Source organism: Helicobacter sp. 16-1353 (assembly GCF_003288815.1).
In the GTDB taxonomy this organism is placed as follows: domain Bacteria; phylum Campylobacterota; class Campylobacteria; order Campylobacterales; family Helicobacteraceae; genus NHYM01.
In genome coordinates this window covers 1-115,343 of the sequence record NZ_NHYM01000001.1, presented here as the reverse complement: position 1 = coordinate 115,343, position 115,343 = coordinate 1, and the positions used below count along the sequence as shown (strand labels likewise).

At 33.5% G+C, this 115,343-nt stretch carries 107 protein-coding genes and 3 pseudogenes; 46 read left to right on the top strand and 64 right to left on the bottom strand.

Annotated features, from left to right (window positions below):
* The first annotated feature begins 24 nt into the window (after window positions 1-24).
* A complete protein-coding gene (locus tag CCY99_RS00515; protein WP_112059460.1) occupies window positions 25-726 on the top strand; it encodes a LysE family translocator in 702 nt (233 codons plus the stop codon).
* A gap of 23 nt (window positions 727-749) precedes the next feature.
* Window positions 750-1,931 carry a UDP-N-acetylglucosamine--N-acetylmuramyl-(pentapeptide) pyrophosphoryl-undecaprenol N-acetylglucosamine transferase gene (locus CCY99_RS00510; protein ID WP_112059459.1) on the top strand — a complete coding sequence of 394 codons (1,182 nt, stop codon included), beginning with the start codon at window positions 750-752 and terminating at the stop codon, window positions 1,929-1,931.
* Here the strand turns inward: CCY99_RS00510 and gltS are convergent.
* From gltS to tpx, 6 genes are all read right to left on the bottom strand, one after another.
* A complete protein-coding gene (gltS, locus tag CCY99_RS00505; protein ID WP_112059458.1) occupies window positions 1,908-3,140 on the bottom strand; it encodes a sodium/glutamate symporter in 1,233 nt (410 codons plus the stop codon). The two genes, CCY99_RS00510 and gltS, sit on opposite strands and share 24 nt — an antisense overlap.
* 284 nt (window positions 3,141-3,424) lie before the next feature.
* Complete coding sequence (locus tag CCY99_RS00500) at window positions 3,425-4,405, bottom strand: c-type cytochrome (protein WP_112059457.1); 981 nt, start codon at window positions 4,403-4,405, stop codon at window positions 3,425-3,427.
* A 166-nt stretch (window positions 4,406-4,571) separates the two neighbouring features.
* Window positions 4,572-5,645, bottom strand: coding sequence for a chorismate synthase (gene aroC, locus CCY99_RS00495; RefSeq protein WP_112059456.1), 1,074 nt, complete (start codon window positions 5,643-5,645; stop codon window positions 4,572-4,574).
* Window positions 5,642-6,811 carry a ribonuclease III gene (rnc, locus tag CCY99_RS10020; protein WP_112059455.1) on the bottom strand — a complete coding sequence of 390 codons (1,170 nt, stop codon included), beginning with the start codon at window positions 6,809-6,811 and terminating at the stop codon, window positions 5,642-5,644. The genes aroC and rnc overlap by 4 nt, the downstream gene beginning before the upstream one ends.
* The gene (locus tag CCY99_RS00485) at window positions 6,786-7,823 is read right to left on the bottom strand and encodes a hypothetical protein (RefSeq protein ID WP_112059454.1); all 1,038 of its coding nucleotides are present in this window, start codon (window positions 7,821-7,823) and stop codon (window positions 6,786-6,788) included. The genes rnc and CCY99_RS00485 overlap by 26 nt, the downstream gene beginning before the upstream one ends.
* A 129-nt stretch (window positions 7,824-7,952) precedes the next feature.
* Entirely contained in the window at window positions 7,953-8,450 is a 498-nt protein-coding gene (gene tpx / locus CCY99_RS00480; RefSeq protein WP_112059453.1) for a thiol peroxidase, read from the bottom strand.
* Window positions 8,451-8,535: 85 nt separating this feature from the next.
* On the opposite strand from tpx, the gene CCY99_RS00475 reads away from it, so the two are divergent.
* A complete protein-coding gene (locus CCY99_RS00475) occupies window positions 8,536-9,930 on the top strand; it encodes a PhoH family protein (RefSeq protein ID WP_112059452.1) in 1,395 nt (464 codons plus the stop codon).
* Window positions 9,931-9,932: 2 nt separating this feature from the next.
* Here the strand turns inward: CCY99_RS00475 and CCY99_RS00470 are convergent, their stop codons facing one another.
* From CCY99_RS00470 to CCY99_RS00430, 9 genes and pseudogenes are all read right to left on the bottom strand, one after another.
* Window positions 9,933-10,358, bottom strand: a complete 426-nt coding sequence (locus tag CCY99_RS00470; protein ID WP_258442867.1) for a thiamine-phosphate pyrophosphorylase — start codon at window positions 10,356-10,358, stop codon at window positions 9,933-9,935.
* Between the two features lie 2 nt (window positions 10,359-10,360).
* Window positions 10,361-11,050 carry a Bax inhibitor-1/YccA family protein gene (locus CCY99_RS00465; protein WP_112059450.1) on the bottom strand — a complete coding sequence of 230 codons (690 nt, stop codon included), beginning with the start codon at window positions 11,048-11,050 and terminating at the stop codon, window positions 10,361-10,363.
* 92 nt (window positions 11,051-11,142) lie between these two features.
* Window positions 11,143-13,302, bottom strand: coding sequence for a cation-translocating P-type ATPase (locus tag CCY99_RS00460; protein ID WP_112059449.1), 2,160 nt, complete (start codon window positions 13,300-13,302; stop codon window positions 11,143-11,145).
* Between the two features lie 38 nt (window positions 13,303-13,340).
* Window positions 13,341-14,081: a hypothetical protein gene (locus CCY99_RS00455; RefSeq protein ID WP_112059448.1), complete on the bottom strand. Its 741-nt coding sequence runs from the start codon at window positions 14,079-14,081 to the stop codon at window positions 13,341-13,343.
* Between the two features lie 23 nt (window positions 14,082-14,104).
* Window positions 14,105-14,827 (bottom strand): hypothetical protein, encoded by a 723-nt coding sequence (locus CCY99_RS00450; protein ID WP_112059447.1) that lies wholly within the window; start codon window positions 14,825-14,827, stop codon window positions 14,105-14,107.
* 293 nt (window positions 14,828-15,120) lie between these two features.
* Window positions 15,121-16,347, bottom strand: a pseudogene (locus tag CCY99_RS00445) (saccharopine dehydrogenase family protein); the annotation flags it as partial.
* Window positions 16,348-16,404: 57 nt separating this feature from the next.
* Complete coding sequence (locus CCY99_RS00440; protein WP_258442921.1) at window positions 16,405-17,181, bottom strand: DNA ligase; 777 nt, start codon at window positions 17,179-17,181, stop codon at window positions 16,405-16,407.
* 64 nt (window positions 17,182-17,245) lie between these two features.
* Window positions 17,246-17,800 (bottom strand): GNAT family N-acetyltransferase, encoded by a 555-nt coding sequence (locus CCY99_RS00435; protein WP_181646777.1) that lies wholly within the window; start codon window positions 17,798-17,800, stop codon window positions 17,246-17,248.
* Window position 17,801: 1 nt separating this feature from the next.
* Window positions 17,802-18,839: an AI-2E family transporter gene (locus CCY99_RS00430; RefSeq protein ID WP_112059443.1), complete on the bottom strand. Its 1,038-nt coding sequence runs from the start codon at window positions 18,837-18,839 to the stop codon at window positions 17,802-17,804.
* A gap of 665 nt (window positions 18,840-19,504) precedes the next feature.
* On the opposite strand from CCY99_RS00430, the gene CCY99_RS00425 reads away from it, so the two are divergent.
* Window positions 19,505-20,140, top strand: coding sequence for a nitrous oxide reductase accessory protein NosL (locus tag CCY99_RS00425; protein ID WP_112059442.1), 636 nt, complete (start codon window positions 19,505-19,507; stop codon window positions 20,138-20,140).
* A 130-nt stretch (window positions 20,141-20,270) separates the two neighbouring features.
* Window positions 20,271-20,444 (top strand): hypothetical protein, encoded by a 174-nt coding sequence (locus CCY99_RS09375; protein ID WP_181646776.1) that lies wholly within the window; start codon window positions 20,271-20,273, stop codon window positions 20,442-20,444.
* Window positions 20,445-20,530: 86 nt separating this feature from the next.
* Here CCY99_RS09375 and ruvB read toward each other — a convergent pair whose 3' ends face one another.
* The 11 genes from ruvB to CCY99_RS00370 all read right to left on the bottom strand — a co-directional run bounded on the left by ruvB (window position 20,531) and on the right by CCY99_RS00370 (window position 32,643).
* Window positions 20,531-21,529, bottom strand: coding sequence for a Holliday junction branch migration DNA helicase RuvB (gene ruvB / locus CCY99_RS00420; RefSeq protein ID WP_112059441.1), 999 nt, complete (start codon window positions 21,527-21,529; stop codon window positions 20,531-20,533).
* A 12-nt stretch (window positions 21,530-21,541) separates the two neighbouring features.
* Window positions 21,542-22,327 carry a 3-methyl-2-oxobutanoate hydroxymethyltransferase gene (gene panB / locus CCY99_RS00415; RefSeq protein ID WP_112059440.1) on the bottom strand — a complete coding sequence of 262 codons (786 nt, stop codon included), beginning with the start codon at window positions 22,325-22,327 and terminating at the stop codon, window positions 21,542-21,544.
* An 87-nt stretch (window positions 22,328-22,414) separates the two neighbouring features.
* On the bottom strand, window positions 22,415-23,206 hold the full coding sequence (locus CCY99_RS00410; protein ID WP_112059439.1) for an LEA type 2 family protein: 792 nt from the start codon (window positions 23,204-23,206) through the stop codon (window positions 22,415-22,417).
* A gap of 64 nt (window positions 23,207-23,270) precedes the next feature.
* Complete coding sequence (gene gdhA / locus CCY99_RS00405; protein ID WP_112059438.1) at window positions 23,271-24,623, bottom strand: NADP-specific glutamate dehydrogenase; 1,353 nt, start codon at window positions 24,621-24,623, stop codon at window positions 23,271-23,273.
* 68 nt (window positions 24,624-24,691) lie between these two features.
* Window positions 24,692-26,542, bottom strand: a complete 1,851-nt coding sequence (rpoD, locus tag CCY99_RS00400) for an RNA polymerase sigma factor RpoD (RefSeq protein WP_112059437.1) — start codon at window positions 26,540-26,542, stop codon at window positions 24,692-24,694.
* Window positions 26,543-26,655: 113 nt separating this feature from the next.
* A complete protein-coding gene (locus CCY99_RS00395; RefSeq protein WP_112059436.1) occupies window positions 26,656-27,423 on the bottom strand; it encodes a carbon-nitrogen hydrolase family protein in 768 nt (255 codons plus the stop codon).
* A gap of 2 nt (window positions 27,424-27,425) precedes the next feature.
* A complete protein-coding gene (gene xseB, locus CCY99_RS00390; RefSeq protein WP_112059435.1) occupies window positions 27,426-27,653 on the bottom strand; it encodes an exodeoxyribonuclease VII small subunit in 228 nt (75 codons plus the stop codon).
* Window positions 27,654-27,668: 15 nt separating this feature from the next.
* Window positions 27,669-28,757 (bottom strand): homoserine O-acetyltransferase, encoded by a 1,089-nt coding sequence (locus CCY99_RS00385; protein WP_112059434.1) that lies wholly within the window; start codon window positions 28,755-28,757, stop codon window positions 27,669-27,671.
* Window positions 28,754-30,199 carry an IMP dehydrogenase gene (guaB, locus tag CCY99_RS00380; RefSeq protein WP_112059433.1) on the bottom strand — a complete coding sequence of 482 codons (1,446 nt, stop codon included), beginning with the start codon at window positions 30,197-30,199 and terminating at the stop codon, window positions 28,754-28,756. Before guaB ends, CCY99_RS00385 begins: the two co-directional genes overlap by 4 nt.
* 18 nt (window positions 30,200-30,217) lie before the next feature.
* Window positions 30,218-31,564, bottom strand: a complete 1,347-nt coding sequence (gene gatA / locus CCY99_RS00375; RefSeq protein ID WP_112059432.1) for an Asp-tRNA(Asn)/Glu-tRNA(Gln) amidotransferase subunit GatA — start codon at window positions 31,562-31,564, stop codon at window positions 30,218-30,220.
* Window positions 31,565-31,644: 80 nt separating this feature from the next.
* On the bottom strand, window positions 31,645-32,643 hold the full coding sequence (locus tag CCY99_RS00370) for a hypothetical protein (RefSeq protein WP_112059431.1): 999 nt from the start codon (window positions 32,641-32,643) through the stop codon (window positions 31,645-31,647).
* A gap of 82 nt (window positions 32,644-32,725) precedes the next feature.
* On the opposite strand from CCY99_RS00370, the gene CCY99_RS00365 reads away from it, so the two are divergent.
* On the top strand, window positions 32,726-33,853 hold the full coding sequence (locus CCY99_RS00365) for a glycosyltransferase (RefSeq protein WP_112059430.1): 1,128 nt from the start codon (window positions 32,726-32,728) through the stop codon (window positions 33,851-33,853).
* A gap of 62 nt (window positions 33,854-33,915) precedes the next feature.
* On the opposite strand, the gene CCY99_RS00360 is transcribed toward CCY99_RS00365, so the two are convergent.
* The 5 genes and pseudogenes from CCY99_RS00360 to CCY99_RS10010 all read right to left on the bottom strand — a co-directional run.
* Window positions 33,916-35,883: a glucosyltransferase domain-containing protein gene (locus CCY99_RS00360; protein ID WP_112059429.1), complete on the bottom strand. Its 1,968-nt coding sequence runs from the start codon at window positions 35,881-35,883 to the stop codon at window positions 33,916-33,918.
* 2 nt (window positions 35,884-35,885) lie between these two features.
* On the bottom strand, window positions 35,886-37,007 hold the full coding sequence (locus CCY99_RS00355) for a glycosyltransferase family 2 protein (RefSeq protein ID WP_181646775.1): 1,122 nt from the start codon (window positions 37,005-37,007) through the stop codon (window positions 35,886-35,888).
* Between the two features lie 51 nt (window positions 37,008-37,058).
* Window positions 37,059-37,790, bottom strand: a complete 732-nt coding sequence (locus tag CCY99_RS00350; protein ID WP_181646774.1) for a rhodanese-like domain-containing protein — start codon at window positions 37,788-37,790, stop codon at window positions 37,059-37,061.
* A gap of 21 nt (window positions 37,791-37,811) precedes the next feature.
* A pseudogene (locus CCY99_RS10015) lies at window positions 37,812-39,056 on the bottom strand (class I tRNA ligase family protein); the annotation flags it as partial.
* A 174-nt stretch (window positions 39,057-39,230) separates the two neighbouring features.
* Window positions 39,231-40,913 (bottom strand): annotated as a pseudogene (locus CCY99_RS10010) (valine--tRNA ligase); the annotation flags it as partial.
* Window positions 40,914-41,056: 143 nt separating this feature from the next.
* Between CCY99_RS10010 and fliW the strand changes: the two are divergent.
* Both fliW and CCY99_RS00335 read left to right on the top strand, forming a co-directional pair.
* The gene (fliW, locus tag CCY99_RS00340) at window positions 41,057-41,434 is read left to right on the top strand and encodes a flagellar assembly protein FliW (RefSeq protein ID WP_112059425.1); all 378 of its coding nucleotides are present in this window, start codon (window positions 41,057-41,059) and stop codon (window positions 41,432-41,434) included.
* Between the two features lie 5 nt (window positions 41,435-41,439).
* A complete protein-coding gene (locus CCY99_RS00335) occupies window positions 41,440-43,434 on the top strand; it encodes an ATP-dependent helicase (protein WP_258442866.1) in 1,995 nt (664 codons plus the stop codon).
* Window positions 43,435-43,520: 86 nt separating this feature from the next.
* Here the strand turns inward: CCY99_RS00335 and CCY99_RS00330 are convergent, their stop codons facing one another.
* The 6 genes from CCY99_RS00330 to rplI form a co-directional block, all read right to left on the bottom strand.
* Window positions 43,521-44,504, bottom strand: a complete 984-nt coding sequence (locus tag CCY99_RS00330; RefSeq protein ID WP_258442865.1) for a L,D-transpeptidase family protein — start codon at window positions 44,502-44,504, stop codon at window positions 43,521-43,523.
* Between the two features lie 60 nt (window positions 44,505-44,564).
* Window positions 44,565-45,986, bottom strand: a complete 1,422-nt coding sequence (locus CCY99_RS00325) for an amidohydrolase family protein (protein ID WP_112059423.1) — start codon at window positions 45,984-45,986, stop codon at window positions 44,565-44,567.
* Window positions 45,987-46,088: 102 nt separating this feature from the next.
* A complete protein-coding gene (gene era / locus CCY99_RS00320; RefSeq protein ID WP_112059422.1) occupies window positions 46,089-46,979 on the bottom strand; it encodes a GTPase Era in 891 nt (296 codons plus the stop codon).
* An 8-nt stretch (window positions 46,980-46,987) separates the two neighbouring features.
* Window positions 46,988-48,292: an HslU--HslV peptidase ATPase subunit gene (gene hslU / locus CCY99_RS00315; RefSeq protein ID WP_112059421.1), complete on the bottom strand. Its 1,305-nt coding sequence runs from the start codon at window positions 48,290-48,292 to the stop codon at window positions 46,988-46,990.
* Window positions 48,292-48,837: an ATP-dependent protease subunit HslV gene (gene hslV / locus CCY99_RS00310; protein WP_112059420.1), complete on the bottom strand. Its 546-nt coding sequence runs from the start codon at window positions 48,835-48,837 to the stop codon at window positions 48,292-48,294. The genes hslU and hslV overlap by 1 nt, the downstream gene beginning before the upstream one ends.
* A 30-nt stretch (window positions 48,838-48,867) precedes the next feature.
* Window positions 48,868-49,314, bottom strand: coding sequence for a 50S ribosomal protein L9 (gene rplI / locus CCY99_RS00305; RefSeq protein ID WP_112059419.1), 447 nt, complete (start codon window positions 49,312-49,314; stop codon window positions 48,868-48,870).
* A gap of 112 nt (window positions 49,315-49,426) precedes the next feature.
* On the opposite strand from rplI, the gene CCY99_RS00300 reads away from it, so the two are divergent.
* Together CCY99_RS00300 and lpoB are read left to right on the top strand one after the other, a co-directional pair.
* Window positions 49,427-50,821: a hypothetical protein gene (locus CCY99_RS00300; RefSeq protein WP_112059418.1), complete on the top strand. Its 1,395-nt coding sequence runs from the start codon at window positions 49,427-49,429 to the stop codon at window positions 50,819-50,821.
* Window positions 50,818-51,432, top strand: coding sequence for a penicillin-binding protein activator LpoB (gene lpoB / locus CCY99_RS00295; RefSeq protein ID WP_112059417.1), 615 nt, complete (start codon window positions 50,818-50,820; stop codon window positions 51,430-51,432). Before CCY99_RS00300 ends, lpoB begins: the two co-directional genes overlap by 4 nt.
* 193 nt (window positions 51,433-51,625) lie before the next feature.
* Here lpoB and CCY99_RS00290 read toward each other — a convergent pair whose 3' ends face one another.
* The 5 genes from CCY99_RS00290 to lysA form a co-directional block, all read right to left on the bottom strand.
* Complete coding sequence (locus CCY99_RS00290) at window positions 51,626-52,309, bottom strand: hypothetical protein (RefSeq protein ID WP_112059416.1); 684 nt, start codon at window positions 52,307-52,309, stop codon at window positions 51,626-51,628.
* Between the two features lie 2 nt (window positions 52,310-52,311).
* Entirely contained in the window at window positions 52,312-53,247 is a 936-nt protein-coding gene (pdxA, locus tag CCY99_RS00285; RefSeq protein WP_112059415.1) for a 4-hydroxythreonine-4-phosphate dehydrogenase, read from the bottom strand.
* Complete coding sequence (locus tag CCY99_RS00280; protein WP_112059414.1) at window positions 53,244-54,002, bottom strand: pyridoxine 5'-phosphate synthase; 759 nt, start codon at window positions 54,000-54,002, stop codon at window positions 53,244-53,246. The genes pdxA and CCY99_RS00280 overlap by 4 nt, the downstream gene beginning before the upstream one ends.
* A gap of 663 nt (window positions 54,003-54,665) precedes the next feature.
* Entirely contained in the window at window positions 54,666-55,736 is a 1,071-nt protein-coding gene (gene pheA, locus CCY99_RS00270) for a prephenate dehydratase (RefSeq protein ID WP_112059412.1), read from the bottom strand.
* A 9-nt stretch (window positions 55,737-55,745) separates the two neighbouring features.
* A complete protein-coding gene (gene lysA, locus CCY99_RS00265) occupies window positions 55,746-57,005 on the bottom strand; it encodes a diaminopimelate decarboxylase (RefSeq protein WP_258442864.1) in 1,260 nt (419 codons plus the stop codon).
* A gap of 101 nt (window positions 57,006-57,106) precedes the next feature.
* On the opposite strand from lysA, the gene CCY99_RS00260 reads away from it, so the two are divergent.
* The 6 genes from CCY99_RS00260 to murA are packed head-to-tail and all read left to right on the top strand — an operon-like array spanning window position 57,107 to window position 62,952.
* A complete protein-coding gene (locus CCY99_RS00260; protein WP_112059411.1) occupies window positions 57,107-57,403 on the top strand; it encodes an ATP-dependent Clp protease adaptor ClpS in 297 nt (98 codons plus the stop codon).
* Between the two features lie 18 nt (window positions 57,404-57,421).
* A complete protein-coding gene (locus CCY99_RS00255; RefSeq protein ID WP_220092219.1) occupies window positions 57,422-59,635 on the top strand; it encodes an AAA family ATPase in 2,214 nt (737 codons plus the stop codon).
* An 8-nt stretch (window positions 59,636-59,643) separates the two neighbouring features.
* Entirely contained in the window at window positions 59,644-60,414 is a 771-nt protein-coding gene (locus CCY99_RS00250) for an ATP-binding protein (protein ID WP_112059410.1), read from the top strand.
* 14 nt (window positions 60,415-60,428) lie between these two features.
* Window positions 60,429-61,247 (top strand): UTP--glucose-1-phosphate uridylyltransferase GalU, encoded by an 819-nt coding sequence (gene galU / locus CCY99_RS00245; protein ID WP_112059409.1) that lies wholly within the window; start codon window positions 60,429-60,431, stop codon window positions 61,245-61,247.
* Window positions 61,248-61,256: 9 nt separating this feature from the next.
* On the top strand, window positions 61,257-61,676 hold the full coding sequence (locus tag CCY99_RS00240; protein WP_112059408.1) for a hypothetical protein: 420 nt from the start codon (window positions 61,257-61,259) through the stop codon (window positions 61,674-61,676).
* Window position 61,677: 1 nt separating this feature from the next.
* Window positions 61,678-62,952 (top strand): UDP-N-acetylglucosamine 1-carboxyvinyltransferase, encoded by a 1,275-nt coding sequence (gene murA, locus CCY99_RS00235; protein ID WP_112059407.1) that lies wholly within the window; start codon window positions 61,678-61,680, stop codon window positions 62,950-62,952.
* Window positions 62,953-62,963: 11 nt separating this feature from the next.
* Here the strand turns inward: murA and CCY99_RS00230 are convergent, their stop codons facing one another.
* From CCY99_RS00230 to CCY99_RS09365, 12 genes are all read right to left on the bottom strand, one after another.
* Entirely contained in the window at window positions 62,964-63,383 is a 420-nt protein-coding gene (locus tag CCY99_RS00230; protein ID WP_112059406.1) for a hypothetical protein, read from the bottom strand.
* A 76-nt stretch (window positions 63,384-63,459) separates the two neighbouring features.
* A complete protein-coding gene (locus CCY99_RS00225) occupies window positions 63,460-63,900 on the bottom strand; it encodes a DUF302 domain-containing protein (protein ID WP_112059405.1) in 441 nt (146 codons plus the stop codon).
* 938 nt (window positions 63,901-64,838) lie between these two features.
* Window positions 64,839-66,047 (bottom strand): class I SAM-dependent methyltransferase, encoded by a 1,209-nt coding sequence (locus CCY99_RS09750; RefSeq protein ID WP_258442919.1) that lies wholly within the window; start codon window positions 66,045-66,047, stop codon window positions 64,839-64,841.
* 771 nt (window positions 66,048-66,818) lie between these two features.
* On the bottom strand, window positions 66,819-67,409 hold the full coding sequence (locus CCY99_RS00215) for a hypothetical protein (RefSeq protein WP_112059403.1): 591 nt from the start codon (window positions 67,407-67,409) through the stop codon (window positions 66,819-66,821).
* Window positions 67,396-68,196 carry a site-specific DNA-methyltransferase gene (locus tag CCY99_RS00210; RefSeq protein ID WP_112059402.1) on the bottom strand — a complete coding sequence of 267 codons (801 nt, stop codon included), beginning with the start codon at window positions 68,194-68,196 and terminating at the stop codon, window positions 67,396-67,398. The genes CCY99_RS00215 and CCY99_RS00210 overlap by 14 nt, the downstream gene beginning before the upstream one ends.
* A 16-nt stretch (window positions 68,197-68,212) precedes the next feature.
* Entirely contained in the window at window positions 68,213-68,392 is a 180-nt protein-coding gene (locus tag CCY99_RS00205; RefSeq protein ID WP_112059401.1) for an N-6 DNA methylase, read from the bottom strand.
* Between the two features lie 41 nt (window positions 68,393-68,433).
* On the bottom strand, window positions 68,434-70,122 hold the full coding sequence (gene ilvD / locus CCY99_RS00200; RefSeq protein WP_112059400.1) for a dihydroxy-acid dehydratase: 1,689 nt from the start codon (window positions 70,120-70,122) through the stop codon (window positions 68,434-68,436).
* Between the two features lie 551 nt (window positions 70,123-70,673).
* Window positions 70,674-73,049 carry a hypothetical protein gene (locus CCY99_RS00195; RefSeq protein ID WP_112059399.1) on the bottom strand — a complete coding sequence of 792 codons (2,376 nt, stop codon included), beginning with the start codon at window positions 73,047-73,049 and terminating at the stop codon, window positions 70,674-70,676.
* A gap of 186 nt (window positions 73,050-73,235) precedes the next feature.
* On the bottom strand, window positions 73,236-73,367 hold the full coding sequence (locus CCY99_RS09745) for a hypothetical protein (RefSeq protein ID WP_258442862.1): 132 nt from the start codon (window positions 73,365-73,367) through the stop codon (window positions 73,236-73,238).
* A 116-nt stretch (window positions 73,368-73,483) separates the two neighbouring features.
* Complete coding sequence (locus CCY99_RS00190) at window positions 73,484-75,460, bottom strand: hypothetical protein (RefSeq protein WP_112059398.1); 1,977 nt, start codon at window positions 75,458-75,460, stop codon at window positions 73,484-73,486.
* The gene (locus CCY99_RS09370) at window positions 75,457-75,603 is read right to left on the bottom strand and encodes a hypothetical protein (RefSeq protein ID WP_181646773.1); all 147 of its coding nucleotides are present in this window, start codon (window positions 75,601-75,603) and stop codon (window positions 75,457-75,459) included. The genes CCY99_RS00190 and CCY99_RS09370 overlap by 4 nt, the downstream gene beginning before the upstream one ends.
* A 627-nt stretch (window positions 75,604-76,230) precedes the next feature.
* Window positions 76,231-76,389 carry a hypothetical protein gene (locus CCY99_RS09365; RefSeq protein ID WP_181646772.1) on the bottom strand — a complete coding sequence of 53 codons (159 nt, stop codon included), beginning with the start codon at window positions 76,387-76,389 and terminating at the stop codon, window positions 76,231-76,233.
* A gap of 354 nt (window positions 76,390-76,743) precedes the next feature.
* Here CCY99_RS09365 and CCY99_RS09740 point away from each other — a divergent pair, with 354 nt between their 5' ends.
* Entirely contained in the window at window positions 76,744-76,878 is a 135-nt protein-coding gene (locus tag CCY99_RS09740; RefSeq protein WP_258442861.1) for a hypothetical protein, read from the top strand.
* On the opposite strand, the gene CCY99_RS00185 is transcribed toward CCY99_RS09740, so the two are convergent.
* From CCY99_RS00185 to luxS, 3 genes are all read right to left on the bottom strand, one after another.
* Entirely contained in the window at window positions 76,853-82,219 is a 5,367-nt protein-coding gene (locus CCY99_RS00185; protein ID WP_112059397.1) for an MG2 domain-containing protein, read from the bottom strand. The genes CCY99_RS09740 and CCY99_RS00185 overlap by 26 nt on opposite strands.
* Window positions 82,220-82,310: 91 nt before the next feature.
* Window positions 82,311-82,514, bottom strand: coding sequence for a copper ion binding protein (locus CCY99_RS00180; RefSeq protein ID WP_112059396.1), 204 nt, complete (start codon window positions 82,512-82,514; stop codon window positions 82,311-82,313).
* The gene (gene luxS / locus CCY99_RS00175) at window positions 82,515-83,009 is read right to left on the bottom strand and encodes an S-ribosylhomocysteine lyase (protein ID WP_112059395.1); all 495 of its coding nucleotides are present in this window, start codon (window positions 83,007-83,009) and stop codon (window positions 82,515-82,517) included.
* A 202-nt stretch (window positions 83,010-83,211) separates the two neighbouring features.
* Between luxS and ccoN the strand changes: the two genes are divergently transcribed.
* The 8 genes from ccoN to CCY99_RS00135 all read left to right on the top strand — a co-directional run bounded on the left by ccoN (window position 83,212) and on the right by CCY99_RS00135 (window position 88,327).
* Window positions 83,212-84,678, top strand: coding sequence for a cytochrome-c oxidase, cbb3-type subunit I (ccoN, locus tag CCY99_RS00170; RefSeq protein WP_112059394.1), 1,467 nt, complete (start codon window positions 83,212-83,214; stop codon window positions 84,676-84,678).
* Between the two features lie 15 nt (window positions 84,679-84,693).
* Window positions 84,694-85,383 carry a cytochrome-c oxidase, cbb3-type subunit II gene (ccoO, locus tag CCY99_RS00165; RefSeq protein WP_112059393.1) on the top strand — a complete coding sequence of 230 codons (690 nt, stop codon included), beginning with the start codon at window positions 84,694-84,696 and terminating at the stop codon, window positions 85,381-85,383.
* A 7-nt stretch (window positions 85,384-85,390) separates the two neighbouring features.
* On the top strand, window positions 85,391-85,606 hold the full coding sequence (locus CCY99_RS00160) for a cytochrome c oxidase, cbb3-type, CcoQ subunit (RefSeq protein ID WP_112059392.1): 216 nt from the start codon (window positions 85,391-85,393) through the stop codon (window positions 85,604-85,606).
* Entirely contained in the window at window positions 85,607-86,467 is an 861-nt protein-coding gene (locus CCY99_RS00155) for a c-type cytochrome (protein WP_112059391.1), read from the top strand.
* Window positions 86,468-86,476: 9 nt separating this feature from the next.
* A complete protein-coding gene (locus tag CCY99_RS00150) occupies window positions 86,477-86,683 on the top strand; it encodes a DUF4006 family protein (protein WP_112059390.1) in 207 nt (68 codons plus the stop codon).
* Window positions 86,684-86,795: 112 nt separating this feature from the next.
* A complete protein-coding gene (locus CCY99_RS00145; RefSeq protein ID WP_112059389.1) occupies window positions 86,796-87,392 on the top strand; it encodes a TPM domain-containing protein in 597 nt (198 codons plus the stop codon).
* 10 nt (window positions 87,393-87,402) lie between these two features.
* On the top strand, window positions 87,403-87,975 hold the full coding sequence (locus CCY99_RS00140) for a hypothetical protein (RefSeq protein WP_112059388.1): 573 nt from the start codon (window positions 87,403-87,405) through the stop codon (window positions 87,973-87,975).
* A 169-nt stretch (window positions 87,976-88,144) separates the two neighbouring features.
* Window positions 88,145-88,327, top strand: a complete 183-nt coding sequence (locus tag CCY99_RS00135) for a hypothetical protein (protein WP_112059387.1) — start codon at window positions 88,145-88,147, stop codon at window positions 88,325-88,327.
* A 114-nt stretch (window positions 88,328-88,441) separates the two neighbouring features.
* On the opposite strand, the gene CCY99_RS00130 is transcribed toward CCY99_RS00135, so the two are convergent.
* Window positions 88,442-90,631 (bottom strand): autotransporter outer membrane beta-barrel domain-containing protein, encoded by a 2,190-nt coding sequence (locus CCY99_RS00130; RefSeq protein WP_112059386.1) that lies wholly within the window; start codon window positions 90,629-90,631, stop codon window positions 88,442-88,444.
* Window positions 90,632-91,240: 609 nt separating this feature from the next.
* Between CCY99_RS00130 and CCY99_RS00125 the strand changes: the two genes are divergently transcribed.
* Both CCY99_RS00125 and CCY99_RS00120 read left to right on the top strand, forming a co-directional pair.
* On the top strand, window positions 91,241-91,864 hold the full coding sequence (locus CCY99_RS00125) for an NAD(P)H-dependent oxidoreductase (RefSeq protein WP_112059385.1): 624 nt from the start codon (window positions 91,241-91,243) through the stop codon (window positions 91,862-91,864).
* A gap of 21 nt (window positions 91,865-91,885) precedes the next feature.
* Window positions 91,886-94,276, top strand: coding sequence for a ribonucleoside-diphosphate reductase subunit alpha (locus tag CCY99_RS00120; protein WP_112059384.1), 2,391 nt, complete (start codon window positions 91,886-91,888; stop codon window positions 94,274-94,276).
* A gap of 17 nt (window positions 94,277-94,293) precedes the next feature.
* Here the strand turns inward: CCY99_RS00120 and CCY99_RS00115 are convergent, their stop codons facing one another.
* Both CCY99_RS00115 and pbpC read right to left on the bottom strand, forming a co-directional pair.
* Complete coding sequence (locus tag CCY99_RS00115; protein WP_112059383.1) at window positions 94,294-94,806, bottom strand: prepilin-type N-terminal cleavage/methylation domain-containing protein; 513 nt, start codon at window positions 94,804-94,806, stop codon at window positions 94,294-94,296.
* Window positions 94,807-94,920: 114 nt separating this feature from the next.
* Window positions 94,921-97,158, bottom strand: coding sequence for a penicillin-binding protein 1C (gene pbpC / locus CCY99_RS00110; RefSeq protein ID WP_258442860.1), 2,238 nt, complete (start codon window positions 97,156-97,158; stop codon window positions 94,921-94,923).
* Between the two features lie 343 nt (window positions 97,159-97,501).
* On the opposite strand from pbpC, the gene CCY99_RS00105 reads away from it, so the two are divergent.
* From CCY99_RS00105 to CCY99_RS00020, 17 genes are all read left to right on the top strand, one after another.
* Window positions 97,502-98,140, top strand: a complete 639-nt coding sequence (locus CCY99_RS00105) for an NTP transferase domain-containing protein (RefSeq protein ID WP_346436630.1) — start codon at window positions 97,502-97,504, stop codon at window positions 98,138-98,140.
* A 3-nt stretch (window positions 98,141-98,143) separates the two neighbouring features.
* On the top strand, window positions 98,144-99,202 hold the full coding sequence (gene flhB, locus CCY99_RS00100) for a flagellar biosynthesis protein FlhB (protein WP_112059381.1): 1,059 nt from the start codon (window positions 98,144-98,146) through the stop codon (window positions 99,200-99,202).
* An 86-nt stretch (window positions 99,203-99,288) separates the two neighbouring features.
* Window positions 99,289-100,644: a M23 family metallopeptidase gene (locus CCY99_RS00095; RefSeq protein ID WP_112059380.1), complete on the top strand. Its 1,356-nt coding sequence runs from the start codon at window positions 99,289-99,291 to the stop codon at window positions 100,642-100,644.
* A complete protein-coding gene (locus CCY99_RS00090; protein WP_181646771.1) occupies window positions 100,644-101,225 on the top strand; it encodes a septum site-determining protein MinC in 582 nt (193 codons plus the stop codon). Before CCY99_RS00095 ends, CCY99_RS00090 begins: the two co-directional genes overlap by 1 nt.
* A gap of 36 nt (window positions 101,226-101,261) precedes the next feature.
* A complete protein-coding gene (gene lpxC / locus CCY99_RS00085; protein ID WP_112059378.1) occupies window positions 101,262-102,152 on the top strand; it encodes a UDP-3-O-acyl-N-acetylglucosamine deacetylase in 891 nt (296 codons plus the stop codon).
* 61 nt (window positions 102,153-102,213) lie between these two features.
* Window positions 102,214-102,594, top strand: a complete 381-nt coding sequence (locus CCY99_RS00080; RefSeq protein WP_181646770.1) for a hypothetical protein — start codon at window positions 102,214-102,216, stop codon at window positions 102,592-102,594.
* Window positions 102,595-102,602: 8 nt separating this feature from the next.
* Entirely contained in the window at window positions 102,603-103,481 is an 879-nt protein-coding gene (gene thrB, locus CCY99_RS00075; protein WP_112059376.1) for a homoserine kinase, read from the top strand.
* Between the two features lie 243 nt (window positions 103,482-103,724).
* Window positions 103,725-106,355, top strand: a complete 2,631-nt coding sequence (infB, locus tag CCY99_RS00065; RefSeq protein WP_112059374.1) for a translation initiation factor IF-2 — start codon at window positions 103,725-103,727, stop codon at window positions 106,353-106,355.
* Window positions 106,352-106,711: a 30S ribosome-binding factor RbfA gene (gene rbfA / locus CCY99_RS00060; RefSeq protein ID WP_112059373.1), complete on the top strand. Its 360-nt coding sequence runs from the start codon at window positions 106,352-106,354 to the stop codon at window positions 106,709-106,711. The genes infB and rbfA overlap by 4 nt, the downstream gene beginning before the upstream one ends.
* Window positions 106,704-107,123 carry a ribosome maturation factor RimP gene (gene rimP, locus CCY99_RS00055; protein WP_112059372.1) on the top strand — a complete coding sequence of 140 codons (420 nt, stop codon included), beginning with the start codon at window positions 106,704-106,706 and terminating at the stop codon, window positions 107,121-107,123. The genes rbfA and rimP overlap by 8 nt, the downstream gene beginning before the upstream one ends.
* 15 nt (window positions 107,124-107,138) lie before the next feature.
* On the top strand, window positions 107,139-108,143 hold the full coding sequence (gene ribD / locus CCY99_RS00050; RefSeq protein WP_112059371.1) for a bifunctional diaminohydroxyphosphoribosylaminopyrimidine deaminase/5-amino-6-(5-phosphoribosylamino)uracil reductase RibD: 1,005 nt from the start codon (window positions 107,139-107,141) through the stop codon (window positions 108,141-108,143).
* The gene (locus CCY99_RS00045) at window positions 108,125-108,835 is read left to right on the top strand and encodes a methyltransferase (RefSeq protein ID WP_181646769.1); all 711 of its coding nucleotides are present in this window, start codon (window positions 108,125-108,127) and stop codon (window positions 108,833-108,835) included. Before ribD ends, CCY99_RS00045 begins: the two co-directional genes overlap by 19 nt.
* A 2-nt stretch (window positions 108,836-108,837) precedes the next feature.
* Complete coding sequence (locus CCY99_RS00040; RefSeq protein WP_112059369.1) at window positions 108,838-109,197, top strand: YkgJ family cysteine cluster protein; 360 nt, start codon at window positions 108,838-108,840, stop codon at window positions 109,195-109,197.
* A complete protein-coding gene (locus CCY99_RS00035; RefSeq protein ID WP_112059368.1) occupies window positions 109,173-110,399 on the top strand; it encodes a CDC27 family protein in 1,227 nt (408 codons plus the stop codon). The genes CCY99_RS00040 and CCY99_RS00035 overlap by 25 nt, the downstream gene beginning before the upstream one ends.
* Complete coding sequence (locus tag CCY99_RS00030; protein ID WP_112059367.1) at window positions 110,384-110,986, top strand: hypothetical protein; 603 nt, start codon at window positions 110,384-110,386, stop codon at window positions 110,984-110,986. Before CCY99_RS00035 ends, CCY99_RS00030 begins: the two co-directional genes overlap by 16 nt.
* Window positions 110,987-111,063: 77 nt before the next feature.
* The gene (locus CCY99_RS00025) at window positions 111,064-111,315 is read left to right on the top strand and encodes a YfhL family 4Fe-4S dicluster ferredoxin (RefSeq protein ID WP_112059366.1); all 252 of its coding nucleotides are present in this window, start codon (window positions 111,064-111,066) and stop codon (window positions 111,313-111,315) included.
* 63 nt (window positions 111,316-111,378) lie between these two features.
* Window positions 111,379-111,750 (top strand): DUF4156 domain-containing protein, encoded by a 372-nt coding sequence (locus CCY99_RS00020; protein ID WP_112059365.1) that lies wholly within the window; start codon window positions 111,379-111,381, stop codon window positions 111,748-111,750.
* A gap of 178 nt (window positions 111,751-111,928) precedes the next feature.
* Here CCY99_RS00020 and CCY99_RS00015 read toward each other — a convergent pair whose 3' ends face one another.
* A complete protein-coding gene (locus CCY99_RS00015; protein WP_112059364.1) occupies window positions 111,929-112,180 on the bottom strand; it encodes a helix-turn-helix transcriptional regulator in 252 nt (83 codons plus the stop codon).
* Window positions 112,181-112,279: 99 nt separating this feature from the next.
* On the opposite strand from CCY99_RS00015, the gene CCY99_RS09360 reads away from it, so the two are divergent.
* A complete protein-coding gene (locus CCY99_RS09360; protein ID WP_181646768.1) occupies window positions 112,280-112,438 on the top strand; it encodes a hypothetical protein in 159 nt (52 codons plus the stop codon).
* A complete protein-coding gene (locus CCY99_RS00010; protein ID WP_112059363.1) occupies window positions 112,431-112,772 on the top strand; it encodes a DUF4156 domain-containing protein in 342 nt (113 codons plus the stop codon). Before CCY99_RS09360 ends, CCY99_RS00010 begins: the two co-directional genes overlap by 8 nt.
* Before the next feature lie 162 nt (window positions 112,773-112,934).
* Here the strand turns inward: CCY99_RS00010 and CCY99_RS09355 are convergent, their stop codons facing one another.
* The 3 genes from CCY99_RS09355 to CCY99_RS09735 all read right to left on the bottom strand — a co-directional run bounded on the left by CCY99_RS09355 (window position 112,935) and on the right by CCY99_RS09735 (window position 114,986).
* Window positions 112,935-113,102, bottom strand: coding sequence for a hypothetical protein (locus CCY99_RS09355; RefSeq protein WP_181646767.1), 168 nt, complete (start codon window positions 113,100-113,102; stop codon window positions 112,935-112,937).
* A 140-nt stretch (window positions 113,103-113,242) separates the two neighbouring features.
* Complete coding sequence (glnA, locus tag CCY99_RS00005; protein WP_112059362.1) at window positions 113,243-114,679, bottom strand: type I glutamate--ammonia ligase; 1,437 nt, start codon at window positions 114,677-114,679, stop codon at window positions 113,243-113,245.
* Window positions 114,680-114,854: 175 nt separating this feature from the next.
* Window positions 114,855-114,986 carry a hypothetical protein gene (locus CCY99_RS09735; RefSeq protein ID WP_258442859.1) on the bottom strand — a complete coding sequence of 44 codons (132 nt, stop codon included), beginning with the start codon at window positions 114,984-114,986 and terminating at the stop codon, window positions 114,855-114,857.
* Window positions 114,987-115,343 lie beyond the last annotated feature (357 nt).

Below are 115,343 nucleotides of genomic sequence, written 5' to 3'. Positions count from 1 at the left end.
GAAATAAAGGAGATTTTTTTAGAGATGATTTTTATAATCGCATTTTTGGGGGCGATTACGCCCGGACCGGATATTTTATTGGTGTTGCAGACGACTTTAAGGTGTGGCTTTAAACGAGCGATAATCACGCTTCTAGGCATTGCCACTGGGTGGATTTTCTACCTTACAATTGTATATTTTGGATTTACAAAATTTTTTAGGACGGATTTAGCACAGATTCTTCTAAGTGCCTTTGGGGCGGTGTATCTGGGGTATTTGGCATTTCTCTTGCTTAAAAAATCGGGCAATAAACTAGATTTGGACGATAAATCAAGCGAATTAGGCAAATCTATGGAATCTAGCGTAGAATCTAGCGAATCCGCTAAGCCCCTAGAATCCACAGAATCTAGCAAATCCACCAAGTCAAAAGAAGCTGATAATTTAAGCGATACAAACCCAAGCGGTGGCTATCTAAAAGGACTTTTTGTCAATCTCTCCAACCCAAAGGCGATTTTATTTTTCGGCGTCCTTTATGCGCCATTTATGGGGAAAAATCTCCTTTCAAGCCTAGTCTTACTATTTTTGGGGCTAGTGAGTGCCTTTATGTTAGTAATCATCATCGGCTCATTTGCTAGGAAGTTCATCACAAATCACCTATTTGACATCATTGACAAGGTCTGCGGAGTGGTATTTTTGATTTTTTCGCTTTTATTATTTTGGCGGATTTTCGAGCTAATTAATAGCTAAAATGCCGTGAAATGGGGGCTAAAATGAATGTAGCAATAACTGGAGGCGGCACAGGCGGACATCTAAGTATCGCAAAAGCCTTAGCGTTGGAATGTCGTAAAATGGGGATAGAGTGCATTTACATCGGCTCGAATGCTGGGCAAGATAGAGCTTGGTTTGAAAATAGCGAGATTTTTGGGGAGAAATATTTTTTAGATACGACTGGCGTGGTGAATAAAAGAGGGCTAAGGATTTTTAAGGCGATTTTCTTGCAAATTAGGGCGATTTTGAAAGCTGGAAAGATTTTAAAAAATCATAAAATCGATTTTGTGCTTAGCGTAGGGGGATTTAGCGCTGGTGGTGCGGCGTGTGCTTCGGTGTTGAGAGGGATTCCGCTATTTATACACGAGCAGAATGCCTACATTGGGACTTTAAATAAGATTCTCTCTCCATTTGCAAAGGCGGTTTTTAGCTCGTTTGACTTAGGACTAAAAAATCAAATTTTGACTTCCTACCCCATAAATGCGGAGTTTTTTAAAGCCGCAAGGATAAGGAGAGAAATCAAAACGATTTTATTCCTAGGTGGCTCACAAGGGGCGGTTGCACTAAATTCATTCGCCCTAGAACTCGCCCCAATTTTACAAAAAAAAGGGATAAATATCATTCATCAATGCGGGAAAATCGACCTAGAGCGAATGCAAACTGAATATCAAAAATTAGGCTTTAGGGTCGCAAATCATACAGATTTTGCAGAATCCACAGAATCTATAGAATCTAAAGTAGAATCTAAATCCACAGAATCTATGAAATCCGCAGATTTACACACTGATTCCGCTTTAGATTCCACACCAAATTCCCCACAAGTTGATTTATTTGCATTTGATAATAATCTAATTGAGAAAATCAAAAAAGCGGATTTTTGCGTCTCTCGTGCTGGTGCAAGTAGTTTATGGGAGCTGTGTGCTAATAATCTCCCAGCCTATTTTATCCCCTATCCATATGCCGCGAAAAATCATCAATATTTCAACGCTCTAGCTTTAAAAAAGCGGAATTTATGCGGTTTAATAAATCAAAGCGATTTGAATGTAGCGGATTTTTTAAGCTATATTGATAAGCTTGATTTAGCCACACAGAGCGGAGATTTAAAAAAGCAAATCTCCCCAAATGGCACAAAAGAAATCATTGATAAAATCCTTGAAATCTTAAGGGAAAAATGGCAAAAGTAAAAAACCTTGTATAACTACCGCATTTATTAAATCAATAAAAAATGCTCCACAAAGTGGCACGATTATAAATGCTATATGACTTGGTCCATAGTGATTTGTAATCGTTTGTATATTTACCATAGCAGTTGATGTTGCCCCAAGTCCAAATCCACATAACCCAGCACTTAAAACTGCTGCATCGTAATTTTTACCTGTGAATCTAAATGATACAAAAATAGCAAAGAAAATCATAAATGCCACTTGAGCCATAAGTATGATTAGAATCGGGATTGCTAATCCTACTAATTCTAGTAGATTTATAGTCATTAATGCAAAAGCAAGGAATAGAGATAAGCTCACATCACCGATAACTTGCACCTCTCTATCAAAAACCTTGTATAGCTTTAATCCTTGTATTACATTCCTTATAACGACACCCATAAACAAGCACCATACAAAGGTAGGTAAAGTGAAACTTGAGTTTTTAAGCATTTCTGCTATTTGTGTGCCGATAAGCATTGGGATTGCGATTAATGCTAAAGATACTATGAAAGTATGGGCTGTTATTAATTTCTCTTTTTTTGGTGTTTCAAAAAGCAAACTTTCATCTTTGTAATCCTCATCTTTTGCCTCATAATCTGCGTATTCTTTAACATTTGGCTTTAGATTATTTTTATTTATTAGATACCTAGCTACAGGTCCGCCTATGATACCACCTGATATAAGCCCAAATGTGGCTGCTGCTAGGGCTACTTCTACCGCAGGTGAAAAATCATAAGGCGATTTTAAAAATACAGCTCCCCAAGCCGCTCCCGTGCCGTGTCCACCCGTTAGTGTGATGGAGCCACCAAGAAGCCCAAGAAGTGGATTTGTGCCGAGTATTTGTGTGAGTAAAACACCAATAATATTTTGGCAAACAAGTAGCACAGCAGCACATATCAAAAAAACGACAAGCAGTTTTCCGCCTTTTTTTAGTGATGAAAAGTCCGCACCTAACCCAATTGAAGTAAAAAATGCAAGCATTAGCGGGTCTTTTAGTGAATTATCAAATTTAATTTCTATGCCAAATCCAGCATTTAGTATAAGGAGTAAAATGGCAACCAAGATTCCGCCTACAACAGGCTCAGGTATGCTATATTTATACAAAAACCCAACTTTTTTAATAACGAAACGACCAATTAGGAGAATTAAAACCATACATACTAAAGTAGCATAAAAATTTAGAGTCACGGGAAATCCTTAATATTTATTAATTTTTAGGAATCATTCAAAAAATAAATTAAATTATATTAGCAAAAAAAAGTAAATTTAAGAAAATTATTTAGTAAATAATAGACTGCTAGATTCCACATAGAAACTATTCTAAACATTATTTACAGGGCATTAGGAGATTATAAAATGATGTTAATTCTTATAATTTATTTTATAAATTTTATAATCTTAATAAAAAATGCTAAAAAGCTTAGAAAGTTTTAGATTTAACCACTAAAAAATGGGGATATACCCCATTAATTTTATTTTAACATTTCCTTATATGGACCAAATAGATGTTGTTTTTCTGGAAAATTATCCGGATATGGTCCATTAACCGCATCTACAGGCTTTACTCTAATATCAGGGAAATCTTTATCCCCACTTTTTTTAATCGGGCGAGGCTGTGAGTTAATATAACTAGCGACATCATAAGCTTCATCAATGGTTAAATCCGGAGTTCCTTGTGGCATTTTAGCCTTAATATACGCTGTGGCTTTAAGTTGGCGATGCATTCCTGCTCCTGTATTATAGCTATCATCTCCCCAAAGTGGCGGATATATGTAGTAATCTCCATTTGCAATATCAGGATTTTTCATTCCCTCACCATTTTCTTGGTGGCAAACGAGGCATTTATTATCATAAACAATTTTTCCTTTTACTGGGTCTGCTGCCCTGTCTAAATATGGAATCTCTATTAATCCTTGACCTTTTATATTTGCCCCAACAGGAACTCCTTGAGAAAGCCACTGCATATAGGTTAGGATAGCTTTCATTTCCTTAGAATCTATTGGAAGAGGTTTGCCATTCATACTTCTTTGCATACAGCCATTAATCCTATCTTCTAGTGTGTTAATGCTATCACTTCTAGCTCTATACTGCGGGAATCTGCCCCAAATCCCTACAAAAGATGATTGATATTGCTCTGTGCCACCTAAAGCGTGGCAACTCGAGCAGGATAGATTATTACCTGCATATCTATTTTTTTTGTCTTTGGCTTGTGGTCCTATGTATTTTGTCGTTTCATTTAAGATTTTATTTCCTAAAATTACCATTTCACTATATTTAGAATCTTTTGGCATTTTGCTTTCATCGATATATCCATTACTTTGCATTTCACTAGGTAGTTTCCATTCATAAATAGGTAGTTTAATGCCTGTAGTCGCTTTTTGCTTCGATAGATTCCCATCAAAGGCAAAACCACTTGAGAAAATTAGTGTTAAAACCAATAAACTTCTAATCATATAAACTCCTTTTGTGATATATGTTACAAATATATTATATTTAAAAATATTAATATGTATAAAAATTGCTATTAGTATCTATTAAAAATATATTTTTATTTTACTTTTTGGTAATTATTATCTTAGATGTAAGATTTCCTAAAAAAGATTAGCGATTAGATTCTGCTTATTTGTATATTTTCTTTAAATGCTCTATTTTGGATACCATATTTAATAAAAGCATATCTGCTAATATTATCGCAAGTAGAGATTCTGCTACTACACTTCCCCTTATTGCAATGCAAGGGTCGTGTCTGCCCTTTAGCATTAAATCTACCTCATTTTTATTTTCATCAATTGTTTTTTGTGGTTTAAAAATACTTGGAGTGGGTTTAAAATACACCTTTATATTAATTTGTTCTCCGTTGCTTATACCGCCTAAGATTCCGCCACTATGATTGCTTGTAAATCCGCTTTTTCTAATTTGGTCATTATTGCTACTTCCTAATGATTTAGCACTATTTATGCCATCGCCTATTTCTACTGCCTTTACGCCATTTAATCCAAGCATTAGCTCACCTATCGCAGAATCTAGCTTATAATATAGCGGTTCTCCAAGCCCAATGGGAATATTAAATGCACTTATAAGTGCCACTCCTCCTATACTATCGTGGGATTTTTTTGTATTTATTATTATTTCTTTTTGTAGATTCTCCACATCTTTATCAAGGCTAAAAATCTCACTTTTTCTGGCATTTGCGAAATCTATTTTTTGTGCTTGAATCTCGCCTATTTGTAAGATTCCACTTTTTGTTTCTATATTAAATTCTCTTAATATTAGTTTTGCAAATGCTCCACTTGCAACCCTAGCTACACTTTCCCTAGCACTACTTCTCCCGCCACCTCTATAATCCCTAATGCCATATTTATGAAAATATGTAAAATCACCATGTCCCGGGCGAAATAAATCTTTTATGCCATCGTAATCCTTGCTTTTTGTGTTGTTATTTTCAATAAAGATTCCAATGGGCATTCCAGTGGAATATCCCTCAAATACGCCACTTAGAATCTGGATTCTATCCTCTTCTTTTCTTTGTGTTGCATATGTGTTTTGTCCGCCTTTGCGTCTATTTAGCTCTTCTTGTATAAATTCTAAGTCAATAAAAATCCCAGCTGGCATTCCATCAATTACACAGCCAATACCGCTTCCGTGAGATTCTCCAAATGTGGTGATTCTAAATAGCTTTCCAAATGTATTCATAACTTCTCTCTCTTAAAACTTTCATAGGCTCTTTTCGCACAATTTTGCTCCGCTTCTTTCTTGCTTTTTCCGCTTTCTTTGGCATATTCTATACCATTTATAATAATCTTCATTATAAAGCTTTTATTATGGTCTGGACCGCTTGAATCCACTAAAATATATTCCGGAATAACACCACAAATGCTTTGTGTAAGCTCTTGCAATAAGGTTTTGTAATCTTTAAATAAACTATCTAAATCAATGGTTGTATAAACATATTCAAGTAGATTGTAGCTTAAGATTCTAGCCTTTTCTAAACCACCATCAAGGTAAATAGAGCCGATTAATGCTTCAAAAGCATTTGATAAAATAGAGGGTTTATTTCTGCCATTATTTCTAATTTCTGCATTTGATATGAATAAATAATCCCCTAGATTAATCGCTAATGCAAGTTTGGTGAAGCTAGATTCATTTACCATTGAAGCACGAAGTTTCGTTAAATCACCCTCATCACTTTTGGGAAGTTTTTTAAACACATATTCCCCAACGAGCAGGTCAAGGACAGCATCTCCTAGAAATTCTAATCTTTCATTATTATTTTTTTTATCATAACTTTTATGCGTAAGAGCGAGAGTTAGTAGATTCTTATCTTTGAAAAAATATTTAATATTTTTTTGGAATGATTCTAATACATCTATATTGTTTGTATATATTGCTGTATTTGAATCTTGTTTTGTAAGGCTTTTATACTCATCTTTTAAACTAGCATTTTTTATTTTACTTGCTTCTTCTCTTGCTATGCTGTCGCATTCCTCGTTTTCTTTATGTCCGTTATGTCCTCTTACCCAAGTTGCTTTTATGCTGTGATTTTGGGATAGGGCGTCAAATTCCCGCCATAAATCTGGATTTTTTACTTTTTTAAAATCCTTAAGTTTCCAATTCTCCAGCCATTTATTAATGCCATTACAAACATATCCAGAATCGCTTATAATCTCTATTTTACAAGGTTCTTTGATATTTTTTAATCCCTCAATAACAGCCTTTAGTTCCATTCTATTATTTGTTGTGTCTATCTCCCCACCTTTTAATATCTTGCGATTTTTATTGTATTGTAATATCGCACACCATCCACCAAAGCCGGGATTTCCCAACGATGAGCCATCACAATAAAGAGTAATTTTTTTCAAATTTTGCCTCCATAATCTCTAATACTAGATTTATACTTCCTAATTCGCCACAAGTAGGACATCTAGTCGTTTCAAATGGATAGATTCCCTGACAAGAACTACATCGATATTTAAAACCAAGATTGCCCTTTTTACTAGAATATTTATGTAAAACCCTAAGTGTTTCTAGCTCAAAAATATCGCATTTTATATCATCACAAATAATGCCCTTTGCACGATAAACATCGCTTATTTGCTTGTTATTTTTTATTTTATCTAGATTTGGATTTTTTAGATTCCACAATATATCAATGTAATTATAGATATTATCACTTTTGCTTATCAAATCCCAGAATCCTTGAATATTATATGTTTTGAGATAATTTAATACAATTTTATTTGTGATTTTACTATCTTTATTTATCCTTAGAATCTCCCTTTCTCGCTCTTTTAGAGGCATTATGCTGTCATTTATTAAAATTAAAATCTGCATATATTTTTTTACTTCATCGATATTTTCGTCCAATTCTTCAAGACAGGATATTACAGAAAAAGCATTTTTATATTCGCCTAGAATCTCATAGGTTTGCATAAGGAGTGAGAGAACTTTTACATTTCTTGGATTATTTTTTAGAATCTCAATAAATATATTTTTAGCCCTTTGCATAAAACCAGCTTTATAATAAGCCAATCCCAAAAGCTCTAAAACCTCCATTTTATCTTTAAGATTCTGCGTTTTATCAAGTATGGTGAGATATATTTTAATGGCTTCGCTAAAATTGCCATTTGTAACATAAATATCTGCAATAAAAGTTAGTGTTGAGGTGGGATATTTTGATATTTCCATCAATCCGCTTATATTATCATCAATGCCATAATATTCAAAATTTTTAGCAAAATCACCCAATGATTGTCTTTTTACTTTTTGCTTATATTTATTTCTTGTGTAGTCGGCTATTGCTACTAATACGATTATTGCTATGATTATTATAATGCTAAATAATGGGTCTTTATACAAGACAAGGTAGTCCAAAATATTCTCCTAAAAATAATTCTAAATTATATCTAAAGTTTATTTTTACTAGAGATTCTTATGCTATTTGGATTTATAAATATTTGTGGGTTATATAACTAGAGAAAATCTCTAGCTATTTATATAAAATTATTTTAAAGCATTTAATGCAGCATCATAATTTGGCTCACTTGTAATCTCATCACAAACTTCCTTATAGATTACTTTACCTTCTTTATTTACTATTATTATTGCTCTTGCAAGAAGTCCTGCAAGTGGGGAATCATTTATTAAAAGACCATATTGTTTTCCAAATTCTTTATCTTTAAAATCACTCAATGTGTTTATATTTTTTATGCCTTGAGTAGAGCAGAATTTATCTTGTGCAAATGGTAAATCCATAGATACTACACTGATTTCTACATCAGGTAGATTCGCCGCTTTTTGATTAAAAGTTTTTGCTTGTAAAGCACATACAGGGGTATCAAGACTTGGAACGACATTTATTATTTGAATCTTATCTTTTTTGCCACCTACTTGATATGTTCCTAAATCCTTAGTTTTTAGACATACAGAAGGAGCGTTATCACCTACATTTACACTATTTCCACTTAAAGTTACAGGGGTTCCTTTAAATTTTACATTCATATTTTTATCCTTATAATTTATTTTATACTAAAATTATAGTGAAATTGTTCTATAAAGTTATTAAAATTTATACAAGGAAATATATTTGGCTAAGAAAAAATATCTTTTGGATACATCTATAGTATTAGATGATATTGAAAACCTAACATATTTATATCAAAATGGAGAAAATGAGATTTTTATATCAGAAGTTGTTTTGCAAGAATTGGATAAGAAAAAAGATTTGCAAAATGAGTTAGGATATTTTAGTAGAGAATTTTTTCGTGCTATAAATTCGCATTGTGTTGTAAAAAAGAAGAATATCGGCAAAATTGATGATATGGTCTATCAAATGAATTTCAACACAAGGGCTTTGGAATTTCCTATTTTTATTATCTATCGCCCAAAATATAAAACCCAGAATCTAGATTATGGGCTAAATGATAGCAGAATCTTAGAGATTGCAAAGGATTATGGATTTCATCTTTTAACAAATGATGTTTCTTTGCGGATAAAGGCTATTTCTCAAGGGATAAAAGCAGAATCTATTTTTAGAAATAGAGTGGAAAATCCAAGTGATATTAATTTCTTATTTACATTAAATTTGCATAAAGATTCTAGTGTTGTAAATCTAGAGAATAATGCAGTATTTCAGGGATTAAAAGATTGGAGTATTATTGAGTTACAAGAAGAAGATAATACCGATAGCTCACTTTATCTAACAGGCAAAAAGCGATTTGGTTTTAAGATTGATGGTAGATTCGAAGAGCAGAATCTAGATGTTATCATAGAAGAAAATAGCCCATATATTCGCCCGATAAATCTAGAGCAAAAGCTACTTTATACGCTTTTAATTCACCCTAAGAATAAAGTTAGCATTGTAACAGGAAGCACAGGTAGCGGAAAAACATTAATATCCTTACAAGCTGGAATTACCCTTGTAAAAAAAGGCATAGTCGATGGTATCGTATATATGAGAAATACTATTACTTCAAATGATAAGGAAGCGGAGCTTGGCTATCGCAAAGGTGATGAGAGTCAAAAATTAGGATATTTTATGTATCCTTTGTATAGTGCGGTTAATTTTACCATTGATAAACTTCAAGAAAGTTCTATCGCAAAGCAGATTGAATATAGCGGTGATGTAAATACCATACAGAAATGCGATGCAACTGAGTATTTTATTAAAAAACATAATATTGAGGTTATGGATATAGCTCACGCAAGAGGTGTGAGCATAGGGAAAAAATTTGTTATTTTCGATGAAGCACAAAATGCACAAGATTCTACTATCAAGCTTATAGGAACGAGGATTGCCCAAGATTGTAGGATTGTATTTTTAGGTGATTGGAAGCAAATAGACCACCCATATTTAAGTAAATTTAGAAATGGTGCAGTTACACTTTTACAAAAGGCACAAAAAAGTGATTTTGTGAGTGGAATCCAGCTTAAAAATACTATTAGAAGTGATATAGCACAATGGTTTGAAGAAAATATGTAGTATTATTTTATAGAATCCATAAGGCGAAAATATTCTATTTCTATATCATATAATTCATATCTAATATGTTTAAATACCGCAGAATCCACAGAATCTATAAATTGGATATTAGAATGCAAATCGCTAGAATCTATCTTTAATAATTCCTCTAGCACCCTAGCACTTTCTTCTGCTCGTTTAAAGTTTGCAATAGCTACATCTTTTAGATTATTGCGTTTTATTTCACTTTCTATGGATTGTTTTGAGACATCATTTTTAATATCTCTTGATTCTAGTAGATGTTTATTATTGATTCTTGTAATGTGGCGAATGTGTTTTAATCTCTTTGAAAGATTTTTGTCATTTAGGGCATATCGTGCAATATCTTCTATTACACGAACACCCTCTCTTAATCGATTTAGATTAGCATCTATGATTCTGCATAACAAATCTATTCTCTACTAAAGATTCCAAGTATTTGTAGTAATGAAATAAATAGATTATATACATCTAAATACAAGCTTATAGCAGCCATTATTGGGCTATCATAGCGACCTCTTATAATATTTTGCGTATCATATGCTATATATATACTAAATAAAATCGCCCCAACTCCCGCAATAATAACTTGAAGCAATGGACTCCCTAAGAATAGATTAACAACACTTGCTATAACAACAACTATTAATGCGATAAATAACATTTTCCCCATACTTGCCAAATCTTTCTTAGTTTTTAACGCAAAGAAAGACATAACGCCAAAAATTATTGTAGTCATTAACAATGCTTGGCTAACAATACCAGCACCATTAGGAAGCTGTAAGATACCCGCTAATAATGGCACTAATGCTACACCTGTTACAAAAGTAAATGAAAACAACATTATTACATTTACAATTGGTTTATCTTTTAAAAAAATAAGACCAAATAATAAAGCTATTTCTAAGACAAAGATTCCTATAAATACGCCTTTTGTGATATATTGGGCGAATCCCATACCAATATATGCTCCTATTGTTGCAAAAAGCAATGAAGCACCAAAAAACTTATAAGTTTGTTTTACAAAATTTACTAATGTATTTTCGCTATATTCTGTCTCAATAGCAGTATCTCTCGTATAATTTCTATCATATAAAGACATTTATTTATCTCCTTTTAAACCAAAATAATTTTTTGGAAGTATTATTATACTATGACTTTATTATTTTTGTGTTAAGATAATACAGAATCTATCTAAATCGCCCTATTTAATCGCAAGGAATTTAAAACAACACTAATAGAGCTAAGTCCCATAGCGATTCCTGCAATCATAGGATTTAACGCTAAATTAATATTAAATAAATATGGGATTCCAAGTGCTATGGGAATAGCACAAATATTATAAATAAATGCAAATGCAAGATTCTCTTTGATATTTTTTAATGTTTTCTTTGATAATACAATCGCCCTATAAAGGCTGTTTAAGTCAGTGCTTAAGAGTATAATATCAGCTTGTTTGATGGCAATATCATTAGCAAGAGATAGGGAGATTCCAATATCTGCTTTGCTTATAGCCAATGCATCATTTATGCCATCGCCAATAAATGCAACCTTATTATTTTCCTTTTGTAGATTTGTAATATAGTTTAATTTATCATTAGGGAGTTGTGAGTAATAAAATTCATCTATTCCACATAAAGACGCTACACTAGATACAGAATCCTTGCTATCGCCACTTAAAATGATACTTTTAATGCCTAAGCTTTTAAGATTAGATATTAATATTTTTGCATTTTCTCTTAAGCTATCAGCTATGATAAATGCACCACAATATATACCATCAATAGATATATATGCTAATGTGTGTTTGGAGACTATAAGAGAATCTTTATCTAAACCTATAAATTCGGCATTTCCAATTTTTATTAGATGATTTTCTACCATACCGCTAATCCCAAGTCCAACACTAGTTTTTACATCATTCGATTTTAATTCATTGTTTATATTAGGAATCTTAGATATATATTTTATAATTGCTTTTGCAATTAAATGCTCGCTTGCTTTTTCTAATGCATTACTTAGCGATAGGATTTGTTCTTTTGAGAAAGAGTTGTTTTCTTTTAATACAAAATCAATAACCTCTAACTCACCTTTTGTAAGTGTCCCTGTTTTATCAAACACAACTATATTAATCTTTGAGGTTTTTTCTAAGCTTTCACCACTTTTGAAATAAATGGCATTTTGTGAGGCTTTATTTGTGGCAACTAAAATACTAAGTGGTGTAGCCAATCCAAGTGCACAAGGACAAGAAATCAAAAGTGTAGAGGTTAAAACAATAAAAGAAAAATGAAAATCGCCCCTATAAATAAACCAAGCCAAAGCCCCAATAATTGATATAAAAATCACTATCGGCACAAAATACGCAGAAACAATATCCGCAATCCTAGCAATTGGGGCTTTTTTGATGCCTTGCATTAGATTTATAATTTTACCAATCATAGAATCTTCTTCTAAAGCAACCACTTTTAGCATAAATTGTTCATTTTGATTGATACTTCCGCTAAGGATAATATCGCCTTTTTGTTTTCTTTTATGCTTACTTTCTCCTGTTATTAGGCTTTCATCAACCTTGCATTCATTATTTATTAAAATTCCATCAAGGCTAACCATCGCACCTTTTGGAATGACGATAATATCATTTATGCAAATATCTTTAATATTTTTTTCTACAATATTATTATTTTGTAATACTAATGTCGTTTTAGGTAGTAGATTTATTAAATCTTTCAAGCCCGTTTTTGCGTTATCTGTGGCTTTATGCTCTAATCTCTTGCCAAGCATAATAACAGCTATTATAACCCCAGCACTCTCGAAATATATACTATGTAAAAGCTCTTGATTTATATTTAAAATATATAAAATAATCATATATAAACTATATAAAATAGCCGAACCACTTCCTAGCATAACAAGCGAATCCATATTTGGCACAAGATTCAATAACGATAAAAAACCTTTTTTGTAGATATTTCGTCCAGCATATAATATTGGTAAAAGTAGTATTATCTCAATCAAACATATTAGAATCTCATTATGCAAGTGTAAAAACATACTTCCCATTGATATTAAAAATAATGGGATAGCAAAGATTATGGCGATTAAATAGTCATTATTATAACTAGAATCTTTTTTTTGGGAATTTTTTAGAATCTCAGCACCATAGCCTAGCTTTTGGATATGCTTAATAATGTCATCAATATTTGCAGTTTTTTCATCATAGATAATAAACGCACTACCATTAATCAAATCAACTTCAATTTTATCAATATAGCTTTTGCGTCTAAATGAACGCTCGATAGAGCCGGAGCAAGCAGCACAGGTCATTCCTGTGATTTTTAATCTTAATTGTTTCAAGAGAATCCTATAAATTATAATGTTTTGTTTAAAAATTATTAAATTTTGTAATTGTATCCTAATACAAATATAATATTATTTTTTAGTATTACATTGTCAATATACATCGTATAGAATGGTATCACAAGTCCAAATTCTATAAAATGATTTCCTAGTGATTTGCTAATTCCTAGATTGACATTAAATCCGTGTGAAAAATATTTTTGTGAAAAATAATATTCCCCACCATATCCACCGCCAATATAAAAATGAAAAACCTTAAGATTGAGTAAAAAATCCGTATTAAAGTTTAATGCTAGTGCATTTGGGTTGTTATTATTTAGTGGGAATCTTCCTCCAACCTGAAAGTAGAATCTAAAAGCATTTAGATTGAGATAGTGTAAATAGCCTATTTTCCCCATAAATTCTAAGGATAATTGTCTTTTAGCATCATATGCATATAAATCTAAACCACCATTTATTCCTAAAAGCAAATACCCTTTTTTAGATGATATTCTCCTATTTTCTAATCGATTTGATGTTTGTGTGCTATTTTGTATTTCTATCCTTGAGTAATCGGGGGTTTTCTCTACTCTAGGAGGTCTTTCTTGCTTGTAGATGGAAGATGGGTGTAGCTCTTTATCTTTACTTGGAGGCAGTGGAGAATCTTCTAGCTTATCATAAGAGCTATCATAATCATCTAATCTATAATAATTATCACGAGCAAAAGCCAAATCAGCAATACACATAAGAGCTATAAGTAAAAATACGAAATTTTTAATTTTGCTTATATTTATCATTATAATCTAGAATCTTATTAAAATTAATCCTTATCACACAAACCATTGCTTGAGCCATAAATCAATCCACCGGGTGATATACAAATCGTAGCAGTTTGATTTCTTCGCTTTAGTTTTATTATTACATCAGTGGTTAATCTTTTTGGAAGTGTTGCAGTTGTTCCGGATATATTAACTGGACCGCAATAAGGAAGCCCTTCATTATCAAAGTAGACTCTAGCTGTATTAGTTTCTTTACAATCTTCTTGTATAGTAATACTATCATAATAGACATTGTATGTTTCATATAATCTAACTTCTTTTGCTATATTATTTTCACATTCGGTTGGTAGGTTGCTCATTGAATATGCACTTAAACAAGCTTTATTTTGTGGACTTTTAGCTATTAAGTCTCCAGCCATAGGGCGACCATCAAAGTTAGTAGTGCTTGCACTTCTACCGGTATCGGCATATATGCTATATCCTATATTATCTCCAGACATATGAAATTGCACTTGCCACATTCCAGCTTGCCAATATCGTGTTTGGGTGCTTTGATTGACAGAAGATGTTAGGCTATTATCTCCCATAGCATAATATCTATCATCTGTTTGTGCTAATAATTTTGCATATTTTATATTTTGTATCATATAGTCTGTTGCTTGTTGTAAGCCTGTTTGTGGGATATACATAATAGCAACTGCCGCCATTACACCTAGCATAACGATAATAAATACAAGCTCCATCATACTAAAAGCTTTTCTCATTGATAACTCCTTTAGAAGTTCTACTTTGGATTATATTGTAATATATATTTTATTAACTTTCTATTTATTTTTTATTCACATTAGTTATTTTCACAAATTTCACCTTTGTCATTTATCTCAAGGACATTCCAGCTTAAGCCTTGCTTATTTAGCTCCTCCATAAAATAATCTGGGTCATTCTGCTCCATATTCCACACACCAGCCCCATTCGCGGAATCTACCCCTTGATTTTCCCCGCCTTGTGGCATATCGCTATTATCAGCATTATTTGGAATCTTCGCATTCCCAACGCCCCATTTCCCCTCGCAGATTAGCTTCGCACCAATCATCGCAGGCACGCCAGTCGTGTAGCTCACGGCTTGCGCTCCCACTTCCTTATAGCAATCCTCGTGGTTACAGACATTGTAAATATAGATTATCCGCTCAGCTCCACCTTTGCGACCTTTTATAAAGCAGCCGATATTTGTTTTCCCCTTAGTGCGAGAAGCAAGGCTCGCTGGGTCTGGTAGAAGCGTCTTTAGCACTTGGATTGGGATAATTTTAGCTCCATTATGCTCGACTTCATCGACCCTCAAAAGCCCCACATTCTCAAGGCATTTCATATGCGTCAAGTAAGATTCTCCAAAGGTCATAAAAAAGCGGATTCGTTTCAATCCTTTAATATTTCTAACCAGCGATTCTAGCTCCTCGTGATAAAGCAAATAGCTACTTTTACTCCCAACCTCAGGGTATTCCCAATCTTTCATCAACGCCAGTGGGGCTACATCTCGCCACTCACCGCCAAAATAAGGCTCATTTTTAAGTTCTTGTGTGTTGGCATTTAGTGCGAAATGCTTATCCTTTCTATCAAATTTATTATAGAATTTATCCCTTGATAAATCGAAGTTAAACACCCAGTGGCTCGAAGAATCCTTCACCCAAAATCTAGCCTTAGAGCTAACCTCGCGCAAATTTATCTCTGGGTTGAAATTCGTCGCAAATGCGTAGCCGTGGTCGCCTGCATTACAATCTAAAATATCAATAGATTCTATGCTATCAAAATAATGCTTTAAGGCGTAGGCACAGAATACATTCGTAACGCCCGGGTCAAAGCCACTTCCCAAAAGAGCGAAGATTCCAGCCTTTTTGAAACGGTCATCATACGCCCACTGCTCCTTATACTCAAAGTGTGCGGAATCTGGATGCTCGTAGTTTGCGGTATCCAAATAATGCGTTTTTGTCCTTAAACACGCCTCCATAATAGCTAAATCTTGGTAGGGCAGGGCGACATTTACCACGACTTTTGGCTTGTATTTTTCTATTAGAGCCACGATTTCATCGACATTATCGGCATTGACTTTGTCGCATTCGATTTCGCCAAAGCCTTTTTGGGCGATAGATTCGGCGATTTCTTGGCATTTTTTTAATGTGCGAGAAGCTAGGATAATGCGAGAGAACACATCTCTATTCATCGCCATTTTATGTGCCACCACGCCACCTACGCCACCAGCTCCAATCTGCAAAACTATATTTTCTTTCATTTTAAACTCCGCTTTATTTTAGATTCTATCAAAATTATTTAACTATCATTTTACAAGCTATTCTTTAATTCGTAGGAATATCGGAAATCTAGGAATATTATTTGTGGTTTTGCCACTATATTTATATTCAACAATGCTTCCAATGGGAGGAGGATTCTCCCTAAAATCATCACTTAAACCGCTACCAATCTTAAATTCCATTATCTTATCTTTGCAAATAATACTCCCAACCTTATTTATAAATTTCCCCTTGCCTTGCGTATATCCTACAACCTTGCAATCAGCACTTAGGAATTTTTTGAGTTTCAAATCATATTTACTTCGTCCTTTGATATATGGCTTGTTCTTATGTCTTAATACTAATCCCTCGCCTTTAGCATTTGTGATTAAATCAAGCCTAGAATCTAGCTCATCAAAGCTATTAATATCCATTTGTGGAATAATCTTTATATATTTATTTGGGTGATTTTGCAAATAAGATTCTAGAATCTTCAAGCGATTTAATAACCCATATAATTCACTTGGCACATCAAAGATGTAGAATCTTAAATCATTCCATAGAATCTTATTTTCATCGGTATTGATAATCTTAACAGCATATGAGAAACTATCCCTTTTATGCCACAATTCACCATCAATACTAAATGGCGGAAAATCTTTTATAAACCATTGTGGTGGATTTAGCTTGTTGCCATTCCTTGAATATAGATTTTTCCCATCCCAAAATGCTCTAATGCCATCTAGCTTTTCACTAATAAGGAAATTTTCCAAACCCTCTTGCTTAATAAAATTTTTATCATATTCACTAAGTAACATTAAATCTAAAGCATTTATAAAACAGAAATTAACAAAAAATAATAAAAGTATTTTTTTGATGCCACCCTCGCTAAAATAAATTTTATGATACTTGATATTGTTGTAGTTCCCTTGCCATTACAACTTCATTGATTATATAACCCTTGCCAATGTCGATTTGCATATTATCTTTGCGGTAGAATCCAAGCCTTTCATACGCATCTATGGCACTTTTATTATGTTTATTTACCATTAGCCATATTTGGGCGGAATCTTTAGAGTGCTTTATGATATATTCCAATACTGCCTTTCCTATGCCAAGTCCACGAAATTGCTTTAAAATATATAATTTATGCAAAAATATATCATTTTCGCCCATTTCTTTAATATCGCAGATTCTATTATTTGTGCATTTTGTTTCACTTCGTTTTACAAAGCTTAGATAGCCAATATTTTGGTCATTTTTTTGTAATAGAAAGTATTTATAGCCATCATTTATCTCTTTATTTATGCTTTCAATATTATGGATAGATTCCAGCATATATCGCACTTGAAAATCCCCAAGCATCGGTTTATAATACTCATTCCAAATCTTATTTGCAAGTTCACTTACAATCTTTAGCAATCTAGGGTTTTTAACCTCTATGAAATTTAGCATTTTATTCTCCATTTTTAAATTTATCTTTATACATTCTAAGTAATGCTATAAAAAACGCACTCATCGTAGGTCCAATGATAATCCCCCAGAATCCAAAGCTTGCAAGTCCTGCTAAAATCGCTATAAATATTATCATCTCATTAATATCAACAGGATTTTTTAGTAGGATTCTATTTACAACGCTTATTATTATTGGTTTTATTACATTATCAATTACCATACCAATAAAAACTAGGGAATAAATCGATATGAAAATAGCACCCTTTAAATCCCCCGTCCAATATATGTATAATCCCACAGGCACCCAAACCAAAGCTCCGCCAACAACTGGAATAATAGATGCTAATCCATATAACACACCAAATAAGATTCCGCTGAATCCAAAAATATATGCAACAATTCCAAAGCTTAAACCTTGAAGTATCATTGATATTATTGTGGTGAAAAATACAACCCTAAGCACTCCGCTAACTTCACTTAGGATTTCATTGCTATTTTGTTTGTCAAATGGGATAATATCAACAATGTAATTTTTCAAAAATATACCATAATAATAAAATAGATATAAAAAGATTAAGATAAACACTAAATCAGTGATAAATCTAACTCCAGCCTTACCTACGATACCGCTAAAATTCATAGCGTGGCTTATTAGGGTGTTTATATTTATAGATTTTAGTGCATTTACTAGTCTTTCTTGGATTGTGGAGGGAAACTGTTCTAATATTACTATGGATTTAGCTTTTAATTCATTGATAAAATTTGATAGTTTTAAAATATCAATATTTGCAATCTCTTTTACCATTTCATTACCGACTAATATAAGCGGGACGATAAACACACCTAAAAATATAACTAATGTTAAGAAAGATGAAATGAGATTGTATTTTATATATCTATCGATTATTTTTTTAAGCCCAAATGTAGCAACACAAAGCAATAAGGCTATTACAAAATTCATCAAAAATGGTTTATATAATTGCAAAATCCAATAAAAAGTTATTAGAAATATAATCCAAAAGAAATATTTTGGTTTCAAATACCACTTCCTTGCTTTTTATTAAAATAGATTTTCATTTGAGATTCCAAGTAAATCATATAGTTTTTGTTTGATTTTATTTTTATAAATATCCTTTGAAATATTGTGCTAAATTTTAAGAACTTTATATTACACAAAACAACTTTAAAAAATACTATATAGCGAATATTGCAATTTTGTATTTATCGCTTTTTGGTTTATTTGTGCTGAATTTCTAGTCGCTTAAGTTAGATTTTAGTGGTTTAGGACTCTTAAATGTAAAATTGGCAAAATATGCAGTGGGTGGAAATAGAAAAGAAAAGATAAAATTTTTGGTAAAGATTTCTTAAGCGAATCTATTTTTTTAATTTAGGCTAAGAATCTTTTCTTTAAGATTCACAAAGTGTTAGCTTCCCATAAAACGAGCTTTAGTAAAGTTTCCCATAAAACAAGCGGGGCGTAACTTTCTGTAAAAAGGCTTTAGCTCCTCTCATTTCCTATGCCAAAAATTATAAATAATAGAGCCACACAGCACAAAGGGGTAGATATAAAAATTATAATTTAAAATTTTTAATTATTAAAAGAATCTTTATTTTAAGCGAATCTATTTTTTTAAATCAAATCCCAAGATTTCTTTTTAAAATGCTAGAATCTAATCTAGCAAAAAACAAAAATTAAGGAGAATTATGAAAAAGTTGGTATTTATGGTATTTGCGGCGATTTTTGGCTTTAGCTTTGCCTTTGGGGCGGAGTTTTGCGAGATATGCGGTATGAACCTAGAACATCACAAAAAAAGCTCTCATGAGCTAATAGATGGCGAAGCAAATCACGGCGATGAATCTCACACCTGCTCACTTCATTGTGCGTTTGAAAAAAGTGGGAAATCAATGGATATAAGCAAATATAAGGGCTTTGATAATGTAAGTGGCGAGTTTAGAAGTATTACAGATTTATTCTATGTAATTGGTAGCTCCAAAAAAAGTGCAATGACTAGTGAGAGCGAATTTGCCTTTAGCACGAGGGCAGAGGCAGAGAAATTTGCCAAAGAAAATGGTGGTAGAATAATCGAGGGAAAAGAAATATTAGAATATGAAAGTAAAAAATTTGACGCAGATTCTAAAATGATAAAGCAAAATAGGGCAAAAATGGCACTAACTGGCAAGAAAATCGCCGAAGAATATTGCGAAGTAGAAGCATTAGAAAAACTAGCAAAAGATTCCAGCAATGTAGCGATTTTTAAAACCAAAGCAAAAGGGCATTGCAAAAATATCGATGGCAAGGGACTTCACGCTGTAAGTATATATTTTTGGGATAAGCGATAGAATCTTAAGAATTCCTTAGAGTTTGGGTTTTTATTTAGATTCTTAGAATCTACTAAATCTTAGGCGTTTATGAATCTTTATATGGATTTTTGGTAGTTTGCGAATCTAGATTCCACGAAGTCGCGGAATCTTGGGAATATTTGGCGATTTAGATTCCCATTTAGATTCTTTGAATCTACTAAATCTTTGGCGATTTATAAAACTAGATTCTCGTTATAGCTTGGATTCTGCGGGTATTATAGATTCGCTGAATCTTGGGAATCTTTATATTTTAGATTCTTTAATGTATAAATTTGGATTTTAGGCTTTTTAGATTCTACAAAATTTACGATTCTTAAAGTAGTAATTTAAGCGAATTTTAAGCATAAATCTAAAATCTTTAGCAAAATATCAAAATAGGCTATTAAGTGGAATCCCAAGTAATTCGTGGGATTTTCTAGTGGCAATTCGCCCTTTTGCGGTTCGCTCGATGTAGCCATTTGACAATAAATACGGCTCGATTATGTCCTCTATCGTGCGTTCATCTTCGCTTAATGCCGCAGCAATGGTATTTAGCCCAATCGCCTTTGGGGAATACTCCACTAAAAGCTTTAAAAACGCCAAGTCCAGCTCATCAAAGCCCCGCTCATCGACCCCAAGCTCATTTAGCGCCTCAATAGTCCGCTCTAGCGATATTTCACTTTCATTATGAAACTCCGCAAAATCCCTAATTCGCTTTAGCAATCTTAAAGCCACGCGTGGCGTCCCACGCGACCTTTTGGCGATTTCTTGTGTGGATTCTAGCGAACAGATTTTATTTAGCTTTTTTGAAGCAAGTGCGATGATGTGGGACAGCTCATCAATGCTATAAAACTGCATTCGAAAGATTATGCCAAATCTATCCCGCAAAGGATTTGATAGCATTCCAGCGCGTGTAGTCGCCCCAATTAGCGTGAATTCCTCGATATTTATCTTTATAGTTTGTGCCGCGGGTCCAGAGCCAATAATTATATCAAGCCTAAAATCCTCCATCGCCGAGTATAAAATCTCCTCGATATGGCTTGAAAGGCGGTGAATCTCATCGATAAATAGAATATCGCCCTTGCTAAGATTAGTCAAAATCGCCGCTAAATCGCCACTTTTCTCAATCATCGGGGCGGAAGTAACCTTGATATTGCTCTCCATTTCATTTGCGATAATATACGCCAGAGTGGTTTTCCCAAGCCCCGGCGGACCAAAAAGCAAGATATGGTCTAGCGACTCAGCCCTTTTTTTGGCGGCATTTATGGAGATATGGAGATTTTTCTTAATGCTCTCCTGCCCGATGTAATCGCTAAATCTTGCGGGGCGAAGGGAGCTTTCCTCCTTTTCCTCGAACTCGATTTTTTCAATCTCTACTAATCGCTCCATTTTCCACTTTCTCTAATAGCTTTCATTGTCATTTGGGAATTTACCCTCTTTTATGTCCCTCGCATACGCACGAATGGCGTCTTTTAATAGCTCCTTGCCATTTAGATATTTACGGACAAACTTTGGCGTGAATTCATCGAAGAATCCAAATGCATCGCTCCACACTAAGACCTGCCCGTCGCACCCTACGCCACTTCCAATGCCAATCGTAAAGGCGGATAATTTATTGGTTAGATTCTCCGCCACTTCCTTTTTAGTCCCTTCAATTAGGAATCCAAATGCCCCGCTTTTCTCCAGCTCCAAAGCTAAGGAGAGCATTTCCTCTGCCTCATTTTGGCTTTTCCCCTTAATCTTATATCCGCCCTCGAAGCGGTAAAACTGCGGCTTAAGCCCAATGTGTGGCATAACTGCAATGCCGTTATCCACGAGCTTTTCTACCATCTCAATCTTGCTTTCTCCCACCTCGATTTTTATGGCGTCCGCACCGCCCTCTTTATATAACCTCGTGGCGTTTTTGAGTGCCTCATCAGTCGTGTTATACGAGCCAAAAGGCATATCAGCGATTAGAAAAGATTCCTTAACGCCCCGCCGAACGGCTTTTGTATGATATAGCATATCGTCAAAGCTCAGTGGAATCGTATCTTTATGCCCCCCAAAGCTCATAGATAGGCTATCGCCCACTAAAATCATATCCACCTCGCCATCAAAAATCGAAGCGAAAAGTGCGTCATATGCGGTGATAACGGCGATTTTCTCCTTGCCTTTTTTCTTTTGCAAAGTGGTTAGTGTAGTTTTCATTTCAACTCCTAAAATATTAAATATCCTTAAAAGATAAGCAAATTTTAGTATATTTTAAATATTATCTTAATAATTAGAAAGTTATTTTTAAAATTTCTTTTTAAAATCTAATGGTATTTTATATGGAATCCCATCTAATTGGATATTAGTTTTAATTTCTAATTCAATGTTTGTTATATCTTTTAGTGCATTTACTCCAATAGAGAATAAATTCAAGTCATCTAATATAATATCAAAACTACCATCATCATTTTTTACGCTTGCTGCTATTCCATTAAAACTTTTATCATTTAGATTTATATTGTAGTATATATCATCAATCGTAAAATTTTTCTCTGTATTGTTTTTTATATTAAATACACTTTTTATATTCAATGGTGGTTGAAACTCCATACTTTTTAAGGTAAATTGAGGATTTATTGTAGGGATATTTAATACTATAGAATCTTTTAGTTGATAATTACCTAGTATATTTTTTGGTAAAGGCAGTGTAAAAGCAACTTCAATCTTAAAAGGTAGATATTCTACGCTTGTGTAGTCTTTTATAATCTTTGCTAAATCTATCGTGCTTAATGCAGAATCTAACTTAATATCACTTGAAACAAATGATTTTAGTTTTATATCTCCTGTTATATTATTGGAGTTTATAATCCTATCTTGATAATAAACATTTACCATTATATCTTTTAAATTAATATCAATAGGATATGGATTTTTTATATTTATGCTTATATCTAAATCTATGGAATCCAATCCTATTCCGCTTATTTGAATACTATTTATCTTAAGTGTTGGCGATAGATTTGTCTCTTCTACACTTGGATTCTTTATACAAGCACTAAATACAATAGCTATTAAAAAAATAAAAACATACTTCAAACTTAAACCTTTATGAAGCAATATTAATCTTTGGAATTCCAAAGATTAATATCTTACAATTTTTTTATAATACCCCTTGGTCAATCATAGAATCTGCCACTTTTCTAAATCCGGCAATATTCGCACCAACTACAAGATTCCCTTTTGCTCCAAATTCTTTTGCAGTTTCATTTGCATTATTGAATATATCCTCCATAATTTGATGTAATCTTTTATCAGTATATTCAAAAGTCCAAGGAGTCATACTTGCATTTTGTGCCATTTCCAAGCCACTCACAGAAACACCGCCTGCATTTGCTGCTTTGCCCGGTCCATAGCAGATTTTAGCTTTGATAAATTCATGAACGGCATCAATAGTAGAAGGCATATTTGCCCCCTCGCTTACGCATTTACAACCATTTTGAAGCAATGCTTTTGCATCATTTAGATTCAGCTCATTTTGTGTAGCACTTGGGAATGCTGCAAAACAAGGGATGTGCCATACTGGATTTGTATCTTTTTTATATTTTGATATTGGAGTGTATTTAGCAGATTTTTTTGCTTTTGCATATTCCTCTAAACTCGCTCTTTTTATTTCTTTTACTTCTTTTAATAATGCTAAATCAATTCCACTTTTATCATAAATCATACCTTTAGAATCGCTTATTGTTACAGGAATAGCACCTAATTGTTGGAGTTTTTCTATAGTGTATATTGCCACATTTCCACTTCCAGAAACAGTGCAAATCTTGCCCTCTAGGTCTTCTTTCTTTTCTTTTAACATTTCTTGTGCGAAATACACACAACCATATCCTGTAGCTTCCGTTCTAACCAAGCTTCCGCCCCAATTTAGTGCTTTTCCTGTTAAAACACCCTCGACTCTATTTGTTAGTTTTCTATATTGTCCATAAAGGTATCCAATTTCCCTACCGCCTACGCCTATATCTCCAGCTGGGACATCTGTATTTGCACCAATGTGGCGATATAATTCATTCATAAATGCTTGGCAGAATCTCATTATTTCACCATCGCTTTTGCCTTTTGGGTCAAAGTCGCTTCCACCTTTTCCGCCACCCATAGCAAGTGTAGTTAATGCATTTTTAAAGATTTGTTCGAATCCCAAGAATTTAATAATACCCGGATTCACACTTGGGTGGAATCTAAGCCCACCTTTATATGGACCAATAGCGGAATTAAACTCAACTCTACAAGCCCTATTTACTTGAATCTTGCCTTTATCATCGACCCAAGTTACACGAAAATATATTTCTCTATCTGGAATTACCAATCGCTCTAAAATGGCATTTGCCTCATATTTTTTATATTTTTTTAGAATTGGCTCTAAGGATTCCACAACTTCTCTTACTGCTTGATGAAACTCGTGCTGAATTGGATACTTTTCCTTAACTAACTTCATAATATTGCTTATATATTCCATATTTTCCCCTTTTATTTTAAGATAATGGAATTATATCTTTGCTTTACTTAAATTTTTAAGGTATAAAGTCAATCTTCTATATATTTTTTAAGATTTTTTCCTACTCTAGGGTGTTTTAATTTTTTTATAGCACTAGATTCTATCTGTCTAACTCGCTCTCGTGTAACATTTAATTCCTTGCCTATTTCCTCTAGTGTTCTATCGCTTTCATCATCTAAGAGTCCGAATCTCATCTTAATCACAGCTCTTTCGCGTTCATTTAACTGCAATAAAACATCATCAATTTGTCCCCTCAAATCCTCTTTTAAAACCTGCTCCATTGGTCCAATGGTATTTTTATCCTCTACAAAATCCCCATATTTTCCATCTTCATCATTTCCTATAGGTGCATCAAGGCTTATAGGTTCTTTTGTCATTTTTATAACATTTTTAATCTTATCTGTTGGTAATGAAACCTCTTTTGCGATATATTCTATATCAGGCTCTTTCCCATGCTTTTGAATATAATCTCTTTGTGTTTTATTGATTTTATTTACTGTATCAATCATATGAATAGGGATTCTAATAGTTCTTGCTTGGTCTGCTATCGCTCTACTTATAGCTTGTTTTATCCACCAAGTAGCATAAGTTGAAAATTTATAATCTCTTTTATATTCAAATTTATCTACCGCTTTCATTAACCCAATATTGCCTTCTTGGATTAAATCCAAAAATGGGAGTCCCCTATTTGTGTATTTTTTAGCATTTGATACAACAAGCCTTAGGTTGCTTTTTGCCATTTTATTTTTTGCTTTATCTACAATTAACTTTCCTCGTTTTATCTGCTCCAAGATTTCTTTTAATTTTTCTGGGTCAAGATTAAAACTCTCTTTTGATGCTTCTTTTGTTTGGAGTAGTTTTTTAATCTCCACATAAGTGCTTACCATCGTTGTTTCTGGGACTGATGCTGCAATATCTGCTTTAGACATATTTAGTATATTCGATAGAATTTTTTTATGATTTTCAATCAATGCTTCATTAAATAGCGGAAGTTTATATTCCAATCGCTTCATTTCTTTATCAAAGCTTTCATCACCCTTTAGGACATTTTCCATAATTTTTACAATCTCTGTAATAAGTTTGCTAGTTGGTCCTAATGCGATTAATTTCTCTTTTAAAACCTCTTTTTTATGTGCTAAAAGTAAAATATATCCCAAATCATTTGGGTCTTCTGGCACGATTTCAAGCACTTTTAATCGTTCTTTTTTGGCTTTGTCTAATTCCTTAAATGCGGCTATTACAGCTTTTACCCTTTCGCTATCTTTTGAAGATTTTTTTTCTTGTTCCTCTCCATCCTCTCCGTCCTCATTTTCTTCATCAAAGGAATCTTTATCATCTTTATCTTCAAAATTTTTAAATAATTCTTTAACTCGTCTTTCCCTATTTATCAATGCATCTCTATAATTATAAATGAAATCCATTAGGTATGGAACGGAGCAAATGGCATCAATTATTATATTTTCTCCATCCTCTATGTTTTTTCCAAGCTCTTTTTCTTCCTCTTTAGTAAGGAGTTGAATCTGCCCCATCTCACGCAAATACATTCTAACAGGACTATCACTTCTACTCCATTCTAAAGTCTCCCTTTCTTTGGCAAAATCAAATTCATCTTCGAGATTCTCATTAATCTGTTTTTGTTTATTTTCTTTTGCTAGTATTTTTTCCTCATAATTTAATTTTTTGGCTAATTCAGAAGAGCTAACAAATGTTTTTTTATATTTTTTGGCAAATTCTTTAATCTTTTTAATTTGGGTTGCAGTTGCAGGTTTTTTAAGAATAGAAGCTATTTCTTCATAAGCTACAAAATCACTTTGTTCTTTAAATAAGCTTTCTAATTGCTCCATTGTAGATTTTACTTTTGTTTCATTAGATTTAGGCATCGTGGTTTCCTTGTGAAAGATTATTAGGTTATAAAAGTTTTAGTAAATCAAATTTTAATTAAATATTTTTTAAGTTGGGGATTCTATCATACTTCTTTTTAAAAAAAGTTAAATCACCTAAATCCCCAATCATTTCTAGCATCATCGAGCATATTTTTTTTAAGCTCACTTACTAAAATCCCTTCTTTATCTCCTAGCATATCGCCAATATTTCCATTAGGTAAAGCAATAAAAGAGTTCCCATAAAATTCCCAAATAACATTATTTTCTATATATTTTCCTATTTTATTTACCCTAACTACAAAACAATTATTTAAAAAACTTCTTGTTTGTAATAATCTAGCCCATCTTGCATTTGAATTAAAAGTGCTTGCGGTAGGCACGATAACAACATCAACATTTTTATTTTTTAGCTTAATCCAAAATTCATCAAAATGTGCCTCAAATCCAAATAATACACTAACATTAAATCCAGCTATTTTAAATACTATAGGCTCTTTGCTTTTTAAATCATTATCAAAAAAATCCCTTTCATTCCAATGCTCCATATTCATTAGTTTTTGCGATTGATAAAATGTAGTTTTTTTAGGATTCGCAATCATTATACTTTTAAAGAATTTATTATTTTTACATTCGATTATTGGCACGACTATCGTTGTATTGTTTGTCGTTGCAAGATGTTTGAAATATGCTTCCTGTGCTTTAAACTCATCTTTTAGGCTATCTTTTTTTGAGTTATATTGTTTAAAAAATAGATTGCTTACATACTCGCCAATAACTACCATATCTATTTTGTGTTTTTTAATAGAGTTTGTTATATATTTGCTAAAAATCTTGCTATTTGGTTTTATATTTTCAAATTGTGAAATGATGATTTTCATAATTAATTACCTTCTTGATGCGATTTATCTACTGATTTTATATTAGTTTCTTTTGTGGAATCTTTTATCTCATTATAGAGAATCTTGGCTTCTTCAAGCATTTTCTGTGCTTCGCTTATCTCTTTTATCCCCTCTTTGTATAATTCCATTCCATCTTTTAGGCTTAAATCTGCGTTATTTAGGGAATCTAGTATTTCCTTTATCCTTTTTATTCTATCTTCAAAATCCATTATAATTCCTTGATTTTACTTTAATATATGTTGTAAATAATCGGCATATTTATTACATTCTACAAGAAAGCTATCGTGCCCATAATCGCTCTCTACAATATAATGAGAGCATAAGCTTCCATTTCCTGCTTTATCCATAGTGTTTTTTATTTCTTGCATTTCTTCTGTGAAAAACATATTATCGCCACTAAAGCTAATCAAATAAAGTTTATTTTTTATATGTTTTAATGCATCGCAAAGGTCGATAAATCCATATGATAAATCATAAATGCTAATTGCTTTTAATAAATACAATAAGCACATCGGGTCAAATGTATTAGCAAAATTATCTCCATTATATTCCAAATATCGCTCAATCTCGAATCTTCCAAAAAGCTCAAAAAGTCCATCGTGATTAACATAGTTTCTACCGAATTTTTTCTGCATTGTATTTTTTGTTATATATTGTAAGAATCCCGTCATTCTAGCCACTTTTAAGCCATTTAAGATTGGTTTATAGGTCAAATCATAATTTCCATTATCAAAATTTGGGTCGTTCCTTATAGCTTCACTCATAATCTTATTAAATGCTATTACAAAAGGGCTTGTTGCGTGTGTTGTGCTTAATGCTATAAATCTATTTGCAATATTAGGATACATAATAGCAAAGCTAAGCGTTTGCATTCCACCCATAGAGCCACCAATAATTGCGTGAAGCTTAGTAATATTTAGTGAATTTAGCAGAATCCTTTGTGCTTTTATCATATCAAATATGGTAATTACAGGAAATTTTAAGCGATAATGTTTTGTTGTGGGATACATTTGGCTTATTGGAGAAGTTGAGCCAAATGCACTTCCAAGTGAATTAGTGCAAATTACATAGTATTTATTTGTATCAATTGCTTTATTTTCTCCTATTAGATTATCCCACCAACCCCTTTTATCATTCACTTCTCCAGCACAATATTGAGAGCCACTTAATGCGTGGCATACTAATATGCAATTACTTTTATCTTCATTTAATTCACCATAAGTAGCATAGGCAATATCATAAGGCTCTAGAATCCTCCCACTTTGTAGATATAGTGGATTTGTAAAATGAGCTATGTGGGATTCTATTTTCATCCGTGATAATTTGGAGCTTCTTTAGTAATATCCACATCGTGGACATGAGATTCTCTTAAACCAGCACTTGTAATTTCTACAAATTCTACTTTTTCCCAAAGATTTGGAATATCTTCTGCCCCTAAATATCCCATAGAGCTTCTAAGACCACCTTCAAGTTGAAATATAATATCACCTATTTTGCCACGATAAGGAACTCTCCCCTCAATGCCCTCAGGGACTAGTTTATCTTGTGCTATTCCATCTTGGAAATACCTATCACTACTTCCAGCAGTCATTGCTGCGATACTTCCCATTCCACGATAGCTTTTATATTGTCTGCCTTGAAATATCACTAAATCGCCCGGAGATTCTTCACAACCAGCAAGTAAGCTTCCTATCATAACCGAGCTTGCCCCAAGTGCGATTGCTTTCGCCACATCGCCAGAGTATTTTATTCCACCATCAGCGATAATAGGAATATTATGTTTTTTTGCTTCTGCCGCACATTCCATAATCGCCGATATTTGTGGCATTCCTACACCCGCAACAATCCTAGTAGTGCAAATGCTACCCGGACCAATTCCCACTTTTACTGCGTCTGCTCCTGCATTTATCAAATCCTTTGTGGCTTGTTTTGTAACGACATTGCCAACGATTATATCAATACTTAATTGCTGTTTTATTAGCTCGATAGTTTTTAGGATATTCTTTGAGTGTCCGTGTGCGGAATCTAGCACAATTACATCAACCCCAGCTTCTACTAATGCCCTTGCTCTATCTATCTCTAAAACTCCGATAGCAGCCCCCACTCTAAGTCTTCCAAAATCATCTTTATTTGAGTTTGGATATTCTATTCTTTTTTGTATGTCTTTTATGGTGATTAAACCTTTTAATATATTATCATCATTCACAATGGGAAGTTTTTCTATCTTGTGTAAGTGCATAATATTTTTTGCCTCTTCTAGGCTTGTATTTTCCTTTGCGGTTATTAATGGCACTTTTGTCATAACATCACCAACTAGCTTACTTAGGTCATTTTCAAATCTTGTATCCCTATTTGTTAGGATTCCAATGAGTTTCCCATAGTTATCGACCACAGGCACACCGCTAATTTTATAATTATCAGTGATTAATTTTGCATCTGCTAATGTTCTATCTGCTTGTATATAAATGGGGTCGTTTATAACGCCACTTTCGCTTTTTTTGACCTTTTTGACCTCTTTGATTTGCGAGGCTGTGTCCATATTTTTATGGATTATGCCAATTCCCCCCATTCTCGCCATAGATATTGCTGTTCTATGCTCTGTTACTGTATCCATCGCTGCACTTACAAATGGGGAATTAAGAGAAATATTTTTGGTAAGTTTGCTATTTACATTGACTTCTTTTGGTAAAACTTCGGAATATGCGGGGATTAGTAAAATATCTTCGAAAGTTAAAGCTTTTCTAATTTTTTGCATTTCATTTCTCCTTAAATATTAAATATTAGATTCTACATTTAGTGCGATATCTAGCACATCTTGCTCCCTAAAATGATTCCCAATAAATTGCATTCCAATTGGGAGATTTTCCCTGCTTTGTGCCACTGGAATGCAAATCCCCGGAAGCCCAGCGAGATTTACTCCAATGGTGTAAATATCGCTTAGATACATCTCTAATGGGCTTAGATTCTCCCCGATTTTGGGGGCGATATTTGGGGCTATTGGGCTTAAGATGATATCTACATTTTTAAACATCTCGCTATATTGGAATGCGATGAAGTCCCGCACACGCTGGGCTTTCAAGTAATACGCATCATAATATCCGCTGGATAACACAAAATTCCCAATTAAAATCCTCCGCTTCACCTCCTCTCTAAAGCCCTTTGTGCGAGTTTGGATATATAAATCTTTCAAGTTCTTTGGATTCTCCGCTCGATTCCCATAGCGAATGCCATCGAATCTGGCTAGATTCGAGCTTGCCTCCGCCATCGAAGTTATATAATACGCTGAAATGTGGTAATTCGTATCAAGCATACTAATTTCTTTTATGCTATGCCCTAGATTTTCTAGCTTTTGAGAGAGGGCAAAATACGCATCGGCAATCTCGCTATTTGCCTCTTTTAGGGAATCTTTTAGGATTCCCACCCTAAATTTTCGCTTTGGATTTAGGCTCTTAAATGTCTCGCCCAAATCGATATTTCTACTCGTAGAATCTAGCTTATCAAAGCCTTTAATAAAGTCAAACAATAGGGCGGAATCTCGCACATCTTGCGTGATTGGACCGATTTGGTCTAGGCTTGAGCTATAGGCGATTAGCCCATATCGACTTACGCTCCCATAAGTGGGCTTCAATCCCACGCAGCCGCAATATCCAGCCGGCTGCCTTATCGAGCCACCTGTGTCGCTTCCAAGTGCAGCGAGTGCGATTCCCCCTGCGACTGCCGCGGCACTTCCGCCACTGCTCCCACCGGGCACCCTTGAAGTGTCTCGCGGATTTAGCGTAGCCCCATAGAAACTGCTCTCAGTCGTGCTTCCCATCGCAAACTCGTCCATATTTGCCCTACCGAAGGGGGCTAGATTATTTTTAATTAGATTATTTATCGCGGTTGCGTTATATGGGGATTTGTAGCCTTGTAAAATAGCACTTCCGGCGGTTATTTCCCAGCCTTTGACATTGATATTATCTTTGATTAGGATTGGGATTCCGCTCTTATTTATATCAAGTGATACTTCGTCTATTATATAGGCATTTAGATTGGAATCTTTGATTTTTGTTATTAATTCAGTTTTTATTTGTTTTAATGTGTCTTCATCTAGATTTAATGCATCTCTTAGTTTTATCATCTAAACTCCATAAAAAATATTTTAAGATTATATCTTTTAGAATCTCTTAAGCTACTTAATTTTTTTAACAATAATTATTTTTATAATAATTTTTCTTTTTGTGTAATCATCACAGGAATACTGCCTTTTAGGTAAAAAGCAAAAGTTACTTTTTTGATTCTTTGAAACATCTTTAAATCTGCAATCTCTAGAGCATCTAAAAGCCCATTATTTTGGAAATTTCTTTGTATATGAAAAAGTTTTTTGTCATCTTGAACGATGCCAATTTTTAGTATATTTTTATTTATAATATTTATAGTTTTTAATATATTTTTAAGATATTTTATATTCGTATTATTAAAATCAAAAGAGATAATGTCAATATCTATTTCACATAATCTAATAATCTCATCAATACTGATATTTTTTTCACCCAAATATACATTTATAATCTTAGAATCTTTAGCCAATCTACTATAAAGTTTATAGTAGAAAGTATCATTTTTCGCACTTTTAAATGCAAGATATAATAAATTTATAAACTTTCCTGCTCCAATATCTAGGATATTATCGCAAAAGATTCCGCTAAATCCAAGACTTGTAGCTATATAAGCATCATTTAGTGAATGTATATCATTTTTTAAAATAGTTTTAATCTGTGGCGGAATTTGCATTTTTAATATAAAGCTATCGTGTATATTTTTACCATCAATCGCAATAATGGCATTTTGTAAATGCACTTGCGTTGTGATAAAGGCAATATCGCTATTATTCGAAATACTCAAGATTGGCACGATATTAAATTTTTTGCAAAGGTTTAGAATCTCTTTCAATTCATTTGTATTTTTTTCCACAAATACCATTTTAATACCATTGGAGCAATAAAATTCTAATTCATTTTTATTAGTGATATGCTTACTTGGCAATATAATAATATGTTGAAATATTTTCTTTATAGCTTTTATGGAATCTAGATTATCACACACAATGACATTAACACCAATATCAAGATAGATTCTTATCCTATCTATTATTTTTACATTATTTTTCGAATCATCAATAGTGCTAAAGATAAGGTTTTTAGTGAATATTTCGTTCATCATTTTATATTATTGTTGTTGATTGTCTATGATATAGAAATTAAATTATTGTAGAATTAGCAAAAAAATTCAAGGGTCTAATTTGACAATAGTTATAGTTGTGGATTGTTTTATCGATAAAAGTAATGGAACGGCGGTGAGTGCTAATAATCTAGCAAAGATGCTTAAAATAAAAGGACATAATGTTCGTGTGGTAGCACCTTATGTTAAAGGTGATGGATTCTATGAGGTAAAAGAGCGGTGGATTCCGCTTGTAACTTATATCTCACACAAGCAACATATGCATTTTGGGGAAGCAGATGAAAAAACATTAAGAGAGGCGTTTAAGGGGGCGGATTTGGTGCATTTTTTCCTACCTTTTAAACTAGAGATTGTAGGCGTTAAAATTGCTAGGGAAATGAAGATTCCATATATGTCGGGATTCCATTTACAACCTGAAAATATAACCTACAACGCACATTTGACAAAAATCCCATTTATACATCAATTTATATTTTGGTTATTTCACTATCGTATATATAAGTATGTAAAGCATATTCACTGCCCATCAAAACTAATAAAAGATGAATTGATAAAACATCGCTACAACGCAAAATTATATGTCATTTCAAATGGATTTACTCCGCAACTACAAAAGCTCAAAAAACAAAAGATTGATAATTTTTTCCATATTATAATGACTGGGCGATATACGCAAGAAAAAAGGCAGGATATTTTAATAGAAGCAGTTTTTCTAAGTAAATATGAGAAAAATATAAAACTTCATATAAAAGGATTAGGTCCAAGAGAAGAAGAATATAAACGACTATCCGCAAAGCTTACACATGGTGCTGATTTGGGATTTGTAAGTGATTTGGAGTTGGCAAAATTATATTCTTATGCAGATTTATATGTGCATACTTCTGATGTAGATGGAGAATCTATCGCTGCATTAGAGGCTATCTCAAATGGGATTGTGCCTATTATCTCTAATAGTAAAATGTCTGCCACAAAGCAATTTGCACTAAATGATGATTGTTTGTTTGAAGCTGGTGATGCGAGGGATTTGGCAAAAAAGATTGATTATTTTATAGAAAATCAATCTTATCTACAGGAATTAAGTGCAAAATATGAGAATATATCTCAAACATACGACCTTTCATCTTGTGTTGATAAAATGATAGAAATGTATAATGATGTATTAAGGGATTTTAAAAATACAATAGATTAAATCCAATGGAAACTAGTAGAATCTCTTGGATTAGAAAATAAAATATTAGGGATAAAAACTCATCATATAACCACCAAAGCTTTAATAATTCTAATCTTTCTAGTTATCGCGAGATAATTTTCCTTAAAAAGAATAGGGCGGAGGCTTAGGTCTTTATAGGTAGTTACATAGCAAGTTTTCTCATTTCGCATTTCCCCATTCTTAAATTCCCTATCTATCTTAAATCGCTCTATTTTATGAAAATATGTATTGGATAGCAATTCTATCTTATTTGCTGCTCTTGCACTATTTTCATATACAACACAATCCCTATCTTCTAGTGCATAAACGCCATATTGAAGCAAAGCAGTATAGCTCCAGCTCCAACTATTCTGCACCACAGGGACTAATCGCTCCATCAATGGATAATGTTCTTTTAGGAGAGCTACACTAGAGGAATCCCCAGCATTGCCACTTATGCGAATATTAAAATATTTGAAATCGTTCAATTGCGAATTATCTAAAAATTTCCCTAAATCATTAAATAGCAAGGTAAAGCGGAATCTTTGATAAGCATTATGGTCGTTTAGAACTTCTCCGTAGGCATTTGCAAAGGTGAGATTGTATTGTGTGAAACCTAGAATTATAATAATCGAGCAAATCTTTAAAATCTTTGTTTTAAAGCTAATAGAATAAATCGCTAAAATGCTTACAAATGCCCCAAATCCAATGAGTGAGCGAGGATAGTAATGTGGCAATACAAGTAATAAATATAGCCCAAATGAAGCGATAAATAAGGCAAATAAAATAATAATGCTTAAAAATAAAATAGGGATTTTTTGGGAGAATCTTTTGGCTATGGAACTCGCTGGATTTAGATTCGCTGGAATCTTAGAATCTAGATTCTTAAAATGTGGCGAAACTATCTTAGATTCCCACACGCTTTTTGCCACAAAAATCACTCCAAGTCCTACTACAAGCGATAAATAAGTCGCATTAAAATCACCATAGATTACATTTATATATTGATTTATATGCTTATAGAATCCAATAAAAAGATATTTAAGCGGAAGCATTTCGTTATTTGCGTATGTTTGAATGGGCGTATAAATGGCAAGTAGGAAAATAAGCCCAGCCACAAAATAGGACAAAAAGCCATAAATAAATATATTTTTTGCTTTTCCAATCTGCCCCCCCCCAATAAGGCTTCTAAAACTCAAGAATAGCACGAGCATAAGGTAGATTCCGCTACTTGATTGATAGCTTGTTAGCATAATTAAAATACAAAAAACAGAAATAATGAAAAATATCTTTTTATGGCGAATAAAAAGGAATGGAAATATGCTGGCTAGCACACCCAACGCCATAAATGGGGAATCGAATTTATAAGATAAACATTCCAAATAATATGGGCTAAGCCCCAATCCAGTCGAAGCTAAAATAGCGATTTTAGACTTTCTAAGTCGCCAATCAACTACATTTAATAAAACAATCGAAGCAAAACTCAAGAGAAAAATGCTAATAAATAGGCTATATGGGAAAATATTTAGCAAAAAATCCGCATTCAAACGCAAGATTCCGCTTAATAAACTCGCAGTATATCTATCCCACACATTAAAACCAAAAGTCCCAAAAATGCTTCTATCAATATCATCGATATAATTGAAATTTGCCAATATTAGGGAGAAAGTGCCAAGTAGATAGATTATAAATGCAAAAAGAACACCAAATTTATTTTCCTTATAAAATCGCCTTAAAATCGCTAGAAATAGCAAATCTGGAGCGGAGGTTTTTGCTAGATTCTTGTGGGTTGTGTGTGAATTTGTGGAATCTCGCTTGGAATCTGTGTGCGAATCTGTAGAATTATGTGAGGTTTTAGAATCTGTAGAATCCGGACAATTTATGGAATCTTGCTTGGAATCCAGCTGATTTGTGGAATCTTGCCGGTTTGTAGAATCTGCCGTATCTAGCCCTCTTAGAGAATCTACGGAATCTGTAAAATCTGCAGAATCCCCCAAATCCGCCGATTTTTTCCTCACATTTTCATTCATTGTCAATCCTCATACTCGATAAAATAATGCGGTCGCCCCTTGCTCTGCTCGTAGATTCTAGCGATATACTCGCCAATTACGCCTAGCAAAATTATCTGCAAACCCCCAAAAAAGGCAATGAGCGTAACGATACTTGGATACCCTTTCACAGGATTACCAAAAATAAGCGTATTTATTATCGTCCAAGCCCCATACAACGAGCTTAGAGCAAATATCACAATCCCAACATAAGTGATAATCTTAAGCGGCACCGTCGAAAAGCTCACAATGCCACCAATAGCATAAACAAAAAGCTTCCAAAAATTCCACTTGGATTCGCCCTCATTCCGCTCGATATAATCATACTCAACGACCTCTTTTGGAAAGCCCACAAACTCAAAAATAGCCTTTGAAAAGCGATGATATTCATTCATCGATAAAATCGATTGGAGAGCGTCCCTATGGAGCAGCCGAAAGTCCCTCACGCCTGATTGCAACTTAATTGGCGAAATTAGATTATTCACCTTGTAAAACATCTCTGTAAAAACCGCCCTAAGCTTAGAATCCCCACTTCTATCCTTCCTCTTTGCTGTGATTATTTTTAAGGCTCCATTGCTATTTATATACTTTTCAATCATCGTGCAAAGTAGCTCCGGCGGGTCTTGCAAGTCGCAATCCATAATAAAACTAAGCGTATTTTTTGCCGCTTTCAATCCAGCAAGCATTGCGGCTTCCTTGCCAAAATTACGGCTAAATTTAATTAGGCGGATATTTTTATCCTTTTTCTGCAAAGCCCTAATTTTATCTATCGTTTTGTCCGTGCTGCCGTCGTCTACAAAGATAATTTCGTAGTTTTTTAGGAGATTTAATTTGGGGCGTTTGGGCTTTTTGGCTTTTTGAGAATCTGTTGCGATTTTTGCTAAAAGGGCGGATTCTATGGAATCTTGGCTTATAGAATCTGCGGAATCCGCTCTTTTGGAATCTGTAGAATCTTGGCTTTTTAAACTGCTAGATTTAGCGGAATCTGCCGAATCTTTGGGAGATTCGCCTAGCACTTTTAGAAGTGTGGTGTAAAACAAATTGACATTTGCCTCCTCATTAAAGCACGGCACGATGATACTAAGGCTCAAATCTAGCTTTTTCATTCTCTCCCCCATTTTCCCTATTTTTAGATTCTTTAAATCGCTTGAAACGCCCTACATTTGGCAACATTCCGGCATATCAAAGCTAATTTCAAAATTATTTTCCCTCCAACTTTGGAAATTCCCAGCAAGTAAATATACATTTTTATAGCCCAGCTTCTTAGCCCACAAAGCCCCAGTCTTAGCACTATTCTCGCCATTGTCATAGAATATTATTTTGTTATTTTTATCGCCCAAAAATTCAAAAAACTTTGCTTGTTCGTTTTTCGTATCGCTCTCCCAAACTCCGCTAAAATCAGCGTTAAACTCGAAGTTTTTCGCCCCTTTAATAAATCCTAAAATATAGATTCCACGCGGAATGGTGGTAATAATCTGCAAATTGCTAGAATCTGTGGCACTTGTGGAATCCGCGGAATCTCCGCTAGATTTGGCGGAATCCTTAGAATCCCCGGGCGATTTAGATTCTGCCACCTTTTTAGATTCGCCGGAATTCGCGGAATCTATAGCATTTTTAGAATCTTGCGAGTCGCCTAGAGTTTTAGATTCGCCAAAGCCCCCGCCATAAAGCACTTTTTCCAACTCCACACTTGTAATTAATTTATAATTATTCTTAGTAGAATCTACGATTAGATTTTTAGCAATCTGCGATTCTAGCGGGTTTAAAACACCCTCAAGATTCTCATTAAAAAGATTTTTTTCAATTGTCGCATAAGATATTTTTTCTTTTTCTCCCCCACAGCCCAAAAAAATAAGCCCAAAAAAAACTACCAATAATATTTTTTTCACCAAATCCCCTTTTTAAATTACCTAGATTTCTAGCGCTTTTATCTCGCCCTCGATTTTCTCAAGCCTCTCATTTACGCCTGCAAGCGCATTTTGATTATCCAAAATCAAGCTTTTTGGGGCATTTGCTAGGAATTTCTCATTTTTTAGCATAGATTCTAGCTTCGCTTTTTCGCCCAAGATTTTCTCCTTTTTCTTTGCTAATTTTTGTAGCAAGGAATCCAAGTCAATCGCCTCCGTTGGGATATAAATCTCGGCACTATCACAAATATCAAAAATCGAATTTTTTGGCTTCTCTTCTACGAACTCGATTTTTTCGCATTTTGCAAGTTTGGGGATAAACGCCCTAAGCAAGGCTAAATCCGCAGTTTTATTAAGCTTGATGTAGCTAAGTGGAATAGTTTTATTTGCAAAGTCAATGGCGATTTTCGCCCTCCTTATGGAAGTAACGATGTCTTTTACTATCTCAAATTCCGCAACATACGGGGCTTGGCTAGATTCCGGAACTTTAGCGGATTCCGCAGATTCTGCGATTTTACCGGATTCTGCATTTTCCCTACATTGTGGAAATTTCTCAATCATAATCGAGCTAGAATCTTCCAAAATAGTCCCATTTATCGCCTGATAGGCAAACTCGCTAACAAAAGGCATAAATGGGTGGAGTAACTTCATAGATTCCCTAAAAATACTCCCAAGCTCGAATACAGCGTGTTTCTCCGCCTTGATTAGCTCAATCCCCCAGTCGCAAAAATCATTAAATAAAAATTTATAGATAACCCCCGCAGCATCGTTAAATCGATAGGAATCTAGGGCATTTCGCATATCTCTCACGCTTTTTTCAAAGCAAGTTTTCATATAAATCCCAAGTGGCGATTTAATGCCCTCCAGCGGGACAAACTCGCCTTTTTGCTGCTCCTTATACATTAATAAGAAATTTAGTGCATTTAGCACCTTTAGAAATAGCGCATTGCCGATATTTAGGCTCTTTTGGCTTATCCTAATGTCTCGCCCTTGAATGCAGTGATAAGCAAGGGTAAATCGCAAAACATCGCTGCTGTGGGACTCAATCAACTCAAGCGGATTTATCACATTGCCACGCGATTTGCTCATCTTATTACCATTTTCATCGCAAACTAGGGCGTGTAGATATATATCCCTAAATGGGAGCTTTCCAAGCATACTTTCCCCGCTAAAAAGCATTCTAGCCACCCAAAAAAACAAAATATCAAAGCTAGTAATAAGCAACGAATTCGGGTAAAAGTCATTCAAATCATTTGGATTATAGAGCGATTTTATGGCTTCAATCTCGGCACTCTGGGCTTTAATTTCGTGCGGATTCTGTGCTGGATTCTGTGCTGAATTTTCGCTTAAAGTTTCACGCGGATTCCCAAGAAGATTCCCAGCCGGATTTTCGCCCACATTTTGAGAAAGATTCTCCGGCACATTTCCCCAGCCAAGCGTGCTAAACGCCCACAGCCCCGAGCTAAACCAAGTATCCAAGACATCGCTATCCTGCCTCATTTTCGCCCCACATTTGCAAACGACCTCCGCGCTCTCACTTGCCACTTTCACGCCACATTTATCGCAGTAAAACACTGGGATTCTATGCCCCCACCAAAGCTGACGGCTAATGCACCAGTGGCGAAGCTCCCTCATCCACGCATTATAGTTATTTAGCCATTGCGTTGGGAAAAACTTCGCTTCGCCGTTATTTACCTTTTCTATCGCTTCTTGGGCGATTTTCTTATCCACGAACCACTGCGTGGAGATATATGGCTCCACCACATTTCCACAACGATAGCACTTGCCAATTTTGTTGTTATAATCTTCTATTTTTTCGATGTAGCCGGCGTTTTGGAGTGCCTCTACGATTTTGTCCCTCGCCTCCAATCGCTCCAATCCAGCGAACTCTCCGCAATAATCATTCAAAATCCCATTTTTATCAAATATGGTGATAAAGTCCAAATTATGGCGTTTGCCGACCTCATAGTCGTTAATATCATGTGCTGGAGTTACCTTCACGCAGCCCGTGCCAAACTCCATATCCACATAGGAATCCGCAATAATGCTAATCTCCTTATTCACCAATGGCAAACGCACTTTTCGCCCCACTAGGTGCTTAAAGCGAGAATCTTCTGGATTAACCATAACGGCAGTATCGCCAAAATAAGTCTCCGGGCGCGTTGTGGCGACGATGATGTAGTCTTTGGGGTTTGTGGAATCTCGTGGGGAATCTGTGGAATCTAGATTCGCGGAATCTTGTGTAAATTGGGCGGAATCCGCGGAATCTAGATTCTTGGAATCTCGTGGTGAATCTACTAAAGAGCCACCACTAACAGCGAAGCTTTTAGCTTCGCCTTCTCGGAGCGAAGTCTCCGAAGCTTCAGGGGTTTCGAAAGGGCAACGCCCTTCGTCGCAAGGACGGACTTCGTTCGTCCGCGAAGTGGAATCAATAGAATCTGCGAGAAAATATCTAATATAATACAATTTCCCAGCGTTTTCCTCATACTCGACCTCAATGTCGCTTAAAGCTCCATCGTGGGTGCACCAATTCACCATATAATTATCTTGGAAAATCAGTCCGCGGTTATACCACTCTACAAATGCCTTTTTGACGGCATTTTGCAACCCCTTATCCATAGTGAAGCGAAGTCGTTCCCAGTTTGGCGACGCCCCAAGTCGCCTTAGCTGCGAGAGTATCATTCCCCCGCTTTCCTCTTTCCACTTCCATACCGCATCTAAAAATGCCTCTCTGCCAATATCCTCTTTTTTTATACCCTTTGCTAGGAGCTGTTTTTCTACGATATTTTGCGTGGCAATCCCAGCGTGGTCGATTCCGGGCTGCCAAAGCACACGAAAGCCGTCCATTCGCTTATATCGCGTGATAATATCTTGCAAAGTGTAGGTGAGCGCGTGTCCCATATGAAGGGCTCCGGTGATATTTGGCGGAGGCATCATAATGCAGAAATTCTTGCCATTTTGTATCGCCTTATTAGAATCTAGCTTGAAATAGCCTCGCTCCTCCCATATCGCGTAATATCTCGGCTCAAATTCACTTGGATTATAATTATTGTGGCTTTGTGGAGTTTTCCCTTGTGGTGCATTTTGCAAATCTTTATCATTCATTTGTTTAAAACCTTTAGAATCTTAATTTTACCTTAATCCCATTTTTAATATTTGGCACGAAAATTGCTTGTTGCTTTATGTTTTTGTGTTAATTTGGATTTATAATTCTATCCAAAAACAAATTAAATTATTAGGAATGGCAAGTGATTTTTGAAATAGTGTCGCCTATTTTGGGCTTTGAAGATATAAAAGTGCTTGAGTTGAAAAAAATAGATGATTTTTTTGTAAATATTACTACAAATAATGGACTTTCTTGGACATTAGTGAATCCATTTGTTTTACGAAAATACTCATTTGATATTCCATTGTATGCACAAATTTTATTAGATATGCAAAAAGATTCTAGTATAGAAGTCTATTGTATGGTTGTTTTGCAGAATCCACTTGAAGATTCTAAGGTGAATTTCCTAGCACCTTTAATTTTTAATATGTATAATAAAAAGGCTATACAGGTGGTTTTTTCATCATTGGATTATCCTGAATTTGCGAAGTTTCAACCTTTAAAGGAATTTGTAAAATAACTGCTTTGTTAAATAAAGAGCAGCTTGATGCTGCTAGTGCACCACTAGGACATAATCTAATAATAGCATCAGCAGGGACGGGCAAAACCTCGACAATAGTTGGTCGCATAGTTCATCTCCTACAAAGTGGCATTAGTGCGGATAAAATTATGCTTCTAACTTTTACAAATAAAGCTTCTAGTGAGATGATTAAACGATTAGAATCTCATTTTTCAAAAGATATTTTAAAAGATATTCAAGCAGGCACTTTTCATGCTATCGCATATAGATATTTAAAAGAGCATTATAAGATTTTATTAAAACAACCAAGAGAATTAAAGATTTTACTAAGAAGTATTTATAATAATAGAATCTTTAATGAAATAGCTTCTACTCCGCCATATAAGGCTGATTATTTATATGATTTATTTTCACTTTATATAAATTCATTTGATGGAAAATTTGTAGATTTTATCGCTCAAAGAAATGAAGAGCATAGCATTTATGCAGATATTTATGATGATATTTTTAATGAATTTATGGATTTAAAAAGACAATACAATTATGTATCCTATGATGATTTACTGATTTTGTATCGTGATAAAATAATAGAAAATAATCTTAGCTTAAAAGAGATTCTAGTTGATGAATATCAAGATACAAATCATCTACAAAATAGCATTATCTTAAACATCAAAGCAGAATCTCTTTTTTGTGTGGGTGATTACGACCAAAGTATTTATGCTTTTAATGGCTCGGATATTGGAATCATCGCTTCTTTTAAAGATAGATTTAGCGATGCTAGAATCTTTAGCCTTACTAAAAATTATCGTTCAAGTGGCAAGATTCTAGAAGTCGCAAATAATGTTATAGCACATAATCCCAGAATCTATCCAAAATCACTTGAAGTTATTTGCAAGAGGGAAGATTCTAAGGTGGAGGTTTTTTCATTTAGTGATACAAAAGAGCAGTATCAATACATTGCAAGGCATATCTCTACTTCTGCTACATCGCTTTTACAAACGGCAATAATATTTAGAAATAATATAAGTTCCGATTATATGGAAGCTAGTCTTAGGGAGCTAGGAATTAGTGTTAGAAAAAAAGGTGGCAGAAGTTTTTTTGAGAGCAAGGAAATTAGCCTTTTAATAGATATTCTTAATCTATTTTTTAATAAACTAGATATGATGGCTTTTATAAATGTTTTATCCATTGGGAGTGGCATTGGCGAGAGTATTGCAAAAGATATTTATGATTGTTTGATATTTCTTGGGAATGGAAATATTAAAGATGGGCTATTAAATCCCAAAGATAGCAATAAACCATATAAAAATAAGCTTAGAAATGCACAACTTGGGCTTTTTGATGATATTTTTATACAAGAAGATAGAGCTAGATTTGATAGATATTTAAGCAGTGATTTTGCTTCACATTTGCTATTATCACACCCAAAATTAACCTCCAAAAGTGCAGTTTTTATCAATAAATTTTATAAGCTTTTTTTGATTAAACGAGATAATTTAGATAATCTTTTTAAAGAGATTATAAATAGTGATTTTTTTGCTGAGATAAAAAATAGCTTAAGCATAAGTCGTGTAAAAAATAAATATAAAAGTATCAATGATATAAAAATAAGGGAAGAAAAAGATAATATTGATAAGAAAGTCTCCATACTCTACAATCTATCAAAATCCTATAATGATTTGGGACGATTTTTGAATTCTATTACATTAAATAGTGCGGAATCTAGTAGTGGCGATGGTGTGAATTTGCTCACCATTCACGCTTCGAAAGGTTTAGAATTTGATGATGTATATATTATAGATTTGATGGATGGGCGATTTCCAAATACGAAATTGATGTCTAAAACAGGTAGTTTAGAGGAAGAAAGACGCTTGTTTTATGTCGCTACAACAAGGGCTAGACATAATGTTTATTTTACTTTTGCTTACAAAGATTGGGCTAAAAATACAAACTACACACCATCAATATTTTTAAAAGAGGCAAAATTAGTTAGATAATATCTAATATAGTTTTGATTGGAATCTAATAAAATCTATTATAATAATGGATTTTATAAAATAAAGCGATTATCTATTTTTATAGATTATCGCTCCACGATTATACTCATCTTATTATTTTTTAGTAGCACATATAGCTCTTTTATGCCCTTAAACTTATATCCACCATCTGCTTTATAATCCTCAAAAAAGGTAATTCTAAACATATTTTGATTTTCCATATTTGGATATGGAGCGATATTAATCTCGCTAAATTCGATAGTTTTTCGCTCTTCTTTGCCAAAGATTCGTCTTTTGTAGTCTTTAAATGCATCAATTTTCATTCTATCAAATCGTGTAAAACTATCATCATAAAAAGATAGATATAAATCCAAATCATTATTTATCCACGCATCACGCCAGATAAACAATGATTGCAATATATCCACAATCGCACTCTTTGGCACTTCGGCTAGATTATCAATACTTGTGATAAGGATAGAATCCTTGAAATTTATAGTTTTATCATACTGCTCTAAGATATTATTCTCAACGACGATGCAACCTCTCGTGCTTTTCTCGCTCCTATCGCCATTTAGCGGAAGCCCGTGAATCCAGATTCCATAGCCTGTTTTGTTATTTAATCTATCATAGAGATTGGGATATGAGGTGCTAAAAGCAAGTGGTCCATAATATTGGTCTAGCCCACTAAGACGCTTATTTAGGTCATAAACGCCAATTGGAGTAGCCAAATCACCTTGAATCTTTTTATCGCCTTGATTTTCCCCAAATATCGCATTTGCCTTGCTTAATTGGGATAATTTATTGGAATCCACCTCGAAAAGTTGCAAGGAAGCATTCTTTTTTGAGGCGATAAAGATATATTTCACACTCTCATAATAGCCAAATTTCGTATCTTTTTTGGCGACCACACTTTCCCAATATTCCCTATCAAGCAGAGATTTTTCCAAAGTGCTTTTTATAGATTCCAGCCCATTTTCTCTATATTCACTTACAATCTCATACAATTTATCATTACTTGCATTAAGACTCACCCCAATAACCAACAAAAAACCAATAAAATACTTCAAAATATTTCCTTCGTCGTTATTAAATATTTCGTATTATACTAATTTTTTAACATTTTCATTTTAAGCAAGTTTGTTTTTTATAATCGCACCATCTTTTATAATTACATCAAATCTATTATCATAATCATAAATAATCTTAAAATCATTGATTGGATTCCCATCTACTAGGATTAAATCCGCCCAAGCTCCCTCTTTTATAACGCCCAAATTTGAGCCATAGTAAGGATTCCGCTCTCCGCATAATTCAAGTAATTTTGCATTTGTGGAAGTTGCCAATCTTAATGCATCAAGATTCCCCAAGATTTGCGAAAATAAATAAAGCATATAGTTCTGCCCACTAGCTTGAAAAGGTGAAAATAGCATATCTGTTCCAAATGCGATATTGCATTTTACTTTTAGTGCGTTCTCAACCGTTTTTCTCCACGCTCCATCAAGTGCAAGTCCCTTTGGGCTATCTGGCTTTGGAAAATATTTATTTGTTTCAAATGCTTGAGTGCTTAGCCACACGCCTTTGTCTGCCATTTTTTTCAATGTATCCACTTTTGCAAATTGTCCGTGCTCAATAGACATTATCCCTGCATCAACGGCTCTATTTATGCCATTATCATAATATAAATGTGCACATACATAAGTGCCATAATCCGATGCCGCACTAACAGCTGCTTTCATTTCAGCAGTAGTATATTGAAGCGAATCTAATGGGTCAAACTTACTTATAACTCCACCGCCTCCGCCGATTTTTATTTGACTAGCACCTTTTTTTAACTGCCATCTAACAGCAGTTGTTACATCATCTATACCATCGGCAAGGACAAAATCACCATTTTGCTCAAAAACTGATGGAACACCACCAAATTTGGAAGGTGGATTATTAATCGCTCTCATATCGCCATGTCCGGAAGTTTGTGATACAAACGCTCCACTTGGGAAGATTCTAGGTCCGGGTATAACTTTATCATCAAATGCTTTTTTCATACCAAAAACGCCACCCGCCATATCTCTAACAGTTGTAAAACCTCTAAGAACTGTATTTTCTGCCTCTGCGACTGCTTTGGTTACTACTAATCCATTATCTGGTTGATTATAATCATCAAGTCCAGCAGCAGCTAACATCGTATGCCAGTGGGCGTCTATAAGTCCGGGCATTAGGAATTTGCCATTAGCATTGATTACTTTTACATTTTTTTCATTTGAAGAATCTAGATTCTGTCCTATTTTGGCTATTTTATTGTTTTTGATTAAAACATCATTATTGCCTTTCATTTGATTATATCCATCAAAAACAACGGCATTTTTAATTAAAATAGTGCTATCTTTGGTATCATTTGAGGTTAGCTCTACTGCTCCCATTCCCCAATGTGCGTTTAATGTAGCACTAGCTCCTAAGATTCCAAGTGCACTTAATCCAATCAGGGATTTTCTTCGTCCTTCATCTACTCTTGTGTCTAGTGTGTTTACATTGCTAATCTTGATTTTTTTCATTCTTGTCCTTGTATTTGTAGTTTTAAATAGACATTTTTACAATATCTACTAGTAGATTATACGATTAGTTTAATTGATTTAATCTAAAAAGAACTTCACTTTTTAATTTATATTATAGCCGATTTCTTTTAGTAGTTTTTTATTTTTACTCCAGCCTTTTTTGACGATTACCTCTAGCTTTAGAAACGCCCTTTTTCCGCTAAAATCCTCGATTTTTTTCCTTGCATTTATGCCGATATTTTTAATCGAATTGCCATTTTTGCCAATAATTATTATCTTTTGGCTCTCTTTTTCCACGATGATTTGGGCGTAGATTCTATCAATCTCCTCGCTCTCCTCGATTTTATTAATAATCACATCGCTTTGGTAGGGGATTTCCTTATTGATGTTTTCAAACACGCTCTCCCTGATTTTTTCCTTATAAATCTCGCGTAAATTTTGGTCGCTAATAATCTCCGTATCGTATAAATATGGCGAATTTGGGAGATATTTCACAACTTCATCAAGCAGATTCGCAAGATTAATATTTTTCGTGCTAGAAATGGGGATTAGGGCGTGGTAAAAGTCCTTAAAAACCTCGTATTTTGCGATAGATTCTAGAATCTCATCATTTTTTAGGGAATCTATTTTGGTTAGCAATAAAATATGTTTTTTTGGATTTTTGGATTTTTTATTTAGCTCCAAAAATTCCTCATAATACCTTAAATTATCCGTGATTGGGGAGAGAAATACGACCAAATCGCAATCATCAATTGCTTTGAGCGATTCTTGGAGCATAAATTGATTTAGCATTTTTTCTTTATTGTGGATTCCGGGCGTGTCGATGAAAATAATTTGAGAATTTTTATGCATAAGGATAATATTCATTCGCTTTCGTGTGGCGTTTATCTTGTGCGAGACAAGGGCGATTTGTTCATTTATTAGGGCGTTTAGAAGTGTGCTTTTCCCAGCATTTGGGCGACCTATGATTGCTACAAATCCGGCTTTACTCATATCTAGTCTTATAGGATATATCTAGTTACATCAGCGTTTTGAACGATAGAATCTAATTTTTCTTCTATTTCTTTTTGAGTGATAGATATATTTTTGCCTTTTAGATTCGGTGCTTCAAAGCTAATATCCTCTAGCACTTTTTCTACAATCGTGTGAAGTCGTCTAGCTCCAATATCTTCGGTTTTTTCATTGGCGATAAATGCAAATTTTGCAATTGCCCTAAGTGCTTCTTCGCTGAATTCCAATTTTATTTCCTCGGTTTCAAGTAATAATGTGTATTGTTTTATTATTGAATTTTTTGTTTGGGTTAGAATCTTATATAAATCATCTTCGCTTAAACTATCCAATTCCACTCTAATAGGGAATCTACCTTGTAACTCTGGGATTAAATCACTTGGTTTACTCGTGGCAAATGCCCCTGCTGCGATAAATAAAATATAATCTGTTTTTATAGAGCCATATTTGGTATCTACGATACTTCCCTCGACAATCGGCAGTAAATCCCTTTGCACTCCCTCTTTATTTGGATTTTGTTTGCTTGTGCTTTGGTCTGTGGCTGTTTTATCAATCTCATCTATAAAAATAATCCCGCTTTCTTCGGCTTTTTTTAGTGCTTCTGTTTTGATTTCATCAATATTGGTTATATTTTCTATCGCTTCATTTTTTAGTAGCTCTTTTGCCTCTTTGACGCTTGTTTTTATTTTTTTCATTTTTTGTTGTTTTGGTAATAATTCTATTATCCCGATATTTGGTATTGGAAGTGGATTTATTGGGGCTTCTGTGATTTCTATCTCAATTTCTAGATTATCCACTAAGCCATCTTTGACTTTTTGCTTCATCTTATCAGCGGAGATTTTATATTCCTCTTTTTTTGTTTCATTTGCGGTATTTGGGAGGGGTGGGATTAGGCTTTTTGTGATTTTATCAATGATGTAGGATTCTATTTTATCGGCGTTTTTTTCCCTATATTCGGTTTTTACAAGATTCATCGAAGCATTTACTAAATCTCTAACCATAGATTCCACATCTCGCCCCACGAATCCAACCTCTGTGTATTTCGACGCCTCAACTTTGATAAATGGTAGCCCTAGAATCTTTGCCATTCGCCGTGAAATCTCTGTTTTCCCCACACCGGTATTTCCAATCATTAGGATATTTTTCGGCACGATTTCCTCTTGGATTTCTTTTGGGAGTTGCATTCGCCTGTGGCGGTTACGAAGTGCGATTGCAATCGCCTTTTTTGCCTTTTCCTGCCCGATTATATATTCGTCCAAATACTCTACAATTTCCTTTGGTGTTTTATTATCACTCACTATTTAAGCTCCAATAATTTTATATTTGTGTTTGTGTAAATGCAGATTTCACCTGCGATTTTTAGGGATTCTTCAACCAAGCTAGATTCATCGATTTTGCCAAGTTTTTCGCTAAATCTATCTAATGCCCTAGCAGCAGATAGTGCGTAGTTCCCACCACTGCCAATTGCAGCGATTTTCCCATCTTCTGGCTCTACCACATCGCCTGAGCCACTTAGAATATAGATTTTATTTCTATCTAAAACTATCATCATCGCCTCTAGCTTCCGTAGATATTTATCTCTCCGCCATTCCTTGCTGAAATCAACTACGCTTCGCTCCAAGTCGCCCTTTTTATTCTCCAAGATTTTCTCAAACATATCAAAGAGACTAAAGGCGTCCGCCGTGCTTCCAGCAAATCCGCTTAAAATCTTGCCATTATAAAGTAGGCGAATCTTCGTGGCATTGCCCTTTAAAATGCAGTTTCCAAAGGTTACTTGCCCATCTCCGCCAATCACTGATTTATTCTCGCCCTTATAGGCAAGTATGGTCGTCGCTTCAAACATCTAATTCCTTTTGCATTCCTTAAAATTAATTTATTGTGCTTCTATATCCACTTTGCATTTTGCGTGGATTCCAAAGCCTAATTTTAAATCAATCTCATAAACACCTGTGCTTTTAATTGGATTTTTTAAATCTAGTGCTTTTTTGTCTATGTCAATATTATGTGAATCTTTAAAGGCTTGTGCGATTTCCTCTTTTGTTATTGCTCCGTATAATGAGCCGTTTGCACCGACTTTTTTGGTGATTTTTAGTGTAATATTTTGCAATTTCTCAGCCAAGCTATTTAATTCCTCTACTAGCTTTGCTTCTTCCTCTTTACGCTTTTTCTCTTGGCTTTTGTATCTATTTATTGTTTCATTTGTGGCAATTTGAGCAAAACCTTTTGCTATTAAAAAATTCCTACCATATCCATCTTTTACCTCACAAATTTCTCCAGCCTTACCTACAGATTTTACTTCTTTTAATAATAAAACTTTCATATTTTTCCTTGATTTTTGTCTAAATATTGATATTATAATTGTGTAGGATTTTATCAAAAATAATATAAATATTGCGAATTTATCTAAAGGTTACACTATAAAGGCAGAAACTTTGTATAAAACTAGCTTGTTACTTTTTATGCTTATTTTTTTTAATGCTTGTTCATCGATGGGAGATGTGGAGAGGTTAGATGATTTGTATTATAAAAATGAAAATCTAAAAGATTCTTATAATTATGTAAAAAAATACGCTAAAGATGATTTTCTTTGGGCTTTTCAAAGTGGAATCCTAGCTTATCAAATAGGCGATTTTAAAGCAAGTATGGAGTATTTTAATATTTCAGAAACTTTTTTTGAAGCACATAGAGAGGAAATTTTTCTTACAAGTGGATTTAAAACCATTGCTTCTATTTTAGTTAGTGAAGCAATGTTTGAATATTATGGAAATCTATATGAGGCTGTTTTTATAAATTATTACAAAGCGTTAAATGCAATGATGAGCGGAGATTATGCGACTTCTAGGGTCGAATTTAATCGTGCAAACGACAGACAAAGGCGTTCAAAAGATTTTTTTGCTGAGCGAATAAATCAAGTAAAAAATGCCATAGAGGATAGCACTACTACTTATAGCCAAGAAATGAGGGAAGCAAATAGAGAACAAGCATATAATTCAATGAATTCTATATACGCCCAAAAATATAGGAATCTTGATAAATTTAGAGCTTATGATGGTTTTGTGAATCCTATTGTAAGCTATCTTTCTGGAATCTTTTTTTTAACACAAAATGATTTTAATAAGGCAAATGATTTATTAAAGGAATCTTACGCCATTAGCACAAAAGATGAGATTCTGCTTGATTTGGATATTTTAGAGAAAAGAAAGTCAAAAAGAAATAAGGATTTTTATACTTGGATTATCATTGAAGATGGGCGAAGTCCTAAAAAATATGAGATAAGATTTGATGTTCCTTTGTATTTGCTTAATTCAAATGTCTTTTATTTTGGTATTGCTTTGCCGAATCTAGATTCTGGTAAATCCTATAATAATAGATATTCCATAAGCACGAGTATTAATAATGTAGAATCTGTATTTAATGGATTTGAGTTGGCAAATATGGAAGCGTTAGTTGCAAATGAATTTAATATTGAATTACCTTATATTATTGCAAAATCCATTATTTCAGCATCTTATAAGGCATATTTGCAATATTTTCTAAGTGAGCAATTTGGCTTTCTTGGTGGATTTGCTGGAGCTATATTTAGTGCTACAAGCACTAATGCTGATATTAGAAATGCTAGGATTCTGCCACTAAGATTTATAGCTATAAGGATTAAGAATGCAAATGATGTTTTTTATATATTTGGTGATAAAAAAATGTTATATCATTTTACCATTGATGAGAAATGCACAACATTATGTCTAAACAAAGACAATATAATTTATCTTAGGGTATTGCAAAATGGTATAATAAGCAGTTTAACTCATAGCATAGGAGAAAATAAATGAAAAATATATGGCTTGTTGTTTTAATATTTATAGGAATGATATTTGTAGCTTGCTCGTCAAAAACGGAATATGTCGCACTAGAAGATTCTAAGGAATATACAACAACTGGACTTGACTATCACGATATTGCAAATGCCGCGGAGCAAAGTGTTAAATCGCTGCTTTCAAGTAACTATACTAAAAAGATTAGTGATACGCGTCCAAAGGTTTTGGCTATTTCTGATGTGGTAAATGACACAATGCAGATGATTGATACAGAGCAACTTACTAGAAAAGTTACAAGGGATATGCGAAATAGCGGAAAATATATCTTAACCCTAGCTATTAGTGGTAGTGGTGGAAGTAAAGATGCTATGATAGATTCTGCACGAGATGCAAGAAATGATGATGAATTTAATCAATACACAACAATAGAGAAAGGTGAATTAATCGCTCCGGAATTATCGCTATCAGGCAAAATAATCCAAAAAAATACAAAATTATCATCATCACAACAGCGAATTGATTATTATTTTTTACTAACCTTAGTTGACCTTAAAAGTGGGCTTGTGCTGTGGGACGATGAGGTGAATATTATAAAAATAGGGAGTAATAAAAGTGTGGCTTGGTGATTAGCCTAGAATCTTAAGGATTTTCTAGCTAATTTTTAATCCAAGATTTAGGCGATGTAATAGCTTTATTAGAAATGCTAGGATTATCCATAAGCCAAATTTTTTAATAATTTCAATAAATGATAGTCTTTAAATCCATTGCTTTGGGATTTTTAAGATTCTAAATAAAAAAGTTTGGCTTTAAAAATTGAATTTATAAAATACTATCTTTTAGATTTAATTCCCTTGAGTATATTTTTTTAAACTTTATAAAATCTTCTTCAATATTTTTATTGCCATAAAATTTTATAGATATGGCGTTTTGCTCAAAAATATTAGGCATTGACATCTCAACTAATCCATAGATATTTATATCATTTGCGAGATTGGATAATCGTATATAATCCGCAAAAACTTCGCCAATCAAGATAATATCACTTTTTTTATTAGTCGAAAAATCATTGATTGTAAAGGTTTGGATATTGTTACATTTTAGAATTGAGAGATAATTTTTGATAGATTTAATAGTTGCATTTTGGATAAACCCAGAATCTATATTTATCCCAAATAGTAGGCTTTTATCGTCGTTAATATCATAAATATCATTGTCTTCATTATCATTGATATATGTAGAAAAAAGTGCCAAAAACTCATCTAATCTTTGGCTTAGCATATTCACATCATCTCTTAGTTTTTTTTGAGAATCTCGCTCATTTTTTAGCATAGTTTTTAGGGAATCTACATTAGATTCTAGCTCATTTATATAATCACTATTTTCAAGCACTTTTATATGCTCTTTTAGCTTTAAAATCTCTTGTTTTAGGGCTTCATTTTCATATTGTAGTTTTTTATTATTATCTTTTAAATCATTTGTTATTGTTACTAAATAATCTTCCATTTTTAGTTCTTTAGAATAAAATCTATTGCATTAAGATAGCTTTTTATACTCGCTTTATTTTGATAAGCTATATCAAAAGCCACTCCGTGGTCTACCGATGTTCTTAAAATCGGCAATCCAAGCGTTACATTTATACTTTCATCAAAATAAAGTGCTTTTAGCGGAGCTAAACCTTGGTCGTGATACATTGCAATAAAGGTGTGGAATCTTGCTCTATTTTGTGGGCTAAATGCAATATCTGGCGAAATAGTGCCGATGAAAATCTCTTTTTTAAGTGCTTTATTTGCGGCAATTATCGCTTCATTTATGATAAAATCCTCTTTCCCTAAAACGCCATTATCCCCTGCGTGTGGATTTAGCCCCAAAACTAGGGCTTTATCAAAGCTAAAATTATTTGCAAACTTTATAAAAAACTTCAACAAACTATCAAATTTTATTTTACTAGGCACTTCTTTTAGCGGAATGTGGTCGCTAAAAAGGGCGACAAACATTTCCTTGCAACCTAGCATCATAATGCCTTTATCACCAAAATAATGGCTTAAAAAATCTGTATGCCCGACAAAATTAATATTAGCAAGTTCCCACGCTTTTTTGTGGATTGGTAAAGTCAGTAAAGCATCGGCTTTTTTTTCTTTGACAAAAATAGTTGCATTTTTGAAAGATTGAAAGCTATATTCGCCACTTAGAGAATCTAATTTGCTGGGATTTATTAGATTATTTATGGAATCTTGGATTTTTTGAGAGCATAAATATTGTATATTTTGCGTATGAAAATCTTTTGGAGGTTTTAGTTTTAGTAATGTTAATGCGGATTCTACTACTTCTACATCTATGAAATAAATCGGCTCACAATATTTCTTAATTTCCTCGTGGGATTTTAGGGCGATTTCAAGCCCAATGCCATTTACATCGCCGATACTAATTGCAATTTTTTTCATCGTTTTATTAGATTTTTCATCTCTCTTATAGCATTTTCTAATCCGCAAAATACGGCTCTAGCGATGATGCTATGCCCGATATTTAATTCTGTTATTTCTTTAATCTTTACAATTTCTTTTACATTTTGATAGTTTAATCCATGTCCAGCATACACTTCAAGCCCTATATTATTAGCTAATATTGCGGAATCTTCTAAATTTTTCAATAACATTTGATATTTTACTTTAGGATTATTTATAATAAGTGCATTATGGGTGCGATTTAGATTTGTATTTAATACCAAAAATAGATTCGCAAAAGCCCCTGTGTGTAACTCAATAGCATCACTTTCAAAATCTTTTGCTTTTTTTATATCATCACTAAAAGCATCAATAAAAAGTGAAACTTTTATGCCATTGTCTTTGATTTTTTTAATCGTTTCTTTTATGGAATCTTGCAGTTTTAAACCGCCCTCAGTGGTTACTTCCATTCTATTTTCTGGAACAAGTGTTATTGAATGCGGTTTTAAGGCTATTAAATAATCAATAATTTCTTTATTTATGCTAGATTCTACATTGATTGGGAGCTGTGATGAATTTATAATTTTTGTAATATCTTCATCGTGCATATGTCGCCTATCTTCTCTTAGGTGGATAGTGATTTGCTCCGCTCCCGCATTTTTGGCTATAAATACAGCTTCTAGCGGGTCTGGGTCATTAATCTTTCTAGCCTCTCTTAATGTTGCGATGTGGTCGATATTTACACCTAATTTCATAATTTCTCCTTTAATTTACTTTAACATAGCCAAAGCTAATTTTTTAAAAGTTTTTTATATTCTACCACCTAACACACGATATTTTAATTTAACTTCTTAATTCTGTGCGTTAGCATAGCACCGAAAAAGCGTTATCGGTGGGATTGCATTAGCATTGGGATAAGGGAGCGACTTCGTTTTTACTATAAATTTGCTCCGCTCACTTTGCAATAAACTTTGTTTTACTAGAAGCTACGCTTTCAAGGAAGCTTCGTTTTCAAGGAAGCTACGCTTTACTAGAAGCTACGCTTTGATAAATTTCCATTTAAGCCCCATTGTTCCCCTTTGCTACACCACTTAAAACAAAAAATTAGGATTCTATGGAAAAGCGATTTTATAAAGGCATTTCCTTTTTCTAATCCAATCCTACCCATCGCTTTTTTTGCTACTACTGCACGAAACGAGAGCGAAACCTTTTTATTTTTTTCCTGCTACACCCCTTTTTTGCTAACTACCACACGGAATTTTATTTCATTAAAAATGCTTTAGCAATTTTTAAGAATCTTATAGGAGGCATTAACCTCACACGATAAAATGGGTGAGACAAAATAAAACTTAAGAAAAACAAATCCATTCCCCCACGAAAATGCTTTTTATGCCTTTTAACCTCCCATAAAATCTCATTTAATATTTTTCTTGCGTATAGCTTCCTAGCCATTTTAGTTTATCTTTTTTCTCCTTAAATATATTGCTTACATTTTCATTATCGATATGCCCCTCCAACTCGATATAAAACCAAAAACTAAAGCTTTTATTTTTATGTAATGGACGAGATTCTAGCTTTACTAAATTTATATTTTTGGTATTAAAATCATTTAGTAGCTTTGCTAGAGTTCCGGGTTTATCAGAATTGTTTATAAACGCACAAAGCGAGGTTTTATCACTATTTGTGGCATTTGTCTTAAAATCACTTATGATAAAAAATCGCGTAATATTATCATTATTATCTTGGATATTTTCAAACATAATTGGGAGATTATAGATATTTGCTGCGATATTCGAGCAAATCGCCGCACTATTGGGCGTCTCACTAGCGATTTTAGCTGCTTTTGCGGTGGAATCTAGTGGGATAAGCTCGGCATTTTCAAGCGAATAATTATTCAAAAACTCCCTACATTGCCCAAATGCAATATCTTTAGAATAGATTTTTTTGATATTGGAGATTAGCTTTTCATTTGAAGCGAAGCTATGGTGAATGGAGAGATTGGATTCTGCGATGATTTTAACATCATATTTTGCTAGAAAGTCCAAGCTCTCGCTCACGATGCCATTGCTATTATTTTCAATTGGGATAACGCCGTATTTTACGCTCTTATTTGCCACAGATTTAAAAATAGATTCTATATTTGTGCTTGAGATATACTCGCTAATCTTGCCAAATTTCGACACCGCCACTTGATGTGTAAAGCTCCCAATTGGTCCTAGATACGCCACTCGCTCGGGTAATTCCAAATACCTGCTAGTGGCAAAAATCTCCCTATAAATCGCCTCAATGCCGCTATTTGTGATATTGCTTTTATTCTGCTCCATTAAGCAATTTAAAATCTCATTTTCTCGCTTTGGGTGGTAGATTGCGGCATTTGATTGTAGCTTTAGTTTTCCTATTTCTTTTACAATCCCCATTCGCCTATCAAGTAAATTTAAAATCTCATTATCGATTTTATCAATACTCTTTCGCAAATTCTTTAAGTCCATTTCCCCTCCTTAATTCAAATATGGCAATTCATTTGCTATTAAATCTTCAAAATTCTCTCTTTTTCTAATTAACTTATCTTTGCCATTGATAATCGCTACTTCGGCACATTTTAACCTTGAATTATAATTACTCGACATACTAAATCCATATGCTCCCGCAGATTTGATAATAATCAAATCACCAGCTTTTGTGCGTGGAATCTTGATATGTTTAGCGATATAATCCCCACTCTCACAAATAGGTCCCACGATGTCTGCATATTCTTGGAATCTTGTATTATCTTTTAATAAATCTGGTATATGGCTTTTTTGGTTAGTATCTACGCTAATATATTCTATTTTATGCTTTGCATTATATAGAGCAGGGCGGATTAAGTCATTCATAGCGGCATCAACAATGCAGAATCTCTTATTTTCATTCTGTTTTTCATATAATATTTTAGATATTAAAACCCCGCAATCTCCAACTATATATCGACCCGGCTCACAGATTATACTTAAATCCAATCCTTGCATTTCTTTTAAGATTCCTTGAGCATAGGAGTAAATATCAATTGTTTTTTCATCATTATATTTTATCCCAATTCCCCCGCCAATATCGATAAATTTTAAATCAAGCTTTAGAGCCAAAAGTCCAAAAATCAATTCCACTATCTTATTAGCACTTTGTGTTATAGGGGATAATTCTACAAGCTGACTTCCTATGTGAAAGTGGATTCCAATCGGGTGAAGAAATTTCGAATTTCCTGCATAAATATACATTTTTTTCGCACTTTCTATATTTACCCCAAATTTATTTTCTCTTAATCCTGTTGAAATGTATGGGTGCGTTTTGGCATCTACATTTGGATTAACACGAATGCTAATCCTAGCACTTTTACCCAAATCTTTAGCGATAGTTTCCACTCGTAGCATTTCCTCTACACTTTCTAGATTTAGGAATAAAATATCAAGTTCCAATGCCTCTTTTATATCTAAGTCGCTTTTTCCAACACCGCTATAAATAATCTTATATTTTGGAATCCCAGCTTTTAATGCCCTTTTTACTTCATTTATTGAAACACAATCCGCCCCGCAATCTAAGGAAGCCAAATAAGATAAAAGTGATAGGTTTGAGTTTGCCTTTAGTGCATAGCAAATTAGCGATTTTCTTGCTTTAAATGCCCTTTTAAAGTCAAAAACCTTATTTTTTATTTCATCAAAATCATATACATATAAAGGAGTTCCATATTTATTCGCTAAATATAAAAGTAAATCTTTTGTAATCAATTTAAGAATCCTTGACTTAAAATTAAATTATAATTTTATGATAAAAAAGTAAAAATAATTCTATCAAATGAAACTTTATATTTAGGAGATTTATTAAAGCAATGTATGATTATAAAAATGAATATGACTTAGATACGAAATTAGTCTTGCCTAAAATGTCAAAAGTTATAATGCTAAATGATGATTATACAACACAGGATTTTGTTATTAGAATCCTAGAGGAGATTTTTAATAAAAACACGCAAGAAGCGACAAATATTATGCTTGAAATTCATAATAATGGGCGGGGAATCTGCGGAATCTACCCATATGATATTGCTCAAACCAAAGCAAATATAGCAAGGAAAAAATCAAAAGAGGCTGGATTCCCACTAAAAACGATAGTGGAAGCAGATTAAAATAAATAAGGAGGGCTAATGATAATCGACAATAATCTTAATTCAATAATCAACACTGCAATAGATTTAGCGCGTAATTTCGGGCATAATATGCTAACAACAGAGCATATTTTTTTATCATTTCTTAAAAATAAAGAAGGGAGTGAGTGTATCACGAATCTAGGTGGAGATGTAAAAGATTTACAAATACAAATCCTACAATATCTAGAATCATTTTTAGAATCTAATCCAAATATTAAGTTTGAAGATTTTAAGCCAATTTATACATTAGCCTTGGAGAGCATTTTTAGAACAATGATAAATATATCAGAAAACTCACAAAAAGAAATTGTTGATATTTATGATTTGCTAATCGCTATTACTTCGGATAAACAATGTTATAGCACACTTTTATTGGAATCCCAAAATATAACAAAAATAGATATTTTAGAATTTGTGGTGGATAGGCAAAGTGGTTTTTACACACAAAATGAAAGCCAAAATACTAATGAAAAGTCAAACCCTCTTTCTTTATACACAAGAGAGCTTGTGGCATTAGCAAAAAATGGCGTAATCGACCCTGTTATAGGGCGAGATGATGAGATAAAAAGGGTTTGCGAGATTCTATGCAGGAGAAAGAAAAATAATCCACTCTTAGTTGGTGAGCCCGGCGTTGGTAAGACAGCGATTGCTGAGGGCATTGCTCTAAAAATTGCAAATAATGAAGTCATAGATGAGATGAAAGATTGTAAGATTTATGCACTTGATTTAGGGCTTTTAATCGCAGGGACAAAATATCGTGGTGATTTTGAAAAGCGAATAAAAGATGTGCTTGATAGTTTTAAAAAAGTTCAAAATGCAATTATTTTCATTGATGAGATTCACACGATAGTTGGTGCAGGAAGCACGAGTGGCGGGAGCTTGGACGCTTCAAACTTACTTAAACCAGCTCTTGCAAATGGGAATCTTAGATGTATTGGGGCTACTACTTATAGCGAATTTAGAAATCATTTTGATAAGGATAAGGCACTTTCTCGTCGTTTTGCTAAAATAAATATTGATGAGCCAAGCATTGAGGATTCCATAAAAATACTAACTTCTCTTGCTCCAATCTATGAAAAATTTCATAATGTTATATATGCTAAAGATGCATTAGAATCTTGCGTTATCCTATCAAATAGATTTATAAATGATAGATTCCTGCCAGATAAAGCTATCGATTTACTTGATGAAGCGGGGGCGTATTTTAAAATCTATGGAAATCAAAAAATCAATAAAAAGATTAAGATAAATAAACATAATATCGAATATCTAGTATCTAAAAATACAAAAATGCCATTAACAAAAACTATTGATGAGAGAATCCTATTAAAAAATCTACCTAAGAAATTAAAATCTAGGATATTTGGACAAGATGAAGCGATTGATTCACTCTATAAAAGCTTATTAAAAAATAAAGCAGGACTTGGAAATCCAAATAGACCTATTGGCGTGTTTTTATTCACAGGGGCAACAGGTGTGGGAAAAAGTGAGTTAGCAAAAGAATTAGCACTAAATCTTAATATTAATTTCTTGCGATTTGATATGAGTGAATATAGCGAATCTCACACAATATCGCGATTAATCGGTGCTCCTGCTGGATATGTAGGATTTGAAGAGGGTGGATTATTAGTAGAATCTATACGCAAAAATTCCCATTGTGTGCTACTTTTAGATGAGATTGAAAAGGCACACGAAAGTATATATAATCTTTTATTGCAAATTTTTGATAATGCCACTTTAACGGATAATAGCGGAAATAAGGCAGATTTTAGAAATGTTATTATTATTATGACTTCTAATATTACAACTAAAGATTTGCCTATGCTTGGATTTGGTAATAATGCAGATTCTAGCAAGGATAGGGCGATAAAGGATTTATTCTCTCCAGAATTAAGAAATAGATTAGATTGCACTTGTCATTTTAATAATCTAAATAAAAGTCATCTAAGATTAATTATCCAAAAGCAAATAGATGAGATAAATTCACAATTAAAAGATGTGAAAATATCGCTAAATCAAAATGTTTATGATTATTTATTGAATCTAAAATTTGATACTTCTTTGGGTGCTAGGGAAATACATAGAATCTTAGAAAGAGAAATTAAGATTCCGCTAAGTGAGTTGATTTTATTTAGAAAGTTTAAAAAAGGAACGATTATAAAAGTTGTTGTGAGAGATAATAAGCTAGATTTCAAAGCAAATACAAACTAGGAAAATAAATGATTAGAAAAATTGATACGAATTGGAAAATATGCGATGCATTTATTTGGCGAGGCGAATACTTACACCCCATACGCGAATTTAACGCTTTTAATATGGAGGATTTAATTGGAATTGATGAGCAAAAAGAGATTTTGCTTAAAAACACAGAATCTTTTATTAATAATAAAGGCGGATTGAATGCTTTACTATATGGACCTCGTGGCTGCGGCAAAAGCACATTAGTTAGAGCAGTATTTACACATTTTTTATCTCATAATCTAAAAATAATCCAAATCGCAACAGAGGATATATCCATAATACCAATCTTTGTAGATGCGATGAGAATCCAACCTCATAAATTTATTATTTTTTTAGATGATTTGAGTTTTGAGGGCGGAGATACTTCGTATAAATCGCTAAAAGTTGTGCTAGATGGCTCTATTGAAAAGATTCCAAATAATGTTTTATTATATGCCACTTCAAATAGAAAGCATGTTATGGCGGAGTATGAGAGCGATAATCTTGGTGCTAAAACTATAAATAAAGAATTACACTTTCAAGACGCAGTTGAGGAGAGAATCTCACTTAGTGATAGATTTACTCTTAGTATTCCATTTTATAAAACAAATGTTGATGAATATTTACAAATTGTTAAGATGTATTTCCAACAAGATTTAAGCGAAGAGTTAAAAACCAAAGCATTATCCTATGCCACACAAAAAGGGCAGAGAAGCGGTAGAGTAGCATTGGATTTTTTTAGAAGTATGCGAATAGGATTGATTAAATAATACAAAGGAAAAATATGATTAGAAAGTGCTTATTCCCAGCAGCAGGCTACGGAACAAGATTTCTCCCAGCTACAAAGGCGATTCCAAAGGAAATGCTTCCAGTGAATACAAAGCCATTAATTCAATACGGCGTCGAAGAGGCATTAGATGCAGGTTGCGATACGATGGCAATAGTTACAGGGCGAGGAAAAAGGGCAATAGAAGACCATTTTGATATAAGTTATGAGTTGGAACATCAATTAAAAAGTGCTAAAAAAGAACATCTCTTAAAGGATATTAGAGAGATTATTAATAATTGCTCTTTTACTTATATTAGACAAAATGAAATGAAAGGCTTGGGACACGCTATCCTAACAGGTGAAAAATTAGTAGGGAATGAATCTTTTGGCGTGATTTTGGCAGATGATTTATGCATTAATGATAATGGAAAAAGCATTTTGGCACAAATGATTGATTTGTATAATAGATTTGAATGCTCGATTATTGCAATTCAAGAAGTAGATTCTAAAGATTTAAGTAAATATGGCGTGATTGATGGAAAAGAGATTGAAAGCGGAATCTATGAGGTTAAAAGTATGATTGAAAAGCCAGAGCCACAAGATGCCCCAAGCAATCTAGCAGTAATCGGTCGATATATCCTAACACCCGATATTTTTAGGATTCTACTAGATGTCGCCCCGGATAAAAAAGGTGAGATTCAAATCACAGATGCTCTAAAGATTCAAGCCCAAAGTTCGCGAGTTCTTGCATATAAATTTAAAGGGATTCGCTATGATTGTGGAAGTATTGAGGGATTTGTAAAAGCAAATATAGATTTATATAAAAGAAAATAGAGGTATTCTTTGTATCAAATATCTTATTTTTTTCTATTCTATATTATTGGTATTGTTTTATTTGTCATTATGCTGGGCATTCTTTTTTTATGCGGATTTTTTAATAAAAATATGGAAAAAGCAGAGCCAAAAACTACTCTTGATTTTCTCTTAGAACAAGTTAATAACTCGCATAATGACAAGGAGATTTTAGATTCTGTTATGCGTGAATTTTATGCAAATTTTTATAATATCTCAAATACAAATAAAAATTTTGATAAATGGCTTAATCTAATCCAAGCAATAACATTACTTGATTATATGAGTGTAGAGCAGGCAGCTAGATTCCGCGATGATTTAGTAAAGAAAAATCCAAAGATTAAAAGTGATATTGAGCATTCCATTGGTGTTAGTCTAAAATATAGAGAAAATAAAAAGATAAAGAGATAGTATGGATTATTTACAAATAGAGGGCAACCATAATCTAAGTGGGAGCGTAACAATAAGTGGTGCTAAAAATGCTGCTTTGCCATTAATTGCTATGACGATTTTAGCAAAAAATAGTGTTTTACTAGGTAATTTGCCTAATGTGGTTGATGTTCGTGTGCTTATAAAACTACTTGTTATGCTTGGAGCAAATAGCATTGATAAAGATAAAAATACGATAGAAATAAATACAAATGATATTAATAATACTAAAGTCGTATATGATATTGTTCGTAAAATGCGTGCTTCAATATTACTTTTAGGACCGCTATTAGCTAGATTTGGAAAATGTCAGGTAAGCTTACCGGGTGGTTGTGCTATAGGAGCTAGACCTGTTGATTTGCATATAAAAGCGATGCAAAATATGGGGGCAAAAATACAAATTAAAAATGGATATATCAATGCTACTGCTCCAAAAGGACTAAAGGGAAGTAATATTATCTTTGATAAGATAACTGTAACAGGAACAGAAAATGTCATTATGGCAGCCACTTTAGCAAAAGGCAAAACAACAATAATAAATCCCGCAAAAGAGCCAGAAGTAATACAATTATGCGATGTTTTAAAACAAAATGGAGTTGATATTAGCGGGCAGGGTAGCGATGAGATTACTATCATAGGAACAGATGGGGAACTCATAAATATAGCAGATATTAGCATTATTCCAGATAGGATTGAGGCAGGGACATACTTGTGTGCAGGGGCGATTACAAACTCTACTATTACCATTAAAAATATCATTCCTAAGCACTTAGAGGCAATTTTAAATAAATTGAAAGAAATAGGTTTTAATATTAACATTGATAAAGATAGTATTACGATTTTTAAATCAAAAGAATTAAACGCTTTTGAGCTTACCACGAGTGAATATCCCGGTTTTCCAACTGATATGCAAGCACAATTTATGGCACTAGCTACACAATGCAAAGGAGTAAGCACGATAAAAGAGAGATTATTTGAAAATCGCTTTATGCATGTAAATGAACTTCAAAGGCTTGGTGCAAATATCTCGCTTCTTGGGAATGTGGCAAATATCAATGGCAAAACAAATCTAATCGGTGCTGATGTAATGGCAACAGATTTGCGTGCAAGTAGTGCATTAGTTTTAGCAGGTCTTGTGGCAAGTGGTGAAACTAAAATACATAGAATCTACCATCTTGACCGCGGATATGAAAAAATAGAGGATAAATTATCAAAGATTGGCGTTCATATCAAACGATTTAAAAATGATAGGGTTTAATTTATAGGTTACTATTCCCTTGTGTAGATGAGCTTTTTACTCAAAAGTAGTTTATTATCCGTGTATTTCGCCCATACAATATCAAGGCTGAAAATCTCTCCAACTCCAAACGTAGCAAATGGAAAAGATTTATAATATAGATTTGCTTGGTTTTTTTGGGCTTTTTTAAAGATTGCTTTTATTTGAACGCCTTTTAATAATCCAAGATTCTTAGAATCTTTAGCGATAATAATGCCTATATTTGGGTTTATCATAGCTAATTTTATATGCTTTGTTTCTATATCACTTTTGATAATAAGGCTTAGATTTGCTACATCAAATGCATAATAACAACTCGCACAATAAATCTCATAATTGCCATTATTTTCTTCTATAACACTAAAGCTTAAAAGATTGTTTTTAGCAATAAAGTCTTTAATTCTATTATCCATAAATGGATTCTAGCTAAAATATTAATTACTACGCCATTTAAGCCAATAAGGCTTATTTGGCAAATAGATTTAAAAATTATTTTTCTTGCGTAGAGGAGCGGACCATTTCTTTTAAAAGATTATCCACATTATCAACAACTTTAGTATTTTTTATATTGTATTGTTTTGCTAAATCTTTAATATCTGTATATGTTACAAATACATTATTTTTCGCATCTTTCCATACAGAAATCCTAAGAGGTAAATGAATAGCTATACTTTGATTTTCTTGCATTAAAAATGTCCCAACTTTTGGATTCCCAAAAACTATAACACTTGTTGGATTTAGCTCTAACCCGACTTCTTCTGCATTCTTAGCATGGTCAAATTCCGCAAAAATGGGTATATTTTTTTGCACTATAGTATTTTTAATATTTTTATAAGTGGTATCAAAATCGTATTTACTTTTTATTATATCCATTGCATTTGCCATATTAACTATAATAAACATAGATAATATTAGTTTTATTATTTTCATCTAACATTTCCTTTTATAAAAATCTTAATAGTTTTAAACTATCAGCGGATTACTATAGAATAAATGCTATTAAAGTAATGTTAAATGAATTTAATATTATAGTAGAATTTTCATCAATAAAATGCTAAGCAATTCATCTAATATTATGAAAATAAATTATCCCAAATATCAGGAAAATGTCCTAACCAAACTCGCCAAAACTATCAAAATCCAAGACTTAGAATCTTTCTAAATCACAACTATCTTAAAAATAAGCACTTTTTTGATTTGTTTATCTTAAAGCTAAAGCTGGAATCTAATTCTAAGCCATTTTAAAAAGTATGGTGAAATAGAAATCACCACAAAATGCTATTAAATGCAATCAAATTTTTAGATTCTAATACTTTAAAAATTGCTCTAGTAGTAAAAGCAAACTTCTTAATCTCATATAAAGCACTTTGGTGTTTTTGGATTGGCAGAATCTCACTTGCCTACTAGAAGCTAAGCCTTTATGGGAAGATTAACCAACACTCTACTAGAAACTTTGCTTTGTTCGTTATATTTTTAAAAGTTAGGATTTAACATTTTTATTAAATCACCTATTAGTTTTTTGGTATTTTGCATAAAATTAAGGATTTAACTATCATATTTTTTTAAAAATTTCAATTTTTTAAGATTCTATATGGAGATTCCACTAGCAATGAAAGTAAATTTTTCGCACTAGTGGTGAAATTGCAAAAGCAGAAATCAAGCGAGTTTTGTGTAAAGGGCAACAATACTTTGTCGAAAAATTAGCAGGAAATTTCACTTTCAAGAAGATTTCAATGTATTAGAAAGTAGCAAATTAATCCAAAACCCTTTTATGAATCTAGTTGATAAAATAACATTCTTATAAAATTTAAGATTTGATTTGCTGAATCCACCCCATCGCCATTTTTTAAAAATCATAGATTCTAACCTTAATTTATAGAGATTATATTTAAAAATTCCGCGAAGCTAGAATCTAGATGGCAGTTTTCTAGGCTTCTTTGAGAGAATATAAACCTCCCATCACACACGAATCCAAGCTCCGCCCAATCTAGTGCATTTAACTTCGCACAAACCCTCTGTAAAGTCGCCAAATCCGCCCTAAACTTTGGGAAAATCGCCAAAATCGACCCATCATATGCCTTGCAATCGTGGATAAAAAATGGCTTTTTGTGCCTTGTCTTGGTATTTACATAGATTCGCGGCAAGTCGCTCTTAAAATAATCTCTGCCCCACTCAAACCAATTATTTTCGCTAAATTTTTTAATCCGCCTCTGCATTAAAACTTCCTTAAACTTCCGCAAATAAGGGGAGTTTTCGGCACTTTTCCCATAAATCATTTTCTTTGTTTTGCCACTTTTGATGGTCTTGGAACACACGAAATCCACATCGCCAAATTCCTCGCTCCCAAATATGGAATCCGCCCCACTCACCGCCCCAACCTTGACAAAAAATAGCTCGTAAAAGGGGATGGAATAATCGCTCTTGCTAAAGATAATCTGTCCGTTTAGAAAAGTAAATTTACAAATTGTATTTTTAATAAAAGTGCTGAAATCTTGGAAAATAAGCAAATTCGTGTCCCGCGTAAAATTGCCCTTTTCAAACCGCCAAATCGCACAATTGGGCGTAGCGTGGGCGAAAATCCGCCTATCACCCAAATCGATAAAATCCGTAATGCTTCCTTGAGCGAACAAAAATTCATTTAGTTTGCGGCTCGAAGTGCTTTTAAGAAAATCCCTAGGCGTGATAAAAACCAGCTCACCGCCACTTTTTAGGTGTAAAACGCATTTGAAAATAAAGAAAATATAGAGATTGGTTCGCTCGTCAAAAAGACTTTGGGAATTCTTTTGGGTCGTTAGATTTGTGGCGATTGTGTGTGTTTTGAGATTCGTGGGATTATTTAGACTTGCTTGGTTTTGTGGGTTTGTGATATTTGCGAAATTCGTGGGATTTGCCGGATTTGTAGAATCTACCAAATTTGCAAATTCTGCTAAATCGGCGTAATTTTCTGGCTCTAAATTCTCCAAAAAGCCATTAATTGCGGACTTTGTGCTTGGGCTAATGTCCCTATATCGCACATAGGGCGGATTGCCGATAATGCTGTCAAACTTTTCATCAATGCTAAAATCAAAAAAATCCATATTTAAAATTAGCGAATCTGCGGGCTTTGCAGAGTTTTTGGAATCTGTAGAATCTGTGAAATCTGTGGAATCTGCGAGTTTTGCGGAATCTGGCTTAAAATCTAAAAAATTAACAGAATCTGCAGAATCTCGCCTAAAATCCAAAAACTTAGTAGAATCTGTAGAATCTTTAATAATTCTTACGATTTTGGCGTCCCCAAAATCGCCACTTTTTAGCAACTCCCAATCAATCTCAATGCCAACTTTCATAGCAGTTTTTAAAATCTTTGCAACTCGCAGATTCTCCCCATTTTGATTCGCCACTTCCGCTGTTTGCAAATTTTCAACCTTTAGATTCGCCGTTTTCCTAGCCTCTAAAATCTCTGTAGTTTTTAAAATATTCGCAACTTGCGGATTATTCGAGCCTAGATTCACATTTTTTGCGACATTTGAAATCTCCCCATTTTTGCCCACTTGCGGAATCAAAGCTGTTTTACGAGAATCTGCCCTAGCAACTTGCGGAATCCAAGCCGTTTTCACGCCCTCGTTTGCAAGTGGCAAATTCTTATAAAACGCCCCATTGCCACAGCTAGGCTCTAAAATCCGCCCATTATTTTTGATTAGCCCAAGCATAGCTTTAGCCACGCTCTGCGGAGTAAAAACCTGCCCTAGAATCTCCACATTCGGCTTTATCTCACCCACAAAACCACCTTAAATTCCGCACGATTCCACGCAATGCCCTAAACATAGCAAACCACAATTTGCTTATTTTTGCTATAAACTCTACTCATCTTATAATAATTTTCCGCCATATAATTCTTTATTGTTACTATTATATTCTAGTTTTAATTTCACATTTTTTTCATACATATCCACAATATGGAAATTCCCATTAAGCAACAATATATTATTTTTCTTTGTGGTTAAAAAGCAAATTAGCAAATGCGGTGCGTCATAAATGATTTTTGAGCTTTGCGATGGAGAGTAGAAAAATGTCCTTAGTGTTTGATTTTGTTTGCTTTCCTCGCAAGTTTTAAGTTCTATATAATAATATTTATCCTTAAAAACTAGCAAGCCATCTGGATAGCCACTTTCCTTATCTTTGCCATAGGAATTTTTTGGCTTTTGATATTCTAATTGCATATTTCTACACTCAACAGCAAACAGATTAGCCACGATATTACCAAATTCGTTAGGACGAGCACTAAATTCTATATTATTTACCGGAGTGATTGTATTGCTACAAGCAGTTTTTAGAATATTTAATAATTCGTCATTGTCAAATTTCAGCACTTCACATTTTTCTATATTTTTTACTACTTCTTTAAATGGGAAAATTTTATTATTTAATTTGCTTATTTCGCCTAGCTTAGAATAATCCATTTTCCACCCTTGTATTTTTTATTCTCTCTTGTGCAAGTTCTATATAGCTAGATTCTATATCACAGCCTATAAAATTTCTATTTAGCTCCTTACAAGCAACTCCCGTAGTTCCACTACCGCAAAATGGGTCTAAAACCAAATCATTTTCATTACTCCAAGAGTATATATGGTCTCTTGCCAACCAAAGGGGGAAAGTGGCTGGGTGCTTTATGGATTTACACATATTTTCTTGCCCTGAAGTGTTGCCTTTCCAAATGTTGTAACGCATTCCAAATTCTTCAATAACTCGTTTTTTCTGCTTTGTGAAATTGCCATCTCGTTTGCGTGTGGTATTCTCTCCAAGTGTGGTATAACCAGCATAGACATTTTTCCTATCCATTAGGGGATTAAATGTTTTTGGTCTGCCTTTTGAGAGAATAAACATATATTCAAATATTTGATGATAGCGGGTTTTGCTAGGATTAGAAAAATTATTTTTTTGATAAATCATAGTATCGTGGATTTTAAATCCAAGTTCTTTAAAATAAAGTGCTTGTTTAAAGCTATTTAGGCTCTCACTCCCATCAATAGTAGAATCTCCCACAATCCACACCATAACACCACCCATTTTTAATACCCTAAAAAGCTCTTTAGCAATCTCTTCAAAGCTAAAATCAAATCCCTTATAATCTCTTAAATTATCATAAGGCGGGGAAGTTAGAATTAAATCAATACTAGAATCAAATATGCTCTTAAGTGTATCTTTTGAATCTCCTAGCAAAAACATTGGATATTTTAAGCCACTCAAATAAACTCCTTAAATCCTAACAATATCTAATATTTTTAATAAAAAAATCACCACACCCACAAGCATTATCAAAAAGCAGAAATTCCCCCAAATTAGTGTGTTTTTCAAGCATTTTATAGGCGATTTCTACGATAAATTTGGGCGTATAAAATGAGCCTAGATTTATCGTGGCTTTTTTGCTTAGATGAGATTGCATTCTAGCCCCCTATCACAAAACTAAGATTCTCGTAAGCCACCCTAAATCTCCGTTTTTAGCACCGCTCCATTTGCCGCATTGCTAACTAGTAGCGAGTATCGTTTAAGCCACTTGCTTTTTATGTCCTTTTTTATCGGCTGCCATTTTTTCGCCCTAGATTCCAAAGTGGCGGAATCTACTAGTAGCTCTAAAGTCCCCTTGGATACGGAGATTTCAATTTCATCGCCGTCCTCAATTAGTGCGATTAGTCCCCCCTCAGCGGCTTCTGGGCTGACATGCCCTATACACGCTCCACGCGTCGCTCCGCTAAATCGCCCATCGGTGATTAGTGCGACAGATTCTCCCAAGCCCATTCCCATAATTAGGCTCGTAGGAGAGAGCATTTCTTGCATTCCAGGTCCGCCTTTTGGTCCCTCATAGCGGATAACTACCACACTTCCAGCCTTGACTTGCCCTCCGGCAATGCCCTTTATCGCTTCATCTTGGGAGTTAAAGCAGATTGCTTTGCCCTTAAATTCTTTCATAGATTCCGCCACTGCGGCGACTTTTAGCACGGCTCCCTCAAGGGCTAAATTGCCATACAAGATTTTTAATCCGCCAACTTTAGAGTAGGCGTTTTCAGCGTGGCGGATAATGGTAGAATCTAGTATTTCCGCCCCCTTTATTCGCTCCCCTAAGCGTTCGCCAGTTATTGTGAGTGCTTCTGTTTTTAACACGCCTTTTTTGGCAATCTCACTCATCACGGCATTTACGCCACCAGCTCTATTGATGTCTTCCATATGCACGGTGCTAAGAGATGGGGCGATTTTGGCGATGTGAGCGACTTTTGCGGCAATCTCGTTAATATCTTTTAGGTTAAATTCCACCCCAGCCTCTTTGGCAATGCCTAGCATGTGTAAAATCGTATTTGTGCTACCGCCCATAGCCATATCCACGACGAATGCGTTATAAATCGCATCTTTATTTAGGATATTTTTTATGGCAAATTGTTCGCTTTTCTGCTTATCTTTGGCGATTTCAACTAGCCTTCTTGCTGCCTTTCGCAATAGCTCCTCGCGCTCTTTTGTAAGTGCTAAAATCGTGCCATTTCCGGGCAGTGCAATCCCCATTGCCTCGCAGAGCGTATTCATAGAGTTTGCTGTAAACATTCCGCTACAGCTCCCTCCGCCCGGACAGGCGTTACACTCGATTTCGTGCAATTCATTTTCATCTATTTTCCCACTCTCATAGCTCCCCACCGCCTCAAATGCGGAGTTTAAATCTAGGATTTTGCCATCTTTTAATTTCCCAGCTGCCATAGGACCGCCACTCACAAAGATAGTCGGCACATTCACACGAAGTGCACCCATAATCATTCCGGGCACGATTTTATCGCAGTTTGGGATACAAAATAGGGCATCTAGCGCGTGTGCATTCATCATACTCTCTATACTATCAGCGATAAGCTCGCGGCTAGGCAAACTATATAACATTCCGCTATGCCCCATAGCAATCCCATCATCAACGCCGATTGTATTAAAGATAAATGGCACACCGCCGGCTTTTCGCACCTCATCTTTGACTATCTCGCCGTATTTATCCAAGAAAAAATGCCCCGGAATAATGTCAATATGGCTATTTGCAATGCCGATAAATGGCTTGTCAAAATCCTCATCTTTTAGCCCTGTGGCTCGTAATAAACTCCTATGTGGCGCTTTCGTATGCCCTTTTTTAATGATGTCGCTTCGCATAAAATCTCCTTAAAATCTAAGCAATTAACATTTTAAAATTTTATCATTAAATTGAAAAATCAAATGGGGAAAATGATGAAAAAATTAAAAATGCTAATCTTAGTGGAAAGTTGCTAGATATAGGGAAATAGCAGAGTAAATCTAACGATTTAGATTCTTTTGCTAGATTTTAAAGAATCTTAACGGGAGTCTAGATTCACAAATCGCATAAGATTTATAGAAGTAATATTTTAAATATTTACTTTGGGATATTAAAGCTCGATAGGTTTGAAAGCTATTATCTGCGTTAAAAAAATCTTAGTGTGGAGTATGTATTATTAGATAACCAAAAATCCCAGCTTTTAAATGCTTTTAAATAACTAGCGGGATTTAGAGTTTCCTATCCCAAGCCTAAAATCTCTAGCTTTACTAGCTAGATTCTGCAGTGGATTTTATAATAGATTATCTAAAATCCCCGCATTTAAAGACTTTTAAATAACTATCGGGGATTTAGAATCCCCATATTTTCGTCGTTCCTTGTTCGTGCCTTGCAATGTAGCCTTAAGCACGATTTAGAAGCCTCCTATTCTTCCTCCGCTCCTTGTATTCTTACTATCTCCTGTATCAAGCCCAAAATCCCTTGTATCATCTTGCACTTCGCCATATATAGTTACAAGTGAGCTTGTCCCCCAATTGGTGATATTTGAGTCATAATATGGATTAAATAATAAGAATGATGGAAATGCATTAGCAGTTCCATTTTGATTTATTTTTACTTGATACTTTCCAGCATTCGCTTTACTATAGCTAATATCTTGCGTTCCATCTTTTACATTTGATACAGAACTAGCTTTTAAATTAATAGTTGTTGATATATTATCAGTTTTTATTTCTGTAGGATTAAAGTCGCTAAATGTATTATCTATCCACCAGCCCGGTAAAGTAGGACTTGCTTCATATTTAGTTGCTCCTGTTATAGTTTTGACATTATCTAACTTACAAGTTTTACAATAAAATTCATAATTCACTCTCGTAGTCGGCATTACTGCGTAATTTGCAGCATTATCCGTATCTATTGCATTAATTCTTCCTCTTAATATCACCATATCGCTAATCGAAGTAAATCTTGGATTATTATATTGTGGATAATTAACATCATCTTTTTTCCCTGTGAAATATATGAGTTTATCAAAGCTAGTTAGATATGATGGCTCTGCTACTTCACTAGGGCTAAAAGGTGTTCCATCTTTCTTTTTGACAGCTAGGACTCTACTTATGGCAGCCGTCGAATTAGTCGTAAAATCACTTGCATTTATGGTAGTTACATTTGTAGTTGTTGTGGTAGTTGTATCAGCTGGGTTTATAAAAGTCAAAGATACATCACTACTTGTAGCAGTTAGCTCTAAATCTATATTCTTAGCCGCACAACCAGCAATATAATTTTTCAATGGATTATTACTATTATCCTCTGCTATTACTTTTAAAAGACTTGGATTTTCAGTAGCTGGGTTATTCCCTTGTCCGTAATACAATACTTTTATAGGATTTCCAGTTTGGGATTCAATGCTAAGGCTAAAGTTATATGGAACTACCAAGTATGGAAATGTATATTCAAATATAGGCGGATAAGGGCATTGTCCATTACTCACACCACTTCCAGAGCATCGCCCATTTGCCTTTTCATTATTGATTATATCTGTTGTATTTTTATCGTAATACTGAACTGTTATACTCCCTTCATAAACATCGCTAAAGTCTACTTCCCCAGCGGAATTGCTAAATCTACCACTTTCAACCTTTACATCAGTTTGCGTTGGGGTAGGAGGAGCGGCTTGGCAGATATTAGTCCCACTAGAGGCAGATGCCCAGCCATTGACAGTATTTTCAAAATTTTTAGTTGTTATGCTTGAGCTAACTCCCGTATCTACCGCAGCGGTAGCGGTATTTGCCGTGCCGGCTAATTGAACTTTAAGATTGCTTACATTTAGTTGCACTACTGGTGAATTTCCACTTAGGGTTATTTGTTTGGTAGAGCCATTTGATATGACATTTCCACCATTCATTGTAAAGTTAGTTGAGCCTACTTGGAGGATAGCATTCATATTGTAGCTATATGGAACTGTAGCAAAGACTATATCTGGACTAGTGATGATATTAGCACTTTTATCAACACCAGTGCATTTTAGCGTATAAGTTCCAGACATAGCGACTGTTTTAGACCATGTGTATGACCCTCCACCACTTATGCTCCAAGTCGCATCTCCACTTGCCACCACTGAGCCATTATTACTCAATATACAGCTAGCAGCATCTAGCCCAGAGCCAAGACTACCTGTATTAGATGTATTGTAGATTCTCACATTTATACTACTATTAGAAGTTTTTGTATATATTATATTTTGTGGGTGAGTGCCTAAAAAGCTATATTCCTCAACTATTAGGTTGGTTGCAGGGGTTGATGGGGTAGGGTCTGGGGTCGCTCCGCCACCGCCACCGCCAGTAGGTCGCTTTACAAGACTAGCAGTTTGACATTCTGTGCAGGATACGACACTCCCAGCACGTTCGGTATGGATACAGGAGTTATACTTGCATTCATAGAAAGTTACTCCCATAGTTTCAGCATTTGGCTTTAGGACATATTTCGGTTGCCCTAAAATCGTCCCTTGTTGCACTGTAACCTTGCTCCTATCACTTTGCTGGACACAATTCACAAGGCAGCCTTTGTTAGTAGAAGATGGATTGGTGGTAGTGTCGTTTAGACAATACCCTGAGCTTTCATCTTTCTTGCCCTCTAGATATAGTTGATTTCCATAAGTTGCAGCATCTCCGTATCCAAAGCACGCCCATTTATAATCAGCTGGTGTTGTAGTGGTAGTAGCATAGGAAATGGAAGTAGTTAATATAGATAAATATAAGATTTTATATACTATATTGATTTTAGATTTCATAAAAATCTCCTTAACTTAAATCATCGCTTATTATACACAAAAAATAAATGAAATGTAAATAATTAGCCACTAAACTTTATAATCCCTATTTTACTACAAATACAATACTCACTATTTTAACACGAATAATAAGCCCTCACTTTACCATAAATATAATCCCTATTTCACCACAAATACAACACTCACTCACTTCACCACGAACACATATGTATTCAGCGGGAACTTAAATATATTTTCATGCCCTAGTAGCTTAGAATCTGCTTTTAAAAACTTCTTATTTGCGTATTTAATCACGGATTTTAGATTGATATAGGGCATCTAATGTAAATAATTAGCCCTTAAACTTTATAATCCCTTATTGTAACACGAATAATAATAAGCCCTTACTTTACTACAAATACAATTCCCTATTTCACTACGAATACAACACTCACTCACTTCACCACGAACACATATGTATTTAGCGGAAATTTGAATATATTTTCATGCCCTAGTAGCTTAGAATCTGCTTTTAAAAACTTCTTATTTGCGTATTTAATCACGGATTTTAAATTGATATAGGGCATAGTTGGGAAGCTCGTTTTATAAAGCAGGGTGTGGGTTTTTAGGAGATTTTCAATATATTTTTTATCTGCTAGTTTAGTGGTCGTGCTATTTAAAATCACCAAATCCCTACTTTTTGACGTGGTAACTTCTAGGCTATTTTTATAGGTGTATTTGGATTTTGAATCAGTCGCCGTGATATCCGCTCCATTTGGGCTATCAGTCTTTATATCAAAATCATAGATTCCATAAAGCCTATTTAGATACTCTATATAATAGCCCACATACCACTCCGCATATATCTCTCTGCCCCGCCCAGTGCCATCAAAATAAATATCCGTGTGCGGATTCTCGCTCAAATACGCACGGCTAAAATCTAGCAAATTATGAAACTGCACGCCTTGGGCTTTTAGATTGACTATGCTATAGATTCCACTTGGGAGCGAAGTAGCGATAAAGCCTAAGATTCCAGCGACAAAGCAAAGCTTGATAAAAAGATTTTTGATATAGCCCTTTTGGATTAGGAAGTAAAGTATGCTCGCGCCACTAAAAATATAGCAAGGCAAGAGATAATAAGTCTCAAATATCCCAAGTGCCAAGTATGCCAGAAAATATAAGATTCCAGCCACGAGCAGCCCATCAAAAACAAGCTCTATTTTTTCTTTTTTTAGCACAATGCGATAGATTCTATACGCCACAATTCCGCTTAGCAAAAAGACGATAAGTCCGTCATTTAGGATATAGTTTATAAGCCCGATGATTTTCACGCTCCAAATATCGGTGTTTTCCGTGTATCTATCGTAGGTTTTTTGGACTTTGCCTAGTATCAAAATAGCATAAAGAAGTGCGTAAATGACGCAGCTTATACCGATAAAAATGGAGTAGATTTTAAGGGCTTTGGAGCGGAGTTTGAGGCTTAAAATAAAAAGAAAAAAGCCAAAGGCAAATGCGGAGATGAAAATAGGCTCTTTTAGATAAATGCTAAGATTTAGGAAAACTATGCCAAAAATGCTGGGGATTATGGTGGATTTGGCGGGAATCTGTGCGGGGTTTGGCGTGAGATTCTGCGGATTCTGTGCTGAATCTTTTGGATTTTTCGGCGTATTTTGTGTGAGATTCTGCGTGAGATTCTGCGTTAGATTCTGTGGCGGATTCCCCAAGCTCCCGTAATTTGAGCGTTTTATTATGATAAACGAGCATAAAATAAAGCCACTTAGATAAATAACTAGCAATTTCTCCGGATAGCAAATCCCAAAAAATACGATGACAAAGCCTATGCTTAGCATAAATAGCGAGATTAGGATTTTATTTAGGGCGGATTTTGGATTGACTTGATTTAAAATCGCTAGGCTTAAAAATGCGAAAATTACCGCTAAACTAGCGTTGAATGCGAAAAATAAATATGGCGAGTGTGAGATTTGCATAAGCATATTTAGCTCCATACTATAAAGCGGATAAAATCGCCCTATGTGCGGTCTGTAGCCATCATAATTGGGCTTGTTTTCATAAATATCAAGCCACATCCAAATATCATCAAGGTTAAAACTATAGCGACTAAATGCGACCAAAACTACGTAATATAGCACCAAAAAGCCGATAAAAAATATAGATGATTTTTGTGATAAATCAATGCCAAATTTTGCTAGAAAATGGGCGAATTTGCTTTGTGCTTTTGTGGAATCTGTGGAACCTTTATAATCTCGTGCGGTTTGGGCGGTTTTGGAATCTGCTAGATTCTGTGGGTTTTGTAGATTCTGTGAATCTTGGGAATTTTGAGAGTTTAGATTCTGTGTGGTTTGTGAATCTTTATATTTTAGATTCCCACTTAGATTCTTTAAATCTCGGGTGATTTGGGAATCTAGATTCACTGAATCTGTGGTATTTGTGGAATCTTGGGCGGTTTGTGGAGTTTGCGAATCTTGTGTGTTTTGCGTATCAATGTGTGGGGAGCAAACTTCTCTTTGATTAGGAAACCCGCTACCGCTTGTTTCGCCTTTACACGAAACTTCATTTTCAAGGAAACTTTGTTTTGGTAAATCCCCTATTGTCCTTGCTTGATTTGAATCGCTGGAGAGTGTGGAATCTCGTGGGATTTGTGTATTTTGTGTGGTGCTAGAATCTGCTAGATTCTGCCTATTTTGTAGATTCTGTGTAGTTTGTAAATCTTTTGTGTTTTGAGAATTTTTAGAAGTTTGAGAATTTGGATTCTCACTTTGATTTAGATTCTGCGAATCTGTGGAATCTAAAGAATCTAAATCTCTAGATTTACTTTGCTGCCCCCCCCCCTATTTAGCGATTTTCCGCCATTTTTAAGATTATTACAAATCTCGTTATTTTGATTTTTCATTACTTTCCCTATTTGATTTTAATGCGATATTCTAGCAAAATCTAAGAAGTTTTAGCTCACTCTTGATTTGTTGGATTACTTTGTCCTACTAACTTTTTAGTGCCTGACTTCACAAATCATCTTTTCTAAAAATTGCTAAAGCAATTTTAAATGCTTAGATTTCGTGCGTAGCACAATATCTAAAGAAATGTAGTTGGGTTGGCAAAACCTTGCTCCGCTTATTTTCTAGTGTGGAATCTCTATAGATTCTAGATTCACTTGAATGCTTAGAATTATCAATTTGTTTAAAATCTAAATTACTACTTTGATTTGGATTCTGCGAATCTGTGGAATCTTAGGAATCTTGGCGATTTGGGAATCTAGATTCTCGCTATAGCTTGGATTCTGCGAAGTTTGGGAATCTTGTGGGTTTGTGTGTAGAAGCGAACTTCGTTTTACTTGTTTTCCCACACTCCACCTCATTTTAGGTGTGAGGCTCACATCTCACACAAGATGTATAAAAATTGCGGAGCAATTTTTCATAAACTAAAATCCCGTGCGGTAGCACCAACAAAGCGTCATAGGGTTGACAAGGAAATTGGCTAAACCTCGTTTTAAAAGAAGTTTTGCTTTGTGGGAGATTGCGATAGGTTTTGGAAACGACTTCACTTTTACAAGAAATTTCGCTTCGCTCGTTTTCAAGGAAGCTATGCTTTCAAGGAAGCTATGCTTTGAGGTGATTGCAAGATATAGGAGCAAACTTTGCTTTTATCGCCCTTAGCGATAAATTTTTATTTAAGCATTGTTTGAACTAAATCGATAGAGATGGTAGAATCTGTGGAATCTTTTGTAGATTCTGTGTGGTTTGCGAATCTTTATATTTTAGATTCCCACTTAGATTCGCCGAAGTTTGGGAATCTTGCGAATCTAGATTCTATTTTGCATTTACTTTTACTCTAAAGCTATCTGTGCTGGCTTGATAGTTGCCATTATACATTGCTTCTGCATAAGCTGGTGGAAGTGTGTATTCTCCCGGTGTTATGGCATTTATCTTAACATATAATGTTTTTGTTTTATGTATATCAAAAAACCACATAATCTTATCATCTCTAATATCTACATAATTTATATCTTCATTTGCCAACTCTACTATATTTGGAATGGGGTCATTATTTAATCTTGTGTTTTCTATCTCCCAACCGCTTGGTAGATTCTGCGTTAATGCGATATTTTCCATATCAATAGGAGAATCTATAGAGCTTAATGTTAGTTTAATATAAAAATCTTGTGTGCTTTTTAATTCCCTTGGATTAATGATATTTTCATTTCCATAGCTATCAATTTTGACAAATTCCCTACTTAATCTCATATTCTTTGCGATATTATCGCTTTTATTATCAGTAGAGATTCCCTCCCAAGTGTAATTTACAAATAGATTATTAGGGGATTCTATACTCGCATTGCCACTATTTAGATTAAATATAATCCTATCTTTATTTTCGTTAAATACTTGGGTTTTATTATTGATTGTGATTTTACCCTCTAATGTTGTATTCTTAGCATCTTCTTTTATACTCGCTAAAACGAGCAAAGCATAGCTAATTGTTTGGGTGGAAAGCCATTCATTTGTTTCTAACTCATCTTTGATACTATTATATAAATCTTGATTTATTTCATTATTGATAATTTTATAGGATTGTAAAATCATAGCCTTATTTCTTAGCGTAGAACCATAAGTGTGTTTGTAATAATTGCTATCTTCATTTGGGATTATGCTAAGATTGGCAGTTATTTTTTTTGCTATATCATCAAATCCGGCTAATTTATAGCTTGCACCAAGTAGCCATCTATTTGTAACACTTAATGTATATAGATGATTTTCATATATTTCATTCATTATTCCAAGCTGTGGATTATTAGCCAATGCAAGTAAATAAATAGGATATATATTAGTTGTATCATTTGCATTTCTAATCTCATAGTTTAGCCATCTCTTAAACATCTCTTCGCTTACAAAATATCCATATTTTTTTGCCATAATAAGAAAATGTCCAGCATAGCTACTTCCCCATTTATCACTATTTCCCTCCCCCTGCCAATATGAGAATCCGCCATCTGCATTTTGAAATAATGATATTTTTGCGATTGCTGCATTTATATTATTAATTATGGTTTCTTTGTCTATAAAATCCGCATTACTTAATTTATCAATAAAGAGTTGTGGAAACACGCTTGAGATTGTTTGTTCTACGCAACCATAAGGGTATCTAATAAGCCACAATAATCTATGGTCAATACTTAAAATCGGCGATGCACTTATGGTTATCTTACCTAAGTTTGAGTTTTTGACATAGGAATTTGGGGCTTTTATGATTAATGATTTATTATCTAAGATGTAATTTTTTGATATTAGCACATAAGGATTCGGGGCTTTTATGTCTATTTGTGTAGAATCTTGTATTTTAAAATCCCCGCTCTCTAGGCTAATATTTATATTTTCAATGCCTAATTCCTCTTTTACCTTTCCATTAAAAAATAATGTTTTTGATTTTTTATTATTAAATGCTATATTTTGAGATTTAGGGCTAAACTCTGCTATTCCATCACTAGATATGCTTATTTTTGCATTTTTGACATTATCTTTTATAGGCAGAATCTCAATAGGGAGTTTAAAATCATCATTTATTTTTAGGCTTCTTGGTATTGTAGGTAGCATTACAACAGGGGCAGAAACGCGAACATCTTTGCTTGTGCTTCCATAGCTATTATTATCAACAGCAACAAGCATAACCCTTAAACTTCCTACATATGATGGCACTTTAAAGTTTATTTTGGCATAGCCGTTTTCATCACTTTTTGTAGGTTTTACAAAAAATACTACGGGTTTAAATCTATCAGCATTAGCATCTTTTTGTTTATTTATAGAATCTGCGATGAATTCTTCACCGCCACCGATAGAATAAACTTTTTCTATTCGTCCTATCGTTTTATTGATTATATAATCATAGGTATCGTAATTTTGGATTCCAAGCTTTGTTTTAGCATAGAAATAATCCCACGGGGATGGGGTTTTAAAATTATTTATATTGATTAATCCCTCATCAACGATGGATAGCGTATATATAACTTGTTTTTTCTCTTTATTTGAAATCTCGATGCTTAAATCACTATTTGGCAATATCTCATCTTTTGCCTGTATGTTAAGATTTATTTTTGTTTTTTCATTAGTGATTTTTAGTGGCACAACACCATATAATCTAAGTGAGCGGTCATTGTCATTGTGTTGATAATCTTGTAGTAAAAATACATTTGCATATATATTTGGGGCATATTTTTCATCAATCTTTACATCTATTGTTGTTTGGAAATCATTTGTATCTATCCAATATCTATCCAATATATTTTCATTGTTGCTTATAGTTATTAAAGCTTTGCCATTTTTTACGCTCTCAAAAGTAACTTTTGCTATATCATTATGTGCATATTCTTTTTTATCAGCTTTAATTTTTAGTTGTGTGATTTTATCCATATTAAGCGGCTCACCCCACGATGAAGCATATAAGAAAATAGAAGCACTTTGATTATTTGTAGTATCTTTTACTTCTACTAGAATCTCGCCTTTATCTTTTGCTTGGAATCTTATATAAGATATTTCATCTTTTGTTGTTATTTCTCCCTCATCAATGATTTTTGTAAATTTATCACTTTTTATGGATTGAATGAAATTATTATAATTATCATAATCCCACCACCACGAATAATTATTATTATAAATAGTATATTTTAGTTTTCTATTTGGGATAAGTTTTTCATCTTTATCTATCAAAATAACAGGAATATTTACTATTTCATCTGTTTTGATGTATTTTGTTTGCGGTTTTTTAATACCAATAAAACTATCAAATAATTCCAATTCTACTTTTTTTCTATTACTTACTTGTCTGCCATTATTTTCAAACACTCTTGCAATAATTGTTGCTTCAAGATTCTTATTTATTCTATTAATATTATTTATATTTATAGTTCTTTGTGCGAAACCTTTTTCATCTAATTTGCCGGTATATATTTCGTTATCTATATATTTTAGATTTGTTGGATTATCAAATGTCCAATCTCTATAAATCGTTGATATAAAATCCTTTGGATATATGTGAGCGTCTATTTTATACTCTAGGGAATCTGCGGGAGCTCCAAATAAATAATCACTTTGTATGGAGAAATTAATATTTTTTTGCTTATTTATATCAATCTTATCTCTAGCGTTTATTTCAACCTTAATTCTATTGGGAACTATTGTTTCTACTGCTAATTGGTGGGTAAATGTATTTCCACCTATATCTACTATTACATTATAGATTCCCGTATCGGCATTTTTTGTTGTGGTAAATTCATAGTAATAAACCCCATCTTCTATTGGATTTATACTCAATTTATCAATTTGTTTTTTATTTCTAGGATTTACTATTGTTAGTTTTATAGGATGGGCTATCGCTTCTTTTATATGTTGATTTATATTTCTTGCTATGATATTTAGATTGACTTTATCGCCCGGACGATATACGCCTCTATCTGTGTATATAAAAGCTTTAATACCATTTTTACTTGCCACTCCTTCTGTGTCAAATCCATCATCTGGGATTTGTTGAGAGCTTAGCTTTAAAATCGTAAAGTCATTGGAATCTTGCTTCGTTGCACTTATGTAGAATGCTTTATTATTTTCGCTCTCATATTCTAAAATCGCATTTCCATTTTTATCTGTTAAAGAGCTGGATATTAGCTGATTATTTTGACTAATGGCTTGGATATTTATATTACTCAATGGCTGATTTGTCCTAATGTCTAATGCTGAAGCGATTATTTTTTCTTCATTATTATCATTATATTTTTGTGCGATTAATGCAATATTGGAGAATATCAATTGTTTATAAATATTTCCATTACTATAAAAATATTCATTTTGTTTCCATTCCGCCATTCCTTTTGGAAAATGATAATCCACCCCATCTTTATCAAAACTCATATGAACTATAAAGATTCCACTAGAATCCTTAATATCACTTAAATCAATCTCATTTTGCACCCATACATTTTTTGGAGAATCTATGTCTATGCTGGTTTGTTTTATAATATCTCCCATTAATTCAAAGCGATAAATCCAATAATCATTTGTATTGCTTTTTAATAAATCCTTATCACCGAGAAATTGTATTATATTATTCGCATATATCTTTTTTATAATAATATTTGCTTTCTTAACATTAATAGACCTAAAAGCTATTTTTTTATTAGCACTATCAGGCAAGAAAACGCCATCATTGGAAAATACAATTTTTGGAGCACTATCATAAATCTTTATTTCTTTTTTGTAGTTTTCTTTTAATTCTAGATTATCTTGAGATTTTATCCCCTTTAGAATTTCTATGGTATATTCCCTATTTTGAACGAAATTGCCTTTTATATTAATAATATCATTTGCTTGGGAAGCGTTAAATGTAACATTTGGCGATATTCTTATAAAATTATCTAGATTCGCATTATTTGCTAATATATTTGAGAATCTTACTTCTATGCTTATATTATCATTGTAGATAGTTTTTATGTCTATAATATCTAGATTCATATTTTTAATGGCAGTGATTGGTATACTTATATCTTTATTAGTTCCAATATTTTTATTAAAGATTATTTGATAATTTTCATCTTTATCTTTTGGCGGATTTATTGGAATTGAGATGATTTGGAATTTTTTATTATCCAGCGGAAAGATATTTATTTGAATATCATTTTTATTAGAATCTAGTAATCTTACATTTTGTTTTATACTATCTAGCGGAATCTCTTGTGATATTTCTAATGTCGCATCAAGCTTTATTTTATCAAGTAATTGAGAATCTTTTATAAAATTTGCATTTGGCATATCAAGTGATAATTCATCTGTTTTAAACTTTATAGTCCATTTTTTAGCATTGATATTAGAATTAGTTTTTTTATTTATTTCTTTAAAATCAAGGTCTATTTTATAGTTTGTATTTGCATTGAGATTCTCGTTTGGAAGTAGCGTTATTTCGTTGTTTTTATTAAATATATATTTGCCATAGAATTCTTTTCCATTAATTTTTATCTCACCATTTGAATCGTATAAGGTATTTACACTATTCGTAATATTTTCTGTGAAAATTATCTTTGGCTTTATATTTGTATCAACTATCCCATTTGTAGATTCTGCTATATTTTTTGTCTCGCTACAAGCCACTATCAAAAGACATATTAAGCTAATAATAGATATTTGGATTGATTTCATTGATTGCCTTATCGCGTTTATTATTTGTAGTAAAGATGAAATTTCTAGAATCTAGCTTAAGCTAGATTCTTTTAGATTTTATAAGATAATACTAACTTTTCACCTCAAAGCCAGAATCCTCTATAGCCAAAATAATATTTTCTATTGTTGTTGGTTCTATAAATTCCACCTCTAGGGTTTTATTTTCTAAGTTAATATTGATATTTTGGACGCCTTCACATTCTCCAACAAATTTCTTAATCTTTTCAACACAATGATTGCAAGTCATTCCCTCAATGTTAAGTAATTCTTTCATTTAGATTCCTTTTAAAAGTAATTCCTCTGTATTCATAATCCCAATGCCAGAATCTAGCGTCTTTTGGGCGATTTCTTGGGCTTCTTTTAGCGAGTGCATTGCCGCACTTCCACATTGATATATATTTAGCTCCGGAATATCCTCTTGGTTTTTAACCTTTAGCACATCACGCATAGAATCTTCCCACGCCTCTTTTACGCTATCTTCACTAGGTTTTCCAATCACACTCATATAAAAGCCCGTCCTACAGCCCATTGGCGAAATGTCGATAATCTCCACTTCGCCACTATTCAAATGCTCTCGCATAAACCCAGCAAATAAATGCTCAAGCGTGTGAATGCCCTTCTCACTTAGCATTTCCTTATTTGGGTGCGTAAATCGCAAGTCAAAAACGCAGATTTTATCGCCCTTTGGGCTAGTCATAATCTTTGCCAATCGCACAGCTGGAGCTGGCATTCTCGTGTGGTCTACTTTAAAACTATCTAATAATGGCATTTTAACCTCTCTTTAAATATTAATATTGATAAGAATCTTATATAGTAGCCACATTAATCTTAAAAATAAATTTTTAATCATTTTACTTGCTTACAAATCAAAAAGTCTTATAGTATTTTTTTATTTTTTATATTGATTTTCGTCAAATTGTAATATAATTAGAAGTTTTAATGTTTATAAAATTTTCAAGTTAGGAGGGTTTATGCATACAGGTAATGTGTTAGAATATGACTATTCTATATCAAAATTGTTTATCTGGACAACTATGATATTTGGAATAGTTGGTATGCTAGTTGGTGTGATTATCGCATTTCAAATGGCTTATCCAGCGCTAAATCATATTGCTGGTGAGTATGGTATTTTTGGGAGATTACGACCTATTCACACAAATGGCGTTATTTATGGTTTTACTCTTAGTGGAATCTGGGCGGCTTGGTATTATTTAGGACAAAGGGTATTAAAGATTACATATAATCAACATCCTTTTTTAAGAATCATTGGATTATTGCATTTTTGGCTATATGTAGTTTTGATTGCTTTGGCAGTTGTTACTCTATTTGCCGGATTAACTCAATCAAAAGAGTATGCTGAATTAATTTGGCCACTTGATTTACTCGTGGTTGTTGTGTGGGTTTTATGGGGGATTAGCCTCTTTGGAAGTATGGCAGTTAGGAGAGAAAAGACGCTATATATTAGTCTTTGGTATTTTATCGCTAGTTTTGTGGCGGTTTCTGCACTCTATATTTTCAATAATCTATCCATTCCAACTTATTTAGTCTCCGGCGTGGGAAGTGTATGGCACTCCATATCGCTTTATGCTGGGACAAATGACGCTATGGTGCAATGGTGGTGGGGACATAATGCGGTTGCATTCGTATTTACTTCTGCAATTATTGGTGTTATGTATTATTTCTTGCCAAAGGAAGCTGGACAGCCGATTTTCTCATATAAGCTTACATTATTCTCATTTTGGGGGCTAATGTTTGTGTATATTTGGGCTGGTGGGCATCACCTCATTTATTCTACTACGCCTGACTGGGTGCAGACACTAGGGTCAGTTTTCTCTGTAATTTTGATTTTGCCATCTTGGGGAACGGCGATTAATATGCTTCTTACAATGCGAGGACAATGGCATCAATTGCGAGAATCTCCAATGATTAAGTTCCTAATTTTAGCTTCGACATTCTATATGCTTTCTACGCTAGAGGGTCCAATTCAGTCCATTAGGTCTGTAAATGCATTGGCTCACTTCACAGATTGGATTGTAGGGCATGTGCATGATGGCGTTCTAGGCTGGGTTGGATTTACGCTAATTGCGGCTTGTTATCATATGACTCCTAGAATCTTCAAGCGAGAGATTTACTCTAGGAAGATTATGGATATGCAGTTCTGGATTATGACACTTGGTATTATTCTGTATTTCTCAAGTATGTGGATTGCAGGTATCACTCAAGGTATGATGTGGAGGGCTACAGACGAGTTTGGGAATCTTGCATATTCATTTATAGACACTGTTTCGGTATTGCATATTTATTATGTGATTAGGTCGATTGCTGGGGTGCTATACTTGGTTGGATTCTTTATGTTTGTTTATAATATTATAATGACTATGGTTGCAGCAAAAGAGCTTGATAAAGAGCCTCAATATGCAACTCCAATGTCGGCTTAAAAGGGGGATTTAGATATGTTTAATTGGTTAGAAAAAAATCCATTCTTTTTTACGGTAGTGTTTTTAGTAGTGTTTTCTATCGCTGGGCTTGTGGAGATTCTCCCAGATTTTGCGAAAACTTCTCGCCCAATTGAGGGCTTAAAGCCTTATAGCATTCTTGAAGTAGCTGGGCGACAAGTGTATATCAAAGAGGGTTGCTATAACTGCCACTCGCAGTTAGTTCGACCTTTCAAAGCTGAGACTGATAGATATGGCGAGTATAGTAAAAGTGGCGAATACGCCTATGATAGACCATTTTTATGGGGTTCAAAGAGAATTGGACCAGATTTGCATAGAGTGGGCGATTATAGAAGTTCAGATTGGCATTCAAACCATATGTGGGAGCCAACTAGCGTAGTTCCAGAATCTATTATGCCTAACTATAAGCATAATTTTACAAAAAATAGCGATTTTGAAACTGCCTATGCTGAGGCTTATACAAATAAGGCATTATTTGGCGTTCCTTATGATGAGGGCGAAAATGCAGTGAAGTTAGGCACATTAGAGGAAGCAAGAGCGGAGTTTATGAAAGAAGCAGGAGTTATTGTCGAAGAGATGAAAAATCAAGACATAAAAGATGCTTTTGATAGGGGCGAGGTTAAAGAAATAGTAGCATTAATTGCCTATATGAATAGCCTAAGCCAAGCACGACGAAGTGCCGAGTAAAAAGCAAATGTTAGAGTTTTTAATCGAAGCTAGAGGCTATATATATTTTATAGTTACTATTTTGCTAGTTGTATTTTTATACTCATATATTTATTATATGTATAAAGCCCAACGAAGCGGGAAAAAGGACTATGAAAAATATGGTAGATTAGCCTTAGATGATGATATTTTAGACACACCTGTAGAATCTAGAGAGATAAAGAAAGATAGGGGGAATAAATAAATGCAATCTTTATTAAATGACAATATAACTATCTTAGCTTTGCTTGGTGCACTTGCTATTTTGGTCTTAACAGCATTTATAGTAAGCACATATTTTAATAAAATCAAGCACAGCAAAGCAGATGGGGTTTTAACAGAAGAGGACTGGGACGGAATAAAGGAATTCAAAAATGACCTGCCGATAGGTTGGGCGGCGTCATTTCTATGTATTATTATTTGGGGATTATGGTATATGTTTATAGGCTATCCGCTAAATGCGTATTCTCAAATCGGCGAATATAATAGAGAAGTGGATAATTATAATAAGCATTTCGAATCTAAATGGGCTAGTTTGGATTCTACTGAACTAACTACTATGGGAGAGAATATCTTTCTAGTCCAATGCTCACAATGCCACGGAGTGGATAAAAGTGGTATAGATGGCAAAGCTGCTAATCTCAATATATGGGGTCGAGCACCGGAAGTGGTTAATGTGATTCTAAATGGTAGTAAAGGTATGAATTATATGGCAGGTGAAATGGTGCCGATTGAGATTAGCCAAGATGAGGCAAAGTCGATTGCTGATTTTGTGATGGCTGAGATTTCTAAGGCAAAGATTCCAGCAAATGCAGATTCTATTGCTAAAGGTAAGGATTTATATGCCACTTACTGCACGGCTTGTCATGGACTTGATGGAAAAGGATTAGAGGGCGTTGAGGATTTTGCTCCTGATTTAACCACTTATGGAACATATGAGTTTTTACAAGTTGTTCTAACTCGTGGTAAAAGTGGTGCGATTGGCAAAATGCCATCTTTTACATATGCCGATTTTAATGCTATTCAAGAAGAAGCTTTAAATAGCTTTATATTATCTAATAATTAGGAGGAGCAAATGAATGGTGGATATTTTAGTTTAAATGGTTTAGTTGGGTTTTTTATCGCTGTTGTTTTGCTCTTAGTCATTGTAGTGATATTTGGGATTTCTGCGGTAAATGTCCAAAAAAGAGAGGCTACAAATTATTACAATATTGATGCTTCACAAGCCAAGATGATTGATAGTTCTAATGCCAATTATTATGAACTTAAAACAAAGGAGTGATTATGGATTACAATATTGTTGAAAAACTACTTTTTGGATTATTAGTAGTATTAGCGATTGCTTCTATAGTTATAGCGTTTATCCCAAATATGCTACTTCATTTGGTATAGCATTGTTTTCGATTTGGCACAAGATTCCACTCTGTGGAATCTTGCTTTTTTGTAACATTGCTTTTGCGAATAATTTTGTTTTTAATGACGATTCTCTACTTGTAGAAAAAAGTGCTGTTTTTATAGAGCAAGTTTCAAGTGAGCTTTTAGATAAAACGGGCGTAAGCTTATATGTCTATATGGGCGAGAAACTACAAGATTCTAGCTATGTAGAGTTTAAAAATAAACTTATTTCCAAACTCAAAGTGCCGTATGTTGCTATTATCTTAATTAGAGATGATAAAAAGATTGATATTGCCACATCGAGCGATGATATTTTGGATAAAAAAAAGGTATATTGGGAATATATGGTTCCGCTAATCCCGCAAAAAGATTCCGAGCTGACGAATCAAGCCCTATCCGCTGTAGTTTTTAATGGATATATTGAAAGCGTGGATTTAATAGCCGATAAATTTAATGTTACGATTAATCACAATATTCCTAAAAATGAAAAAGGTGCAAAAGCTGTAGCTCAGCTGATTTTATATTTAATGCTTTTTTCTATGCTAGGCATTGTTGCATTTATGTATTTTTTTAGGAAAAAATTAAAAACCAAGTAAAGGGAATATATTGAGCGATTCTAAAAAAACATCCAAAGAGGATTCTAAGAAAACTTTCTGGCCCTACGGCATTGCATTATTTTTGATTTTTATGGTTTGTATGATTATTTTAACTGTTTATATAGCCATAAAGTCAAGCCCAGAAGATGATAATGCCTATTTCTCGACGCGTCAAGATGTAGATGCGGCAATCAATGATATTTTGATAAATCAAAAAGAATTAGAAAATATGTATAATTTTTATATCATCAATGATAATAAAGAGATTTCATTAGAGCGAAAGGCAAATAAAAAGACATCAACCCCAATAAATCTTAGCGAAGATGGAGAATTTACCTTAAAGCTAAAGATAAGCCCAAAAAATGATAGTGTGGATAAGCCCGTAGTTCGAGCAAATATCACACGATTTGCCACCTCAAAATTTGATAAAGATTTGGGAATCTTAAAAGAAAATAATGGCGAGTTTGTCGCAGAGCCGATTATCTTAGAAAAAGGCGAATGGAAAGCGATGATTGAGTTTAGTTTCGATGATAAAAACGCATATTTCGAGCAATTTATACTTGTAGGCGATAGAACTAATTAATATTATAGAGGTCGCCAAATAGGGGCAGAGTAAGCTTATAAAATTAGATTCCCAAACTATACAGAATCTACAAAATACGCAAAATCTAAACTATGATGAGAATCTAGATTCGCAAATCGCCCAAGATACCATAGATTTAGAGAATCTAAAGCATAAAGATTCCCAAGATTTGGTAAATCTAAATCACAATCCGCAGAATCTAGCAGATTCTAAAACTTCACACGATTCGGCAACTCCGCAGAATCCAAGCTATATCGAGAATCTAGATTCGCAAACCACACAGAATTTAAACTCTCAAATTCCCCAAGATTCGCAAAATCTACAAAATCTACAAAATCCACAGAATCTATGAATCTTAGATTCCACATTTTCTAATTACAAATTAAATATCTCACATTCTAGCGGAATCTAGATTCATAGATTCTAGCAGATTCTATATCACACATTATGAATTTCCTATTTTCATTTACCACCCAATCTTAACATTAAAGAATCCACTATTTTGTATAGATTCATCGCCGAAGTTGCCTAGGTAGTTTAAGCCTAGCTCTATGTTTGAAGTTACGGCGTAGTTTATTCCAAGTCCAAAGTAAGCGATGAATTTATCCGCACCGATATCGTAAGCTTGGATTCCGCCGTTTTGGATTTGAATGTTGCCAGTTGGGCTGTTTAGCAAGTATTTAAGCCCAAGCGTGGAATCTAAGCCAATTCCAAGCCCAAATTTTATATCGTAATTTACTCCCAAATCCACATATATTAGGTTTGTGAATTGTGCTTTAAAAGTCTGTGAGCCGATTATTATGTCGCTTGAATTTAATCCAAGTGAATTTAGCCCAATCTCTGCTCCAAAGATTCCAGCACTCTCAAAATCAAAGTCTTTTCCAAATGCTATATTTAGGTTATATCCCAAAGAGTTAGAATCTGCCTTGTTTGCAGTGTTTGAAATCACATAATTTGCATTATTATTTATAAAAACTGCGTCGATTAGGGCTTTCACATACATTCTATAAACCAAATCAAGCTTATAATGAAGTCCTAATAGTGCATTTAGATTCGTAGATTCTATAGATTCATTTGTGTTTGAACCTTTTAGATTCCCATAGCTAAATCCTATATGAGTTCCAAGTGTGTGAGAATCTCCAAGCCTTGCATTAAACCCACTAACAAATCCATAGCTTAAGCCACTTACATTATTTGCGTTAATTATAGAATGCGTGATAAAAGGTGTGAAAAAGAATCTGTAATTATGAGAATCTACATCGCTTAGGCTAGAATCTATGCTTAAATCTGTAGGTGTGTAGTAGAATCTATCGTTTGATTTAAAGGAATCTAAATCTTTGGATTCTAGATTCTTGCTTAGATTCTCTTTCAATCTTGCTATTCTCAACGCCTCAAGATTCTTAAATCTAATAGAATCTATAGAATCTACATTCGCTAGATTCCCACTCATTCCGCTAAATGCATTTTTAAAGATATTTGACTTTACATTCGAAGCCAACATATTTACATTTGAGATATTCGCCACATTCACGCTAGAACCGATATTTGCGGGAGTTACATTTCCACTAGAGACGCCTCCGCTAGGATTAGTTTTATCCACGATTTTAAAGTAATCTGCGCTAGAGCCTTGCTGGATTTCGTATTTAGCGGAATCTACAGAATCTGCAAGTTGCAAATGCGAGTATAAATTCGTTACGCTCGTGCCACTGGCGTAAGTCAAGCCATACGCTGCTCCAGTGTCAGCATCAAATATGAGTTTACTAAGGCTATAATCTTTATTTAGCTCGAAGTTCGCCCCAAAAGAAATAAGAATCTTGGAATTGGAATCTTTTAGCTTCACGCCATCTGCACTGCCACCTCCGCCAATAACTAAGTGAGAAATATCATCGCTTACGGCGTTATAGCCATTAAAGGCGTTGAAAGTATTGGCTCTCTCGTTAATTTGCAAATGATAGTTTGAAATGGTGATTGTGCCTCTAATGTGGTGGATATGGGCGATTTTGCCATTATATTCGCTTAGGGAAATTCTGCCTTGATTGTTTAAAGTGGTGATTGTGCCACCGTTTTCAATACCCGCGATAGTCCCTCCAGCTTGGTTGTATATGTTCTTGATAGTTCCGCTATTTACTATTTTGCTAATGGCACCAGAGTTATTTATTACGAAGATAGTGCCTTCTCCATCGTTTTCGATACCAGCATATGTTCCGCTAATTGTGCCATAGTTGTTTATTGCGGCTATTTTCCGGTAGTTTACAATACCTATTGTCCCCTCTACTATGCCAAAATCGTATCCGCTAATCTTGCCGGAGTTAGTTAATGTGTTGATTGTGCCTCTGTTGTGTATTTGCCCTATGATTCCATCTCTAGTATTGTCTAATGTGGTTATCGTTTGCCCATCTACATTATAAATATCACCTGTGATTTTGCCTCTGTTTATTAGTGTGGTTAGCTCTCTAAAATTTTCAATCTCACCAATCGTGCCGTAGTTGTCTAGCGTAGAAAGTGTGTTAAGATTTTGAAGCACACTCATAGTGCCGTGGTTATTTAATGTGGCTATTGAAGCGTGAATCTCTAATCCATTATTACCATATATGCTGTTATAGTTATTTAGCGTCTTAACTGATGTTGCTGTGCTACTAATTAATAATCCATACAAGTCCGCATATACATTTATATTATCATATTGTGATCTTACCTCTTCTCTTGCGTTATTTTGGGTTTCAATATTTAAATCTGTGGCGGTTGCGTGAGTAGAAAATGCGAGAGTGATGAAAAGCGTTGCGAATCTAAATAAATTCTGCGATGTAAATCTTGCGAGGTTGTAGAATCTGTTTAGATTCTGCGTTAAGCTAGAGAATCTACTTGGATTCCCCCCCCCCCCCTATTTGCGACTTTTTAAGACTATGTATAAAAACCATTTGAACTCCTTTTGTAAGATTAAATGTGCGTATTGTAGCTAACAATTTGCTAAAAGATTCTTGACTTTTTGTAAATTTATGCCTTAAAAATAGGAATATAAATGATAGCACAACGGCGAATCATCGCTCTAGTCGCCATAAAAGCCCTTTAAGGTTGCTAAAAAAAAATTGCCTAGATTTTATAGAAAAAAATAAAAGATTTTTTGAGATTTTAAGAATCTAGATTCAAATTTAAGCTTTTTAAGATTCTAAAATTTGGTAAAATTCCAGTTTGAAAGAGAGATAAGATTCTATTTTTATTCGCCCAATAAGTAAAAAATAGAAGTAAAAATCATAAGGAAAATGCAATGAATGACTTTTTAAAAGCAATGGATTTTAGGCATGCGTGTAAGATTTTTGATGAAAATAAAAAGATTCCAGAATCTCAATTCTTAGATATTTTGGAATCTGGTCGAATGTCCCCAAGCTCGATGGGTATGGAGCCTACAAGGATTCTTGTAATCCGTGATGAGAATCTTAAAAAAAGATTAAGAGAAGCGTGTTGGAATCAGGTGCAAATCACCAGCTGTGCGGAATTAGTCGTGCTAAAATCGCTCATTTCTCCGCTAATTGTCCCATCAAACTATGTGGATTCTATGTCGCTTAGGAGGGGGAAAACACAAGAGCAGCGAGATTCTTGGAAAAAACTCTATAAAGATTTTTTAGAGAAAAAGGAAGCAAAGGGCGAGAGCATTGCGAATTGGTCGGCGAAACAAGCCTATATTATGGCGAGTTCGATGATGAATTGCGCGGCATTTATGGGGATAGATTCTTGTGCGATTGAAGGCTTTGAGACGGATTTGGTGCATAAGATTTTGGAAATTGACACATTTAAGGAGTTTGTGAGCCTTATCTTGCCATTTGGCTATAGGATTAAAGAGCAACAAAGACGCTACAGGCTCCCTTTAAGTGAATTAGTAGAATATAAATAAAAAATTTTAAAAGGATTAGAATTGACTGGATTAACTGTCATTAAGCGAAATGGGCGAATTGAAAAGCTAGATATAACCAAGATTCAAAAATACACAAGCTCGGCGGTGGCGGGCTTAAGTGGCGTTAGCCAAAGTGAGCTGGAAGTGGATGCGAAAATCCACTTTAGGGATAGAATCTCAACAGAAGAAATCCAAATCACGCTGATAAAAACGGCGGTGGATAAAATCGACATTGATACGCCGAATTGGACTTTTGTCGCGGCTAGGCTGTTTTTGTATGATTTGTATCATAAGGTGAGTGGCTTTACTGGATATAAGCACTTAAGGGAATATTTGGAAAAAGCCCAGAGTGAAGGCAAGATTCTAAAAGGATTTAGCGATAGATTCGACCTTGATTTTCTAAATAGCAAGATTGAGCCAGAGCGTGATTTGCAATTTAATTACTTGGGGATAAAAACGCTTTATGATAGATATTTGATTAAAGATTCGCAAAATAAGCCAATCGAGTTGCCGCAACATATGTTTATGGCGATTGCGATGTTTTTAGCTCACAGAGAGAGCGACCCGAATTTTTGGGCGGTGGAGTTTTATAATGTGCTTTCGCGCTTTGAAGTCATCACCGCGACGCCTACTCTAGCCAATGCCAGAAGCACTCGCCACCAGCTAAGTAGCTGCTATGTGGGAAGTATGCCGGATAATATTGAGGGGATTTTTGACTCTTATAAGGAAATGGCACTTCTAAGCAAATATGGCGGAGGTGTGGGCTGGGACTTTAGCAAGATTCGCGGGCTTGGAAGCTATATCGATGGTCATAAGAATGCAGCAGGTGGCGTCGTGCCGTTTTTAAAAATCACAAATGATGTGGCGATTGCCGTAGACCAGCTAGGCACTAGAAAAGGGGCGATTGCGACTTATTTGGAGGTGTGGCATATCGATGTAAATGATTTTATTGATTTGCGGAAAAATAGTGGCGAGGAGAGGCGACGAACGCATGATTTATTCCCGGCACTTTGGATTTGTGATTTATTTATGAAGCGAGTTAGTGAAAATGCGATGTGGACGCTCTTTGACCCATATGAGTGCAAGGAGCTAACTGACTTATGGGGCACGGAATTCGAGGCGAAATATATCGAGCTAGAGGCAAAAGAGGGCATTATAAAAGAGACTATCCACGCAAAAGATTTGTGGAAAAAGATTCTAACCAATTATTTTGAATCTGGTTTGCCATTTTTGTGTTTCAAAGATAATGCCAATCGCACCAATCCAAACGCACACAAGGGCATTATCCGCAGCAGTAATCTCTGCACAGAGATTTTCCAAAATACAAATCCAAGCATTTACACCACAAAAATCGAGTTTGAAGACGGCAGTTTGCGGTATTTAGACGAAAATGCAGTGGTAAAAACGGACTTGGGCGTGGAGAAACGAGCAAATAAGCTAACTTCGCTAGATTCCCTTGATGGTAAAAAGATTTTTATAACTGAGCGTATTGGAAGTGGCGGTGAGACTGCGGTTTGCAACTTGGCAAGTATAAACTTAAGCAAGATAAATACACGCGAAAATATCGAGCGCGTGGTGCCAATCGCCGTTAGAATGCTAGATAATGTGATTGATTTGAACTTCTACCCAACTAGAAAAGTCCGCTGGACAAATCTAAAAAATCGTGCCATTGGGCTAGGCGTAATGGGCGAGGCAGAGATGCTAGCGAGCAATCAAATCGAGTGGGGCAGCAAGGAGCATTTTGAAAAAATCGATAAGATTATGGAGATAATAAGCTTTAATGCGATTAATTCAAGTGCGGATTTAGCCAAAGAGAAAGGCAAATATCCAGATTTCGAGGGGTCGAATTGGAGTAAGGGGATTTTCCCAATTGATTTGGCAAATGTGGAGAGCTTGAAGCTAACTGAGCGCACGCTAATTGATGTGTGTAATTGGGAGGATTTGAGAGAAAAAGTCAAGCAAAATGGGCTTAGAAATGGCTATCTAATGGCGGTCGCACCGACTAGCTCGATTTCGATTTTAGTTGGCACGACGCAGACGATTGAGCCGATTTATCGCCGAAAATGGTATGAGGAAAACTTGAGTGGCATGATTCCAAATGTGGTGCCGAATCTCACGCTTGATACCTACAGCTTCTACAAAAACGCCTATGAAATCGACCAACTAAACATCATCAAAGCTGCCGCAATCCGCCAAAAGTGGATAGACCAAGGGCAGAGCGTGAATATCTTTATGGATTTGCAAAAGGCGAGTGGGAAGTATCTAAATGAGATTTATATGAGTGCGTGGAAGCTAGGGCTGAAATCGACTTATTATTTACGAAGCCAAAGCCCAGATGCCGAGAAGCAAACCAATGGAATAACCCAAGATGAGGTGATGGATAGAAGTATCGAGTGCTTTAACTGCCAATAAGATTCTAGAATAGAATCTTAAAACTTAACAGCTCCCGTTGTAGCAAGTGGAATAACTCTATTTGAGCCACTTGGATAGGAATTCATCAAAGATTTACAAAGCGTTTGGGCACTATTTGTTTTGGCTACATTCTTTGGCTCAAATACTAAATTCCCACTAGTGCTAATAGCGATAACCGCGTCGCTTTCCTGTGTAGCTCCACAATATACGCCATCTTTTGCTATAGGTGCCACTCCCCTACCTACGGGTAAATTCACTGAAATCCATCTACCTCTATCTAATCCGCCTGTGTCTATTATCCATTCACTCCAAGAATTAAATCCAGCTGGAGTAGCTGCTGTTGGGTCAAGATTCTCAGCAAAGATTCTAGCTGGGATTGCTTTTAGCGTGGAAGCAATATCACTTCTTAGCATTGCTACTTGTGCATCTGTCCTAGTTGTTACAAATCTAGGAACAGCAACTGCGGCTAAAACTCCTAATATAACAATAACGAAAACTAATTCAATCATAGAAAAACCATTTCTTTTCATCTATCCACATTCCCCTTTATTGTAAATAAATATTAAATAATATAATTAATGAATTATAAACAATATTTTTTTAATAATTCTTTAAAGATGGAAGGGGGTTTGTGTATTTTAATACTATTTTGAAATAGTAAAATTTACACTATCACTATCTCCATTATCATTTATTACACTAAGTGTATAGAATCCAGCTTTTAGTCTTAATGTTTTTGTGGTTTTATTGTCCATTCCTATATAATCTTTATTTAAATACCACCAAACATTACCATTATTTATATTTGCAATTCTTACAATAAGTTCATTCTCACCTTCAAAATCTTTTGTTAAGATGATTGAGAGGTGATTTTTAGGATATAAAATTTGTAGGGATTTTGTTTGTTTTTTAATCTCAATATTTTGTTCTTTGTAATATTCTAATAACGAAAGAGGTAGGACTATTTTTGTAATCTCCTCTGCATTGATAAAATCTACATCAAGCGAATTCACCTCTTTTTTATCTTTATTTATAAAAACATTATGTAAAAATGGTGAGTATCTAAGAGGTTTAGCCATTTTTGGATATATTGCTTTGAATGATTTTATATGTTTATATTCCTCATTATATCTATATCCGCTTGGGCTATCTAGCGTTATTTCTTTTAAATCATTAGGTTTATCAAACTCCCCTCCAACATCGCCTAAATCATTTAGGATATTAAATAAAAGTTCCCCTGTGATATTTAGTCCAAATAGATTTGGATTAGATTCCCCGCTAAAATTTCCACTCCAAACAACAATAGTATATTTTGGTGAAGTTCCAGCCGCCCAAGCATCTTTTCTCCCATAGCTTGTGCCTGTTTTCCAAGAAAATATTTTTTTATTTATAAAACGATTTTCTAAACCCATTCGCTCTAAATATCTCATAGCATCAAGTGTGAGATAGGCACTTCCTTTTGATAAAAGTCGTTTTTTAGGGTTTTTAGTGGAATCTTTTGTGTAATAAATATTCCCAAATTCTCCATAATTTCCAAGTCCTACATAGATTCTAGCAATATCCTCAATGCTTAATTCTTTCGTCCCAAGTATCAAAGATAATCCATATCTTTCAAAATTATTATCGCTAAAACCCAATATATCTTTTAACTTAAAGAAAAATTTATCATATCCATAATCTTGTAATAAACCTACAAATGGGATATTTAGAGATTTTATTAAGGATTCTCTTGCACTAATTAAGCCATAGTATTTTTTAGAAGCATTTTGGGGTTTGAAATTTGAAAAAAATGTCGGGGCATCGACTAGTTTGGATTGGGGAGCAATCAACCCATCATCAATTGCTAATGCATATAAAAGTGGCTTTAAAATGCTACCCGGACTTCGTTTGGCAATAATGCCATCAATTTGTCCAAACCCCTCAATATCAAAAAAATCTTGAGAGCCAGCATATCCTAATACCTCACTAGTTTGTGTATCAATAATCATTCCAGCTAGATTATTAATTCCAAGATTTAGTAGTTTTTTATGATAGCTTTTTAATCTTTCCTCTAAAATAATTTGTATATTTTTATCAATAGTGCTAATAATTATCGATTGTTGTGGGAATCTTAATGCTAAATGCGATGCTAGATTTCTATCTCTTTTTATGGTTGGGAGTTTTTCACTCATAGAAAGTTTTAGATTATCATCATCAATATATTGTTTATCTCGTAGTTTTTGGAGTAATTTATTTCTTTTTTGTATTAATATATCATTATTTTTTTTCAAATGAATTAGACCCGGAGCATTCGGCAACACTGCTAGAAGTGCAGATTCTGCCCAAGTTAAATTTTCTGTGCTTTTATTAAAATACATTAAAGATGCAGCACTCACACCAACTATATTTCCACCATATGGGGCATTATTTAGATACATTTCTAAAATCTCATCTTTTGAATACAAACTCTCTAAGCGAAGAGAAAGAATGATTTCTTTAATTTTATTAAAATATGTCCGCTTGTTTTTTTGTAGTAGTTTTATGGTTTGCATACTAATCGTGCTTCCACCGACTTTTCTTTTATATTTTATATTAATATAAAGGCTTCGAATTAATGCAATAGGGTCAAATCCAAGATGTGAATAAAAATTTTTATCTTCAAATGTTAATGTTGCAATTTTTAATTTATCGCTTAAGTTTGCGGTATTTTTTAGATGCCATTGTTCATCTTTATTTAAAAAAATGCTTAGAATTTCATTATTTCTATCAAGCATAGTTTTGCTATACCGACTTTCAAATGGGTCTCCTTTGGGATTAAAGCTAAAAAAAATAAAGGCAAAATACGCCAAAAGCAAGGAAATAATAGTAATTAAGAATATCAAAATTTTATTTTTTATTTTCATTATCGTTTCGTGGAATCTTGATTTCTTTAGATTCTACTATAGATTCTAAAGAATCTAATTATTATTTTTAGAACAAAATAAAATAAGATTTTTAATAAATATCCATTTTTGAATATTTATAAATATTATAAATGTTTCGTATAGAATCTAAGATTCTAAAATCGCCAAGATTCCGCAGATTTAGAATCTAAATCGCCAAAGATTCTCAAGATTCCGTAACTTCACAGAATCCAGATTCTCAAACCACCAAAAATCTACAAAATATAAAAGATTTTCCAACCCAGAATCCAAACAAAAAAATATATTTTTTGCTTATTAAAATAAAGTAATGTAGAATAAGAAATTGATTTTAAGCGGAGAGATTTATTTGAATTGTGTAATTTTATGTGGTGGTAAAAGTAGTAGAATGAAAGCAAATAAGGCGTTATTGCCGTTTGGAGATTATAAACTTATAACATATCAATATATTAAGCTTTCTAAGATATTTAAAAAAGTTTTTATCTCAATAAAAGATTTCCAGCAAGATTCTATCCTTAGTGCTTTGCAAGATGATTTATCTAAATATAATCTTGAAAATCCGCCTATTGATGTAGATTCTATTGATTTTATTGTTGAAAAAAGTAATATATTTGCCCCGATAGTTGGAATCCTTAATTCTTTTGATGTAACAAATATAGATAAATTATTTTTTATCTCTTGTGATTGTCCGCTAGTTAAGTTAAAAACATTTCAAATACTATCAAATAATAGTGATGATTATGATGTAACCTATGCGAAAGATTCCACGAAAACTCACCCATTAGTTGCAGTTTGGAGTGCTAAAACAAAAGAAAAATTAAAAGAAGCAATAGAGATGAATAATTTTAAAATTATGGAATTATTAGAACATTTTTATACAAAATCCATCTATTTTGATAAACTTGAGTTTTTCAATCTAAACACAAAAAGTGATTATAAAAAAGCATTAAAATTATTAGAGTAGATAATGGCACAAACAGACGAAAAAACGGAACTCCCCAGCGAATATAAAAAGCAAAAAGCAAGAGAAGAGGGTAATGTAGGCAAAAGTCAGGAAGTTACAGGATTCCTTGCACTTTTTGTTGGGTTTGGGATTATTTTTCTACTTTTGCCATATTTAGGGCGGAAAATTGAGAATCTTTTTGTTTATGCTATGAATTTTAATCTTAATGATTTTAATGACACAGGAGCACTTAATCTTGCGATTTTTATCATAACTGAAAGTATTATTATTGTAGCACCGATTTTTCTTGCACTTCTTGTTGCTGGGATTGCGGGTAATATTCTTCAATTTGGATTTTTAATCACCATAAAAACCATTATTCCAAAATTTTCTAAAATAAATATAATAACTGGATTAAAAAATGTTATATCTTTGAGGAAATTATTAGATGGATTTTTAATTACACTTAAGGTCTCAATTGCACTTAGTTTGGGATTTTTTATCTTTGCAGGATTCTTAAAAGAGCTTCCAAATATCGCATTTTTAAATATATTTTACCAATTGATTTGGCTTAAAGATAAAGCTTTGATTCTAGGGTCAATACTACTTATTTTATTTTTCTTTATGGCGGCTTTAGATTTTTATATTAGAAGAAGACAATATATTACGAATCTTAAAATGACAAAACAAGAAGTAAAAGATGAATACAAACAATTACAGGGGAATCCACAAATTAGAGCTAGAATCCGCCAAACAATGCGTAAAATGTCTTCAAGAAAAATGCTTTCAAATGTGGCAAAAGCAACTGTTGTAATAACGAATCCAACGCATTATGCAGTCGCTATAAAATTTGTATTGAATGAAGATATAGCACCGATTGTATTGGCAAAAGGGACGGATTTACTCGCAATAAGGATTAAAGAAATAGCAAGAGAGCATAATATCCCAATAAGAGAGCATCCACAGCTTGCAAGAGAACTTTATAGATTAACTGAAATTGACCAATATATTCCTCAAGAGTTATTTAGAGCAGTGGCTAAGGTGTTGCAAACTACAGAAGAAATTGCTTCACAATTTCAATAAATCATCTAAGGCTTTTGAAAGTATGATTTGTAATGTATTTTTAATAAAATCATCGTTACAATACAACATTCAATTTAAGGTCATTTATGCGTAAAAAAAAGAATAATTTTCTATTTTTTCTTGTGTTAATTATTTGTGTTGGTATAGCTATTTTTATCTATTCGTCATCGAAATTTGAGAGAGAAAAGCCAAATATTGATATACCAGATATATCATATTGGAATCTAAAATGGGATATTCCAATCAAAATTAGTGATTCTAGTGGTATTAAATCATATAAAATTATTTTTATAAAAGATGATGAAGAAACCATTTTAATATCTAAAAAAGGGAATAATCAAAAAAATATAGAGCTTATTTTACCAATACCAAAAATCAATATCTCAAATGGTGATAAACTCCAATACAGAATTGAGGCTACAGATAATAGCTTTTTTCGATTTTTTTTAGGAAATACTTCAAATGCTAAATTAGAATTTACAATAGACACGAAGATTCCCGTTGCTAGAATCGTAGCTATGAGTAATAAGATTACCAAAGGTGGCAGTGCGGCTGTGGTATTTTTTGCCAAAGATGAGAATCTTGCCAATATTTCCATTAGCAATGGGTATCAAAGTTTTGTGGCATTTCCATTTTTAAAAGAAAATTATTATGTGAGTATTATTCCTTGGTCTATACATAATCCAAGTTTTCGTGGTTTAATAACAATACAAGATAAAGCTGGTAATGTGAAAAAATCAAATATTGGTTTTGCAAAATATTCAAAGGTTTATCGCACTTCACATCTTGCCCTAAAAAATAGCTTTATTGATGGAAAAGTAGCTGAATTGATAGAAAATGCAAATGAATTTTCATTATATGATTTTACATCTCGTTTTAATATGTTTAGATATGTCAATGAGACGATACGAGGTAGAGATGAAGCGACTATTAAATCTAAAATACTAAATTTAGATTTAACATATTTTACAACGGATATAAATGTATTCAAACCACTTAAAGATTTTGTTATTGTAGGGCTTTATGGAGACCATAGAAAATACACCATAGATAAGCAACCCGCCGGAGAATCTTATCACTTAGGAACGGATTTAGCGAATGTCAAAAACGCACAAGTTACTAATTCAAATGATGGTGTTGTCGTTTTAAGCGAAAGTCTTGGAATCTATGGCAATACTGTTATGATTGACCACGGATTTGGAATCTCTAGTTTATATTCTCATTTAAGTGAGATTTATGTAAGCGAAGGTGATGAAGTTAAAAAAGGTAGTATTATAGGGAGAACGGGCATAAGTGGGTTTGCATTTGGCGACCACTTACATTTTGAAATAAGGATTCAAGGAACGCCTGTTTTAAGCACAGAGTGGATGGATAGCAAGTGGCTAAAAGTAAATATCAACGATATTTTAGTAGAAGCAAAATCAATAATAGAGAATAGATAGTGCCAAATATTGACCAAAAAAATATACGAATTTTTCATATTTTAGAAAATAATAATGATGATGAATTAAAGCAGTTTATAACCAAGAATCTACCAATTTTACAAGGATATTTACTTGTTTTTGATAATCTAAGCGATGATTTAAAGAAATTTTTGGATTCTAATGATATTGATTATATTAAGAATAAACATTTAAGATTAAATGCAAAACCACCAACGATTGAAATAAAAAAAGAAAAACCTAATATAAATAATGATAATTTGGATGCCAATATTTCTAAAAGCAAAATCATACAAAAAGTCGTTAGAAGTGGCGAGAATATAAATAATAAAGGCGATATTTTTGTATTTAATCGCGTTAATAGTGCTTCTAAGATTATCAGCGATGGCAGTGTTTTAATCTTTGGAGAATGCGAAGGCGATGTGGAATGTAATGGAGAATTTCTTATCCTAGCTAAAATTACTAAGGGTAAAATTTTATTTCAAGGCGAAATAATAACCCCAAATATGCTAAAATATAAACTTAATCTAATCATTAAAGAAAATGGAAAATTAAATATTAAAGATATTTTGTCGCTTTAGTTAAATATAGCTTTAAAGATGTATTAGGATAACACAATGAAACAAAGAACAATAAGAAAAAATATAGAGTTAGTTGGTATTGGACTTCATAAAGGCGTATCTGTAAAGATGGTTTTAGAGCCTTTAAGTGAAAATAGTGGAATAGTATTTTATAGAAGTGATTTAGGTGTGAGCATAGAGCTTTGCCCAGAAAATGTTATAGACACCACTTTAGCAACTGTGCTTGGCAAAGATAATGCAAAGGTATCCACAATAGAACATCTACTTTCCGCTATACACGCATATGGAATTGATAATATAAGAATTGTATTAGATAATGAAGAAGTGCCTATAATGGACGGAAGTGCGATAGGTTATTGTATGCTATTAGATGAGGCTGGAATCTTAGAGCAAAATGCAGATAAAAAAGCCATCGCTATTAAGAAAACAATAGAAATCAATGATGGCGAAAAGTTTGTTAGGGTTGAGCCGAGCAATAAAACTATATTTGATTTTACGATTAATTTTGACCATCAATCGATAAAAGAGCAGCATTATAATTTTATTTATTCACTTCAAGCATATAAAGATGAGATAGCTAGAGCTAGGACATTTGGATTTTTACAAGAAGTGAATTATTTGCGTTCAATTGGACTTGCAAAAGGTGGGAATCTCTCAAATTGTATCGTGCTTGATGAGAGCGGAATCCTAAATAAAGACGGACTTAGATATAAAGAAGAGTTTGTTAGACATAAGATTCTAGATGCTATTGGTGATATGAGTATTTTAGGAATGCCACTAATTGGCACTTATGTTAGCTTTGCTGGTAGCCATAAACTAAATCATTTTCTAACCAAAAAGATACTTGCCGAAAGCGAGGCTTATGAGGTTGTAACACTAGAAAGCCAAGCAAAAGAAGAACAGCTAGAGTATGCTACACAAATGTGATATTTTACTAATTAGTGTTAATTCGCCAATTCTTCTTGGAATCTACAAAAACGGATATTTAGTGAAAAAATATATAAAAGATGGCAAGACAAGCGATATTCTGTCATCTTTATTTGATGAGATTCTGCATAATTATAAAATTGAAAATATATTTTATGCAAATGGACCGGGTAATTTTAGCTCTTTAAAATTAACTCATATTTTTCTGCAAACACTTTATATCATACAGGGAATAAAATTATTTTGTGCCGATTCTTTTAGCTTTACTAAAGATGAATTTATAAACGCTTATGGTAAGATTCACTTTTTAAAACAAAATGGTGTAATTAAAACAACACAATTAAATGATAAAAAAAATGCAAGATTTGAATTACCAAATAAATTAGATTCTAGTATTTTTAGTGATTCTTGTTTTCCACTTTATATTTTACCGGCTTTATAGGAGTTTTGTTGATAGTTAGAATCCCCGCTACAAGTGCTAATTTAGGACCGGGTTTTGATACTTTGGGTTTGGCTTTGGGCTTATATAATGACTTTATAGTTACACCATCAATATTGCAAAGTATTAGGATTGAAGGTGAGGGCAAAAATATCCCAAAATTATTAAAAGATAATAATTTTATTAAGGTATTTAAAGATATATATGTTGATTTAGGTGGTAAAGAGCAACAATTTAGCTTTTGTTTGAAAAATCATATTCCCATTTCTCGTGGTCTTGGGAGCAGTTCAGCAGTTATCGTAGGAGCAATAGTTTCAGCCTATGAGATATTAAAGATTCCATATACAAGAGATTTAATACTATCAAAAGCAGTGAAATACGAGCGACACCCAGACAATATCACTCCTGCCGTAAATGGTGGCTTTAATATAGCAATGGTTAAAAATGGTAGGGTATTTTATGTCAAACAAAAAATCGCTAATGATATAAAAGCGGTAGTTGTAATTCCAAATAAAGCGATTTCTACGAAATATTCCAGAAAAGCACTCCCAAAACAATGTAGCTTTAATGATACGATTTTTAATATATCAAGGGCATCGATGATTAGCGGTATTTTTATGTCAAGAAGGTGGAATCTACTAAAAATCGCGGCAGAAGATAAGATTCACCAAGATAAGCGAATGGCATTATTTCCTGTTTTATTTTCTGTTCGCAAAGAAGCATTAAAAAAAGGGGCATTGATGAGCGTTTTATCTGGGAGTGGCTCTACATTTTTAAATATTTGTTATCGTGATGATGCGGCAAATCTAGCCAAAGTTTTAAGTGATAAATTTAGGGATTTTAGAATCTTAGAGCTTGAGTTTGATAATAGTGGTATTTCTATACAATAGGCTTTTTGGTATAATGATAAAAATTAGAATGTGTATTTGTTGTAGAAAAAGACATCAACAAAAAAGCCTTTTGCGTCTTCAAGTTATAAATGGTAAATTATGCGAATGGACGAGAAATGGCAGAAGCTTTTATGTATGTAATAGTTGCATAGTAAATAAGAATTATGCACATATAATTTGTAAGATTCACAAGATTAATAGTGATGATAGTTTAATAAAATTTTTGAAGGAGACAATCTTTAGATGGCAAAAGAACAATTACCAAAAGTAAAAGTAACACAAATTGCTACTGAATTAGGTATGAAAGCAAAAGATGTAATACTGAAAGCACAAGAAATTGACATTGTAATAAAAAGTGTAAATAGTAGCGTAGAACAAAATCAAGCAGAAGTGATTTATAATTATATTGCACAAGGTATTATTCCTAAAAAGCCTACAGCTCCTAAACCAAAAGCAGAAAAAGCAGAATCTAAAAAAAGCGACGCTAAAAAGAGTGAAACCAAAAAGAGTGAATCTAAAAAAAGCGAAGTAAAAAAGAGCGAAGCTAAATCCAAAAAAAGTGAAACAAAGAAAAGTGAGGTTAAAAAACCTAAGGTTACCAAACAAAAAGAAGAAGTTTTAGAGCAAGTTGAAATCAAAACTCCAGAGGTAAGAAAAATAATCATTGTTTCTAAAAATAACATACAAGATACCCCAAAAGAAAATGATTTAAAAAAAATAGAGGAAGCAAAAGAAGCAAAAGACAATATTCTGCATTCTACTAGTATCAATGAGCCAATTAACGAATCAAAAATTAAAATTAAAAAAGAAAAAGATAAAAAGAAAGATAGAAAAGCACAAGAGAAGAGGAATGAGCAAAAAATTGAAAAAATTGACATAAATAGAAACTTAGGTGAAACAAGTATTGATTATGATGATGAGATTATACTTTTTGATTTAAGTGAAATGGGCAAAGCTGAAGAGGAAAAAGAGGAAAAAATAATAACTGATAGGGTTAGAATCCAAAGGGCGAATCCTTGGTTTGTCGATAATATTGGCAGAGATAGAAAAAAGAGTAGAAGTAAAACATATCGCAAAAGAGATAATCAAATAAATCATACCAATACAACCTCTCAAGAAAACTCCAAAAATATATTAATTCCAGATGAAATACGCGTTTATGAATTTGCCGATAAGGTGAATCTTAGAGTAACGGATATTATCTCCAAGCTTTTTAATATGGGTGAAATGGTAACTAAAAATGATTTTTTAGATGCCACGCTTATAGAGATTCTCGCTCAAGAATTTAATCTCTCAATAGAGATTTCAAAAGCAACACAAGAGCTAGAATACCTAGAGATAAATAAAAATGTAAAAGATGAATTCATCACAAGAGCACCAGTTGTTACGATTATGGGGCATGTAGACCACGGAAAAACCTCCTTACTTGATTATATTAGAGAATCAAGGATTTCAAAAACCGAGCAAGGTGGTATTACACAACACATAGGTGCATATATGGTTAATAGAAATGGCAAAGATATTGCATTTATCGACACGCCGGGACACGAAGCATTTGCAAATATGCGTTCTCGTGGGGCACAAGTAACTGATATTGCGATTATTGTGATAGCTGCTGATGATGGCGTAAAACAACAAACAAAAGAGGCTCTAGCCCACGCAAAAGATTCTAATGTGCAGATTATTATTGCGATGAATAAGATGGATAAAGAGGGGGCGAATCCTGATAAATTAAAAGCAGAGATGGCGGAGATTGGCTATAATCCTGCCGATTGGGGCGGGGAATACGACTTCGTCCCTGTTAGTGCGAAAACTGGACAAGGTATAGATGATTTGCTTGATACTATTTTATTACAAGCTGAGATTATGGAATTAAAAGCAAATATTGCCTCTCAGCCAAAAGCTGTTGTGCTAGAAGGTAGCCTTGATAAAGGAAAAGGACCGATTGTAACTGTTATCGTCCAAGAAGGTAAATTAAAAGTCGGTAATAGCGTTGTTGCTGATACTGCATATGGAAAAGTTCGTGCTTTAATCAAAGATGATGGCTCAAAAGTAGATGAATTAAACCCATCTCAAATAGCCCTCCTTGTTGGATTAAATGAAGTTCCAAGTGCAGGGGCAATCTTAGTTGGTGTTGATGATGATGCTATAGCTAAAGAATATGCCACAAAAAGAAAATCATATCTAAGAGCTAAGGAATTAAGCAAAAGCACAAAAGTTTCATTTGATGAATTAAGCTCGGTGGTCGCTCAAGGCAAGTTAAAGCCATTATTGCTTATTCTCAAAGCTGATACTCAAGGCTCATTAGAAGCAGTGAAATCCTCCCTAGAGGCATTAAGTAATGATGAAGTAAAGGTAAATATCATAAGCTCATCAGTTGGCAATATCACAGAAAACGATATTGCTATTGCCGTTAGCTCGAAAGGATATATTTTAGGATTCAATGTCAAGCCTCTAGGTATATTAAAGGCAAAAGCAAAAGAGCAAAATATAAGCATAAAAAGCTATTCTGTAATCTACAATCTAATTGATGATGTAAAGGAAATTATTGCAACGATGATGAGCCCAATAGTAGAAGAAGAGATTGTTGGGAATCTTGAAGTGCGAGATATTTTTAGTGTTGGCAAGGGAAATATAATTGCAGGTTGTTTTGTAAATGATGGATTTATAGAAAGAGGTGCAAAAGTTCGCTTATTACGCGGGAATAAGCTAATTCATACAGGCAATATTTCATCGTTAAAGCGATTTAAAGATGATGTCAAAGAAGTAACAAAAGGATATGAATGTGGAATTATGCTAGATTCCTTTAATGATATAAAAGTAAGTGATAATATTGAGGTTATAAAAGAAGTATATAAACAACAAAAAATATGAATAATATAAAAATACTAAAAACCCAATCTCTCCTGCAAGAAGTCCTCCAAGAGGCTTTTTTCGCATTAAATGATAATAGATTAAATAATCTAAGTGTAGTTAGAGTGGAATGCTCTAAGGGGAAAGAATTTGCTAGGGTTTTTCTTGATAATACTGGATTAATAGAAAGTGAGCAAAAAGAGATTCTAAAACTACTAAAAAAGGCTAATGGAATAATAAGGCAATATCTGCAAAGCTCACTTTCTTGGTATAAAATACCCAATCTTAGCTATGAATTTGATGTTGAGGTAGAGGAACTAACTAAATTAGATTTAATATTTAAAAAAATCCACAAAGAGGTCTCAAATAATGAATGACTTAGAATCTCAAATAGCCAATATCGTAGAGCAAAATGGCTATAGTTTGTATGATATTGAGATTTTAAAAGAGAATGATTCTAATATTTTTCGTGTATCGATAACCGCCCAAAATCCCATAACTCTTGAAGATTGCGAAAAGATAAGCGATATTATCTCGCCACTTGTTGATGTTTATAATCCCATTGATAATGAATATTTCTTAGAGGTTAGCTCTCCGGGGTTAGAGCGAAAGCTAACAAAACCAAATCATTTTAAACTATCACTTGGGGATAAAATACAAATAACATTACAAGATAAAACAAAAATAATTGGAATCTTAGGAGAATCTAATGAAAATGGATTCTTCTTAGATAAGCAATATTTTAAATATAGTGATATTAAAAAAGCTAAAAGCATATTTGAATGGTAATGAATCGCAATTATTATGAATAATGAATTCTATATGAATCTTGCATTAAACTATGCGTGGGAATCCCAAGCCCTAAGTTTGCCAAATCCTAGTGTCGGGGCTTTAATCCTAGATAGTAATAATGCGATTATAAGCCTAGAATCTCATCAAATCTATGGACAATCTCACGCTGAATTAAAGGCTTTAAAAAGTGCATATATAAAACTCACAAATAATAAAGAATTAGAAAATATCAATAATCCATTTGAGATTTATGACTTTTTGATTAAGAATCACAATGGCATTTTTCACAATACAAGTATTTTCGTAACGCTAGAGCCTTGCAATCACTTTGGAAAAACGCCATCTTGTGCAGAGCTTTTGAGTATCTTAAAACCTAAGAAAATTTTCATCTCCGCCCCAGAAACAAATAATATTGCAAGTGGCGGCATTTCTACTCTTAGGAAAAATGGCATTAGTGTCGAATGTGGAATCTTAGAAAATATGGGGAGAGATTTGCTTTTTCCATTTTTATGTATGTGTAATAATAAATCTTTTAGCATCTATAAAATAGCCCAACGATTAAATGGTAGTTTCGATGGTGGCATTATATCAAGCGAGTTTTCAAGAATCTATTCTCATAAGCTTAGAAATATAGCCGATAGAATTATCATATCGCAAAAAACTATCTTAAATGATAATCCATTGTTGGATTCTAGGCTTATAAATGGAAAATCTCCAGATATTATTGTGATTGGTAGAGAGAATAAACTACATAAAAATCTTAATATTTTTCAAGATTCTAATAATAGAAAAGTTGAATTTATTAGCAATATTAATGCTATTCCATTCGATGGATTTAATATTATTGAAGGTGGTGCGGAATTATTTGGAATCCTAAAAAATAAAATCGATTGTTTGCTAGTATTTATTTCACCACAAATAAAAAGTGGAAGTAATTTTTATAGCGATTTTAATGGCAGGATTCTGCATTCTATGAAAATGGATAAGGATATTTTATTGTGGATACAAAAAAGCTAGAACTTTATCAATTAAGCAATGGGTATTGTTATAATAGTGATAGCTTATTTTTATATTCATTTATACGAAATTTTTTAAAAGATAATATAAAATTACTTGATATTGGCACAGGTTGCGGAATCTTGGGGCTACTTTGTGCTAGAGATTTTAAGATTGATTTAACACTAAATGATATAAATCCTTTAATGACAAATATAGCTCTAAAAAATGCAAAGCATAATAATATTATTTGTGATGTGGTGAATGGTGATATATTAGAATCCAAACTCAGCGGTTTTGATGTTATTGTCTCAAATCCCCCTTTCTATCGCAAAGATATATTAGATTCTAAGAATAATCATCTATATCTAGCAAAAAAAAGTGAGAATCTTCCGCTATCAAAGCTAGTTAGATTCGTAAAAAATGCATTAAAACCAAGTGGAATCTTTATCTTTTGCTATGATGCAAAAGAGATTAAAAATGTTTTTCATTCCCTAGAGATTAATAATTTTAATATAGAAGTATTGCGTTTTGTGTATCCAAAAGAAAACAAAAATGCTAATTTAATGATGTGTCAATGCAAGATTTCAAAAAGTCAAACAAAAATCCTTCCGCCATTGTATAATTTTATTGGTAGCGAGAACACTAAGGAAGCAAAAGAAATTTTTAAAACTTGTAAAACACTAAGTATAAAGCTAGATAATCTGGAGTAGAGATGATACAAAAAACGGGGTTTGATTTTTTCTTTGATGAAAGTAAGTGTGAAGAATGCGGAGGAAAATGCTGTATCGGCGATGGATATGTATTTTTAGAAATTGATGAAATAGAAAAAATAGCATCATTTCTACATCTTAGCTTAGATGAATTTGGATTAAAATACTTGCGAAAAGTTGGCAATCGATATGCATTAATAGAGGATAGCAATAGAGCAGAATGTATTTTTTTAGATTCCAATAATAGATGTAGTATCTATGAATTTCGCCCTAAAAACTGCAAAACATTCCCATTTTGGGATATTTTTAAAATCAATCCACAAGGAGCATTTAGAGAATGTATAGGCGTAGTAAAAAAATAATTCTTGCAATCTTATTATGTTTTAATATAAATCTTTTTGCTAATGCATTAGAAGATAGTTATATTTTAGAGGCGTTAGATGCATTAGATAGTAATAATTATCAAGGTGCTTTAGAAATCTATGAGAATCTTTACAATAGCACAAAAAAGCTAGAATATCTAAAGGAAATGATAAATCTATCAATACAATTAGGCAGATTTAATGATGCGATAAATTACATAAAAGATTATGAGAAAATCAACAATAATGATATAAATATAAAGCATTCTTTAGCACATAGCTATATGGCTTTAAATAGGATTGATGATGCTATAAAAGTATATAGGGAAATTGTGGCTTTAGATGATAATGCAACTAATAATAAGATTCTAAGTAATTTATATTTTCTAAAAAAAGATTTCAATGAATCTAGGCAATATCTCCTAAAGGTTTTTCAAGATGAGCCAAATGAACGCATTTTGCTACTCATTGTTTCTATTGATATTATGAATAAGAATTTTAATGCAAGTATTCCGCTTATTAAAGAATATTTTCCAAATGGCACTAGTGATGAATTTTCTCAAATCATAACTGAATTAGCACTAAATAGTAAGATTATTACGGAGTTAGAATCCCTATATTTATATTATTATGATAAGAATCCAAATGAACAAAATGCAGAGAATCTTACTAGGGTTTATATGCTAAATGATAAAGGGCAAGAGGCGCTCAAACTAGCAAATAAATATAAATTTGATGATAATCTAATGATTGATTTATATATGATGCAAAAGGATTATAAAAACGCAAGAATCCTAACAAAGGAAGCTTTTAATAAAACAAAAGATAATACATATTTGGGGATTCTGGCGATTATTGATTTTGAAGATGCTAGTGATAAAAAATCTGTTTTGCCAGAAGTAATTGAGAATTTTAAAAAAGCATTGAGCGACAAGCAAAATCATATATTTTATAATTATTTAGGATATTTATTAATCGATTTTGATGTTGATATAGATGAGGGCATAAAGTATGTAAATATGGCTTTGAGCCTAGACCCGAATAATCCGGCATATTTAGATTCCCTTGCGTGGGGGCTTTATAAAAAAAATGATTGCAATGCTGCGAAAAATATTATGAATAGAATCCCATCTAATATCGTAGAAAAAGAAGATGAAATAAAAGAGCATTTAGAAATGATTGAAAAATGTTTAGTAAAATAAAACGCACATTTTCTGCAAAAAACTCCCTAGAATCCTTAGTTGAGAAAACAAAAGAGAATGTGTTAAAAAGAAGCAATGAATTAGATTTTCATCTACTTGGGCGAAGTTTATCTTGCAATCCTTTTCTCCCGCGTGCATTTGATAGGGATTTTAAGTATTGCATACAAAATGATAAAAAAATCATCGATGCAGTAGAGATTAATAATGAAAAAAGCCTAGAATCTCTAAACCAACATCTAGAATTGGTTATTGTAGATACAATCCTAAGCGATGATATATCTTTAGTTGCCATAGCTAGGCGATATAGCCCATATCTAATAATACATAAGGATATTATCATATCAAAATACCAAATCCTAGAATCTGTCGTATATGGGGCAGATATGATTATATTAGATGGTAATATTTTAGATTCCGATGCTTTAGGATTCCTATTTGAGTTTGCTTCAAATCTGGGCTTAGTATCTATTTTATTACCAAATGATATAAAATACATAGAATCTTATTTTGATTTTATTATGCTACAAGATTTAGAGAATCTACCCTATATACCTAATGGTAAAATGATAATCCACCAAAAATATTAAAATTATTATCCAAATTTAATTATTTTAAAAAATTTTATGCTATAAATCCACACTATAAACACCTAAAAGGAGCTTTTATGTCTTTGATGATTAATGATGAATGTATAGCTTGCGATGCTTGTAGAGAGGAATGCCCAAATGAGGCGATTGACGAGGGAGACCCTATTTATATTATAGACCCAGATAAATGCACAGAGTGTATAGGTTACTATGATGAGCCTAGTTGTATTAGTGTTTGTCCTGTAGATGCGATATTAGCCGACCCTGATAATATAGAAAGCATTGAGGAATTAAAATATAAATTTTTAAAACTAAGCCAAAAAGAATAATAATTATGCTTTGGGTGCTAATTGTAGTAGAATATAGAATGTCAAATTTAAAGTGAGTTAAAAATGAAAAGTATTTTATTAGTATTGCTAAGTAGCTTTTTATTCATAGGTTGTGCGGGGACGATAAATGCGTTAGATTCTAATGCTAGATTCGTTAGAATAGTAACAACAGAGCCACCCGATACTTGTGCTTATCTCGGTGAGGTTTATGGCTATCAGGAAAACACCCATTCTTTTAATGAGTCGCTTGTAACAGAGGGTGCAATTAATGATGCTAAGAATAAAGCATATAAACTTGGTGGAGATACAATGTATTTCCTATCTAATCAAAATAAGATTACAATTAACTCACGAGGCAATAAAATAATCCTTGATAACAACCCAAATAGCACTCAAGAAGTAAATATTGTAGCTTTAGTTTATAAATGTAAATAATTTTTACTTTATTTTTTAGGATTCGCAAGAAATGGAAGTAATCGTTAGTAAATATTACCCACCTAAATAAAGTTTTGGATTATTTGCCATTTCCTATTTTTATTTAATCTCCAAAGAGTGGTATAAGATTTGTAATTTTAAGATTTGCAGAGTAAGAATCTTGTGAATTTTTAGGATTCTAAAATAAATCCTTAATATCCATCTCTAGCACCTTAGCGATTTTGTATAAATGCTCCAAATTGAAATGTATATTTTTATATCCTGCTTCTGCTCCAGCCACGAGCGACACGGACTTATAGCCGATTAAGAGACTTAAATCAAGCTGTGATAAGCCCCTTTCTTTCCTAGCTTTAGCGACATTTTGGGCGATTCGAAAATGAAAATGAGCAATTTCATCTTTATCAAACTCAAAATTTTTGCCATTTTGCATACTAAACTCTACTATTATAGATTTTTTTAAGTTTAGTTGTTTTAGAATTTTATTTCACTCTATTATAATAGAGTAATATTTTTATATTAAGGAGAACAAATGGGAAAAGACAAAATCGACCCTAAAGACAATAGTGCAAATATTCCAAATGCAAACAAAGGCACAAAGGGGACAAATAAGCAATACGACAAAGTTCAAGGCAATCGAGGTAAACAACTAAATCCAAATCAAACAAAAGAGGGGAAACAAGATGATTAAATATGCTTTAATCGCAATTGTAGGGGTATTTTTTATTGGTTGTGGACCAATCTTCCAGCCAAAGCCAATCGAAGCACAGGGGAGAAAAATCACTATAGTGAAATACACACCTCCTAATTGCGTATTATTGGGCGAAATAGATGGCAAAGATAGTGCGAAAGGAACTAGGGGAGCGACCTATGAGGAATTGCTAGATGGTGCTATGAACGACCTAAAAAATAACGCTGGATATGTTGTAAAAGATGAGAAAAGGGCGATGGTATATATCACAAAGGAAAGCTATACTTGCAAAAATGGTAAAAAATATTGCAAAAAAATGAAAGGGAATCTGTAAGATTGCAAGCAGAAGTTTTTAATTGTGGCGAGGGTGCGGAATACTAATAAGTTAAGATTATTTTAAGATTCCAAATAATTTAATTAGATTTTATTCTATGAAAACTGCTAAGATTTAGAGAATCTTAGGTAAATCTAAAAATGCAGAATCTAGCATTAGAATCTAATTTACATTCTCCTTATTCTTTAGATTTGCCGAATCTTGGGAATCTTTATATCTTAGATTCTCATTTAGATTCTTAGAATCTATGGAATCTTGTGTATTTTGTAGATTCTGTGAAGTTTTAGAATCTACTAGATTCCGCGAATCTTGTGCGGTTTTGTGTATCAATGTGTGGGAGTAAGCTTTGCTTTTATTAGCGGTAAATCCTCATTTAAGCCCTTTTTTAAAGTTGAATTGTTAGAAATAACAGAATCTTGTGGGATTTGTGTATTTTGGGAATCTAGATTCTTAAAAGAATCTAGATAAAACTAGCAAGAATATGTGGTTATAAATTCAAATGGATGAGGTCGTGCCTCCCAAGGCCATATTTCTGTTTCAAACTTATATGCTTTATAGGTTTGTAAAAACTCTTCGCTAAATACCTCACCTTCTTTTAAATAATCCCTATCAGCTAACATTTCTTCTATCGCACTTCGCAATGTGTGTGGGAGCTGCTTGATATTTCGCTCTCTAATCTCATCAAGCGTTAGCTCAAATAGATTTATATCCATCGGTTGCCCCGGGTGAATCTTATTTACAATACCATCAAGCCCAGCCATCAAAAGCGATGAAAATGCCAAATAAGGATTGCTAGAGCTATCTGGGAATCTAAATTCCATTCTTTTTGCTTTATCGCCACTATTATATGGAATCCTAATGCTCGCACTTCTATTTTGTGCGGAATAAGTCAAAATACTTGGTGCTTCAAATCCCGGAATAAGCCTTTTATATGAATTTGTAGAAGCATTTGTAAAAGCCGCAATACTTCTTGCGTGTTTTAAAACACCACCTAAATAAAATAATGCTGTATCACTCAAGCCTTGATATTCCTTACCAGCAAAAAGATTCTTACCATCTTTCCAAATACTAGTGTGGACATGCATTCCGCTACCATTATCACCATATAGCGGTTTAGGCATAAATGTCGCTGTTTTGCCATTCAAGTGAGCAACCATTTTTACAACATATTTTAGCTTCTGCACATTATCTGCAGCCTCTAGTAAATCACCAAATTTTACGCCAATCTCACCTTGAGCTTGACCTACTTCGTGGTGAACCACAAATGTTTCCAATCCTACTTGATTTAGCACTTTTACCATTTCAGCCCTAATATCAACCATAGAATCTATCGGCGGAGTTGGAAAATATCCACCTTTTGTCCCACTTCTATGTCCTATATTTACGCCACCCTCAAACTCTTTATCTCTATTCCACTCGCCCTCTTCTGTATCAATTTCATAATATTGACAATTTATAGAATCTTTCATTTTAATACTATCAAATACGAAAAATTCATTCTCAGGTCCAAAATAAGCCACATCTCCAATATCTAATTCTTTTAGATATTGAATTGCTCTTTTTGCAATACTTCTAGGGCATTTTTCATAAGGCTGATTTTTATAAATATCCCAAATATCACAAAAAACAATAATAGTAGTATCTGCCGTAAATGGGTCTAAAAAATATCGAACTGGGTCTGGAATAAGAAGCATATCAGATTTATCAACAGGCTGCCAAGCTGCGATAGAAGAGCCATCTATTGGAACACCTTTAAAGCTATCTTCATTAATGGCACTCATCGAAAAACTAATATGATGCCAAGTGCCTTTAATATCAGTAAATCTAAAATCTACAAACTCAACCTCATTATCCTTACAAAATTCAAAAAAATCTCTTATAGCGTTTGTCTTATGTGCTATTTTCATAATAATCTCCTTCAAAATTAACGATAGCGGAATCTTATATAATTTTAGTTTAAGAAATACTAAGCATCAAACGCTAAAATATAATTATTGTCAAATATAGCTTATATGTTAAGTATTACATATAAGCAAATATTAAGTTAAGTATCAATCTCACATAATAAATATTGGCAAATGTCTATTTATCGCATTTATTCCAATCATTCGTCTTAATTATTTGCTTAAGATTCTGCTTTTTACAATATAAATCTATCGTATTTGTAAAGTTTAGTATCTCTTTTTTTGCTAAAACTATGAGGGACTCTCGCATCGCCATAAGCAAAATTTAGATTTTATATTTAATAATTATTTATAATAATATTATTTTAAATTCTCTTTACTCCCCGCAAATCCTATAGTAAGTAGCACTAAATCCGCCTTATAAAATTTAAGCAAAAAAACTTAAGCAAATGGGAGTTCGCTTCAAACTTTTCTTTCTGCTATTCGCCACATTCACCAAACTGCCGTATTTTTAATCATTATAAATCTACCACCTCCAAGCTACGCACATAAATTTACATTAATCTTATTTACTTCACACTTACTTCACATTTAAGGAAAATTTAAGATAGGGGGGGGGTAAAATGCTATTTTATTTGCGAATCTTAAATCGCAAACATACGCAAAA

Coding starts and splice junctions, on each gene's coding strand:
- CCY99_RS00515 (WP_112059460.1), top strand. CDS start 25: ATGATTTTTATAATCGCATTTTTGGGGGCGATTACGCCCGGACCGGAT.
- CCY99_RS00510 (WP_112059459.1), top strand. CDS start 750: ATGAATGTAGCAATAACTGGAGGCGGCACAGGCGGACATCTAAGTATC.
- CCY99_RS00500 (WP_112059457.1), bottom strand. CDS start 4,405: ATGATTAGAAGTTTATTGGTTTTAACACTAATTTTCTCAAGTGGTTTT.
- aroC (WP_112059456.1), bottom strand. CDS start 5,645: ATGAATACATTTGGAAAGCTATTTAGAATCACCACATTTGGAGAATCT.
- tpx (WP_112059453.1), bottom strand. CDS start 8,450: ATGAATGTAAAATTTAAAGGAACCCCTGTAACTTTAAGTGGAAATAGT.
- CCY99_RS00465 (WP_112059450.1), bottom strand. CDS start 11,050: ATGTCTTTATATGATAGAAATTATACGAGAGATACTGCTATTGAGACA.
- CCY99_RS00455 (WP_112059448.1), bottom strand. CDS start 14,081: ATGATAAATATAAGCAAAATTAAAAATTTCGTATTTTTACTTATAGCT.
- CCY99_RS00450 (WP_112059447.1), bottom strand. CDS start 14,827: ATGAGAAAAGCTTTTAGTATGATGGAGCTTGTATTTATTATCGTTATG.
- CCY99_RS00435 (WP_181646777.1), bottom strand. CDS start 17,800: ATGCTAAATTTCATAGAGGTTAAAAACCCTAGATTGCTAAAGATTGTA.
- CCY99_RS00425 (WP_112059442.1), top strand. CDS start 19,505: ATGAAAAAGTTGGTATTTATGGTATTTGCGGCGATTTTTGGCTTTAGC.
- ruvB (WP_112059441.1), bottom strand. CDS start 21,529: ATGGAGCGATTAGTAGAGATTGAAAAAATCGAGTTCGAGGAAAAGGAG.
- panB (WP_112059440.1), bottom strand. CDS start 22,327: ATGAAAACTACACTAACCACTTTGCAAAAGAAAAAAGGCAAGGAGAAA.
- gdhA (WP_112059438.1), bottom strand. CDS start 24,623: ATGGAATATATAAGCAATATTATGAAGTTAGTTAAGGAAAAGTATCCA.
- rpoD (WP_112059437.1), bottom strand. CDS start 26,542: ATGCCTAAATCTAATGAAACAAAAGTAAAATCTACAATGGAGCAATTA.
- CCY99_RS00395 (WP_112059436.1), bottom strand. CDS start 27,423: ATGAAAATCATCATTTCACAATTTGAAAATATAAAACCAAATAGCAAG.
- xseB (WP_112059435.1), bottom strand. CDS start 27,653: ATGGATTTTGAAGATAGAATAAAAAGGATAAAGGAAATACTAGATTCC.
- CCY99_RS00385 (WP_112059434.1), bottom strand. CDS start 28,757: ATGAAAATAGAATCCCACATAGCTCATTTTACAAATCCACTATATCTA.
- guaB (WP_112059433.1), bottom strand. CDS start 30,199: ATGCAAAAAATTAGAAAAGCTTTAACTTTCGAAGATATTTTACTAATC.
- gatA (WP_112059432.1), bottom strand. CDS start 31,564: ATGATAAAACTAAGAGATGCATTAAATCTAGATGAAGACACATTAAAA.
- CCY99_RS00370 (WP_112059431.1), bottom strand. CDS start 32,643: ATGAACGAAATATTCACTAAAAACCTTATCTTTAGCACTATTGATGAT.
- CCY99_RS00360 (WP_112059429.1), bottom strand. CDS start 35,883: ATGAATGAAAATGTGAGGAAAAAATCGGCGGATTTGGGGGATTCTGCA.
- CCY99_RS00355 (WP_181646775.1), bottom strand. CDS start 37,007: ATGAAAAAGCTAGATTTGAGCCTTAGTATCATCGTGCCGTGCTTTAAT.
- CCY99_RS00325 (WP_112059423.1), bottom strand. CDS start 45,986: ATGAAAAAAATCAAGATTAGCAATGTAAACACACTAGACACAAGAGTA.
- era (WP_112059422.1), bottom strand. CDS start 46,979: ATGAGTAAAGCCGGATTTGTAGCAATCATAGGTCGCCCAAATGCTGGG.
- hslV (WP_112059420.1), bottom strand. CDS start 48,837: ATGTTTGAAGCGACGACCATACTTGCCTATAAGGGCGAGAATAAATCA.
- rplI (WP_112059419.1), bottom strand. CDS start 49,314: ATGAAAGTTTTATTATTAAAAGAAGTAAAATCTGTAGGTAAGGCTGGA.
- lpoB (WP_112059417.1), top strand. CDS start 50,818: ATGAAAAATATATGGCTTGTTGTTTTAATATTTATAGGAATGATATTT.
- CCY99_RS00290 (WP_112059416.1), bottom strand. CDS start 52,309: ATGGAAGATTATTTAGTAACAATAACAAATGATTTAAAAGATAATAAT.
- pdxA (WP_112059415.1), bottom strand. CDS start 53,247: ATGAAAAAAATTGCAATTAGTATCGGCGATGTAAATGGCATTGGGCTT.
- CCY99_RS00280 (WP_112059414.1), bottom strand. CDS start 54,002: ATGAAATTAGGTGTAAATATCGACCACATCGCAACATTAAGAGAGGCT.
- pheA (WP_112059412.1), bottom strand. CDS start 55,736: ATGGACTTAAAGAATTTGCGAAAGAGTATTGATAAAATCGATAATGAG.
- CCY99_RS00260 (WP_112059411.1), top strand. CDS start 57,107: ATGTATGATTATAAAAATGAATATGACTTAGATACGAAATTAGTCTTG.
- CCY99_RS00255 (WP_220092219.1), top strand. CDS start 57,422: ATGATAATCGACAATAATCTTAATTCAATAATCAACACTGCAATAGAT.
- CCY99_RS00250 (WP_112059410.1), top strand. CDS start 59,644: ATGATTAGAAAAATTGATACGAATTGGAAAATATGCGATGCATTTATT.
- galU (WP_112059409.1), top strand. CDS start 60,429: ATGATTAGAAAGTGCTTATTCCCAGCAGCAGGCTACGGAACAAGATTT.
- murA (WP_112059407.1), top strand. CDS start 61,678: ATGGATTATTTACAAATAGAGGGCAACCATAATCTAAGTGGGAGCGTA.
- CCY99_RS00230 (WP_112059406.1), bottom strand. CDS start 63,383: ATGGATAATAGAATTAAAGACTTTATTGCTAAAAACAATCTTTTAAGC.
- CCY99_RS00225 (WP_112059405.1), bottom strand. CDS start 63,900: ATGAAAATAATAAAACTAATATTATCTATGTTTATTATAGTTAATATG.
- CCY99_RS09750 (WP_258442919.1), bottom strand. CDS start 66,047: ATGGATTTTTTTGATTTTAGCATTGATGAAAAGTTTGACAGCATTATC.
- CCY99_RS00215 (WP_112059403.1), bottom strand. CDS start 67,409: ATGGATTATTCTAAGCTAGGCGAAATAAGCAAATTAAATAATAAAATT.
- CCY99_RS00205 (WP_112059401.1), bottom strand. CDS start 68,392: ATGCAATCTCATCTAAGCAAAAAAGCCACGATAAATCTAGGCTCATTT.
- ilvD (WP_112059400.1), bottom strand. CDS start 70,122: ATGCGAAGCGACATCATTAAAAAAGGGCATACGAAAGCGCCACATAGG.
- CCY99_RS00195 (WP_112059399.1), bottom strand. CDS start 73,049: ATGAAATCTAAAATCAATATAGTATATAAAATCTTATATTTATCTATA.
- CCY99_RS09745 (WP_258442862.1), bottom strand. CDS start 73,367: ATGCCCTATATCAATCTAAAATCCGTGATTAAATACGCAAATAAGAAG.
- CCY99_RS09370 (WP_181646773.1), bottom strand. CDS start 75,603: ATGAAGTTTCGTGTAAAGGCGAAACAAGCGGTAGCGGGTTTCCTAATC.
- CCY99_RS09740 (WP_258442861.1), top strand. CDS start 76,744: ATGGTAGAATCTGTGGAATCTTTTGTAGATTCTGTGTGGTTTGCGAAT.
- CCY99_RS00185 (WP_112059397.1), bottom strand. CDS start 82,219: ATGAAATCAATCCAAATATCTATTATTAGCTTAATATGTCTTTTGATA.
- CCY99_RS00180 (WP_112059396.1), bottom strand. CDS start 82,514: ATGAAAGAATTACTTAACATTGAGGGAATGACTTGCAATCATTGTGTT.
- luxS (WP_112059395.1), bottom strand. CDS start 83,009: ATGCCATTATTAGATAGTTTTAAAGTAGACCACACGAGAATGCCAGCT.
- ccoN (WP_112059394.1), top strand. CDS start 83,212: ATGCATACAGGTAATGTGTTAGAATATGACTATTCTATATCAAAATTG.
- ccoO (WP_112059393.1), top strand. CDS start 84,694: ATGTTTAATTGGTTAGAAAAAAATCCATTCTTTTTTACGGTAGTGTTT.
- CCY99_RS00160 (WP_112059392.1), top strand. CDS start 85,391: ATGTTAGAGTTTTTAATCGAAGCTAGAGGCTATATATATTTTATAGTT.
- CCY99_RS00155 (WP_112059391.1), top strand. CDS start 85,607: ATGCAATCTTTATTAAATGACAATATAACTATCTTAGCTTTGCTTGGT.
- CCY99_RS00150 (WP_112059390.1), top strand. CDS start 86,477: ATGAATGGTGGATATTTTAGTTTAAATGGTTTAGTTGGGTTTTTTATC.
- CCY99_RS00125 (WP_112059385.1), top strand. CDS start 91,241: ATGAATGACTTTTTAAAAGCAATGGATTTTAGGCATGCGTGTAAGATT.
- CCY99_RS00115 (WP_112059383.1), bottom strand. CDS start 94,806: ATGAAAAGAAATGGTTTTTCTATGATTGAATTAGTTTTCGTTATTGTT.
- pbpC (WP_258442860.1), bottom strand. CDS start 97,158: ATGAAAATAAAAAATAAAATTTTGATATTCTTAATTACTATTATTTCC.
- flhB (WP_112059381.1), top strand. CDS start 98,144: ATGGCACAAACAGACGAAAAAACGGAACTCCCCAGCGAATATAAAAAG.
- CCY99_RS00095 (WP_112059380.1), top strand. CDS start 99,289: ATGCGTAAAAAAAAGAATAATTTTCTATTTTTTCTTGTGTTAATTATT.
- lpxC (WP_112059378.1), top strand. CDS start 101,262: ATGAAACAAAGAACAATAAGAAAAAATATAGAGTTAGTTGGTATTGGA.
- infB (WP_112059374.1), top strand. CDS start 103,725: ATGGCAAAAGAACAATTACCAAAAGTAAAAGTAACACAAATTGCTACT.
- rbfA (WP_112059373.1), top strand. CDS start 106,352: ATGAATAATATAAAAATACTAAAAACCCAATCTCTCCTGCAAGAAGTC.
- rimP (WP_112059372.1), top strand. CDS start 106,704: ATGAATGACTTAGAATCTCAAATAGCCAATATCGTAGAGCAAAATGGC.
- ribD (WP_112059371.1), top strand. CDS start 107,139: ATGAATAATGAATTCTATATGAATCTTGCATTAAACTATGCGTGGGAA.
- CCY99_RS00040 (WP_112059369.1), top strand. CDS start 108,838: ATGATACAAAAAACGGGGTTTGATTTTTTCTTTGATGAAAGTAAGTGT.
- CCY99_RS00035 (WP_112059368.1), top strand. CDS start 109,173: ATGTATAGGCGTAGTAAAAAAATAATTCTTGCAATCTTATTATGTTTT.
- CCY99_RS00030 (WP_112059367.1), top strand. CDS start 110,384: ATGTTTAGTAAAATAAAACGCACATTTTCTGCAAAAAACTCCCTAGAA.
- CCY99_RS00025 (WP_112059366.1), top strand. CDS start 111,064: ATGTCTTTGATGATTAATGATGAATGTATAGCTTGCGATGCTTGTAGA.
- CCY99_RS00020 (WP_112059365.1), top strand. CDS start 111,379: ATGAAAAGTATTTTATTAGTATTGCTAAGTAGCTTTTTATTCATAGGT.
- CCY99_RS00015 (WP_112059364.1), bottom strand. CDS start 112,180: ATGCAAAATGGCAAAAATTTTGAGTTTGATAAAGATGAAATTGCTCAT.
- CCY99_RS09360 (WP_181646768.1), top strand. CDS start 112,280: ATGGGAAAAGACAAAATCGACCCTAAAGACAATAGTGCAAATATTCCA.
- CCY99_RS00010 (WP_112059363.1), top strand. CDS start 112,431: ATGATTAAATATGCTTTAATCGCAATTGTAGGGGTATTTTTTATTGGT.
- glnA (WP_112059362.1), bottom strand. CDS start 114,679: ATGAAAATAGCACATAAGACAAACGCTATAAGAGATTTTTTTGAATTT.
- CCY99_RS09735 (WP_258442859.1), bottom strand. CDS start 114,986: ATGCGAGAGTCCCTCATAGTTTTAGCAAAAAAAGAGATACTAAACTTT.